Annotated in this window: 83 protein-coding genes (1 of these 83 only partly in view); 28 read left to right on the forward strand and 55 right to left on the reverse strand. The window is 70.5% G+C overall.

The annotated features are described in order from the left end of the window. Window positions 1–580: 580 nt before the first annotated feature. The 5 genes from Pla133_RS10535 to Pla133_RS10555 all read left to right on the forward strand — a co-directional run bounded on the left by Pla133_RS10535 (window position 581) and on the right by Pla133_RS10555 (window position 8,537). Window positions 581–2,629, forward strand: a complete 2,049-nt coding sequence (locus tag Pla133_RS10535) for a TonB-dependent receptor plug domain-containing protein (protein ID WP_145064933.1) — start codon at window positions 581–583, stop codon at window positions 2,627–2,629. A gap of 113 nt (window positions 2,630–2,742) precedes the next feature. After that, the gene (locus tag Pla133_RS10540) at window positions 2,743–6,873 is read left to right on the forward strand and encodes a cobaltochelatase subunit CobN (protein WP_419192344.1); all 4,131 of its coding nucleotides are present in this window, start codon (window positions 2,743–2,745) and stop codon (window positions 6,871–6,873) included. Window positions 6,874–6,889: 16 nt separating this feature from the next. Next, a complete protein-coding gene (locus tag Pla133_RS26165; RefSeq protein ID WP_419192345.1) occupies window positions 6,890–7,468 on the forward strand; it encodes a MotA/TolQ/ExbB proton channel family protein in 579 nt (192 codons plus the stop codon). Continuing rightward, window positions 7,465–7,821 (forward strand): DUF2149 domain-containing protein, encoded by a 357-nt coding sequence (locus Pla133_RS10550; protein WP_145064939.1) that lies wholly within the window; start codon window positions 7,465–7,467, stop codon window positions 7,819–7,821. Before Pla133_RS26165 ends, Pla133_RS10550 begins: the two co-directional genes overlap by 4 nt. Next, on the forward strand, window positions 7,821–8,537 hold the full coding sequence (locus Pla133_RS10555) for an energy transducer TonB (RefSeq protein ID WP_145064941.1): 717 nt from the start codon (window positions 7,821–7,823) through the stop codon (window positions 8,535–8,537). The genes Pla133_RS10550 and Pla133_RS10555 overlap by 1 nt, the downstream gene beginning before the upstream one ends. Before the next feature lie 175 nt (window positions 8,538–8,712). On the opposite strand, the gene Pla133_RS10560 is transcribed toward Pla133_RS10555, so the two are convergent. The 3 genes from Pla133_RS10560 to Pla133_RS10570 all read right to left on the reverse strand — a co-directional run bounded on the left by Pla133_RS10560 (window position 8,713) and on the right by Pla133_RS10570 (window position 10,989). After that, the gene (locus Pla133_RS10560; protein WP_419192346.1) at window positions 8,713–9,537 is read right to left on the reverse strand and encodes a carbonic anhydrase family protein; all 825 of its coding nucleotides are present in this window, start codon (window positions 9,535–9,537) and stop codon (window positions 8,713–8,715) included. A gap of 184 nt (window positions 9,538–9,721) precedes the next feature. After that, window positions 9,722–10,261 (reverse strand): GNAT family N-acetyltransferase, encoded by a 540-nt coding sequence (locus Pla133_RS10565; protein WP_145064943.1) that lies wholly within the window; start codon window positions 10,259–10,261, stop codon window positions 9,722–9,724. Then, window positions 10,258–10,989, reverse strand: coding sequence for a nitroreductase family protein (locus Pla133_RS10570; protein ID WP_145064945.1), 732 nt, complete (start codon window positions 10,987–10,989; stop codon window positions 10,258–10,260). The genes Pla133_RS10565 and Pla133_RS10570 overlap by 4 nt, the downstream gene beginning before the upstream one ends. A gap of 239 nt (window positions 10,990–11,228) precedes the next feature. On the opposite strand from Pla133_RS10570, the gene Pla133_RS10575 reads away from it, so the two are divergent. Beyond that, entirely contained in the window at window positions 11,229–13,031 is a 1,803-nt protein-coding gene (locus Pla133_RS10575) for a carboxypeptidase-like regulatory domain-containing protein (RefSeq protein ID WP_145064947.1), read from the forward strand. A gap of 36 nt (window positions 13,032–13,067) precedes the next feature. Here the strand turns inward: Pla133_RS10575 and Pla133_RS10580 are convergent, their stop codons facing one another. Further along, window positions 13,068–13,853, reverse strand: a complete 786-nt coding sequence (locus tag Pla133_RS10580) for an MBL fold metallo-hydrolase (RefSeq protein ID WP_145064949.1) — start codon at window positions 13,851–13,853, stop codon at window positions 13,068–13,070. Further along, window positions 13,825–16,236, reverse strand: coding sequence for a hypothetical protein (locus Pla133_RS10585; RefSeq protein WP_145064951.1), 2,412 nt, complete (start codon window positions 16,234–16,236; stop codon window positions 13,825–13,827). Before Pla133_RS10585 ends, Pla133_RS10580 begins: the two co-directional genes overlap by 29 nt. 92 nt (window positions 16,237–16,328) lie before the next feature. Between Pla133_RS10585 and Pla133_RS10590 the strand changes: the two genes are divergently transcribed. Continuing rightward, a complete protein-coding gene (locus Pla133_RS10590) occupies window positions 16,329–17,939 on the forward strand; it encodes an ArnT family glycosyltransferase (RefSeq protein ID WP_145064953.1) in 1,611 nt (536 codons plus the stop codon). 19 nt (window positions 17,940–17,958) lie between these two features. Here the strand turns inward: Pla133_RS10590 and Pla133_RS10595 are convergent, their stop codons facing one another. Genes Pla133_RS10595 through rnpA form a run of 7 tightly spaced genes read right to left on the reverse strand, consistent with a single transcriptional unit; the run spans window position 17,959 to window position 26,541 of the window. Then, a complete protein-coding gene (locus Pla133_RS10595; RefSeq protein WP_145064955.1) occupies window positions 17,959–20,655 on the reverse strand; it encodes a WD40/YVTN/BNR-like repeat-containing protein in 2,697 nt (898 codons plus the stop codon). 43 nt (window positions 20,656–20,698) lie between these two features. After that, entirely contained in the window at window positions 20,699–23,248 is a 2,550-nt protein-coding gene (gene lon, locus Pla133_RS10600; protein WP_419192347.1) for an endopeptidase La, read from the reverse strand. Window positions 23,249–23,253: 5 nt separating this feature from the next. Then, on the reverse strand, window positions 23,254–23,661 hold the full coding sequence (locus Pla133_RS10605) for an Hsp20/alpha crystallin family protein (protein ID WP_145064957.1): 408 nt from the start codon (window positions 23,659–23,661) through the stop codon (window positions 23,254–23,256). A gap of 47 nt (window positions 23,662–23,708) precedes the next feature. After that, window positions 23,709–24,533: an LOG family protein gene (locus tag Pla133_RS10610; RefSeq protein WP_145064959.1), complete on the reverse strand. Its 825-nt coding sequence runs from the start codon at window positions 24,531–24,533 to the stop codon at window positions 23,709–23,711. Between the two features lie 9 nt (window positions 24,534–24,542). Next, window positions 24,543–25,712 carry a TolB-like translocation protein gene (locus tag Pla133_RS10615; protein WP_145064961.1) on the reverse strand — a complete coding sequence of 390 codons (1,170 nt, stop codon included), beginning with the start codon at window positions 25,710–25,712 and terminating at the stop codon, window positions 24,543–24,545. Further along, window positions 25,709–26,095: a membrane protein insertion efficiency factor YidD gene (gene yidD / locus Pla133_RS10620; RefSeq protein WP_419192348.1), complete on the reverse strand. Its 387-nt coding sequence runs from the start codon at window positions 26,093–26,095 to the stop codon at window positions 25,709–25,711. Before yidD ends, Pla133_RS10615 begins: the two co-directional genes overlap by 4 nt. Beyond that, entirely contained in the window at window positions 26,092–26,541 is a 450-nt protein-coding gene (gene rnpA / locus Pla133_RS10625) for a ribonuclease P protein component (protein WP_419192349.1), read from the reverse strand. The genes yidD and rnpA overlap by 4 nt, the downstream gene beginning before the upstream one ends. 111 nt (window positions 26,542–26,652) lie before the next feature. On the opposite strand from rnpA, the gene Pla133_RS10630 reads away from it, so the two are divergent. Then, entirely contained in the window at window positions 26,653–27,618 is a 966-nt protein-coding gene (locus Pla133_RS10630; RefSeq protein ID WP_145064965.1) for a hypothetical protein, read from the forward strand. A 265-nt stretch (window positions 27,619–27,883) separates the two neighbouring features. Continuing rightward, window positions 27,884–29,212 (forward strand): L-lysine 6-transaminase, encoded by a 1,329-nt coding sequence (gene lat / locus Pla133_RS10635; protein WP_145070841.1) that lies wholly within the window; start codon window positions 27,884–27,886, stop codon window positions 29,210–29,212. A gap of 176 nt (window positions 29,213–29,388) precedes the next feature. Here lat and rlmN read toward each other — a convergent pair whose 3' ends face one another. The 8 genes from rlmN to Pla133_RS10675 all read right to left on the reverse strand — a co-directional run bounded on the left by rlmN (window position 29,389) and on the right by Pla133_RS10675 (window position 41,524). Further along, the gene (gene rlmN / locus Pla133_RS10640) at window positions 29,389–30,483 is read right to left on the reverse strand and encodes a 23S rRNA (adenine(2503)-C(2))-methyltransferase RlmN (RefSeq protein WP_145064967.1); all 1,095 of its coding nucleotides are present in this window, start codon (window positions 30,481–30,483) and stop codon (window positions 29,389–29,391) included. Between the two features lie 14 nt (window positions 30,484–30,497). Further along, complete coding sequence (locus Pla133_RS10645) at window positions 30,498–31,454, reverse strand: hypothetical protein (protein ID WP_145064980.1); 957 nt, start codon at window positions 31,452–31,454, stop codon at window positions 30,498–30,500. 185 nt (window positions 31,455–31,639) lie between these two features. After that, complete coding sequence (gene clpX, locus Pla133_RS10650; RefSeq protein ID WP_145064982.1) at window positions 31,640–33,166, reverse strand: ATP-dependent Clp protease ATP-binding subunit ClpX; 1,527 nt, start codon at window positions 33,164–33,166, stop codon at window positions 31,640–31,642. Window positions 33,167–33,184: 18 nt separating this feature from the next. Continuing rightward, window positions 33,185–33,796, reverse strand: a complete 612-nt coding sequence (locus Pla133_RS10655; protein WP_145070843.1) for an ATP-dependent Clp protease proteolytic subunit — start codon at window positions 33,794–33,796, stop codon at window positions 33,185–33,187. A 438-nt stretch (window positions 33,797–34,234) separates the two neighbouring features. Continuing rightward, window positions 34,235–35,518, reverse strand: coding sequence for a trigger factor (tig, locus tag Pla133_RS10660; RefSeq protein ID WP_419192350.1), 1,284 nt, complete (start codon window positions 35,516–35,518; stop codon window positions 34,235–34,237). A gap of 356 nt (window positions 35,519–35,874) precedes the next feature. Next, window positions 35,875–37,266, reverse strand: a complete 1,392-nt coding sequence (lpdA, locus tag Pla133_RS10665; protein ID WP_145064986.1) for a dihydrolipoyl dehydrogenase — start codon at window positions 37,264–37,266, stop codon at window positions 35,875–35,877. 40 nt (window positions 37,267–37,306) lie between these two features. Then, window positions 37,307–38,626 (reverse strand): 2-oxoglutarate dehydrogenase complex dihydrolipoyllysine-residue succinyltransferase, encoded by a 1,320-nt coding sequence (gene odhB, locus Pla133_RS10670; protein WP_145064988.1) that lies wholly within the window; start codon window positions 38,624–38,626, stop codon window positions 37,307–37,309. 33 nt (window positions 38,627–38,659) lie between these two features. Next, window positions 38,660–41,524, reverse strand: coding sequence for a 2-oxoglutarate dehydrogenase E1 component (locus Pla133_RS10675; protein WP_145064990.1), 2,865 nt, complete (start codon window positions 41,522–41,524; stop codon window positions 38,660–38,662). A 212-nt stretch (window positions 41,525–41,736) separates the two neighbouring features. On the opposite strand from Pla133_RS10675, the gene Pla133_RS10680 reads away from it, so the two are divergent. Then, the gene (locus tag Pla133_RS10680) at window positions 41,737–42,486 is read left to right on the forward strand and encodes an NAD-dependent deacylase (RefSeq protein WP_145064992.1); all 750 of its coding nucleotides are present in this window, start codon (window positions 41,737–41,739) and stop codon (window positions 42,484–42,486) included. Between the two features lie 183 nt (window positions 42,487–42,669). On the opposite strand, the gene Pla133_RS10685 is transcribed toward Pla133_RS10680, so the two are convergent. The 4 genes from Pla133_RS10685 to ettA all read right to left on the reverse strand — a co-directional run bounded on the left by Pla133_RS10685 (window position 42,670) and on the right by ettA (window position 46,869). Then, a complete protein-coding gene (locus tag Pla133_RS10685) occupies window positions 42,670–43,848 on the reverse strand; it encodes an SGNH/GDSL hydrolase family protein (RefSeq protein WP_145064994.1) in 1,179 nt (392 codons plus the stop codon). A gap of 261 nt (window positions 43,849–44,109) precedes the next feature. Beyond that, window positions 44,110–44,505 (reverse strand): PaaI family thioesterase, encoded by a 396-nt coding sequence (locus tag Pla133_RS10690; RefSeq protein WP_145064996.1) that lies wholly within the window; start codon window positions 44,503–44,505, stop codon window positions 44,110–44,112. 14 nt (window positions 44,506–44,519) lie between these two features. Next, a complete protein-coding gene (locus Pla133_RS10695; protein ID WP_145064998.1) occupies window positions 44,520–45,146 on the reverse strand; it encodes an NUDIX hydrolase in 627 nt (208 codons plus the stop codon). Between the two features lie 40 nt (window positions 45,147–45,186). After that, entirely contained in the window at window positions 45,187–46,869 is a 1,683-nt protein-coding gene (ettA, locus tag Pla133_RS10700; RefSeq protein ID WP_145065000.1) for an energy-dependent translational throttle protein EttA, read from the reverse strand. Window positions 46,870–47,224: 355 nt separating this feature from the next. On the opposite strand from ettA, the gene amaB reads away from it, so the two are divergent. Then, on the forward strand, window positions 47,225–48,775 hold the full coding sequence (gene amaB / locus Pla133_RS10705; protein WP_145065002.1) for an L-piperidine-6-carboxylate dehydrogenase: 1,551 nt from the start codon (window positions 47,225–47,227) through the stop codon (window positions 48,773–48,775). 172 nt (window positions 48,776–48,947) lie between these two features. On the opposite strand, the gene Pla133_RS10710 is transcribed toward amaB, so the two are convergent. The 6 genes from Pla133_RS10710 to boxC form a co-directional block, all read right to left on the reverse strand. Then, window positions 48,948–50,027 carry a sigma-70 family RNA polymerase sigma factor gene (locus tag Pla133_RS10710; protein WP_419192351.1) on the reverse strand — a complete coding sequence of 360 codons (1,080 nt, stop codon included), beginning with the start codon at window positions 50,025–50,027 and terminating at the stop codon, window positions 48,948–48,950. Between the two features lie 457 nt (window positions 50,028–50,484). After that, window positions 50,485–51,927 (reverse strand): M20/M25/M40 family metallo-hydrolase, encoded by a 1,443-nt coding sequence (locus Pla133_RS10715; protein WP_419192352.1) that lies wholly within the window; start codon window positions 51,925–51,927, stop codon window positions 50,485–50,487. Window positions 51,928–52,012: 85 nt separating this feature from the next. Further along, window positions 52,013–54,607: a hypothetical protein gene (locus Pla133_RS10720; protein ID WP_145065008.1), complete on the reverse strand. Its 2,595-nt coding sequence runs from the start codon at window positions 54,605–54,607 to the stop codon at window positions 52,013–52,015. 402 nt (window positions 54,608–55,009) lie between these two features. Then, window positions 55,010–55,675: an ankyrin repeat domain-containing protein gene (locus tag Pla133_RS10725; protein WP_419192353.1), complete on the reverse strand. Its 666-nt coding sequence runs from the start codon at window positions 55,673–55,675 to the stop codon at window positions 55,010–55,012. A 104-nt stretch (window positions 55,676–55,779) separates the two neighbouring features. After that, window positions 55,780–57,186 (reverse strand): benzoyl-CoA 2,3-epoxidase subunit BoxB, encoded by a 1,407-nt coding sequence (gene boxB, locus Pla133_RS10730; RefSeq protein ID WP_145065013.1) that lies wholly within the window; start codon window positions 57,184–57,186, stop codon window positions 55,780–55,782. 97 nt (window positions 57,187–57,283) lie between these two features. Further along, entirely contained in the window at window positions 57,284–58,915 is a 1,632-nt protein-coding gene (gene boxC / locus Pla133_RS10735) for a 2,3-epoxybenzoyl-CoA dihydrolase (RefSeq protein WP_145070845.1), read from the reverse strand. Window positions 58,916–59,193: 278 nt separating this feature from the next. Between boxC and Pla133_RS10740 the strand changes: the two genes are divergently transcribed. Continuing rightward, window positions 59,194–59,937, forward strand: coding sequence for a shikimate kinase (locus Pla133_RS10740; protein WP_419192354.1), 744 nt, complete (start codon window positions 59,194–59,196; stop codon window positions 59,935–59,937). Between the two features lie 176 nt (window positions 59,938–60,113). Here the strand turns inward: Pla133_RS10740 and Pla133_RS10745 are convergent, their stop codons facing one another. Then, window positions 60,114–60,641, reverse strand: a complete 528-nt coding sequence (locus Pla133_RS10745; RefSeq protein ID WP_145065017.1) for a cytochrome b562 — start codon at window positions 60,639–60,641, stop codon at window positions 60,114–60,116. A 97-nt stretch (window positions 60,642–60,738) separates the two neighbouring features. Continuing rightward, on the reverse strand, window positions 60,739–61,713 hold the full coding sequence (locus tag Pla133_RS10750) for a histone deacetylase family protein (protein ID WP_145065019.1): 975 nt from the start codon (window positions 61,711–61,713) through the stop codon (window positions 60,739–60,741). A 379-nt stretch (window positions 61,714–62,092) separates the two neighbouring features. Between Pla133_RS10750 and Pla133_RS10755 the strand changes: the two genes are divergently transcribed. After that, a complete protein-coding gene (locus Pla133_RS10755) occupies window positions 62,093–63,106 on the forward strand; it encodes a DUF6268 family outer membrane beta-barrel protein (RefSeq protein ID WP_145065021.1) in 1,014 nt (337 codons plus the stop codon). 83 nt (window positions 63,107–63,189) lie between these two features. Here Pla133_RS10755 and Pla133_RS10760 read toward each other — a convergent pair whose 3' ends face one another. Next, on the reverse strand, window positions 63,190–64,050 hold the full coding sequence (locus tag Pla133_RS10760) for a sugar transferase (RefSeq protein ID WP_145065023.1): 861 nt from the start codon (window positions 64,048–64,050) through the stop codon (window positions 63,190–63,192). 277 nt (window positions 64,051–64,327) lie between these two features. Between Pla133_RS10760 and Pla133_RS10765 the strand changes: the two genes are divergently transcribed. After that, window positions 64,328–66,169 carry a carbamoyltransferase family protein gene (locus Pla133_RS10765; protein WP_145065025.1) on the forward strand — a complete coding sequence of 614 codons (1,842 nt, stop codon included), beginning with the start codon at window positions 64,328–64,330 and terminating at the stop codon, window positions 66,167–66,169. Between the two features lie 27 nt (window positions 66,170–66,196). Here Pla133_RS10765 and Pla133_RS10770 read toward each other — a convergent pair whose 3' ends face one another. Further along, complete coding sequence (locus Pla133_RS10770) at window positions 66,197–68,707, reverse strand: P-loop NTPase fold protein (protein WP_419192355.1); 2,511 nt, start codon at window positions 68,705–68,707, stop codon at window positions 66,197–66,199. Between the two features lie 258 nt (window positions 68,708–68,965). Here Pla133_RS10770 and Pla133_RS26170 point away from each other — a divergent pair, with 258 nt between their 5' ends. Beyond that, a complete protein-coding gene (locus tag Pla133_RS26170) occupies window positions 68,966–69,178 on the forward strand; it encodes a hypothetical protein (RefSeq protein ID WP_419192356.1) in 213 nt (70 codons plus the stop codon). 200 nt (window positions 69,179–69,378) lie between these two features. Further along, a complete protein-coding gene (locus Pla133_RS10775; RefSeq protein ID WP_145065029.1) occupies window positions 69,379–72,414 on the forward strand; it encodes a hypothetical protein in 3,036 nt (1,011 codons plus the stop codon). On the opposite strand, the gene Pla133_RS10780 is transcribed toward Pla133_RS10775, so the two are convergent. The 4 genes from Pla133_RS10780 to Pla133_RS10795 all read right to left on the reverse strand — a co-directional run bounded on the left by Pla133_RS10780 (window position 72,399) and on the right by Pla133_RS10795 (window position 77,436). Continuing rightward, on the reverse strand, window positions 72,399–74,078 hold the full coding sequence (locus Pla133_RS10780; RefSeq protein WP_419192357.1) for a thiamine pyrophosphate-dependent enzyme: 1,680 nt from the start codon (window positions 74,076–74,078) through the stop codon (window positions 72,399–72,401). The two genes, Pla133_RS10775 and Pla133_RS10780, sit on opposite strands and share 16 nt — an antisense overlap. A gap of 128 nt (window positions 74,079–74,206) precedes the next feature. After that, window positions 74,207–74,824, reverse strand: coding sequence for a DUF502 domain-containing protein (locus Pla133_RS10785; protein WP_145065033.1), 618 nt, complete (start codon window positions 74,822–74,824; stop codon window positions 74,207–74,209). A gap of 227 nt (window positions 74,825–75,051) precedes the next feature. Next, on the reverse strand, window positions 75,052–76,017 hold the full coding sequence (locus tag Pla133_RS10790; protein ID WP_145065035.1) for a hypothetical protein: 966 nt from the start codon (window positions 76,015–76,017) through the stop codon (window positions 75,052–75,054). Window positions 76,018–76,446: 429 nt separating this feature from the next. Further along, window positions 76,447–77,436, reverse strand: a complete 990-nt coding sequence (locus tag Pla133_RS10795; RefSeq protein WP_145065037.1) for a class I SAM-dependent methyltransferase — start codon at window positions 77,434–77,436, stop codon at window positions 76,447–76,449. A 243-nt stretch (window positions 77,437–77,679) separates the two neighbouring features. Here Pla133_RS10795 and Pla133_RS10800 point away from each other — a divergent pair, with 243 nt between their 5' ends. From Pla133_RS10800 to Pla133_RS10835, 8 genes are all read left to right on the forward strand, one after another. Then, window positions 77,680–78,729, forward strand: a complete 1,050-nt coding sequence (locus Pla133_RS10800) for an NAD-dependent epimerase/dehydratase family protein (protein WP_145065039.1) — start codon at window positions 77,680–77,682, stop codon at window positions 78,727–78,729. Window positions 78,730–78,739: 10 nt separating this feature from the next. Further along, window positions 78,740–80,002 carry a glycosyltransferase family 4 protein gene (locus tag Pla133_RS10805; RefSeq protein WP_145065041.1) on the forward strand — a complete coding sequence of 421 codons (1,263 nt, stop codon included), beginning with the start codon at window positions 78,740–78,742 and terminating at the stop codon, window positions 80,000–80,002. 53 nt (window positions 80,003–80,055) lie between these two features. Then, window positions 80,056–81,444, forward strand: coding sequence for a nucleotide sugar dehydrogenase (locus Pla133_RS10810; RefSeq protein WP_419192358.1), 1,389 nt, complete (start codon window positions 80,056–80,058; stop codon window positions 81,442–81,444). A 50-nt stretch (window positions 81,445–81,494) separates the two neighbouring features. Beyond that, a complete protein-coding gene (gene asnB / locus Pla133_RS10815) occupies window positions 81,495–83,342 on the forward strand; it encodes an asparagine synthase (glutamine-hydrolyzing) (protein WP_145065043.1) in 1,848 nt (615 codons plus the stop codon). Next, window positions 83,339–84,844 (forward strand): hypothetical protein, encoded by a 1,506-nt coding sequence (locus Pla133_RS10820; protein ID WP_145065045.1) that lies wholly within the window; start codon window positions 83,339–83,341, stop codon window positions 84,842–84,844. The genes asnB and Pla133_RS10820 overlap by 4 nt, the downstream gene beginning before the upstream one ends. After that, window positions 84,841–86,013: a glycosyltransferase gene (locus tag Pla133_RS26175; protein ID WP_419192359.1), complete on the forward strand. Its 1,173-nt coding sequence runs from the start codon at window positions 84,841–84,843 to the stop codon at window positions 86,011–86,013. Before Pla133_RS10820 ends, Pla133_RS26175 begins: the two co-directional genes overlap by 4 nt. Window positions 86,014–86,142: 129 nt before the next feature. Continuing rightward, window positions 86,143–87,006, forward strand: a complete 864-nt coding sequence (locus Pla133_RS10830) for a phosphoenolpyruvate hydrolase family protein (RefSeq protein WP_145065047.1) — start codon at window positions 86,143–86,145, stop codon at window positions 87,004–87,006. 3 nt (window positions 87,007–87,009) lie between these two features. Beyond that, on the forward strand, window positions 87,010–88,233 hold the full coding sequence (locus tag Pla133_RS10835) for a Tm-1-like ATP-binding domain-containing protein (protein WP_145065049.1): 1,224 nt from the start codon (window positions 87,010–87,012) through the stop codon (window positions 88,231–88,233). 36 nt (window positions 88,234–88,269) lie between these two features. On the opposite strand, the gene Pla133_RS10840 is transcribed toward Pla133_RS10835, so the two are convergent. From Pla133_RS10840 to Pla133_RS26180, 12 genes are all read right to left on the reverse strand, one after another. Further along, the gene (locus tag Pla133_RS10840) at window positions 88,270–89,367 is read right to left on the reverse strand and encodes a YncE family protein (RefSeq protein ID WP_145065051.1); all 1,098 of its coding nucleotides are present in this window, start codon (window positions 89,365–89,367) and stop codon (window positions 88,270–88,272) included. 195 nt (window positions 89,368–89,562) lie between these two features. Then, window positions 89,563–91,374 (reverse strand): hypothetical protein, encoded by a 1,812-nt coding sequence (locus Pla133_RS10845; RefSeq protein WP_145065053.1) that lies wholly within the window; start codon window positions 91,372–91,374, stop codon window positions 89,563–89,565. Window positions 91,375–91,570: 196 nt separating this feature from the next. Next, window positions 91,571–92,854: a lipopolysaccharide biosynthesis protein gene (locus tag Pla133_RS10850; protein WP_145065055.1), complete on the reverse strand. Its 1,284-nt coding sequence runs from the start codon at window positions 92,852–92,854 to the stop codon at window positions 91,571–91,573. Between the two features lie 5 nt (window positions 92,855–92,859). Next, a complete protein-coding gene (locus tag Pla133_RS10855) occupies window positions 92,860–93,786 on the reverse strand; it encodes a sulfotransferase family protein (RefSeq protein WP_145065057.1) in 927 nt (308 codons plus the stop codon). A 5-nt stretch (window positions 93,787–93,791) separates the two neighbouring features. Continuing rightward, entirely contained in the window at window positions 93,792–94,985 is a 1,194-nt protein-coding gene (locus Pla133_RS10860) for a glycosyltransferase family 4 protein (protein ID WP_145065059.1), read from the reverse strand. After that, window positions 94,982–96,175, reverse strand: coding sequence for a CgeB family protein (locus Pla133_RS10865; protein WP_145065061.1), 1,194 nt, complete (start codon window positions 96,173–96,175; stop codon window positions 94,982–94,984). Before Pla133_RS10865 ends, Pla133_RS10860 begins: the two co-directional genes overlap by 4 nt. Then, window positions 96,172–97,512: a glycosyltransferase family 4 protein gene (locus Pla133_RS10870; RefSeq protein ID WP_145065063.1), complete on the reverse strand. Its 1,341-nt coding sequence runs from the start codon at window positions 97,510–97,512 to the stop codon at window positions 96,172–96,174. The genes Pla133_RS10865 and Pla133_RS10870 overlap by 4 nt, the downstream gene beginning before the upstream one ends. Further along, window positions 97,484–100,408: a polysaccharide biosynthesis tyrosine autokinase gene (locus Pla133_RS10875; protein WP_145065065.1), complete on the reverse strand. Its 2,925-nt coding sequence runs from the start codon at window positions 100,406–100,408 to the stop codon at window positions 97,484–97,486. Before Pla133_RS10875 ends, Pla133_RS10870 begins: the two co-directional genes overlap by 29 nt. Continuing rightward, the gene (locus Pla133_RS10880) at window positions 100,408–101,142 is read right to left on the reverse strand and encodes a polysaccharide biosynthesis/export family protein (RefSeq protein WP_419192360.1); all 735 of its coding nucleotides are present in this window, start codon (window positions 101,140–101,142) and stop codon (window positions 100,408–100,410) included. The genes Pla133_RS10875 and Pla133_RS10880 overlap by 1 nt, the downstream gene beginning before the upstream one ends. A gap of 55 nt (window positions 101,143–101,197) precedes the next feature. Next, window positions 101,198–102,571 (reverse strand): glycosyltransferase family 9 protein, encoded by a 1,374-nt coding sequence (locus tag Pla133_RS10885; protein ID WP_419192361.1) that lies wholly within the window; start codon window positions 102,569–102,571, stop codon window positions 101,198–101,200. Window positions 102,572–102,684: 113 nt separating this feature from the next. Beyond that, window positions 102,685–103,980 carry a HEAT repeat domain-containing protein gene (locus Pla133_RS10890; RefSeq protein WP_145065071.1) on the reverse strand — a complete coding sequence of 432 codons (1,296 nt, stop codon included), beginning with the start codon at window positions 103,978–103,980 and terminating at the stop codon, window positions 102,685–102,687. 33 nt (window positions 103,981–104,013) lie between these two features. Continuing rightward, complete coding sequence (locus Pla133_RS26180; RefSeq protein ID WP_419192362.1) at window positions 104,014–104,187, reverse strand: hypothetical protein; 174 nt, start codon at window positions 104,185–104,187, stop codon at window positions 104,014–104,016. A gap of 167 nt (window positions 104,188–104,354) precedes the next feature. Between Pla133_RS26180 and mnmG the strand changes: the two genes are divergently transcribed. Beyond that, window positions 104,355–106,271, forward strand: coding sequence for a tRNA uridine-5-carboxymethylaminomethyl(34) synthesis enzyme MnmG (mnmG, locus tag Pla133_RS10895; RefSeq protein WP_145065073.1), 1,917 nt, complete (start codon window positions 104,355–104,357; stop codon window positions 106,269–106,271). Between the two features lie 224 nt (window positions 106,272–106,495). Next, window positions 106,496–107,203 (forward strand): hypothetical protein, encoded by a 708-nt coding sequence (locus Pla133_RS10900; protein ID WP_145065075.1) that lies wholly within the window; start codon window positions 106,496–106,498, stop codon window positions 107,201–107,203. A gap of 67 nt (window positions 107,204–107,270) precedes the next feature. On the opposite strand, the gene Pla133_RS10905 is transcribed toward Pla133_RS10900, so the two are convergent. The 5 genes from Pla133_RS10905 to yajC form a co-directional block, all read right to left on the reverse strand. Continuing rightward, on the reverse strand, window positions 107,271–107,786 hold the full coding sequence (locus Pla133_RS10905; protein ID WP_145065078.1) for a DMT family transporter: 516 nt from the start codon (window positions 107,784–107,786) through the stop codon (window positions 107,271–107,273). Window positions 107,787–108,077: 291 nt separating this feature from the next. Beyond that, window positions 108,078–109,598 (reverse strand): SDR family oxidoreductase, encoded by a 1,521-nt coding sequence (locus Pla133_RS10910; protein ID WP_145065080.1) that lies wholly within the window; start codon window positions 109,596–109,598, stop codon window positions 108,078–108,080. Between the two features lie 148 nt (window positions 109,599–109,746). Further along, window positions 109,747–111,414 carry a TIGR03013 family XrtA/PEP-CTERM system glycosyltransferase gene (locus Pla133_RS26185; RefSeq protein ID WP_419192363.1) on the reverse strand — a complete coding sequence of 556 codons (1,668 nt, stop codon included), beginning with the start codon at window positions 111,412–111,414 and terminating at the stop codon, window positions 109,747–109,749. 81 nt (window positions 111,415–111,495) lie between these two features. After that, entirely contained in the window at window positions 111,496–112,050 is a 555-nt protein-coding gene (locus Pla133_RS10920; RefSeq protein ID WP_145065082.1) for a YraN family protein, read from the reverse strand. Between the two features lie 110 nt (window positions 112,051–112,160). Further along, a complete protein-coding gene (yajC, locus tag Pla133_RS10925) occupies window positions 112,161–112,583 on the reverse strand; it encodes a preprotein translocase subunit YajC (RefSeq protein WP_145065084.1) in 423 nt (140 codons plus the stop codon). 458 nt (window positions 112,584–113,041) lie between these two features. Here yajC and mnmA point away from each other — a divergent pair, with 458 nt between their 5' ends. Together mnmA and Pla133_RS10940 are read left to right on the forward strand one after the other, a co-directional pair. Next, a complete protein-coding gene (gene mnmA, locus Pla133_RS10935; protein WP_419192364.1) occupies window positions 113,042–114,280 on the forward strand; it encodes a tRNA 2-thiouridine(34) synthase MnmA in 1,239 nt (412 codons plus the stop codon). Further along, window positions 114,277–115,343: the 5' portion of a vWA domain-containing protein gene (locus Pla133_RS10940; protein ID WP_145065091.1), read on the forward strand. The gene runs 1,471 nt beyond the window's last position; the window shows 1,067 of its 2,538 coding nt (coding positions 1–1,067); the start codon lies at window positions 114,277–114,279; the stop codon falls past the right edge of the window. The genes mnmA and Pla133_RS10940 overlap by 4 nt, the downstream gene beginning before the upstream one ends.

Here is a 115,343-nt window from a genome sequence, read left to right on the forward strand (position 1 = left end):
CGGTATCGGCCCGGTCACGGGAGTGGCGCTTCCGCGCAGGTGTCCTGGGCTCGCTCGGCGTTCCGATCGAGCGGTGCCGGCCGGCGCGTCGGATCCGCCGCCAGCCGACTGGAAAATCCTCTGACCAAGCGTGAACCGGCCGGGGTGAACTCCGTTCCCGGGCCCCACGCAGCGACTCCGTTGGGAACGACGGGACCGTGGCGGCTTCGGGCTGATCGGCTACCTCGACCGGACCATCGTTCGGGGTTGGTCGACCTCGGCACCTCCCCCCGTACCGGCGCTCAAGCGCCCTCCCCAAGCGCCGGCGCGCGGGCCAGGCCCGCGTCGAGCCGTCCATCGAGGAACACCATTGCGCGGTCTGACTTCGCCCCTTCGTGTCTGCATCCTCACCGGCTCGCTCTTGGTTGGGTGCGAGGCCCTGGCCTTCGCGTCGCACCAAGTGTCCGGCTCGGCCGACCCCGGAGCCGACCCGGGAGTGGTCGCTCGCCCGGCCACCGATTCGGCCGAAGTAGCAGGCGCAGGGGTCGTTGGCCGCGATGGGCGGCAGGCAGCCACTCCCGGAACCGACGCCTCCGAAACCGTGGTCACCGCCACGCGGCACCCCGAGCGGCCGTTCGACATTCCGCTCGCGGTGACCGTCGTCCCGCGCGAGGAGTTGCGCGAGCAGAGCGCGCGCACCGCCGCCGAGGCCCTGCGGCGCAAGCCGGGGATCTGGGTCCAGAAGACCGGCCACCTGGGTGGCGCACCGATCCTGCGCGGATTCATGGGAAACCGTGTCACCTACCTCTTCGACGGCATCCGGCGCAACACGGCCGGGCTCTTCGCGGGTCCCAACTCGTACCTGCAGAACATCGACGCCCTCGATATCGATCGGATCGAGGTCGTGCGCGGCCCGGGTTCGGTGCTCTACGGCTCCGACGCCATCGGCGGGGTGATCAACGTGATCAGCAACGAGGTTCCCCGCTTCGCACCCGAGCCGAGCCTCGGCGGCAACCTCTACACCCGCTACGGGAGCGCCGACCAGGAGTGGTCGAGCCGGGTCGAGAGCTACTACTCGGACGGCGACGTCTTCGCGCACATCGGCGGCACCTCCCGCGAGATCGGTGACGTCGAGGGCGGACAGGGCGTCGGGGTCCAATCCCCGAGTGGCTGGCGCGAGCGCGACCTGGACGCACAACTCGACCTGCGTATCGACGCCAAGTCGTCGGTCGAGCTGTTCCTGCAGTCCTTCTCGCGGCCCAGGGGTTATCGCTATGACCGCCCGAACTGGGTCCAGTCGAACGACCGGGACCTGTACGGCGCGCGCTACCGGGCCGAGGATCTGGGCGGCTTCGTGAGCGAGCTGGAGGTGACCGGCTACTTCCACGACCAGGAGGACTTCATCGACGAGAAGTTCTTCGACTCCGACTCCGACGAGGAGACCCTCGGTTTCGAGGTTCAGGCCACGTCCTACGTCGGCAGCGACGTGCGCCTGATCTACGGGCTGCACGTCCATCGGGATCAGATCGAGAAGAGCAACCCCCAGGCGGGCACCGTCGATCCGGACGTCGAGTGGATCAACCCCGCCGCCTACGTCCTGTCCGAGTGGCAGGCGACCGAGCGCCTGCGCCTCGACCTGGGTCTGCGTTGGGACAGCTTCACCCTCGACTCCAGCGCGCCCCAGTTGGGGCAGCTCGATCCGGTGCTGCAGACCGCCATCGGCAACGGGGCCCTGTCCCTGAACGACCTGGAGCTGAACGAGAGCGACCAGGCCGTCACCGGCGGGTTTGGCGCCGTCTATGCGCTGACCGATCACACCAACCTGGTGGCCCACGTGGGGCGCGCTTTCCGCGCCCCCAACAAGAACGACCTGCTCAGCTTCGGGCAGTTCACCTTCGGCTTCAACGTGCCGGCCACGAACCTCGAGCCGGAGTCGAGCTGGACCTACGAGCTGGGCGTGCGTACCGAGGACGAGGATTACTCGGCGGCTGCGACGGGCTTCTACACGGAAGTCGACAACGCGATCGTGTCGGCCCCGGGCACCTTCGACGGCTCGACCTTCGTCGACGTGGACGGCAGCGGCTTCGAGGATCCCGGCGAGGCCGTCTACGTCAAGGGCAACTCCGACGGCACCGTGCGTGCGACTGGTGTTGAAGTCGAGGCCCGGCGCTGGTTGCCGCGGGACTGGAGTCGGGCGGTGGTCGACGAGGGCGAGTTCTCCTGCTATGGCAACTTCGCCTGGATCTACGGCGAGGACTCGGGCAGCGGCGAGCCCCTGGATCGGGCCTATCCGGCCAACGGACTGGTCGGCCTGCGCCTGGACGAGACGCGCGAGGCGAGCGAGAGCCGCTGGTGGCTGGAAGCGGAGCTCTGGCTGGTGCGGAAGTTCGACCGCATCCCCAGCAACCGCAAGACCAGCGATCCGGCCTTCTTCGTCGATCCCCAGGACCCCTCGTCGGGGCTGATCGGCGGCGACGGTTCCCTGCCCGGCTTCGGGGTGGTCAACCTGCGCGGCGGACGGCGACTCGGCAAGCACTCGACCCTTTACGTCGGCGTGGAGAACGTCGGCGACAAGGCCTATCGAGTGAAGGACTCGCGCATCGACGCCCCGGGCATCAACTTCGTCCTCGGCATCAGCGCGAGCTTCTGAGCGGTATGCAGACCGTCGGAGGGATGGACTCGGGCATGGGCGGAGATCCTAAGGTTCGGGGCGAGTGCAGTGAGGCGGTGCGGCGGCGTCCGCCGCGGTACGGGCGGAGCTTCGTGGGACTTCTGGTCGCACTACTCGTGCTCGCGGGGGCGCCGCTCACCACTCGAGCTCAACAGGAGGGCCCGTCATCCGCCGCGGCGCCCATCGGCGACCTGCCCCGGCTCGGCTTGCTCGGACTGCACGGCGGGGCGATCGAGCCGATCGTCGCCGGGGCGCGGGGTCTGGGAGCCGAGGCGGTGGGCCTCGACGAGGACTTCCACTCGAGCGAGGCGCCGGATTGGTCCGATCTGGACGCCGTTCTGATTCAGCATCTGCGCGCCGAGGACGCCGTGCAATGCGCAGGCGCCATCCGCCGCGCCCGCGCCGCGAACCCCGACCTGGTGGTTCTCGCCATCAGTGGCGGCCTCGACAACGTACTGCCGGAGCTGACCGCGGACGGAACCGTGGTCACCGATCCGCGGGTAACCGCCCTGTACCGCGCGTCCGGTCCGGAGAATCTGCGCCGACTGATCCTGTACGTCTTGGTGGCCCACCTCGGCCAGGCCGGGGAGGTCCTGCCGCCCAGGACCGAGAGCGGAGCGACTCTGTTCCACCCGGAGGTCGACGAGGGCTTCGCCGGCGTGGCCGCCTACCTCGACTGGGCCTCTGAGCGCACGCCCGGCGCCGCCGACGCCCCCCGCGCGGCGATCGCCGTGCACCACATCCACCGCCTGATCCAACAGCCGCGGGTGGTGGCCGCCCTGGTCGATGCACTCGAGACGCGCGGCATGACGGCCCTGGTGATCGAGGACGGTCAGCCGGCCTACCGGGAGCAGATGCTGGAGTTCGCCCCCGACGTGGTGCTCCACATCTGCCACAGCCTGGCGGAACCGAGCCTGCGCTCCGAGCTCGGTGTGCCGCACCTGCACTCGATCTTCTTCCGCCTGCAGTCGATCGAGGAATGGAAGTCCAGCGACGAGGGGCTCGACGCCAGCACGGTCGCCTTCCAGATGACCTCCCAGGAGGTCTTGGGCGCTATCGAGCCCCAGGTCGGGGCGGGCACCCTGCGCGGGCGCAACAGTCCGGAGGACCTGACGCCTATCCCCGATCGGATCGACCACCTGGCCGACAGGGCCGTCGCCTGGGCGCACCTCGGTCGCAGCCCCAACGCGGACAAGCACGTCGCGATCGTCTACTACAACCGCGAGCTGGGGAAGGCCGACCTGATGCGCGGCAGCGCGACGGGCATGTTCCTGAACGCGCCGCGCAGCTTGATGGCCGTTCTGCGACGCATGCAGGCGGAGGGCTACGCCACCGGACCGCTCCCGACCGACGAGGACGACCTGCTGGAGCGCATGGTCGACCACGGCCAGCAGATCGGCGCCTGGGCTCCGGACGAACTCGACCGCCTGGCGCGCAGCGGCCAGGCCGTGTTGATCCCGGCCGAGACCTATCGGGCCTGGTTCGAGGAGCGGGTGCCGCTGCACCGTCGCCGCGAGCTGATCGAGAAGTGGGGGGCGCCGCCGGGCCGCATCCAGGTCTGGAAGAACGACGAGGGCGCGGAGTTCATGGTCCTGCCGCGGGTCGAGCTGGGCCCGGGCGTGACCCTGCTGCCCCAGCCCCTGCGCGGCGAGGCCCACGATCCGTCCCTGGCCCACGATCGGCTGGTGCCGCCCTCGCACAACTACTTGGCGACCTACTTCTGGTTGCAGCAGGAGTACGGCGCCGACGCCCTGGTGCATTTCGGCACCCACGGCACGGAGTTCCTGCTCCCGGGCAAGTCGAACGGCCCCGCGGAGGACGACTGGACCGACCTGATCCTCGGCCGCGTGCCGAACATCAACCTGTGGGTGGTCAACAACCTGGGTGAGTCGACCCCGGCGCGCCGCCGCGCCTACGCGGTGCTGGTGGACCACATGGTGCCGCCCAGCGTGTCCGCGGGGATTGCGGACGAGCTGCTCTCCCTGCACGACGACATCGAGAAGTGGATGGCGCTCGAGCCGGGCGCGCTGCGCGAGGAGTTCCGCGCGACGATCACCGAACGCGCGCTGGCCGAACGCTTGGACCGCGACCTGGAGTTGGCGCAGGACGACGCGGGCCTTCTGACCGTGGATGCCATCGCCGCGGTCTCCGACTACCTGCACGAGGTGCAGAACGAGACCACGCCGATCAGCCTGCACACCCTGGGCGAGCCGCCCGCGCAGGAGGTGCTGGTGCCCTACCTGGTCACCTGCCTCGGCTCGCGCTTCCTCGACGACCTGGCACAGGCCATCGGCGTGCCGGCCCGCGGCGGCGCCACGGCGGGGGACTGGGACCAGCTCCAGCGCGGGCGCGCCGAGCGCCTGCTCGAGTTGCACCTGATGCGCGGCCTCGACGGCGAGTCCGCTCTGCACGCCATCGGAGGCGAGGCCGCCGCTGTCCGCTTGACCGAGGGCGTGCGCAAGGGCCTCGAGCTGGCGGTGCGCCTGGCCGCGGGCCTGGCAGGAGCCGGCTCGGAGATCGACGGTCTGATGACCGCCCTGTCCGGCGGCTTCGTCGAGCCCGGGCCCGGCAACAGCCCCGACCGCAACCCGGGCGTGCTTCCGACCGGGCGCAACATGTACCTGCTCAACCCCGAGGAGATCCCCAGCCGTCCCTCGTGGGAGTTGGCTTGCGCGCTGATCGACCAATTCCTTGTGGCGCAGCTCGAGGACCAGGGCCACTACCCCGCCAAGGTCGGCTTCACCCTGAACTCCTTCGCGAGCTTCCAGGACTACGGGGTGATGGAGGCGCAGATCCTGTACCTGCTCGGGGTGCGGCCGGTGTGGGACTCCCGCAACCTGGTCAACAGCCTGGAGCTGATCCCGAGCGAGGAGCTGGGCCGCCCGCGCATCGACGTGTTCATCTCTGCGCTCAGCTACTACCGCGACTTCCTGCCCAGTCGCATGCACCTGCTGGACGAGGCGGTGCGCCTCGTCGCGGCCCTCGACGAACCGCAGAACCGCGTCTTCGAGAACACCGCGCGCACACGCGACGAGCTGCGCGGCCTCGGGATGGCTCCTGAGCGTGCGGACGTACTCTCCCGCGCGCGCCTGTTCGGCTACCCGCCGGGCCAGATGGGCAGCGCCGGCTACTACTACCTGGTCGAGCGCTCGGGTGAGTGGGACTCGGAGCAGGAGCTGATGGAGACCTACCTCTCCCACGTGCGCCACGTCTACACCGAGGGCGCCTGGGGCGAGCACGCGCCCGAGGCCTTCGAGCGCCAGATCCAGGGCACCGAAGCGATCCTGCGCAGTTGGTCGGACCGCACCCGCAGCCCCCTGTCGAACAAGTACGACTGGTACCAGGGCGGCAGCCTCTCGCGGGCGGTGAAGTACCTGACCGGGCGCGAGCCGCTGTTCCTTCTGACGGACGTCCGCGATCCCGACCGCGCGCAGATCGTCGATGCGCAAGAGGCCCTGCGGCGCGACTACCGCGTGCGGCTGTTCAACCGCAAGTGGATCGAGGGGATGATGGCCGAGGGCCACGCCGGTGGCGACCAGATCGCCGTGCACGTGTCGAACACCCTGGGCTGGGCGATCATGCGCGAGTCGGCGGTGGACGCCGCGACTTGGGAGCAGATCGTGGAGACCTATGTCGACGATCGCCTGGACCTGGGCCTTGGCGAGTGGTTCGAAGAGGAGAGTCCCTACGCCTACCAGGAGCTGCTCGAGGTCACTCTCGAGGCGATCCGCAAGGGCTACTGGGACGCGAGTCCGGCGTTGCGCGCGAAGTTGGCTGGCGAGTACGTGGACTCCTTGGCGCGACACGGCGAGGGCGGCGGCTTGCGCGGCGGAGGCAACGTGGCCTTGGCCGAGTTCCGGGCTTCGGTTCTCGGGCAGGTGCCAGGCGCAGTCGATGCGGGTGTGCTGGTGCAGATCGCAGGCACGGCCGATGCCGTCGCGAATGCAGCGCAGGCGCTCCAGGCCGCGTCGGCGCAGCTGGTGCCGGCGCGGGTGGCGGCCTCATCCGAAACCCGACCGAGCGAGGGCGCGAGCGCGCCCCCCGATGACTCTCCGCGAAGCCCGTCCGCTTCCGGCTCGACCGAGGTCCGCGGTCGGGTGCTGGAGCCGATTGCGTCCGGCGAAGCCCCGCCCGCCGATCGCACGGTCTGGATCCTCGCCGGCGCCGTGGCCCTGCTCCTTTGCGGCGGCTGGGTCGCGGGTCGAGGGGCGGCGCGCGTCTGATCGCACCCGAATCGCCATGGAGCAGCTCACCGAGATCCTGTTCGTCGTGTCCACGGGCCTCTTGGTGCCCGTGGTCGTCGTCTTGCTGTTGCTGGCCGCGTCGTCGGTCTTCGCCCTGGGCGGCTTTGGTCGCGAGGCCTTCGAACGCCGGCACGTCGCGAGCCCGGGCGAGTTGTCGGAGGCGATCGCCAGTGGCCGACCCCTGGCCGGAGAGGCCCGGGAGCCGGTGGCGCTGTTCGTGCGCCGGGCGCGCCAGCTCGGCGTGGCTCCGCCTTCGCTCGAGCCGCTGCTCGACGAGATGGAGATCGACCTGGCAGCACGCCTCTCGAGCCTGTCCCTGCGCGCGCGGCTGGGTCCGATGCTGGGCCTGATGGGAACCCTGATCCCCCTCGGGCCGGCCCTGCTGGGACTCGGCGACGGCCGCGTGGAGGAACTGGCCGCCGGCCTCGTGGTCGCCTTCAGCACCACGGTCGTCGGGCTGCTGGTGGGGGTGCTGTGCGCCTGCATGCTGCACGCGCGCCGGCACTGGTACGCGCGCGACCTCCACTCGATCGAGCAGGTCTGCCTGGCTCTCGACGCCCGAGGCCAAGCGTGAGGGAACCTACGAATCGCCGTCGCCGCCGCCGCGGTCACCGCCGGCTGCTCGACCTACCCGACGAGGATCCCCTGGCGGGCATGGCCAACCTCTTCGACGCGGGGCTCGTGTTCGCGGTGGGGATCCTGGTGGCGTTCGCCCTGCGCCTGGTCCAGGGCGAGTTGGCGGACGCCAAGGACCGGACCCAGGCCGAGCAGAGCGCGGCCCTGGAGCAACTCCTGCGCGAGGGGCTCGAGCTCGACCGCTTCCGCGAGGGCGACCGCACCGTCGGCGGCGAGGGGCAGCGTATGGGCACCGCCTACCGTCTCTCCAGCGGAGAAGTGGTCTACGTGCCCGATGGGGAACAGCCCTGATGTCCGATCGGCGAGCGCTGCTGCAGTCCCATCCCCTGGCAACCTCCGCAGTGGTGCACCTTGGGGTTCTGGCGGCTCTGGCCTGGGCCACGGCCAGGTCTGAAATTCGCTCGGTCCCACTTGAAGTCGGCTTCGAGCCGGCGCCGTGGTTCGTGGAGCCCGAGTCGAGCTTTCCAGACCCGGAGCCTGCTCCGGTCGTGCGGGACGAACCCGTGACCCGGACGCCGCGACTGCTCGAGGACGAGACGATCACCATCGAGCCCCTGCCGCCGCCGCCCCGCGCGCGGTCGATCCTCCCCGGCGGTCTGCCCGACGTGCGCGTGATGAACCGTGACTACACGAGGGAGCTGGCCCAGACGTCGCCCGAGGAACCGGCGCCCGACCCTTGGGCCGATCCGCCCCTCGAGCCCGCGCTGCCGGTCCCGCCGGTGGCGGTCGAGAGTGATCGTGGACCGGAACTGCTCGAGGGTGCACCTCCGGCCTACCCTCGCTCCGCCGTCCGTCGTGGCCAGGAGGGCACCGTCGTGTGCCTGTTCACCGTGGACTGCAAGGGCCGAGTGCAAGCGGTGACCGTGCGCGAGTCGAGCGGCCATCGACTGCTCGACGAGGCCGCTTGCGAGGCCATTTTGACCTGGCGCTTCAGCCCCGCGATCGTGGACGGCGTCGCGGCCTCCGACCAGGTCCTGCACCGCATCACCTTCGAGCTGGATGGCTGAACGCGCGCGCCCGCGCCCGACGCCAGTCGTCGATGTTCGTTGCGCTGCAAGGCACAGGCGCGATGTCTCGACGAACGCGTGGACCTGACGCAAGCAAGATTGGGCGCGGAACGGAACCCGTCCCGCGCCCGAGCTGGATCTGATGGGCCCGAGGGCAACCTCGTGCCCGGCGGCTCTACTGCTCGAGCCAGTCGACCCGGCCGGAGCCGAGGTCGTAGACGCCGCCCACGATGGCCACGTCGCCGCTGGCGACCAACCCGGCGATCACGTCGCTGCGCTCCAGGATGTCGGCCATGGTCTGCGCCACGTTGGCCTCGACCGCCGCCGCGATCAGGGCCGGGTTCTTGGAGGATTGGTCACCCGAGGTACGTCCGCGGGCAGCGGCCAAGGCCGGATCGAGGTTGTCGAGCATCGCGGTCAGGTTGCCGAGCTCGACTCCATCGGCGGCGCCCTTGATCGCGCCGCAGGAGCTGTGGCCCAAAATTACGATCAGAGGCGTCCCGGCTGCTGCCGTGGCGAACTCGAGGCTGCCGAGCATGTCGACGTTCTCGAAGTTACCGGCGATGCGGCCGACGAAGATGTCGCCGATGCCCTGGTCGAAAATGACCTCCGGGGGCACGCGGGAGTCGAGGCAGCTCAGCACCACCGCTTTGGGGTACTGACCTTCGGCCGTGGTGTCGGCCTGGGAGAGGTAGTCGCGGGGGGTGAGGTGGCCGGCCATGAAGCGCGCGTTGCCGGCTTTCAGGTCGGCGAGGGCGTCCATCGGCGCCATGCGGGCTTGCACTTCCGAGGTCATCACCGCGGACGACAGTTCGCCCTCGTGGTGGTGCGGAGCAGTGCAGGCAACCAGGGGGGCGAGGGAAACGGACACGACGGCGGCGAGTCGCCAGTTCATCATCTCAGAGAGGGCAGGGCCTGCCGCGCTGGTTCGCACCAGCGTGCGGCTCGGACCGGTCTGGGGTTGGAGGGGTCGCCAGCCCGTGCTGGCGTGGTGATTCATGGGATCGAGATCCTGGCGATTCCAGACGAATCCGGCGGATCGGTGGTGCGAAGCCCGGCTCCTGTTTCGGCCCTCCGGCCGGGTTGCCTCGGCAACAGCGAAGGGCTCCTCGAGCGCCAAGAGCGAGCAGGTTGCCGCACGCATCGGACCGGGCGCGGTCGGTGCAAGTGGCTCCTGCGCGGGACTATTCGCGGCGGCGATCGCGCCAGTCTTCCACGGTCAGCGCATGGCGCACATGGTCGCGCCAACGCCCGCCAATCTTGAGGTAGCGCGGGGAGTAGCCCTCGCGGCGGAACCCGGCTCGCTCGACCAGGGCCAGTGAACGCGCGTTCTCCGGTTGGACGTTGGCCTCGACCCGGTGTAGACGCAACTCACCGAACACCTCGCGCAGCATCAACTCCAGGCCCTCGCCCATCAAGCCGCGCCCCTGGTGCGGCTCGAACGCGTAGCAACCCATGTAGGCGCTCTTGAAGTTGCCCTGGAAGACCTGGCTGAGGTTGTAGACGCCGACGGGCGCGTGGGTCTCGCGGTCGACCACCAGGCGCCCTTCGAAGTCGTCGTCGCCGCAGCGCCGCAGCCAGCCGCGGAAGCCCTCGTTGTCGGCGGGCGGGTGGGTCCACGGTCGGTGGAGCTTGCGACTGCGCTTCACCGCGGCGAGGAAGTCAGCCTCGTCTGCTCCAAGGGGCTGGCGCAGGAAGACGCGCGGAGCGGGCTTGGGGCTCATTCCAGGTTCGCTCCCTGACCCGTGTAGGTTGCGTTCAAGTGCTCGCGGATGCGTTTGCTGAAGCGCCGCCAGATCGCGCCCGACCAGTTGTGCCCGGGCTTGCCGCGCTCGGTGTAGTAGGCGGCCATGCGCTCGTCGTACTCGTCGGTGGCGGCGAGCACCTGGTCGTCTGTCGGGTAGCGATCCTCGTGCATGACTGCGTCCACCGACAGGCGCGGCTTGAGAGTGGGATCCTGGGCCGGCACGCCCACGCACAGACCGTAGAGGGGGTAGACGCCCTCTGGGACCTCGAGCAGATCCACAACCTCGGGCAGTCGATTGCGCAGCCCTCCGATGTAGCAGATGCCGTAGCCCTGGGATTCGAAGGCCAGCACCAGGTTCTGGGCGAAGAGGCTCGCGTCGATGGTGGTGAGCAGGAAGGTCTCGAGGTTGGCCGCGTGGTCGACGCCTTCGCGACGCGCCAACAGTCGGTGGCGCCGATCGTCGCCGCAGACCACGAAGAAGGCCCCGCAGTCGCGCACGTAGGCCTGGCCGCCGGTCAGCTCCACCAGCCGCTCGCGGTTCCCCTGCGCCCGGATCCGCAGCAGCGAGTAGCCCTGTATGTTGCTCGAGGACGCCGCCATCTGCGCCGCCGCCACCGCGGCCCGCACGTCACCGTCCGGCAACTCGCCCGGCTCGAAGGCGCGGATCGAGCGGTGACCGCCCATCAACTCGAGGGTGGGGTTCATGGTCGGGATGATAGGGGCTCGTGGAGCCCGAAGTGAACTCGCAGCGGCGGTGGAGGACAGAGGGGAGGTTCACTGGACCGGCCGCTGGCAGCCCCGGTCGCCGCGCGCCGCAATCGCGAGCCCGGCCGAGCGGTCTCGTCGAGTCGTGACGACCGCGTCGTCGCCCCCCGGACACCCCGTCGTCCGGTCGAACGAGGCATCGACACCGGGCGCGCCTGCCCGTACACCTCGCTACAGCCATGGACAGCCAAGACCAACCGGCCTCGCCCCCGCGTGTGCGTCGTCGGGCGTGGGGGACGGCGCTCGCAGCGGTGCTCGCAGCGGCCCTCGCGATCCTCGCCTGGTGCGTGGCGACGAGGAATGCGGGCTCCCTGGGCGGAGGCGACCTGTCGGTCATCGATCGGCACAGCCTCGAGCAACACAACCGTGCGGACCCGGCCCTCGTCATGCCCGCCTCGACCGAGCTGCCCCGGCGCGCGCTCGGCGGCTCGGACCCTCTCGCATCCGGCCGGACCGATGACAGCAACCCCGTGGTGATCGAGATCCACGCCCTCTCCGGGGCGGGCGTCCGGGTCAATGCCGAGGTCGAGGTCATCGATTCGAGCGGGCGCGCGCTGGTCGGGCAGACCCTCGTCGACCGCGCGCTGCGAGTGTCGCTCGATTCGTTGACGCTTCCCGCCGCCATCCGCGCCAAGGGCGAGGGGCAGCCTGTGACTCTGGGGCAGTTCGACCTCACTGTCGAATCGTTGTTCGCGGTGGTCGAGGTCGTGCTCTCCGAATCCGGCAGGATCGAGGGCGTGTTGGTGGATGAATCGGGCCTTCCCGTCACCGGTGGAGGAACGGTCGTCGCCGTGGCGGCCGGGCAGCTTGCGGCGCAGGTGTGCGATGCCATCCTCACGGGGACACCCGCGGGTCCCGGTGAATGGGCGGCGGCGACCGTCGATCCGGACGGCACGTTCGCCGTCGATGGACTCTGGTCCGGAACGGACTACCGCCTCCACGCGGCTGGCCCGGGGCGGGCATCGTCAGCGTTGGGGGGGGGGCAACGGGTGGCAGCGGGAACGACCGGTGTGCGCGTGGCCTGCTTGCCCGTCTACGGTTGCCTGCTGCGGCTGGTGGGCGATGGAGCCGCAGAGACTCTCGAGGAGCTGCGCCAACGGGGTCGGAGTGGGCTGGACCTGCACGGCCTGCCGGCGCTTAGCAGTTCCTTGCCGATTCGGGCCCATCCGGCCGTGGCGGCGACGATCCTCGGGCGGCAGATCCATGCCCTCGAGCCGGGCCCGGAGATCGCCCTGCTTCGGACGATGCCCGCGGAGGCCGAAGGCCTGGACGGCACGCTCTCGTTGGAGTTCCCGTGGATGTCCGGCTCGGGCCCGGCTCCAATCCGCATCCCGCGGCTGAGGGGTGAAGGCTTGCCACTCGTCGAGGTCGAAGCGCAGGTCGTGGGCGCGGACCACCGCGGCTCGATTCGGTTCGAGGCGATGCTTGGCCCGGGCTTGAAGCGGCTGGACGAATCGACCGTGGTTGCGTGGTTGATCCTGGCGCGTCCAGGCGTGACGTCGAGCTTCGAGCTGACGATCGGGGATCTGCTCGGTGGCGGCCGCATCGACCTGCTCGCCAGCGGCGTCTTCGAGTGGCGGCTCGAGGCCGCGGGTGGGGGGCGGCTGCTCCCGGACGACGGGCGAGCCTTCGGCTTGGTGGACGTCGAGGGCGATTCGGCGACGTTATTGTTCGACCTGCGCGGGTTCGGCAGCGCCGTGCTCACGGTGTTCGACGAGGAGGGCCGGCTGTTCGTGGGTGGTCTGACGGCGCGGCTGCGCGAGCTGACGTGGAGGGCACCGTTTCCCGGAGGAACGCAGCTGCGCTCCTTCACGGACGTCGCCGACCAGTCTTGGTCGCATCCCCCCTTCGTCGTGCCGTTCGTGAGCCCCGGTGAGAGGTTCGTCGCGGTGGACGCCGACATGGCCGGCCTGCGGTTGGGGCAGACGAGCCGGGCGGCTGAATTCCGCGCAGGTGAGCTGACCCGAGTCACGATTCGCTGAGCGCACCGGGCCCTCGGCCCTCGACGAACCGCTGCCTCAGACCTCGAGCTCGGGTCCGACCTCGTGTTGTGGCGCGACGAGCACCTCGACGTCGGCGCGACCGATGCGGGCCAGGCAAGCGTGTGCCGCGGCCAAGGCGAGTTCCGGCGTGTTGTTGGTCTCGGAGAGGTGCGCGAGTACGAGGGTGTGCAGCTCCGGCCCAGCCATCCATTCGAGCATCTGGGCACCCTGGGCGTTGGAGAGGTGTCCGTGGTCGCCGGCCACGCGCCGCTTGAGGGGCGGGGGGTAGGGACCTTGGGCCAACATCTCGTCGTCGTGGTTGAACTCGAGCACCAGCACGTGGGAGCCCAGCAGGGTCTCCGCCACGCGCTTCTCCGGTCGCCCCATGTCGGTCAGGATCACCGCCTGACGCCCATCGGCGCGGATCCGCATGGCGAAGGTCGGGTGGGCGTCGTGGGGCAGGATCTGGGCCGTGAGCTCCATACGCCCGCGGCCGTCGTCCTCGCCGAGTTTCACGGGCACGCCGCCGCCGAGGGTGCGGACGAGCTTGGCGCGGCGGATCGACGAGTTGTGCTGGATCGCCTCGGAGCAGTGCAGGAAGGCGTGGTAGCGCTTGGAGAGCAGGCCCGCCGAGCGCGCGTGGTCCAGGTGCCCGTGGGTGACCGCGATGTGGTCGAGGCCGCGCGCCGGAACGCCCGCCGTGGCGAGGCGCCGCTCCATCTCGGTTCCCGTCAAGCCGGCGTCCACGAGCATGCGGAGTTCGTCAGCCCGGATCAGGGTCGAGTTGCCCTTGCTACCGCTGGAGAGGACGCGAAGTCGCATGGTTCAGGGCCAATACTCGCTCGACGGTGGACCAGGCCACCAGCAGCAAGAACGCGAGCGCCGCCGCGGCCAGGGCTCGGCGCCAGTAGGGAGGGGTGTAGGTGAAGCCGAGGGGACCCGGGTCGCTCCACTCGTGCAGTTTCACGAGCCCGCTGGGATCGGCGCCCGGACCGCCGATAGTTCGTGGCCAACCGTCGGACCAGCGGGAGGAGCGGCGCGTGCCGTTGGTGTGGACGATGGATGCGATCGCGAAGTACGCGACCTTGGCGACCCTCCAGGTCCCGTCGCGACGCTCGACCTCGATCGCCTGATAGGGCGCCGCGAGCTCGTCACCGCCGTCAACCGCCCAAGCGTCCGGCGCAGCGCCCAGGCGGCGATGGACCGCAAAGCCCTCGAGCCAGTAGCTCAGCTCGAGCCGTGGGTGTTCGATCGGCTCACGGGCGAGGATGCAGGTGATCCGCGCGGCGTCGAGGCGCTCGTGGTCGACAAGGTCCAGGCTCGGCAAGCGGCCGACGCCCGAGCGCACACGGGTCGCCGGATCCACCCCCGCGAAGAAGTCCACCGCGCCCTTGGGCGTGAAGGCCACGTAGGCCGAGGCGTCGCGGCCGCCGTAGAGCGCCACCATGTTGGGGCGCGCCAGGTCGACCACGTCCTCGAGCCCGGATGGCGAGGGGTCGTAGCGCAGCACGCGCCCGTCCCCGGCGGCGTCGAGCACGGCGCCCATGGCCTCGCTCTCGGGCACCAGTGGAACCCCGCCCAGGTCGCGGCGTTGCACGTGGGGCGACGACACCGTCACCGCTTCGAACAGCAGCACCAGGCCCGCGGCGGCGAGGAGCGGGCCGTGGCTCCGCCGCCGTCCGGCGATCACCGACGAACCCGCGAGCAGCAGGGCCGCCAGGCCCGTGACAACGAAGCCGGTCGACAGGCGCTCAGCCGTCGCCGCGGACTCGAGCGGCGGCAGGACCTGGCGCACCTCTTCGAGGGGCGTTCCGTGGGCCGCGGACCAGCGTTGCTCTTGGGCCTGGATCAGGGCGTCGCCGTTCATGAAGGCCGCGCCGAGGGCCAGGGCTCCGACGCCCACGAGGCCGAGGGCGCTCGACGCGCGCCGACCCGCGGAGCTACGCAGGCCGTCCACTCCGACAGCCGCGAGCCAGGCCCAGCCGATCCAGGCCACCGCCATGGCCCGCGTGGGCGCGCCGCCGCCGAGGCCGGGGATCCGGTACAGCAGCTCGAAGCCCGGCCAAGCCTGGGCCCAGCCAAAAGCGAGCAGGACCAGCGCCGCCGGAGCGATGGCGCGACGACCGCCGCAGACCACACCGGCGAGGGCTAGCAGCACCGTGACCACACCGGCGAAGGGGTCCCACTCGAGTGGCACCGAGGTCTGGGCCCGCTCCCATTCGTCGTTGTCGCTGAGCCACCAGGCGGCGACCGGACCGAAGGGCGGCGCCAGCTCGGTCGGCTTGCCGAACAGCTGCGGAACGACGAGGCCGAGGCTCGTGGCCGGTGGGGCGGCCTCGGCCGCGATCGCCTCGGCGTCCTTGACCGTGCGGTAGCTGTCCGCACTCGCGGCCGCGCTAGGCACGAGTTGAGGCAGGGCCAGGGCCAGGCCAAGGGCACAGGCTCCGGCGAACCCGGCCCAGGCGCGGGCTGAACGCAGCCGCACGATGGCAGCCAAGCCCGTGGCCGCGAGCACGAAGGCCGCGATCGGCGGGAAGCCGGCCAGGAAGGAGCAGGCGATGAACCCGGCCAGCAGCGGCCCGCTGGGGGCTCTGCGCGCGCGCAGGCCCTCGACGGCCCACAGACACCAGGGCAGCCACAAGGCCGCGTCGACCTTCATCCCATAGTGCAGGTTGGCGACGCCCCAGCCCGTCGTCTGCAATGCGATGGCTCCCACCGCGCAGGCCGCCTCGCTGGTGCCGAGCCGGGCGAGCAGGGCCCACAGCCCCGCACCGGCCAAGAGCAGCGAGAGGATCGCGAGCGGACCCGCCGCGCGGTCCGGGGGGGCGATCAGCGCCAGGAGGTTGGGCGGATAGAAGGGCCCGTGGATCGCGTTGCCGAGAAGGGGCAGGCCCAGGGACTGGTCGTCGTCCCACAAGAGGCTGCGCCCGGCGAACACCCGCTCGCGGAACTCGAGTTGGTCGTAGAGCACCGGGAAGATCCGGTCGCCAGTCCAGTAGTTCAGGCCCACCCGAGCGCGCGCGGCGGCCTCGGGATACTCCAGCGAGAGGGGCGGGTAGACCACCGGCGCCTGGGGCAGGAAACGGTAGCCCGGCAGGAGCGAGGGCCCGATCAGGAGCAGCGGTGCGACCAGGAGCAGGGCCAGCCGCAGACCTGTGGGCAGCCGTCGCTGCTCGGGGTCGGGGGCCGCAGCGTGGTCGCTCATGGACGGGCATCCTAGTGCACCGCGGGGTAGGCGGACGTCAGGTGCCAGGCACAAAACCGCCGCCTACCCCGCGGGCACGCTACCCTTCCCCCGTGAGTGCCTTGTCACCCGACGGCGGGTCCCTCCCCGCGCCCCGTGCCAAACGGGCCCTGCTGCTGATCCTGCTGCTCGGTCTGGCAATCCGTCTGGTCGGCTTCACCGATCCATGGAGCGGGCGCGCCGACGACTTCCACAGCCACTTCGGCGCCTTCGCCACCGGCGGGCCGGCCACCAACTTCGCCGAACACGGCTTGGCCGAGTCGCTCGGCATGCCCTACGACTGGCGCCTGGCCCTCGAGGACGGGACCTACATCCACGGCTGGTACTCGCACCACCCGGCCCTCTACATGTGGCTGTCGGGAGCCTCGGTCGCGGTCTTCGGCCTCGAGCCCTGGGCCCTGCGACTACCCGCCCTGCTGTTGAGCCTGTTCTCGATCCTCGCCGTCGAGCGCCTGGCGAGCTTCGTGTGGGGGCGGCGGATCGGAGTGCTCGCCGCCCTGTTCATGGCCGTGCTGCCGTACTCGGTGCGCCACGGGATGCAGGTCTGGACCGAGCCGGCCATCGCGGGCACGACCTGCCTGCTGGTGCGGGACTACCTGGCCTGGCTGCGCGACGGGCGCTTGCGTCACCTGGTCACGGGTGCGGGCTGGCTCGCGGCCGGCGGCCTGCTCGACTGGCCGGCGCACTTCATCCTGCCCGCCATCGGCTTGCACGCGCTCGTGGTCTGCGTACGCGACGGCGGCTGGCCGCGCCTGCGCCAGACGCTGATCCTGCCGGTGGCCTCCCTGGCCACGATCGGCCTGCACGCGGCGCACATGCACTTCGCCGTGGGCGCCGAGGGCAGCGCGGCCGACCGCGGCCACACCCTGTCCGGCGTGATGGGGCTGCCCGAGGGCATGGAGCTCTCGGTCTTCGTCATGCGTCAGCTCGGCAACGTGCTGCGCTACTGCGGCGGGCCCGCGACGGCGCTCCTGGCGGCGGCCGCCCTGTGGCAGTCGGTGCTCGCCCTGCGCGGGCGTTTCGACCGCGAGGACTGGATGCTGCCGGCACTGGCCCTGCCGGGCGTGATGTACGTGGCCTTGTTCCCCGGCCGCAGCCACAACCATGACTTCTTCCTGGTCGTGTCCCTGGGCTACATCGCGATCTCGCTCGCCCTGGCCTGGACCGGCGTCGAGCGCCTCGCGGCGCGCGCCCTGGGACGCTCGGCCCAGACGGTGACGTCGATCCTGCTGGTCATGCTCGGCAGTTGGTGCCTGTGGCTCGACACGGTGGAATGGTTCCGACACCGCTCGCCGCAGATGGCGGAGCTGGTCGAAGAACCGTGGCTCGCCGAATGGATCGACGACCCGGACGCCGTGATCCTGACCCACATGGGCCGCGGCATGGCCCTGCCCTTCTACAGCCGCGCCCAGGTGGTCCACAGCGTCGACCGCGCGGCGCGCCTGCGCTACCTGTGCGACACGGTGCTGCCGGAGCTGAAGACGGGCACGCGGGTGGCGATGTTGGTGGACCTGACCTGGGCCCCGGCCTTGGCGGATTGGCCGCAGATCGAGCAGGAGCTGCGCGGGCGCGGCGAGTTGCGCCTGTTCGAGACCGAGTACGGGCCCTTCGCCCTGGTGGATCTGTCAGCCGCAGTCCCCGACTCGTCGCCGACCGATCACTAGCCCATGCGCCGCGCGCGGCTCAGAAGCACAGGGTCCCGCTCAAGCCGTTGCTGAGGTGCACCTCGCCCGGCTGGGGTCCGATGACCACGGCCTGTAGGAAGAACGTCGCTCCAACCAGGCCCGTGTCGTTCGGCACCTGCACGCTGACGGCGCCGGTTCCGGCCAGGGTGTTGAAGTAGAGCGGCGTCACGCCGCCCGGATCGATCAACACCGTGCCACCGAACAGGGGCACGGCCGCCGACGCCGTTGCCAGGCCGAGGATGCCCAGGGTGAAGGGCGGCGCGCCGGCGACGGAGAAGACGTGGGTCTGGCCGATGGCCGTCGTGCTGGCGGAGTCGAGGACGAGGTCGTTCACCCCGCCCAGGCCGACGCCGAAGGCCACGTAGTTGCACGGCGGTTCGATCTCGTAATCCCAGATCCCGCGCCCGTAGGTGCCAAAGCGCATGGTCTGACCGTCGGGCAGGGCTTCGACACTCCAGTAGGGCACGGCCGGCGCGGTGCCGCCCGAGATGTCGTACCAAGCTCCGCCCGGGTCGCGCCGGAAGACCTCCATCTCGGTGCCGGCGAAGACCGTTCCCGACCCGTCGGGGGCTTCGCCGAGGCAGTAGACCAGCGTGCTCGGCAGGCCCGTGGACCAGGCCTGCCACGACAGGCCGCCGTCGGTGGTGCGCCACACGCCAGGGCCCGAGTAGCCGCTGCCGCCGACCCAGGCCGTGTCCACGTCGGTCGACGAGGCCAGGATCGCGGTGCCGTAGAAGTACTGGGGTCCTGGCCCGCTCCCGCTGCCCTGGGCCCAGGTGACACCGCGGTCGTTCGAGGCCCAGAAGCGCCCCTTGTTGGTCACCGCGAAGGCGCGGTCGCCGTCCACGGGCGAGAAGGCCAGGCCCGTCAGGTACTCGCCCGAGGAGAGGGCGAAGTTCTGGTTCGAGTACTGGCTCGCTGTCCAGTCGTTGGTTCCGGGGACGCGCGTGTAGTGCCACAGGTGCGTCGCGCAGAGGAAGAAGTAGTCCTTGCGCAGGGGATCGGCCGTCAAGGACGGCATCCACGAGTAGGCCTCACCCGCGGGGAAGTCCTCGGTGTACAGGCTCGGGTTGTCCTCGCCGCGGCTGATCAACACGAAGCCGGGATAGACCGTGAACACGAAGTCGTGGGTGCCGTCGCCGGACACCGCGTGTCCGTAGTCACCGCTGATCGACTGGTCGAAGGCGAGCAGCTCGGTCCCCGCCGCCGGGGGTGCGTCGGCGCGCTGCCAGCCCTGGTCCTGGCTCCCGGCGACCACGTGGTCCGGGTTGGCCGCGCTGGTGAGCGTCGTGTAGTACTGGCTGATCCCGAGGCCGTCGAGGGACAGGTTGGCCACCGTCGACAGGCCGTCGGTGGAGCGGAACAGGCCACCGTCGGTGCACACGTACCAGACCTCGCCGCCCGCGCCGTCGGGCCACACGTCCATGCCCGGCAGGTCCGCGTGCAGCTTGCCGGCGGGGTTGCCGTAGTACTCGCCCCAGCCGTTCACGACCTTGAACGACGCGCCGCCGTTGGTCGTGCGGTGGCACTCCACACCGCCCCAGGCGAAGAGGTCGGCGTCCACGATCGAGGCGTTCAGCGTGCCCCAGTAGTCCGACAGGGTCTGGATCGCGGTCCAGCTCTGGCCGGCGTCGTCGGAGCGCCGCAGCAGCTCGCCCGACCCGGTGTGTTGCACCGCCCACAGGCGCGGCGCGCCGGCCTCGGATCCGACCAGCTCGGCCTGGCCGCTGCCGACGCTGGGTAGGGTCCCGCGCAGGCTCCAGCTGTCGCCCTGGTCGGCGCTGACGAAGCACTGGTTGCCGTCCACCAGGTACAGGAGGTCCGCGGGCACCTGTCGCGAGGTCCACAGGTCTCCGGCGTAGCTGCCGAGGTCGCGGACCTTGGTGAAGCTCTGCCCGCTGTCGGTGGAGCGGTAGACCGCCCAGCCTACGCCGCCGGAGCCGGACTTGCGCCCGACCACGAAGACCGCGGGAGCCGGCCCCGCGCCGCGGATCACGCGCCGGATCCCGGAGCTCTGGGGAATGCCGGTGGGTTCGAACCAGGTCGCGCCGTCGTCGAGGGACAGGTGGATCGAACCGCCGTCCGTGGCGCGCAGCACCGCCGGCGCTGCGCCGCCCGCCGGGTGGGGCAGCACCGCCAGCCAGTGGGCGCCTCCGTAGAGGTCGTCGCCGATCGGCTCCCAGCCGGTGCCGTCCAGGGTGCCGTGCCAGAGCCCACCCTTGGCCGAGCCGACGTAGAGGGCCTGGCCGTCGGGGGAGTGGGCCGCCACGTGGACCCGGCCGGCCTGGTTGCGGCTGCCGCGCTCGGTCCAGGGCGGCGCGGCGGCGGCCATGGTCACCAGCTGGTTGCCGCGTTGGCGCAGCCGGTCGCCGTTGCGTCGCTCGAGCTCGTTCCAGTCGACGCCCGGTCCGGCCCAGTGGCGCTCTCGGATCCAGGCCTTGCGGAGCGAGCTCTGACGACCCTCGGCCCGATCGTCGAGCCAGTTCTCCGTCGGCATCGGCAGTGGCGGCGCAATCGAGGAGCTGGGCTCGGCGTCGGCCCGCTGCTCGCTGGTGACGGCCCCCGAGGCGTCGACGCCCGCCGCCGGGGCGCTCGGCGCAGGTGCCGCCGCGGGGGACGCGGCGCAGGCCAGGACCAGAAGCGGACAGAGGATCGACGCCGCCGCGACGGCGAACGAGCGGGGAGAACGCTGCATCGACCGAGGATAGAGCCTGGACTCGCGCAGCGGTGTGATCCGCTCAGCAGGTCGGCTCGAAACCGGGCACGGGGCGGCGGTGCAGCGCGTGCTCCAGCGCTTCCTCGATGGTCGTCAGCGGCACGATCTCGATCGCGTCGAGCACCCGGTCGCCGACCTCCTCCAGGTCCGACACGTTGCGCGCGGGCAAGAGGACCTTCTTGATCCCGGCGCGGTAGGCCGCCAGCACCTTCTCCTTGACCCCGCCCACGGGCAGCACCATCCCGCGCAAGGAGATCTCCCCGGTCATCGCCACGGTGGGGTGGATCTTGCGCCCGGTGAAGACCGAGACCAGGGCGGTGACCACGGTCACGCCCGCCGAGGGGCCGTCCTTGGGGATCGCGCCGGCGGGGAAGTGGATGTGGAGGTCGCAGGTGTCGAAGGCCTCGCGTTGGATGCCGAGTTGGTCGGCGCGGGCCTTCACCAGGCTCAGGGCGGCGCGCACGCTCTCCTTCATCACGTCGCCGAGCTGACCGGTGATGATCAGGTTGCCCTTGCCGGGCATGCGCGTGGCCTCGATGAACAGGATGTCGCCGCCGGCGGGCGTCCAGGCGAGTCCGGTGGCGACGCCGGGCACGGAGGTGCGCAGCTTCAGCTCGCTCTCGAACTTGCGCGGACCCAGGATGCCGTGCAGGTCGCTCTTCTTGACCGTGACCTTCTTGCGCTCACCCGACGCGATCGCCGTGGCGGCCCAGCGCGCCACCGAGCCGATCTGGCGCTCCAGCCCGCGGCAACCGGCCTCGCGCGTGTAGTGGCGCACGAGCTCCTTGAGCGCGTCGTCACCGAGGGCGAAGTTCTTCGCGCTGAGCCCGTTGTCCTCGGTCTGGCGACCGAGCAGATAGCGCTTCGCGATCTGGAGCTTCTCCTCCTCGGTGTAGCCCGACAGCTCGATCACCTCGCAGCGATCGCGCAGGGGACCGGGGATCGTGTCGAGCCGGTTGGCAGTGGCCAGGAACATGACCCGCGACAGGTCGAAGGGCACGGCCAGGTAGTGGTCTCGGAACGAGCTGTTCTGTGCCGGATCGAGCACCTCGAGCAACGCCGCCGACGGGTCGCCGTGGAAGCTCTGACCGAGCTTGTCCATCTCGTCGAGCATGAACACCGGGTTGTTCGAGCCGGCGCGCTTGATCGACTGGATGATGTTGCCCGGCATGGCGCCCACGTAGGTGCGCCGATGCCCGCGGATCTCCGACTCGTCGTGCACGCCACCCAGGCTCAGGCGCACGAACTCGCGTCCCATGGCCCGCGCCACGGACTTGCCCAGGGAGGTCTTGCCGACGCCGGGGGGCCCGACCAGGCACAGGATCGGGCTGGTGCCGTCGGGCTTGAGCTTGCGAACGGCGAGGAACTCGAGGATGCGCTTCTTGACCTGCTCCAGGCCGAAGTGGTCTTCGTCGAGGATCTTCCGAGCACGGGTCAGGTTGATCGAGTCCGCCGTGGACTTGCCCCAGGGCAGCTCGGACAGGGTCTCGAGGTAGTTGCGAATCAGGCCGTACTCGGCCGCGGCCTCCGGCATGCGGCGCAGGCGTTGCAGTTCCTTCTTGGCCTCCTTGCTGGCCTCTTCGGGGAGCTTGGCCTCGTCCAGCTTGCGTTCGAGGTCAGTCAGCTCGGGGCTGGCGTCCTCGCCCAGCTCCTCTTGGATCTGCTTGAGCTGCTCGCGCAAGAAGTACTCGCGCTGGGCCTTCTCCATCGAGCCCCGCGTGCGCTGACGCAGCTCGTTGGTGAGCGACAGGACCTGCACCAGGTGGGCCAGCTTCGAGGATACCGCGTCCATCCGCGCCCGCAGGTCGACCGTCTCGAGCAGCTCCTGCTTCTCGTGCGGCGGCAGCTCCATGAAGGTCGCCACCATGTCGGTCAAGGAAGCCGGATCGGTGGCGTTCTGGATGGCGGTGTCGAGCTCCTCGGGATGCTCCGGCAAGAGGCGCACCGCTTCGATGGCCTGGTGCTTGAGGTGCATCATGCGCGCGGCGATGTGCTCGTCGTCGTCGGGCACCTCGGTGCGTTCGATGACTTCGACGCGCGCGATCAGGTAGGGCTCGGTGCTCACGTACTCGAGTACGCGGAAGCGGTTCTTGCCCTGGACGATCACGTGGTGGGTGCCGTCGGGCGCGGTCACGTAGCGCAGGATCTCGGCCGAGGTTCCGAACTGGAACAGGTCGTCGGTCTCCGGCGCCTCGTCGTCTGGATCGCGCTGCAGCAGCAGTCCGATGTTGCGCTCGCCCTGGATCGCCGCCTGGATCGCCTTGATCGAGCGCTCGCGCCCGACCACCACCGGCAGCACCACGCCCGGAAAGAGCACCATGCCGCGCACCGCGACGACGATCATCTGGTCCGCGGGCCAGTCGTCTCGCTCGCGCGCCGACTTCGAGCCGGCGCGGGACTTCGTCTTGCCCTTGGCCTTCGAGGCCGTCTTGGTCGCGCGCTTGCGCCGGCGCGGCGGACTCGCCGGCGCCGCTGATTTCGCCTGTGCTTCCGCAGTCTCGACGACCTCGGTGCTCTCCGCGGCCTCGTCGCCCTCGGCGGCGGGGTGGATCTCGTCTTCGGGGAGCTTCATCGGAGTCAGCCGACCTTCTTGAACTGCAACACGACACAACCGTCCACCATCCGCGGCTCACCCGGCTCGAAGCGGCCTTGGGGGAGTTGGATCAGGCGTTCGAACAGGCCGTAGGGAATCTCGAGCCGGTGTACCGAAGCGCGGCGGAAGGCCTTGGGCAGGGCGCGTTGGCCGGAGACCTGCACCACGCCGTCGGTGACGCTGATCTGAACCGTCTCGAGGGGTACGCCGGGCAGGGCCACCAGGATCCACAACTCGGTCGCCGTCTCGAAGATGTCGACCGGCGGCTCCCAACTGGCGCGTTTGCCGCCGGGGGGGGCGATGTGGAAGAAGTTCCGCTGAAGGCGATCGGCGCGGTCGACCATCGACCGTGCGCGCTCCCACATCCAGCTCTCGGGGTCCTTGGGTGCCATGGAATTGCGGCGGGCGGGCACGAGCCTGGGACGTGAGTGGCGTCGGATCAAGTCCTGCCGTCCGTCGGTGTCGAGGCCAGGTCCTCGTCGGGCCGAGCCTCCGACTCGTCTGTGTGGGGGTAGGGGCGCGTCTCGCCCAGCACGCGAGCCGGACGGGGGCGGGGCGCCCGCTCGGCCGGTGCGATGCCCCGGATGTGGTCCAGGGCCTGGCCGACGTCGTCGGTGAACAGGAACAGGTTCGGATCCGAGGGCGAGATCGTGCCCTCCTCGACCATCCGCCCGCGCACGAACGCGACCGCCTCGGCCCAGTAGTCGGTGCCCATCAGCACGATCGGGAAGTTCGGAACCTTGCCGGTCTGCACCAGGGTCGCGGTCTCGAACAGCTCGTCGAGGGTGCCGAACCCACCGGGCAGGATCGCGAAGGCCAGGGAGTACTTGACCAACATCACCTTGCGCACGAAGAAGTGGTCGAACTCGACCATGCGGTCCAGGTAGGGATTCGCCGTCTGCTCGTGGGGCAGGGTGATGTTGCAGCCCAGGCTCAGACCGCCGCGCTCGTGGGCGCCGCGATTGGCGGCCTCCATGATCCCTGGACCACCCCCGGTCATGGTTCCGTAGCCGGCGTCGGCGAGGGCCCCGCCAAGCTCCCGCGCCAGGGCGTACCAGCGATGGTCCGGTCCGAAGCGTGCCGAGCCGAAGACCGTGACGCAGGGGCCGGCGAAGGCCAGGGCGCGGAAGCCTCGGATGAACTCGCCGAAGATGCCCGCGGCCCAGCGCAGGTCCTCGAGTCGCCGCTGGGGGCCGGCGAGGAAGCGGCGCGTGTCACGGTGTCGCTTCGACGAACCGCGACCGGCTTGGCTCGGCTTGGTCAAACGCCGACCTCAGTCCTTCCACTGGGCGATGAAGACGTTGGTCTCGCCCGGTAGGGTTCCGCCGCGGTTGGAGGAGAAGGCCAGCCAGCGACCGTCGGGACTGAAGATCGGGAAGGAATCGAACCCGTCGTAGGTCGTCACCCGACGCGCCTCGCCGCCGCTGGCGGGGATCGAGAACAGGTCGAAGTTGCGCGAGCGCCCTTCCACGTGGTGGTTGCTGGAGAAGATCACCCGCGAGTCGTCGGGATAGTAGAAGGGCGCCCAGTTGGCGCGGCCCAGGTCGGTCAACTGGCGCCGGTTCGAGCCGTCGGCGTCGCAGACCATGAGCTCCATGTCGCTGGGGCGGACCAGATCCATCTCCATCAGCTGCGCGAACTCGGCCTGCTCCGCCTCGCGGTTCTCGGCCGAGAACTTGGTGCTGCGGAAGATCAGCTTGGTGCCGTCGTGGCTGAAGAAGGCTCCGCCGTCGTAGCCGGGCGAATCGGTGATCTGGACCACGTCCGTGCCATCGAGGGCGCAGGTGTAGAGCTCCGGGTCACCGGTCCGCGTGGAGGTGAACACGATGCGGTCGCCCAGGGGGGACACCGTCGCCTCGGCGTCGTAGCCGGGGCCGCCGATCAAGAGGCTCGTGACCCCCGTCTCGAGGTTCGTGGTGTAGATGTCGTGCTCGGGGTAGACCTGCCAGACGTACCCGAGGCTGCGGTCCGGCGGGGGCGGGCAGGTCTCGTGGGCGGCGCCGGTGGAGGCGTAGATCACCTCGCGGCCCGAGGGCATGAAGTAGGCGCAGGTGGTCACGCCGCGTCCGTCGGAGACCTGCCGCAGGGCGCCGGTGCCGGGGTCGGTGGCGTAGATGCGGTCGCACTCGATGCCGGCGACCAGGTTGCGTCGCTGCAGGGAGAGGCGGCTGCCGTCGAAGCTCCAGTAGGCCTCGGCGTTCTCACCGCTGGCGGTCAGCATCCAGAGGTGGGCGAAGTTGCCCTCGTCGCCTTCGATCAAGTGATCGGAGAGCACCGCCCCGGGGATCGGCGGGGAGAGGACCGGGATCGACTGCGTCTCGTCCACAGCCGACACGTTCGTCGAAGTAGCAGCCTCCTCTTGGCCAAGGGAGTTCGTGAGGGCGAACAGGGGCGCGACGGCGGCGAGGGCGAAGCTGCCCTTGATGATGGGAGTGGAGATCACGGGATCGAGCTGTCGTGGGTAGGGGCGGATTCGCGGCTCTCTTCGGCCATGGACGCGCGGGGTTCCATGCGCGCGGTGAACCAGGAGGTCACAAGGCGCGCTGTCGCAGGGGTCCTGCGGTCGAAGGGGCTGTTCGGGACGGGGTCGAGGCCGGGGTCGCTGAAAGGATGGCAGCGCAGCACTCGGCGGATTCCGAGCCAAGTCCCGCGCAGGACCCCGTGCAGCTCGATCGCCTCGCGGGCGTAGCCGCTGCAGGTGGGGCGGAAGCGACAGGTGGCCGGGGTGTACGGCGACACGAGGCGCGCGTAGGCGCGGATCGGCAGGACCGCCAGCCAGCGGGCTGCGCGGGCGAGGGCGGGGGGACGCAGGGCCTGCGTGGTCACGACGAGCGGCCTCCGCGCCGGCGGCGGCGCTTGGCCAGGGCCTCGTGGCTGAGCTGCACGAGCTCGGCGCGCAGGTCGTCCAGGCCGGGACGAATCGCTGGATGGGATCCGATCACGATCACGTCGACGCCGGCGGGCAGGTCACGGTAGCTCAGGCGGAAGGCCTCACGGACCAGGCGCCGCACCCGGTTGCGCGGCACGGCCCGGCGGAACACGCGCTTGCCGATCGAGAGGCCCAGGCGGGTGCAGCCCAGGTCGTTGGGAGCCACGGCCAGGGTCACCCACTGCCCGCGCGCGCGGCCGCCGCGACGGTAGACGCGCTCGAACTCCCGCTGGAGCCGCAGTCGCATCCAGCCCTCGAAGCGCTCGCCGCGCTGCTGGGGCGTCGGAGCGGGGGCCTCGGCGTCGCCGGCGGGGGCTTCGGGGTCGTCGGATGACACGAGCACGGCGACTAGCATGCCCCCTGGCCACCCCGCGGCCAACCGGCGCCAGGTTCGAGTTGAGGCCGGCGCGCTCGGTCCTGGGCCGGGGCGGCGCCGGTCGCCATGATGTGCGCCGTGCGAGGACATCTGATCGGGGGCGAAGAGCGGCCGGGGGCCGGCAGCGGTGCAGTCGAGGCCGGCGGCTCGTCCTGGTCGCGGGCCAACTCGATCGACCTCGAGCGGGCCCTGGGCGAGCTGTCCCCCGTCGAGCCCGACTCGGCTCTGCGCAGCTTGGCGTTGGCCGGGGATTGTCTGGCGGAGTCGGCGGGCGAGTGGCTGGGCCTGCGCCTGGGCTTGAGCGCCGGCGAGGGGGTGGTGCTGGCCGCGGAGGCGGCGGCCCAACGCTCGCCTGTCCCGCTGTCTGACGGGGAGGCCGGTCGAGGGCCCCGAGTGTTGCGCGCGGGCTGGCGCGGCCTCCTGGGCGACCTGGCGGCCGCCCTGGGCGAGGCCTTCGCCGCCGGACGCCCGGCCTTGATCCTGGCCGATCCCCTGCTGCCCGAGTTGGCGCACAGCTTCGGCGAAGTGCTCCTGGAATGCGGGCTACCGGCGCACGCCGTGGCCGTGCTGCACGCTTGCGGGGACGACCTCGACGCGCCCTTGGAGGCAGTCGGACTTGAACCGCGTCCGATCGTCGCCCTGCGCGGGGGCGTGTTGCGGGTGGGGCCCGAGGACGATCCCGAGGCAGCCGCCAGCCACGCGATCCAGGCCGCCTTCAGCCGTGTACCCAGCCTCGTGGGACAGCGCGGCTTCGGGCCGCGTCTGGTGAGCTGCGAACCGCGACTGCTCTCGGTCTTCACCGAGAGCCTGCTCCTGGAACTCGAGGAACTAGGTCGCGCCACACGCTTGGCCGCCATCGAGCCGCGGAGCAAGCGCGCCCTGGAGCGCGCGGTCGAGCGCGCCCTCGACATCGGGGCGACGCCGATCTGGGGCTGCGAAGGCACCTTCGGACCCTGCGTGATGACCAACCTGGAGCCCGGTACCCTGCCGCCAGCCCCGGGACTGCCCCTGTTGCTGCTCTCGCGCTCGTGTCCCGACGAGTGAAGGCCGCGTGACGGCGGGGGCGGGACGGGGGGAGCGGGGTCGGAACGGCGCGGCCCAGGGGCTAGTATCTGGTCTCCGAGCCTGCCCCAGTGCCCCGGGGCCGGCTCCAGGGGCTCCAGGCCCCACCCGGGGACCCTGCTGGCGCGTCGCGCGACGGCGGTCTCCTCGATGGGTTCGCAGGCGGGCGGAATCCACGGGCGCTCGACGCCTCGACCAGCCCGCGCGCACCCGTCCGAGGGCGCATTTCTCCCAGGAGACCACGATGATCCGACCGACCGACGTCCACGAGCACCTCGCTCGCCACCAGTTGGCCGACGGCTTCCCCATGGTCCTCGACCTCGAGAAGTCCCACGGCGTTTGGCTGCGAGACTCCGTGTCCGGGAACGAGTACCTCGACTGCTTCACCAGCTTCGCCTCGTGGCCCTTGGGCTACCGGCACCCCGGTCTCGACGACCGGGCCTTCCGCGACGAGCTGCTCGAAGCGGCGCTCAACAAGCCGGCCAACTCCGACCTCTACACGACGTCGATGGCCGAATTCGTCGACGCCTTCGCCTCGCGCGTGACGCCCGCTTCGCACCCGCATCACTTCTGGATCTCCGGTGGAGGTCTGGCGGTCGAGAACGCGATGAAGACGGCCTTCGACTGGAAGGCGCGCAAGCTCGGCCGAACCAAGATGACCGACTCGGTTCAGGACCTGGTCATCCTGCACTTCCGCCAGGCCTTCCACGGGCGCACCGGCTACACCATGAGCGTCACCAACACGCTGCCGGACAAGGTGGGGTTGTTCCCGAAGTTCGACTGGCCGCGGGTCCATAACCCCGCGATGGTGGTCGACAACCAAGGCAAGATCGTCAACGACATCGAGGCCGAGGAGGCGCGGGCCTGCGCCGAGATCGAGGCGGCGTTCGCCCAGTCGGGCCAACACGTCGCGGCGATCCTGATCGAGCCGATCCAGGGCGAGGGCGGCGACAACTACTTCCGACCCGAGTTCCTGCGCAAGCTGCGGGCCTACGCCGACGAGCGCGAGGCCCTGTTGATCTTCGACGAGGTCCAGACGGGCTTCTTCGGTACCGGTAGCCCCTGGTGCTGGCAGATCTACGGCGTCGAGCCCGACGTCGTGGCCTTCGGCAAGAAGACCCAGGTCTGCGGGATCTACGCCAACCGACGCGTCGACGAAGTCGAGGACAACGTCTTCCACCGCTCCAGCCGCATCAACTCGACCTGGGGCGGCAACCTGGTCGACATGGTGCGCTGCCGGCGCTTCATCGAGATCATCGAAGCCGACGGTCTGGGTGAGAACACCGCCGCGCGGGGCTGCCAGGTGGTGGGTGGGCTGCGCGCGGTGGCAGCCGAGACCGGTGCGTTCAGCAACGTGCGCGGGATGGGCTCGTGGGTGGCCTTCACATTCGAGGACGGACCGACGCGGAGTCAGTTCCTGGCGCGCCTGCGCGACGAGGTCAAGATGTTGGCCCTGCCGTCGGGCACGAGCTCGGTGCGTCTGCGGATGCCGTTGATCCTCAGCGAGAGCGAAGGTGACGAGGTCATCGGGCGGATCCGCGCGACGGCGGAGAAGGGCGCGAAGGCGCCGGCCTAGTCACCCCCCCCCGTAGGCGCTCGTGCGGGACGTACGGTGCCGTGGACGTACGGTGCCGGGATCATTTGTCCCAACGGCCGCCGTCCGCGCTGCGATTCGCAGCGCGGACGGCGGCCGTTGGGACAAATGATCCCGGCACCGTACGTCCACGGCACCGTACGTCCCGCACGACCTGCTCAGCCGGGCAGGTGCTCCTGGCGCAGTTGGCCGCAGGCCGCGTCGGCCTCGAGCCCGCGCGACCAGCGCACCGTCGCCACCAGGCCGCGCTCTTCGAGGTCGGCCCGGAAGGCGTCAACCGTGGCGCCTGACGGCCGGCGCCAGCGGTCACCGGGCACCGGGTTGTACGGAATCAGGTTCACGGTCGCGCGGCGACCGGAGAGGCGCTCGGCCAGGTGTGCGGCGTGGTCCGGGGTGTCGGTCTCTTCGCCCAGCAGAACGTACTCGTAGGTCACCTCGCGCCCCGTGGCCCGGAACCACTCGTCACCCGCCTCGAGGACCTCCTCGATCGGCACGCCCGCCATCAGCGGGACCAGCTCGTCCCGTTGGTCGTCGTAGGGCGTGTGCAGCGAGATGGCCAGTTGGAAGCGGGGACGCTCCTGGGCCAGGCTGCGGACGCGGTCGGGGAAGCCGACCGTCGAGACGGTCAACTTGCGTGCGCCGATGCCCATCTCGTCGTGGACCACGCCGAGGGCGAAGCGCACGGCGGACAGGTTGAGCAGCGGCTCGCCGATCCCCATCACCACCGAGCGGGACAGGGGGCCGGTCTGGGCGCCGCGCACGTACTGCTCGAGGATCTCGTGCCCCTCGAGGTTGCGCTCCAGGCCCCACTTGCCGGAGGCGCAGAAGGGACAGCGGACCGGGCAACCCACCTGGGTCGACACGCACAGGGTCGCACCGCGCCCCGAGCGGAGCGACGGGATGTAGACCGTCTCGACGCTGCCGCTGATCCCGCGGCGCGGGGTCAACCTCGTCAGGAGCTTGATCGCGCCGTCGCGGGCGGTGTGTCGGTCGGCCTCGGTCCCGGTGAGGATCGGCAGGTCAGCGGCCAGGGACTCGCGCAGGCGGGCCGAGAGGTCGGTCATCGCGCCGTAGTCCACGAGGCCGCGTTCGAAGACGTGCTTGCGGATCGAGCGCGCGTGGAACGCTCGACCGCCGCGGGCGACCACTTCGGCCTCGGTCTGTTGCGGCGTCAGGGCCAGCAGGCTCGTCGGAGCCTGGTCCCGTTCCTCGCCCTGGGGCGGGTCCACTGAATCGAGCTCGGTGTCGTCCACGTCGGCCTCGCGGCTCAGGCCTGGGCCAGGCGCTCTCGCAGGGCCTTGGCGATCTCGTGGGACGCGTTGATCGCCGCTTCCAGGCTGGGCGGGTTGGCTCCGCCTACCGCCTTGTGACCACCGCCGCCAAAGGCCTCCATCAGCTCGCCCACGTGCAGCGGGTGCTCGGGCTTGTTCCAGGGATTCTCTCCGGCGGAGACGTGGAACCCGGCGCGGGTGGGGATGACCCCCACGCAGTAGTGCACTTCCGGGTAGTGGTAGAAGGGAGCGAAGCGCTCGCGGCGGATCTTGTTGCTGGAGGCGTCGTACAAGAGCACGTCGTTCTCCACCGAGTGCACGGTGGGGACGAACTGGCGCAGGGCCTTGTCGCGATTGCGCGCTGCGCGCTCGTAGGCCCGCTCGACGTCGGGCCGCGCCGCGATCTCCGCCAGGCTCTGCGTTCGCATCGCCTGGGCCAGGGTGTCGGTCCAGTTGGGCTCCGGCGGGACCGAGAGCGAACGCATGATCCGCAGGGCCGGATCCTCGCCGAACAGGGCCTGGTCGACGCTCTCGAAAAGTGCGGCGTCGATGATGTCCGACCAGCGCGCCATCTCCTGGAAGCGCGCGTTGGCGACGTAGCCCCAGTGCTCGGCCGCGTGTCGCAGGATCAGGGGCGGGCAGGAGGGCGAACTCTCGTCCCAGGCCCAGCGGTCGCTGGGCTCGTAGGCCGCGCGCAGCTCGGGGGTCAGGAACGTGGTCGGGTGGTGGTCGAACCAGTATTCCGCCCGCGGGTGGAAGTGGAAATCGACCACGGCGAAGCGCAGTCCCTCGGCGAAGGAACTCCAGTTGGTGCGCTGGTCGTAGTTGACGCTGCTGAGCCGGATGTCCTGCTCGCCGCGCACTTTCTCGAGAACCCGGGCCAGGACGGCCCCGGAGACCATGCCGTCGAAGTCTCGGTGGTACCGGATCCAGAGGGGTTGCTGCTCAGTCATAGTCGCCGCCCTCCCGGACGGGCCGAGACCATAGCACCTTGGCGATGGGGGAGCACCGCCCGCTTCGAGCGCCGGCCGTGGAACGTGCGCCACCGCGGAGTGGGTCGCGCGCCTCTTGCGCGAGTGGGCGCGCCCGCCTTGCTGACGACGGGCGCTCGACCCGCCCTCTCTGCCGGCTGGTCCCGTCAGGCGCTCTCGCGCTCGACGTCGCCGTCCTGGTCTTCGCCCTCGGAGTCTTCGTCATCGCCGTCGGCGTCCCGAATCACGACCCCGTCCTCGTCCAAGCCCTCGGCGACCAGCCCGCGGGCCAGTTGCTTGCGGCCGCGGACCACGTCCTCGTCGACGGTGAAGAGGTGGGTGTCGGTGCGGTTGGGGAGCTCGTAGAGCAGGTCCAGGAGGATCTCCTCCAGGATCGAGCGCAGGGCTCGAACCCCGGTCTCGCGCTCCAGCGCCACGTCGGCGATCGCCGCGAGGCCCGCCTGGTCGAAGGCCAGTTCGGCCCCCTCCATCGCGAACAGGCTCTGGAACTGACGAATCAGAGCATTGCGCGGCTCGGTCAGGATACGGACCAGGTCGTCGCGCTTGTGGCGGTCGAGGCTGACGGTCACGGGCAGGCGCCCGACGAACTCGGGGATCAGCCCGAACTCCACCAGGTCACGCGGCGACACGAAGCGCAGCAGCTCCTCGCGGGTGAGGTCGCTGGTCAGGCGCGGCTTGGTCTGGTTCAGGGAGCCGAGCAGGGGGACATCCGCTTCCCCGTTGTCGATGTAGCGCGAGAAGCCCACCGGATCCTGGCCGATGCGTCGCCCGATCACGTCCTCGATGCCGCTGAACGTCCCGCCACAGACGAACAGGATGTTGGACGTGTCGACCTGAATGTAGGCCTGTTCGGGGTGCTTGCGGCCGCCCTGGGGCGGCACGTTCGCGACGGTGCCCTCGAGGATCTTGAGCAGCGCCTGCTGCACGCCCTCGCCGGAGACGTCGCGGGTGATCGAGACGTTGGACGTCGTGCGACCGATCTTGTCGATCTCGTCGATGTAGACGATGCCCTGCTGGGCGCGGTCCTTGTCGAAGTCGGCCGCCTGGAGCAGCTTCAGCAGGATGTTCTCGACGTCCTCGCCGACGTAGCCGGCCTCGGTCAGCGTCGTGGCGTCCGCCATGGCGAACGGTACGTCGAGCATCCGCGCCAGGGTCCGTGCCAGCAGGGTCTTGCCCGAGCCGGTGGGGCCCACCAGCAGCACGTTCGACTTCTCGATCTCGACCTCGCCCATGCTGGCCGGGTCGAGGCTTTGGCTGCGCAGACGCTTGTAGTGGTTGTAAACGGCGACGGCGAGGACCTTCTTGGCCCGCTGTTGACCAATCACGTACTCGTCGAGCCGGCGCGCGATCTCGATCGGGGTGGGCAGGCGCCGCGCCTCGAGGGGCTCGGCCTTGGAGCCTTGCCCGACACCCTCGGCGCGTTTGGCCGCCTCGCCCGGGCGCTGCTCCCCGGCGCGCTGGCCGGTCCCGCGCCGCTCCTCCGCCGTCCGACCGCGGGCCGCGTCAGGCGAACGCCGCTGCTCCTCCTGCAGGATCGAGTTGCAAATATCGATGCACTCGTTGCAGATGTAGATCCCCGGAGGACCCGCGATCAGGGACTGGACCTGATGGCGGGTCTTCTCGCAGAAGGTGCAGCGTTCGACGTGGCGGCCGCGGCCGGAGGTGCGGGTCATGAGGCGATCGTAACCCGATCAGGCGGTGGGCGCAGCGTCGGGGCGGCTGACGACGTGGTCGATCAGGCCGAAGGCCTTGGCTTCGTCGGGGCTCATGAAGTTGTCCCGATCGCAGGCCGCGGCCAACTCCTCGGGGCTCCGGCCGCTGTGCTGGGCCAGGATCGCCTCGAGGTTCTTCTTCATCTTGAGGATCTCGGCGACCTGGATCTCCATGTCCCGAGCGGTGCCCTGGGTGCCGCCCCACGGCTGGTGGATCATGACCCGGGAGTTGGGCAGGGCGTAGCGCTTGCCGGCGGCACCCCCGGCCAGGAGCACGGCGCCCATCGAGGCGGCCTGCCCCAGGCAGTAGGTGCAGACGGCCGGCTGGATGAACTGCATCGTGTCGTAGATCGCGAGCCCCGCGGTGACCGAGCCACCAGGGCTGTTGATGTACAGGTGCACGTCCTGCGCCTTGTTCATCTTGTCGAGGAACAGGAGCTGCGCCATCACGATGTTCGCGATGTTGTCGTCGATCCCGGTCCCGATGAAGATGATCCGCTCCTCCATCAGGCGGGAGTAGATGTCGTAGGCGCGTTCGCCGCGACCGGTCTTCTCGACGACGTAGGGGATGGTGAAGCTCTGGGCGTCCATTCTTGCTTTCTGCACTCGAGGGCAGATGTGCGTTGGGCTGAGGGTGTGTGAGTTCGAGGGGGCTCGTCCGTCGACGAGTCCAGGCACGCAAGAGCGTTCCGTCCTCCAGTCGGTGATAGCCCTAATGTCGACCGGGTACCAGGGGATTCTGAGGGGGCTAGCGGGGAAGATCTTTCCTTACCCGGGTCGGAACACCAGATCTTGGAATCACGGCTGGTCCGCGCGGCTCGATCCGACGGTTGTCCTGCAATCGCGGGCGAGCCCGTCAGGCGAGGTCGACTCCCGCGCGGGCGGCAGCTGCGCGCGGCGGCAGCGATCCCGCGCGCCTGCAACTGGCGGGGCGGAGGGCCGTGACTTGCGGCGCACGCCGCTGCGTCGGGGCCCTCTGCCTCGAAGCTCCGGCGACTGGCCGGATGCTCGAGGCCGAGGGCCCGGCGCTCAGGCCGGCGTCGCGATCTCGGCCGACTCGCGGATGTGCTTGCGAACCTTGCGCTCCAGCAGCTCGACGGCGAGTTGCTGCATGAGCTGGTTCTCCTGGTAGTACTTCAGGACCTCGTCGAACTGGGCGCGGTTGCGGCCGGCAATCTGGCGCAGCTCGGCGATCATGTCGTCGCGGCTGACCTCGATCGACTCCGTCTCGCCGATGGCCTCGACCAGGAACAGGGCGCGCAGGGACTTCTCCGCGGCGACCCGGGTGGCCTCGGCATCCCGCTCGACCGCGGTCTGGGCGTCCTCTTCCGAGTTGCCCTGGCCGACGAGCTGTTGGACCGCGCTCGAGATGCGGGCCTGGATCTGCGCTTCGAGCATCTGCGACGGCAGGTCCATGGGGTGGTTCTCGATCACGCGATCGAAGAGCTCGGATTCGAGGCGCTGCTCTTCCTGGCGCTGCTTGAACGCAGTCACCTGCTCGCGGACCTTGACCCGCAGGTCGGCGGCGTCGTCGGCTCCGAATTGCTTGAGGAGATCCTCCTCGGGGGGCAGCTCGAGCTTGAAGACCTGGCTCAACTCCACGCGGCAGGTGCCCTTCTCGCCGCGCAGCTCCGCCCGCTCGAACTCGTCGGGGAAGACCATCTCGAAGTCGTGGGTCGAACCCTCGGCCGCACCGGTCAGGGCAGCTTCGAAGGCTTCGGCCTCGACACCCATGGGCGGGGTGGTCGGGGAGAGGCGCAGACCCTCGCGGGCGGCGACCTCTTCCTCGCCGTTCAGGAAGGTGATCTTGGCCAGGGCCATGCCGTCCTTGGGCAGGCCGTCTTCGCCGGCGGCCTCGGGGCGCGCCTGCTGGCGACGCACGTCCTCGATGGTGCCCTCGACCTCCTCGTCGGTGACCTCGATCGCCTGGCCTTCAATCGCCAGGCCCTGGTAGCCGGCCAGCTCGAACTCGGGGCGCAGCTCGATGGTGAAGGCGTAGGAGAGCTCGGAGCCCTTCTCGAACTTCGGCTCCTCCTTGATCCGCGGTGCGGCGGCGGGACGCAGGGACTCCTGCTCGACCGCTTGGCGCAGGGCCGAGTCGAGGAAGTGGCGCACGGTGTCCTGCGCCACGGCCTCGCCCGAGAACTTCTCGATCACGTGGGCCGGGACCTTGCCGGGTCGAAAGCCCTTCATGCGGACTTGCTTGCCGGCCTTGGCCAACCGCGACTTGTACTGGGTCGCGACCTCGTCGGAGGGGGCGGTGAACTGGATCCGGGCCTCGCAGGGACCGGTCTTCTCGACTTGGACGTCCACGGTGGGAGTGGGCTGGTTCGGGGCAGCGCGGCGTGCGCGGAGGGGTTGACAGGGCTCGACCGGGAGGCGCGGGGAGGGTCCGAGGGATCCTCGGCGACCGCGGACGAGCCCGAGAGAATAGCGCCGGTCGCCGTCGCCCGTCCACCGCGGGGGGGTGGCGTGGCCGAGAGTCGGAGGCCGCCCGGCTCGATCCGACCCGCGCCTGGCAGGATCGAGGGGGGGGGGCCGGTTCGCGATGGCCGGCCGGCAGCGCGGCCGGGGCCACCGGGCGTCGAACCGCACGGCGCAGCGCCGCGCTTGCCACCTGGGCGTCGGAGCGCGCCCAGGGGTGGGGCCGCGGCCGGCCCGGGTTGGGGTCAGCTATGGATGGCCCGTCCGTCCACGTCCATGGCGGCCTCCTTGAGGACCTCCGCCAGGGTCGGGTGGGCGTGGCAGGAGCGGGCGATGTCCTCGGCGCTGGCGCCGAACTCCATGGCCACCGCGGCCTCGGCGATCAGGTCCCCGGCGCGGGCCCCGATGATGTGGACCCCCAGGACCCGGTCGGTCTCGGCGTGGGCCAGGACCTTGACCTTCCCACTGGTCTGGCCGAGGGCCTTGGCGCGGCCGTTGGCGATGAACGGGAAGCTGCCCGAGCGGTAGGGCACGTCGTCGCGCTTCAGCTCCTCCTCGGTGCGTCCGACCGAAGCGACCTCGGGATGGGTGTAGACCACGTTGGGGATCGCGCCGTAGTTCACGTGGCCACCGCCGTTCGCGATCCGCTCGGCCACGGCCACGCCCTCGTCCTCGGCCTTGTGGGCCAGCATCGGTCCCGCGATCACGTCGCCGATGGCGTAGATGTGTGGGACGGCGGTGCACCGGTGGTCGTCCACGGCGATCCGACCGCGCTCGTCGGTCGACAGGCCGGCGGCTTCGAGGCCCAGGCCCTCGGTGTTCGGGATGCGTCCCACGGCCAGCAGCACGCGGTCGCAGCGGATGGGGTCGCGCCCCTCGACCTCGACCACGGCGCCATCGCCGTCGGCCCGTGCACCCGTGACGCGCGCGCCGAGCTCCAACTTCAGGCCCTGCTTCTTGAAGAGCTTCCCGGCCTCCTTGGAGATCTCGGCGTCCATCCCCGGCAGGACCCGGTCGGCGTACTCGAGCACGGTCACTTCGGCGCCCAGGCGGTGCCAGACCGACCCCAACTCCAGGCCGATGGCGCCGGCTCCGATCACCACCAGGTGATTCGGAACGGCGTCGAAGGACAGGGCTTCGGTGCTCGTCACGACCCGCTCGCCGTCGACCTCGACGCCGCGCAGGGGCGCGACCTTGGAGCCGGTCGCGATAACGATGTCGGTCGCCGTGAGCTCGGTCCGGCCATCGGCGCCCTCGACCAGCACCTTGCCTGCGCCGAGCAGCTGACCGCTGCCCTTGAAGTGGGTCACCCCGTTCTTCTTGAACAGGAAGGCCACGCCGCCGGTGAGCCCCTCGACCGTCTTGTCCTTGCGGGCCAACATCGTCGCCAGGTCGAGGGTCGGCGCGGGCACGCCGATCCCGTGAGCCGCGAAGTCGTGCCCGGCCTGGTGGAACAGCTCGGAGGACTCGAGCAAGGCCTTGCTGGGGATGCAGCCGATCCGCAGGCAGGTTCCGCCGAGGGCGTCCGCCTTCTCGACGCAGGCCGTCTTGAGCCCGAGCTGCGCCGCGCGGATCGCAGCCACGTAGCCGCCGGGGCCAGCGCCGATGATGACGACGTCGAAAGTGGTCTCGCTCATGGGGTGGGTCGGGTGTGGGTGTGTCGGCCGAGGGGACCGCTCACACCTCCATCAGCATGCGGCTGGGATCCTCGAGGCACTCCTTGACGCGCACGAGGAAGGTGACGGCTTCGCGACCATCCACCAGGCGGTGGTCGTAGGTCAGGGCCACGTACATCATCGGTCGGACGACCACCTGACCGTCCACGGCCACCGGCCGCTGCTCGATCTTATGCAGTCCGAGGATGCCGCTTTGGGGCGGGTTGACGATCGGGGTCGACAAGAGCGAGCCGTAGACCCCGCCGTTGCTGATCGTGAAGGTGCCGCCTTGCAGCTCCTTGAGCGCGATCTTGTTGGCCTTGGCGCGAGCGCCGAAGTCGGCGATGGTGGTCTCGATCTCGGCGAAGCTCATGGCCTCCGCGTTGCGCAGGATCGGAACCACCAGGCCCTTGCCGCCGCCGACGGCGATGCCGATGTCCTGGTAGTGCCGGTAGGCGATGTCCGTACCACGCACTTCCGCGTTGATCGCCGGCACCTGCTTGAGGGCGTCGACGCAGGCCTTCACGAAGAAGGACAGGAACCCGAGGCGGGCGCCGTGGCGCTCCTCGAAGGCATCCTTGTGCTGCTTGCGAAGGGCCATCACGGCCGTCATGTCGATCTCGTTGAACGTGGTCAGAAGGGCAGCGGTCTGCTGGGCCTCGACCAGGTTCTGGGCGATGCGGCGGCGCAGCATCGACATGGGCACCACCTCCTCGTCACGCGAGCCGGCCGGCGGCGCGGCGGAGTCGGAGGCGGGCTTCGAGTTGCTCGCCGCAGTCTTGGAAGCAGTCTTGGAAGCGGTCTTGTCGGCGGGCTGGGCCAGCGCACGCTGGACGTCTTCCTTCAGCACCCGACCACCCGGACCGGTGCCCGAGACCGAACCCTCGGCCAGACCGGCTTCGTCCATCAACCTGCGGGCAGCGGGCATCACGTGCCCCGTACCGCCCGCGGCGGCAGCGCTCGACGTGGCTGCGGCCAACTCGGCCGTCCTGTTCGACGCGGCGCCCGCCTTGGACGGCATCGCCGCCGGAGGATCGGCCTGGGCCCCGGACTGCTCGGACGACTTCCCGCCTTCGGGTGACTTCCCGTCAGCGGTGGGAGCCGCGGACTCGTCGACGTAGCCGATCAACTCGCCCACGGCAGCCATCTCACCCTGCTGCTTCAGGATCTGGGTGACCACCCCGGCCACCGGCGAAGGCAGCTCGACGGTGGCCTTGTCGGACTCGATCTCGACCAGGGCCTCGTCCATGGCGACGCCCTGACCTTCGGACTTGAGCCAGGTGCCGATCTGGACCTCGGTGACGGACTCCCCGACCTCGGGGACTCGGAGTTCAGTGGCCATCGAATCGATTGCTTGGTGGGGGTGGAGGACCGCTCAGGCGGTTCCGAAGGCGCGGTCGACCAGCGCCGCCTGCTCGAGCTTGTGAGCGGCGGGCGAGCCCGTGGCGGGGACGGCGGAGGCGGGGCGGTAGACGCCCATGAAAGGATGCTTGCGCAGCACGTTCTGGTTGAACTGCGCCTGGGTCTGCAGGTACGGCCAGGCGCCCATGTTCTCCGGCTCTTCCTGGACCCAGTGGATCGGGAGGCCTTCGGCGTAGGGATCCAGGGCGTGGCGCAGGTCATCCTCGGTCAGAGGATAGAGCTGTTCCAGGCGCAGGAGGGCCACGTCGGTGCGCTCGTCCTGCTCGCGGCGCTCGATCAGGTCGTAGTAGACCTTGCCGGAGCAGAGCAGGATGCGCTCGACCTTGGCCGGATCGATCCGCTTGCCGTTCACTTCGCCCGCATCGGGCAGGACCCGATGGAAGTGCCCCGCGGCGCACTCCTCGAGAGTCGAGGTGGCGCTCGGCGAGCGCAAAAGGCTCTTGGGCGTCATCACGATCAACGGCTTGCGCCAGGGGCGCAGGACCTGGCGACGCAGCACGTTGAGGTACTGGGCCGGGGTGGTCGGGTTGACGATCTGGATGTTGTCCTCGGCCGCCAGGGCCAGGAACCGCTCCAGCCGCGCGCTGGAGTGCTCGGGACCCTGACCCTCGAAGCCATGGGGCAACAGCAGCACCAGACCCGACAGGCGTCGCCACTTGGTCTCGGCGCTGACCAGGAACTGGTCGATGATCACCTGCGCGCCGTTGACGAAGTCGCCGAACTGCGCCTCCCACATCACCAGCACGTCCGGCCGATCCAGGCTGTAGCCGTACTCGAAGCCCATCACGCCGACCTCCGAGAGGGACGAGTTGTGGATCTCGATCGAGCCCTGCTTCTCGGTCAGGTGGGCCAGGGGCATGTACGTCTCCCCCGTCTCGTAGTCGTGCAGCACGGCGTGGCGCTGGCTGAAGGTGCCGCGCTGGGAGTCCTGGCCGGTCAGGCGGATCGCGTTGCCCTCGGTCAAGAGCGAGGCCAGCGCGACGGCCTCGGCCGCGGCCCAGTCCAAGGGCCGCTCGCCGTGGGCCATCTCCAGGCGCTGGGCCAAGAGCCGCTTGATCTTCGCGTGGGGGGTGAAACCCTCCGGAACCTCGCACAGCCGCTCCAGCAGCGCCCCGAAGCGACCGGCGTCGCAATCGGTCACGATGCGCGGAACTTCGTGGTCCAGCCCGCCGCGGTAGTTGGTCCAGAAGCCGCCGAGGCTGCTGGTGTTCTTCTTGAAGTCGTCCTTGCGCGCCTCCGAGAGCTGCTGTTCGAGCACCTCACGGCGCTTGGCCTCCAGCTCGTCCGCGTCGGACTGGCTGATACCACCCAGGCTCGTGAGGCGCTCGAGGTAGCCCTCGCGCACCGACTTGCGCTGCTTGATCGCCTTGTACATCAGCGGCTGGGTGAACTCGGGCTCGTCGCCCTCGTTGTGCCCGTAGCGCCGGTAGCAGTACATGTCGATGACCACGTCCCGCTTGAAGGTGCGGCGGAACTCCAGGCCCAGCTTGACGACCTGGGCCACCGCCTCGGGGTCCTCGCCGTTGACGTGGAAGATCGGCACCTGCAGGAACTTGGCGATGTCGGTCGCGTAGGTGCAGGAGCGCGAGTCCGCGGGCGAGGTCGTGAAGCCGACCTGGTTGTTGACGACCACGTGCACCGTGCCGCCGGTGGCGTAACCCTCGAGCTGCGAGAGGTTCAGACTCTCCTGCACGACGCCCTGGCCGATGAAGGCCGCGTCGCCGTGGATCAGCACGCACATGCCCTCGCGCCGCTCGGTGTCGCCATGGCGATCCTGCTTGGCGCGCATCCGACCCAGGGCCACGGGGTTCACGAACTCCAGGTGGCTGGGGTTGAAGCACAGGGTCAGATGCACGTCGTGGCCGGCCTGGGTGGCGCGGTCGGACGAGTAGCCCAGGTGGTACTTCACGTCCCCGCGGCCCATCTGGTCCTCGGGGTTCTTGTCGGAGAACTCCGCGAAGATGTCGGCCGTGGGCTTGCCCATGATGTTCGCGAGCACGTTGATACGCCCGCGGTGGGCCATGCCGAAGACCACCTCCTGGACCCCGTGCCGCGCCGCCTCCTCGATCGCCATGTCGAGCAGCGGGATCAGGCTCTCGCCGCCCTCGAGGCTGAAGCGCTTGGCCCCCAGGAACTTCTTCTGGAGGAACTCCTCGAAGATCACCGAGTCGGTCAGGCAGGTCAGGATCCGCAGCTGCTCGTCGCGGGTGAGCGTGACCCGGTTGGTCGTGCTCTCCATGCGCTCGGTCAGCCAGTTCTTCACGTTCAGGTCGTCGATATGCATGAACTGCACGCCGATCGACCGGCAATAGGTGTCGTGCAGGCGCTCGATCGCCTGGCGCAGGGTGCCGGACTCGAGGCCGTAGATGGTCGCCGTCGAGAAGCGCCGATCGAGGTCCGCGTCGCTCAGGCCGTAGAAGCTCGTCTCGAGCTCGCGTTGGGGCGCGCGCGGCAGCCCGAGGGGGTCCAGTTGGGCGATCAGGTGCCCACGCACGCGGTAGGCGCGGATCAGTTGGTCGACGCGGTCCTGTTTGACCAGGCCCTCGTCGGTGACCGACCCATCGAGGGCGTGGGTGCCGAGCGCGCGACCGTTGCCGGAGGGGGCACCGGCCGCGGGCAGGGCCGCCCGAAACAGCCCGCTCTGGTGCCGGGCCGGCCCGAGCTGGGGGGTCGCCGCGAAGGCGTCGTCGCGCCGTAGGCGCTCGAAGTAGCTGCGCCAGTCGGGATCGACGGAGACGGGGTCGGCCAGGAACTGCGCGTACAGGTCCTCGGCGAATCCGAGGCTGGCGGCGTTCGGCAGGGGCGCTTCTTCGGACATGGGCGGGGGTGGGCCGTGCGCGGGCTTCGGGGGCGTTCGCCGGGGGGCGGCAGCGGTGGGGGGCGGCGCGCCCGGGAGCGGGCGCGAGAGGGCCTCGGCGATCGGACCTCGGGTGGTCGTCGACCGCGTCGTCGGCTCCACCGATGGGGAGAATACGAAAGGCCCACTTGCTAGTCCCGAGCACGGGGCGAATCCTCGCCCTGGGACCGACCATGAGCCATCGAACGCGAGACGACCTCCGAGTGGGCGGGGTGGTGGTGCTCACCGGAGCGGGCATCTCGGCCGAAGCTGGGCTGCCGACCTTCCGCGACGCCGGTGGCCTCTGGGAGGGGCACCGTCCCGAGGAGGTCGCTACCCCAAAGGCCTGGGCGGCGGATCCGGAGCTGGTCTGGCGCTTCTATCAGGCCAGGCGGGCCCGGCTCGGTGCAGTGCAGCCGGGACCCGCGCACCACTCGCTGGTCCAACTCGAGACCCGCTGCCAGCGAGCCGGTCTGGCCTTCACGCTCGTCACCCAGAACGTGGATGACTTGCACCAGCGGGCGGGATCGACGGTCCTGGCCATGCACGGACAACTGCGGCGTCTGCGCTGCGAGTCCTGTGGCAACGCCGTCCAGGACGCGGACTCGTTGGAGCCGAATCGATTCGTGCCCTGCGCCGCCTGCGGTTGGCACGCCCTGCGACCGGACGTGGTCTGGTTCGGCGAGGTGCCCCATGGCCTCGATCGGATCGAGCAGGCGCTGCTCGAGTGCGGCGTGTTCCTGAGCATCGGTACCTCCGGCGCCGTCTACCCGGCTGCTGGGCTGCTCTCGGTCGCCCGAGCCGCGGGGGCGCGGACGATCGTCAACTCCCTGGAGAGTCCCGAGAACCTGCATCCGGCGGATGACTTCAGACCCGGCCTGGCCAGCGAGGTGGTGCCGGCGCTCGTCGACGAGCTGACCGCGGACCTGCGACTGCCGCGCTAGTGTCCTGGATCAGAAATTCGGCGTTACTTCCCGGGTTCCGATCGCCGCTGGCGTCGTTGCGCCTCCTCCGAGTATCGCAGCGGATACGCGTCGTCGGCGCGCCTAGCCAGCATCGATCGGACCTCCGGGCAGTGACGCCGAATTTCTGATCCAGGACACTAGCGCGATCGGCGACGATGGGCGTCAGCGCCCCGGACGCTGCTCTTCCCAGCGGACCATCAGCGGCTTCAGCGCGCCTTCGAGGCACTCGGCCCAGCGCGCGTGGCCCAGGTCGTTGGGCAGCAAGCCGTCGCTGGAGCCCTCGCCGTCGGCGCCCGTGGGATCGGGGTTCTCGAGCAGGAAGATGTCCGTGACACCCTGGGCCTGCATGCGTTCGTAGCTCTTCACGAGCGCGGTACGGCGAGCTTCCCACTCTGCATCGAGCGCGGGCAGGACCGCCGCCGCAGCGGGGCGCGTACCCTTCACCAGCAGGATCTGCATCCGTGGCCGGGCTGCGCGCAGGCTCTGCACGAAGGTGCCCAGGTACTCGTCGATCGTGCCCACGTCACACTGGCCGACGATGTCGATCACGATCGCGGCCGCGTTGACCTCGGACAGCATCGCTCCGGCGGCCATGTCGACGCCGCCGGCGCCGAACAGGCCGATGTTCACCACGTCCCTGGCCATGCGACGCCGCAGGCGCGGGCCCAGGGCCGAGCCGGGGCGCGAGGCGCCGGCACCTTGGAAGGCGGCACCGCCGTAGAGCAGGATCGGGTACTCGCGCCCGCCCGTGAGGGCCGGGGCCGGCGTGACCTCGGCGTTCCCGGGGATCCCGAGCTCGAGCTTGCGCAGGCCGCGCAGGGCGGGGAGGCACAGCATGTACTCGGACTTGCCTTCGGGTAGCCCGACGACGAGCGCCGCGAGCTGGTCCTCGGCGGCTGCACTGGGCGTCGCGCCGGACAGCCAACGCCAGCCGAGCTGACCGTCGCGCACGTAGAGGTCCAGGCCACCAGCCAGACGCGCAGTCGATTCGGGGATCCCGGCCGCCGCAGGGGTCAGGGACCAGCGCACGAGGATCTCGTTGGCGTCGGTCTCGAAGCGGGCGGTGATCCCGGCCGGGGCGTTGCCGGCGCTCCAGGCGCTGGCGGACAGCCGGTCCCGCGCATTCGCTGGCAGGCGACCGAACGGCGTCGAGCGCTCCGGCCAGCCGATGCCCTCGATGGTCAGCTCGGCGACGTCGATCCAGTCCCAGGCGTCCGAGTTCGCCGGAGCGTCGGCCGTCGACTTCGGGGGCGCGACCACGGGGGCGACCTCGTCACCCCACGCAGCGGTCCCCAGGAGGACGACACCGACCAACCCCAGCCAACCCGCGAGCCGTTCCATCGACAGGCTCTTCGGCCACGGGAGGGAGCAGGTATGTAAGGAACGTGGAAATCGGAGCGCTTCGCCGCACAGTTCGGTCCGGGTCGGGAAAGTCTGCCGAGCTGCCGGCCCCGGCACGATTCGATGGGGCGCGAGCACGCGCCTCGCGAAGCGGCGCTCGCGCGCTCTTGGTCGAGATCGAGAACGCGGTCGCGGTCGCGGTCGCGGTCGACGCGGGTCGCGGGCGGAAGAATCTTCCCGCCACGGGCCGCGCGTTCGGGCTCAGGCGGATTCGGGCCGGCGAACGGCCCAGGTCCCGTGGGCCCGTGCCACCACGACGCCGTCATCTCGGATGCACTCGCCCTCCATGAAGGCGATGCTGCGCCCGGCGCGCGCGACGCGAGCGCTGGCGGTCAGCCGACCCTCGGCGGGGGCCAGGAACTGCACCGAGAACTGGACCGTCGCCGCCCGGGCGCCGGGCTCGAGCGAGCGCACCGCGGTGCGTCCCATGGCGCTGTCAAGCAGGGCCATGGCCACGCCACCGTGAACGACTCCCAACTCGTTGCGGAGGTTGTGCCCCTCCGGGAGCCGGACCAGGGAGGTGCCGTCCTCACGATCCTCGACTTCGAAGCCCAGGTGCTGGTTGAAGGACGAGAGCGGGGCCGGGTCCGGGGACATGGGAGCGGGCTCGCTCAACGGTTGGGACCGAAGGCCAGGTCGAATAGGCGCCGAACCGATTGATCCACCTCGATCTCGTCCAACTCGTGTGGCGCGACCCAGCGCAGCTCGATCGACTCGCTGCTCGCATCGATGCGAGCGCCCTCGGGAGCGCGCAACAGGAAGCGCACGTCGAGATGCAGGTGTTCGGGCTCGTCCCCGTGGGCCGGGATCGAGTGGACGTCCACGTCGACCACCCGCGGATCCACCTCGAGACTGTCGATGCCCGATTCCTCGATGGCCTCGCGCAGGGCGGCGGTGGCGAGGTCTCCGTCGCCGTCCACGTGCCCACCGAGCTGCAGCCATCGCTCGAGCTTGCGGTGCAGGGTCAGAAGGCCGCGCTCGCCGGCGCGGTCGATCACCAGCCCCGAGGCGGTCAGGTGCCCGTCGCGACAGGTGCGATAGAGGGCATCGGGGTTCGAGTCGATGAAGTTCAGGATCCGCTCGCGCCCGGCGATCTGAACCAGATCGTCGGTGGAGTAGGAGGCGACGGTGTCGCGCGAGCGAGCGAGCTCACAACGCTCGCGTTCGGACTGCCCGCGGGCTGCCTCCTCGGGATCGTGCGAGGAGCCCTCGGACGAGCTTGCGGATTGGTCGTTCATCGCTCGACGGAAAGACGCGAAGGGAGATGAGGTGCGCACTTCAGCTGCGGAGGAGTTTGCGGTAACGCCCGGCGCGGGACTCGGGGCCGAAGCCCATGCGCTCGCGCCATTCCTTGCGCCACTCGGTGTAGTCCTCGTAGGTCCCGTGGTGGAAGTTGACGTAGCCGTCGCCCTCGAAGGCCAGGATGTGGGTCACGATCCGGTTGAGGAAGTAGCGGTCGTGGCTGACGACGATGGCCGAGCCGGGGAAGTGCTCGATGGCCTCCTCGAGCACCCGCAGGGTGTCCAGGTCGAGGTCGTTGGTGGGCTCGTCGAGCAGGATCACGTTGGCCCCGTTCTTGAGCATCCGCGCCAGGAGGACGCGGTTGCGCATCCCGCCGGAGCACTCACCCAGCAGCTTCTGCTGGTCCTCGCCCTTGAAGTTGAAGCGCGCCACATAGGCGCGACCGTCGATCGACGAGTTGCCGAAGGGGATGCGTTCGTTGCCCTCGGTGATGTTGTCGAAGACCGTCTTCTCGTCGTCGAGGATCATGCGCGACTGGTCGAGGTAGGTCAGCTGCACCGTCGAGCCCATGGTGACCTTGCCCTCGTCCGGCTCTTCCTTGCCGAGCATGATCTTGAGCAAGGTCGATTTGCCCATGCCGTTGGCGCCCACGACCCCGAGGATCGCGCCGCCGGGCATCGAGAAGGTCAGGTCCTTGATCAGGGTGCGACCGCCGAAGCCCTTGGTCAGGTGCTCGACCTCGATCACCTTGTCGCCCAGGCGCGGCCCGGGCGGGATACGCAAGTCGACGGCCTCGACCTGGTCCTCGACGCGCTGCCCCTCGAGATCCTTCAGTCGCTGCAGACGCGACTTGCTTTGGGTCGTGCGGGCCTTGGGGGTCTTGGCCTTCCACTCGCGCTCGGCCTTGATCAGCTTGAGCAGCTTCGAGTCGCCTTGGCGCTTCTCGCTGAGCCGCTTGGCCTTGGCGTCGAGGTAGTCGGAGTAGTTGCCCTTGTAGGGGGTTCCGTGTCCGCGCTCGACCTCGAGCATCCAGCCCACGACGTTGTCGAGGAAGTAACGGTCGTGCGTGATCAACATCACGCAGCCCGGGTAGGTCTTCAGGTGCTCCTCGAGCCACTCGATGGTCTCGGCGTCGAGGTGGTTGGTGGGCTCGTCGAGGAGCAGGATGTCGGGCTGCTCGAGCAGCAGCATGCACAGGGCCACGCGACGCCGCTCGCCGCCCGAGAGCTTCGAGACGTCGGCGTCCATGGGCGGCAGGCACAGGGCCGTCGCGGCCTGCTCGAGGCGGCTGTCCAAGTTCCAGGCATCGCGGTGCAGGATCTGCTCGTCGAGCTTGACCATCTCGTCCGAGAGGGCCATCAGCTCGTCGTCGTCGGTGACCGTGCCCATTTTTTCGGCGACCTCGTTGTAGCGGTCGGTCAGGACGCGCACGTGGGCCACCGCTTCCTCGAGGTTGCCCGCCACGTCCTTGGACTCGTCCAGGGGCGGCTCCTGGGAGAGGTAGCCGATGGTCGCGCCCGCGGCGGGCTTGGCGACGCCTTCGAACTCCTTGTCCTCGCCCGCGATGATCCGCAGCAGCGTCGACTTGCCGGCGCCGTTGGGACCGATCACGCCGATCTTCGCGTCGTCGAAGAAGGACAGGCTGATCCCCTTGAGGACCTCCTTCTGCCCGTAGAACTTCTTGAGTTCTTGGATGTTGTAGATGATTCGCTCGGACATCGATCGGGCTTGCGGTGCGGCGGGCTTGGGCGGTGCGGGTGGGGCGGCTGCTCGATGGACGAACAACTCTCGAGTGGCACGGGCGGGTCGGAGCGGCGGCGATTCCGGGGCGCCCCGTGGGTCGGCCGCTACGAATTTCGAGCCGAACAGGCTAACGGGGCCGGGCGTCCGTGACCACGCAGGTCCCCGGAGGATGGCGCCCGGGCGAGACTCGACCGGCATCCCGCGGGCCGAGCGCGGCGCCTGGGCCCCTGGCCGCGCTGGCGGCGATCAGGCATCCTGTTCGGCCCGATACCGTGCCGCGGGCCTCGATCGTCCGCGCGGTTCACCCCGGAACCAGCCCCGAACGACTGCCATGACCGCTGCCACCGCCGCCCGCGACGTCCAATCCATCCTCCGCGAGCTCGGCCTCGACGGCCAACTCTCCGGCGCCTACGCCGGGGAGTGGATCCCGACCTCGGGGCCCGAGCTGGAGGTCCGCTCCCCGGGCACCGGCGAGGTTCTGGCGCGCATCCCCCAGGCCGGCGCCGCCGAGTACGAGCGCTGCGTCGAAGCCGCCCAGGCGGCCTTCCTGAAGTGGCGCGAGAAGCCGGCGCCCCTGCGCGGCGAGATCGTGCGCCGCATGGGCGAGCGCCTGCGCGCCAAGAAGGACGCCCTCGGCGCCCTGGTGACCCTGGAGATGGGCAAGATCCTCCAGGAGGGCCTGGGCGAGGTGCAGGAGGCGATCGACATCGCCGACTTCGCGGTGGGGCAGTCGCGCATGCTCTACGGCCTGTCGATGCACTCCGAGCGCCCCGGACACGCCATGCGCGAGCAGTGGCACCCGCTGGGGATCTGCGGGGTGATCTCGGCCTTCAACTTCCCGGTCGCCGTGTGGGCCTGGAACTCGATGATCGCCCTGATCTGCGGCGACGCCTGCATCTGGAAGCCGAGCCCCAAGGCGCCCTTGTGCGCCATCGCCACGACCAAGATCCTGGCGCCGGTGCTCGAGGAGGAGGGCCTGGGTGCGCTCCTGGGCCTGGTGATCGGGACCAACGAAGAAGTCGGCGAGCGCTTGGTGGCCGACCGTCGCGTGCCCCTGATCAGCTTTACGGGCTCGACCCGCGTCGGTCGCGAGGTCGCGGCGAAGGTCGCCGGGCGCCTGGGCAAGTCGATCCTGGAGCTGGGCGGCAACAACGCGATGGTCGTGACGGAGAACGCCGACCTGGACCTGGCCATCCCCGCGATCGTCTTCGGCTCGGTGGGGACCTGCGGCCAGCGCTGCACGACCACCCGCCGGGTTCTGGTCGCCGACGCCATCGCCGACGAGGTCGAGCGGCGCCTGGTCGCCGCCTACGACCAGGTGCGGATCGGCAACCCCCTGGCCGACGGCACCCTGTGCGGGCCGCTGATCGACAGCCACGCCGTCGAGGGCATGCAGCGCACCCTCGAGGAGGCCAAGCAGGAGGGCGCCGAGCTGGTCTACGGCGGAGAGGTCCTGAGCCTGGACGGCGACGAGTCCGGCGGCCACTACGTCAAGCCGTGCATCATGCGCGCCAGCAACTCCATGTCGGTGGTCCAGCACGAGACCTTCGCGCCGATCCTCTACCTGATCCGCGTCGCCGACCTGGACGAGGCCATCGCCCAGCACAACGACGTGCCCCAGGGCCTGTCCTCGGCGATCTTCAGTTCGGACGTGCGCGAGGCCGAGCGCTTCCTGTCGGCGGTGGGGTCGGACTGCGGTATTGCGAACGTCAACATCGGCACTTCGGGCGCCGAGATCGGCGGCGCCTTCGGCGGCGAGAAGGACACCGGCGGCGGCCGCGAATCGGGCTCGGACGCCTGGAAGGCCTACATGCGCCGCCAGACCAACACGGTGAACTGGTCCCGGGAACTGCCCCTGGCCCAGGGCATCAGCTTCGGCTGACGTCCTCTGGGTAGGCGTTCGTACGGTGCCAGGCACAAGACCGCCGCCCAACGGGAGAGGGCCACAGCCGCCGCAGGCGGCTGTGGCCCTCTCCCGTTAGGCGGCGGTCTTGTGCCTGGCACCGTACGAATGTGGCACCGTACGAACGCCTACCCAGTGGGGCGCGTGCGAATCAACTCCCCGCCGAGGTCTCGTGGTCGGGCTCGCGCAGCTGCTCCTGCTGGTAGCGCCGCAACTCACGGATCTTGCAGGCCAACTTCGGGAGCGCGCGGTTGTAGCGCATGCGCGCCGCGTCCGGGCTCGCCAGGCCGAGCGACTCCGAGATCTCCTCGAACGGCTCCTTGTGGTAGTCCCGGCGCAGGATGATCGCGCGGTCCACGGGATCCAGGAACTGCAGCGCGAGCTTGACCCACTCCCGCTGCTCCTGCTTGTCCGCCAGCTCGTCGGGTCGGTCCTCGCTCGACGGACCGACCGGACGATCACCGCTGGCGAGGGGCGAGATGATGCTCTCCTCGCGGTCGATGTTGCGGCGGTTGGCCGTCAGGTGATCGATCTTGTCGCGCAGGGCGTCGAGCAGGGCCTTCTTGAACAGGGCGCGCATCTGCGCCTTGTTGGCCGGGGGGTGACGCGGGTTGTAGCGCAGGATCCGCATCGCGCCCTCCTGCACCACGTCCATCGAGTCGAAGCGCCGCCGCAGTCGGGCGTTCAGGTGCTTGCGCACATAGGTCTGCATCCACGCGAGGTTGTCGCTGAGCAGCTGCTCCAGCGCGTCGTCGTCCCCGTCGAACCAGCGGTGCAGGCGCAGCACGGTGGACTGGTCGGTGCCGTGGTCGGCGCAGACCACCGCGCACACGGCTCGCGTCTGCTCGTCCGGCAGGGAGCCGTCGTCGCGGACTTCGATGCGAATGCCCGGGCGCTCGCTGAAGGCCACCGGCACGTCTTCGACCGGCAGACCGTCGATCAGGAGCGGGATCAGGCGCATGCCGCGCTCTGCTTGCCCGAGCAGCAGGGCATCGCCACCGGTGCTCCACCAGCTCTGGCGCCAGGCCTGGGTCAGGAAGCCGAGCACCCGCCGGCTCCCGGCCAGCTCCGCCGACAACTTCTCGATCGCCTCCGGCGTCGGCGCGTCGTCGGCCGCGAAGCGCAGGATCTGCCGGCCCTCGTCCGAGAGGATCGCGCACAGCCGCTCGACGGCTGCCTCGTCTTCGCGGGCGAAGCAGACAAAGGCGTCGTACTCAAAGGCATCGCTCATGGCGGCGCCGTTTCCGGGCTCCATGGTCCTGGCTCCTTCTCTCGAATGGGGGCGGCCGTCGGCTCCGTCGGCGGGGTCGCCGGGCGAGGGCGGAGCCGATCGGAGTCTAGCCCGGTTCGGTCACCAGAATTCGTGTCCAGTGCGTCCAACTCGGTCGCTGGCGGTGCCTTGCGGACCGAGCCCCCGCGGCTGAGGCTTCACGCCCCGCTGAGGACGGGTCGGTTCGCAAGGTGCCGTCAGCGGGCGAGAGGCGGCCGTAGGCCGCCGTTTGGGCGTGCTGGGCGCGGATCCTGGTGACCGAACCGGGCTAGCAGGCTCACCGCCCGGTCTGGATGGCCCCAATCGCTCCACGGGTCCGGAAGCCGGCCTCGCCCGACGCTCGTGGCCCGGCTGTCCGATCGGCGCGGGCCAGGTGGCGGGGATGCAGACCGCCGCCGGACCCAACGGCCGATCGGGCTCAGCGATTGCGCGGCAGGGGTTGCTCGCGGTCGGCTACCGCGTGGACCAGGACCGCGATGGCCGCCGCCCCGAGGCGCAGCTCGCGCTCGCTGACCTTGTCGAGGGTGTCGTTCTCGGTGTGGTGGTAGGCGAAGTAGCGGGCTCCATCGGGCAGGAACCCCGCGAGGGGCACGCCGCTCGCCGCCATCTGGGAGATGTCGGCCCCCGTGCCCCCGGGGTCGACGCTGCCCGCGTCGATCTCGTCCAGAGGCGCGGCCAGCTCTCGCAACACCGCCAGGGCCTCGTCGCCCGCGTTGGTGCTGAAGCCGCGCGGCGTGAAGCCGCCGCGGTCCGACTCGATCGCGAAGACGTGCCGATCCAGCTCATCGGCATGGTCCCGCGCATAGGCCCGCGCCCCGGCCAGACCGTTCTCTTCGTTCATGAAGAGCACCACGCGCACCGTCCGGCGCGGCCGCAGGTCGAGGTCCAGGAGCAGTCGCACCACCTCGAGGGCGTGGGCGCAGCCGCTCCCGTCGTCGTGGGCGCCGTGGCCCACGTCCCAACCGTCCAGGTGGGCGCCGACCACGACGATCTCCTCGGGCGACTCGGTACCCAGGAGGTCACCGACGACGTTGAAGGACGGCGCGTCCCCGTGCCAGCGGCAGTCGAGCTCCAGGTTGAGGCGCACGGGGCCACGGGCCACCAGAGCGTCCAAGCGCTCGGCTGCGAGGGTGCTGATGGCCGCGGCGGGAATCCTGGTGACCCCGTCCTGGTAGTTCGTGCCGCCGGTGTGGGGGAAGTCGTCGATGGCGCTCGCCACCGAGCGGATCACCACGCCCACCGCCCCGGCCTTGGCGGCCTCGACGGCGCCGCGGCTGCGCTGGTCCACGGCGCCCCCGTAGCCCTCGAAGGTCGAGCGCAGGGCCAGGTCGAAGGGCCGGTTGAAGTACACGATCTTGCCGGCGACGTCGGCGCTGCGCTGGGCCAGCTCGTCCCAGCTCGAGATGGCGATCACCTCAGCCTCGATTCCACCTTCGGGCGACGGGACGCTGCCACCGAGCGCCAGGCAGCGCAGCTCCACACCGGTCACGCTGGCCGGGGCCGTCAGCCGCACGCTCTGCACCTCGCCCCGCTCCCAGTGGGGCACCGTGCAGGGCTCGAGCCTGACCTCGTCGAAGCCGATCTTGGTCATGCGCTTGCGCGCCCACTCCACCGCCGCCGCCGCGCCGGGCGAACCGGACAAGCGGTGGGGGGCGGCCGCGACCAGGCTCGCCAGGTGGTCGTAGGCCTGACCGTCGAGCAAGGACGCCGTGACGATGCGCGCGGCGACCTCGCTGGCGTCCCGGTTGGCCGGCTCGGGGGGCTGCGCCCCGCGATCGGGCACGAGCCCGGTCGCCACGGGGATCAGAGCGAGGATGGGAACGAGCACAGCGGCTCGACGGGTGCGGGTTGAATGAAGCATGGGCGGCGATCCTCCTGGATCGCCGCCCATGCTAACCGGCCGCGCGCCTCGACTTCAGTGCCTGTGTCGACCGGGCTCGCCCGGTCTAGAGCACCGAGTTCAGGACCTGGACCACCGCCAGCAGGGCAGCCCTGTTCTCGACGTTCTCGTCCCCATCCGCCATGGCCTCCGCGAAGGTGTCGCCATTGAAGATATCCCCGGCCTTGGTGATGAAGGTCGGATCCCCGGTCAGCATGTAGCCGTACCCCAAACTCGAGATCGTCTGGTAGGTGTTGGTCTCGAACAGCATCCCGTCGGACGGGATCGACGCCGGGTTGCAGTAGGCCGGCAGGCTCTCGTTCAGGGGGCCGGTGGCGTACATGCGCGCGGGTCCGTCGAGCACCGGGTGCCAGGCGAAGTCCGAGATGAAGGCGTCGTAGAAGTCGCGCAGCACGTCCTCGGTCAGCGCCAGATAGCCGTTGTTCTCACCGCGGAAGACCGTCTCCTTGATGCCCCACATGGCGTTGTCGCAGATCGAGGTCTCGAAGGCCTGGGCCCCGCGGTAGTTGCCGTCGAGGATCTTGAAGTTGATGTCGGCGTAGATCAGGCCGCTGCAGGCCACCTGGCCGGCCGAGACCATGTCCATGTAGTCGGTGAACCAGCTGAAGTAGTAGTCGCGCCAGGACTCCTCGGCCAGCGCGTAGCAGGCAGCCATGGTGTCGGCGGCCCAACCCTCCTGGCGTCCGTAGGGGAAGCCGTTGCCCGGGTGGCTGTTGACGTACTCGATGTCGTACCGCATGCCGGTCTCGACGTAGTTGCCCCACTGGCTGTTGTAGTGGGGCGAGTACGACATGGCGCACAGTTCGGCCTGCATCTGCAGGTCGTCCTTGGCCATCGGGTCGTTCATGGTCCAGGCCAGCGTCTTCAAGAGGCGCGTGATGCGGATCAGATGGGCCAGGTCGTAGGAGTCGTAGGACAGCAGCTCGGCCTCGTAGTCCGGTTGACGACCGGCGGTGGCCACCGCGTTCACCTGGAACGGATCCGCCGTGGCATACCCGAAGGGATCGTTGCTGCCGGGCAGCAGGATCATGAACAGGTTCATCGGGATGTAGGAGATCGAACCGTTCACCGCCAACCAGTCGGCCAGGGTCGTCGGCCGGCCGTCGATGTGATAGAGGGCGTTGTGCTGCCGATCGATCGCCATGCGGTGGTTCGCCTGGACCTTGCGGATGCCGTCGACCGAGGCCGACTCCACCGTGCGGATGCCGTCGAACAGGAAGATCTCGTTGCCGCCAGTCATGCCCCCGTAGGAGGCTCCGAAGGGATGGGCCCAACCGAGTTGCCCGGCGATGAACGGATAGAGACCCGTGGTCGTTCCGTTCTCGAGGTGACCGATGAGCTCGTTGGCCTCGTTGGTCAGGGCCGTGCGCAGGTTGGCGTGCCCGACGTGCTCCAGGGAGGGCAGCAGGAAGTTCTGCGGGAAGTAGCGCGCGGTACCCGGGTTCCACCAAGAGTAGTAGTCGTCGCCGCTACCCGAGTCGACGCCCCGGCGGGCGAAGGCCAGACCCTCGAGGTCCAGCAACTCGCGGGCACGGTCGACCTTGGAGTTGGGCGCGATGGCCAGGCGCCGGTGCGTCTGGGCCTGGTTGCCCATCACGTGCAGCTTGTTGCCCGCGAGGGGCTTGACCAGCGGGAAGTAGCGCTTGGAGCCGATCGTGTACGGCGTCCCCATGCCCGGGTCTTCGAAGGTCTGCACCACGCTGTAGCCGACCGGGACCGAGATCTCGAGCGCTTCGAAGTAGAGCTTGCCCTGGGGGTCGTCGTTGACGGAACCGGTGGCGCCGTCCAGACCGTTGTGGATGCGTAGATCGAGCAGCAGCACGTCCTCCTCGGCCAGGGTGGTCGAGTAGCCGTGGACTCCGAACATGTGCTCGAGCGTGCCGCTCGAGCCACTCACGGGCGTGAACGGCTGCATCACGTTGTGGGTCCGCACCGTTGTCTCGAGCGGGCCAAAGCGCAACACCTTGGGGTTGTGGGCCTCCTTCAGGGGGGTGAAGGTGTAGACGTGCCCGAAGGCGTCCCAGGTACGCAGCTTGACGGAGCTCTGATCGGCGAGCAACGCGGCAACGCCGGTACCGATGGCTTGGGTGCCTTCGAGGTGTGCGGCGACAGCCTGGGCTGTCGGCGTTGGCACGGCGAGGCCGCTCGCGACCGCGGCGACCTCGAACTCCATTCGATCCCCCGTGACGGCTCCGGTCGGGCGCGGAACCCGCGCGATCACCTCGACCACATCGGCCCCGTCCTCTTCACGCGGGTAGCGGCTGACGATCTCCAGTTGCGTCGGAACCGAGTTGCCCTCGGCGTCCTTGACGGTCAACGGGTAGGTCGTGCTGCTGTCGGTGAACAGCCCCTTCGGGATCGGCAGGGTGCCCCGCAGGGTGAACTCGCTCGCGTCGGGGATGACGACCTCCATCACCGCCACGGTCTGGCCCGCGGCGGGCGGCTCGAGGTTGATCTCGGGACTTGGCCCGGACGGTCCAGGATCGTCGAGGTTGTCGGTGAAGAAGCCGTCGGTGACACCACCGCCGCAGCCTGCCACGAGGAACAGTCCTGCGACCGCCGCGGCCAAGCCGAGCGGGGAGCTGCCGATAGGTTGCCGCCGCACCACCCCCGTGGTGCAGACCGGCGGATAAGCCGACATCCGTTGAGACCCCTTGAGTCGGGAGGCAAGTCCGGTGCAGCCTTCCCAAGCCGCGTTCTACCGGTCGCCTCGTGCAGCCAGGGATCGGCCCGCGCGCCGCGCGCTCTGGAGCCGCCGGCGCGAAAAGCCACGGATTGCCGTTCGGTTGCGCGAGCTGCCGCCAACAGGGCGGCCTCGGCGGCCTCAGTGACGCTCGGAAGGACTTTCCATTTGGAGCTCGAGTCCTCCGCGGACGGGCGCCCCCCCCGGTCGGTCGAGTCGTCGGACCAGGCCCCTGGGCCTCGCTGTCAACCGGTGTGGACTCAGCTGCCCAGGGTGGTCACGCGGCCCGCGGCCGAAGGCACCGGCAAGGGCCGCCCGGCTGTCGGCGGCATGGATGGGCCTGCCGCCCGTCGATCGAGTTCAACGGGCGAGGAGCTCGGCGCAGGCGCCCAGCGCCCGCGCCAGGTCATCATCCCCCGCTGCCTCGGCTGCCTCGCGGCGCGCGTGGCAGTGCTCGACCGCGGTCCGGCCGCTGGCGTCGGTTTGGGCCGCATCGGCGCCTGCTGCGAGCAGGGCCTCGACCTTGGCGCTCGAGCCCAGGGCCGCCGCCAGGGGGGTCAAGCCCGCGAAGCCGGCGGGGTCGAAATCGGCCGGCAGGCAGCGGTCGACGCGCGCTCCGAGTCGCGCCAGGGCTGCCACCTCGTCGGGCGTGCCGTGGACCACCGCGAACTGCAGGGGGGTGAGCCCCTCGGCCTGTCGGGCCTCCAGTTCGGCGCCTGCGTCGACCAGGGGCCGCGCGAGCTGCACCGGCTCGTCCCCGAAGCCGCCGTCTCCTTCGACGTCGACGATCAGGTGCAGGGCGGTCTCGCCGTCCTCGGTGGTGGCGTTGGGGTCGGCGCCGGCGGCCAGCAGTGCTTCGATCATGCGGGGGTCGCGATCGATCCCCATCAGGACCCGCATCAGGGGCGTCAGCCCGCCCTCGTCGCGTCGGTTGGCCAGGGCGCGGTCGGCGGCCAAGAGCCGTCCCAGGGCAGCCACGTCTCCGTCGTCGATCGCGTCCTGCAGGGCCTGACTGGCGTCGTCCATCGGCGGCAGCATAGCGACCGCCGGGGCTCTGAGCGCCCCCGAACGCGCGCACGCCCGCCGGTTCGGACCGGCGGGCGTGCGTGACAGTGTCGGAGGAGTCCGGACTAGAGCTTCACGTACTCGAAGTCGACTTCCTGACCGTTGACACCCTTGGCCGGCGGGGCGATCCAGCCTGCGTACTTGCCGCGCTCGAAGCAGGGCACCATCAGCGACTTGACGTAGGCCTTGTCTTCGGCGGTGGGCAGCCACTCGCCGACCTTCTGGTTCCAGGTCTGCTCGTCGATCAGGTTGCCCTCGAGATCGAAGCGACGGCCCGCGTACAGACCCACCGAGCGATTGAAGCGGCGGTGGGGCAGGAAGAAGCGGAAGTCGACGCCGGCCTTCTCACAGATCCGGTTCCAGTAGGCGATGCCCTTCTCGTTGTCCTTGACGTACTCGTCGCGCAGGACCTCGTTCATGGCGTTGCGCAGCGGGATCTCGTCGTTGGTGACGCGATCGCCGTCGATCACGGGCAGGTCGTAGTGACCCTCGAGGGCGCGGTGGTCCTCCAGCTTGGACTCGTTGGCGCGGCCCTTGAGGCCGGCCCGGAAGAAGTTGGAGGCGTTGCTCGAGACCTCGGAGCCGAACAGGTCGGTGCTCGAGGAACTCCAGAAGCTGATGTACTTCTGGATGATCTCGAAGGGGATCGCACCGACTTCCACGGGGTCCTTGCCCTCGTTGACCACCTCGCAGGTGCGCTGGATCACCCGCCCCACGCCGGTCTGACCCACGAACATGTGGTGGGCCTCCTCGGTCAGCATGAAGCGGCAGGTGCGCGCCAGGGGATCGAAGCCAGACTCGGCCAGGCTCAGGAGTTGGAACTTGCCGTCGCGGTCCGTGAACATCGTGAAGCACAGGAAGGACAGCCAGTCCTCACAGGGCTCGTTGAAGGTCTGCAGGATGCGCGGGTGGTCCGGGTTGCCCGAGCGCCGCTCGAGCAGCTCGTCGGCCTCCTCGCGGCCGTCCTTGCCGAAGAAACCGTGCAGCAGGTAGACCATCGCCCACAGGTGACGGCCTTCTTCGACGTTGACCTGGAACAGGTTCCGCAGGTCGTACAGGGACGGCGCGGTGTGGCCCAGGAGGCGCTGCTGCTCGACCGAAGCGGGCTCGGTGTCCGCCTGGGTCACGATCAGGCGCCGCAACCAGTTGCGGTACTCGCCGGGGACCTGGTCCCACACGGGCTCGCCGAAGTGGTCGCCGAAGCCGATGGTCGCCTCGCCCTGGCGCGGCTCGAGGAAGATGCCCCAGCGGTAGTCGGGCATGGCCACGTAGTCGTAGTGGGCCCAACCCTTGGCGTCGACGCCCACCGCGGTGCGCAGGTAGATGTCCTTCTCGTTGAAGTCCGTGGGCCCCATGTTGGCCCACCAGTCCAGGTAGTTGGGCTGCCAGGACTCGAGCGCCCGTTGCAGACGCTTGTCGGACTTGAGGTCGACGTTGTTCGGGATCTTCTGGCTGTAGTCGATGCCGGGCATGGTTGCGTGTGAGTTCGGTGGAAGGGCCAGGAGAAGAGGGTGAAGTCGTGTTCGGTGGGGCGGCCGCGGACCGACGCCGAGTCGGTGCGGCGTCGGGTCAGGTGCGCTTGTAGTCGAACTCGGGGGCCTGGGGCGTCCCGTAGCACTTCAGCGCGCCGCGCTCGCCCACCGCGTTGGGGCGTTGGAAGATCCAGTTCTGCCAGGCGGTCAGTCGCCCGAAGATCTTGGTCTCCATGGTCTCGGGTCCGGCGAAGCGCAGGTTCGCCTCCATGCCGGTCAGGGCGTCGGGCGAGTAGGCCGTGCGCTCTTCGATCGCGAGGCGGATCTCGTCGTCCCAGTCGATCTCGTCCGGGGCGCTGGTGGCCAGGCCGAGCTCGTCCGCGGTCTCCGCGTCGATCGCCCCCTGGTGCTCGAGGATGCGGGCCGGGGCCGTCTCGTCACCGAGGAAGCGGGTCTCGAGGCGCGAAATGCCGTTGGACATGGGGAACAGCCCGCCGTTGGCCGTGCCGGAGATACCCATCTGCACCGGGAGCTCCGGATCGTTGAGCAGGTAGATGCGGTCCGCCGCCAGGGCCATCTCGAGGAACAGACCTGCGAAGGCCGTGCCCTGGTCGGCGATGGCGTAGAAGCTCTTGGCGGTGTTGTCCTGGCGCTTGAGCACGCGCTTGACGAAGTTCCGCACCTCGACGGTGAACCAGTGGCTATCGGCGAGCAGGGCGTCGGCGCCCAGGGCCACGTCGATCGAGCCGACGACCCGCAGCAGCACCACGGCGACTTCAGGCAGGTTCATCCGCAGGTGGCAGAGGGCGTCGTCGACCTCGCGGAAGGCCTGGAAGACCCACCACGACGCGCCGGCCGCGTGGGCCTCGGCGGCCGTCTTCGGGCCGACCTCGGCGGGCAGGTTGACGGTCAGGTGCGCGGTGCGACCGTCGTCGGCGATGGTCAGCTCCACGTACTCGTAGCTGCGACCCTGGCCGGCTTCGGTGTACTCCAGCCGCGTCAGGTCGATGCCCTGGTTGCCCGAGGCGTCGGGCAGCTCGTCGGCCAGCTCGCGCGCCATGGCGGACACGGACTCGCTCCACTTGGACAGGGGCGCGATGCGATCGACCAGGTCCCACTCGACCGCGCGCTTGCCCTTGATGCCCTCGGCCAGGGTTGAGAACACGTCGGTGCGGTCGCGGCGGATCTTGCGCTTGTCGGCGATGCGCGTGAGGCCGCCGGTGCCGGGCAGCACGCCCAGGAGCGGCAGCTCGGGGAAGGACACCGCGCTGTTGCGGTCGTCCACCAGCAGGATCTTGTCGCAGGCCAGGGCCAGCTCGTAGCCGCCACCCGAGGCGGTGCCGTTGAGCGCGGCCAGGAAGCGCACGTTCGAGTTGGCGCTGGCGTCCTCGATGCCGCAGCGCGTCTCGTTGGTGTACTTGCAGAAGTTGACTTTGAACCCGTGCGGGCTCGTCGACAGCATGTTGATGTTCGCGCCGGCGCAGAACACGCGGTCGAGCCCGCCGGTGACGACGCAGGTGCGCACCTGGGGCTGCTCGAAGCGCAGGCGCTGGATCGCGTCCGCCAGCTCGATGTCCACGCCCAGGTCGTAGGAGTTGAGCTTCAACTCGTAGTCGCTGCGCTGACCCCCCTCGGGATCCACGGCCATGGTCAAGGTGGCGATGTCGCCGTCGACCTCCAGGCGCCAGTGCTTGTACTGCGCCGGTGCGGTGCGGAAGTCCTGCACCATGGTGCTCGCGGGCGTGCTGGTCGTCGCCCCGGGGGCGGCCTCCGTCGTCGCGCTGGTCGTCGTCACGGGTCGTGGTTGGGTCGGGGGTTCGGGACGGTGCCGCTGCGTCCGGGCCCGGGCGGGCGGCGTGTGGGTTGAGCTGAGCAGTCTCCGCCGCCCCGAGCGATCCTGGTCGTTCGGCGTCGATCGATCGGTAGGTATCGATCGACGTCGCAGGGGATTGAATGGGAAATATAGTTCCCGTTGCGTCAGCAGGTGGGCATGATACCGCCCAACTCGTGAAGCATCACCCCTTTCTTCGAGAGCTCGGTCGACGGCTGCGCGCCGCCCGTCAAGCCGAGGGCTACTCGGTCGCGGAGCTGGCCGACCGCGCCGACCTCTCGCGGCGCTACCTGACCGATGCCGAGGCCGGGCGCGCCAATCCCTCGGTCCTGGTGCTCCTGCGCCTGGCCAAGGCCTTGGGTACTTCCCTGGCCGGACTGGTGGACATCCCCTTGCGCGAGCGCTTGGCGGAGCGGGTCGCCCTGGTGGGGTTGCGCGGCGCCGGCAAGACCACCGTGGGGCGGCAGTTGGCCCTGGCGCTCGAGGTGCCCTTCGTCGAACTCGACGAGAGCGTCGAACGCTCCGCGGGACTGCCCCTGGGGCAACTCTTCGACCTGCACGGGGCCGAGAGCTTCCAGCGCTACCTGCGGGACGCCCTGGAGGCGGTCCTGGCCCAAGGCGAGCGTCTGGTCCTCGCCGCCGGAGGCTCGATCGCCGACGACGAGCAGGTCTTCTCGCGCCTGCTCGAGACCAGCCGAACCGTCTGGCTGGCCGCCGACCCCCGCGAGCACTACGACCGCGTCGCCGCCCAGGGCGACCTGCGGCCCATGGCCGGTCGGCCGCGCGCCTTCGACGAGCTGGAGCAGCTGCTCGAGCGCCGTCGCCCCGCCTACGAGCGCTGCGAGCTCAAGGTCGACACCAGCGGCCAGACCCCGGAAGAGGTGACCGAGCAGATCCTGGCATTCTTGAGCGCGAGCTGAGTAGAGCGGGCCCGACTGCCATCGGAGCGCTGAACATGGAGCGGGCGCCGCCCGGCGATCGATCGCCGGGCGGCGCCCACTTCAGTTCGGCTCGAGCGCGAATCGAGTGGCTGGGTCCATATGGACTCGCAGCGGCGAGGTTCGCCGCCTCGACCGCGGACTCGGCCCCGCGGCTGCTACCGTCCGCCTTCGCCTCGTTCACCGCGCGGGCTGCGCTCACCGCGCTCGCCACCACCGCCCTTGAACTTGTCGTGGCCCTCGCGCTCCATGGGCCGCACTCGCTCGTCGTAGATGGCCTGGGCCGCTTCGAAGTCGCCGTCCAGGAAGGAACGCTCGAGGTCGATCAGGTTCGTGAGCAGCGTCAGCATCGTGCGCCGGTAGTCGGTGACGAATGCCGGACGCTCTTCCTCGGACTTGGCTTCGGCGGTCTCCGGGATCTCGCCCTTGGCCTGGATCACGGCCGCTTGCATGTCGCTGACGATCGAGAGGCAGCCGGCGGCGTCCTGGCGGGCCATCATCGCGCGCAGCGCGCGGGTACCACCCTTGAGGCGCGACATGGCCTGTTCAAGGGGCCCCTCTTCCTCGTGCTCCTCGCTGTGCTCTTGCGTACCCCGCTCCTGCTGGAGGGTGCCGGAGTTCTGGACGATGGGCAGGAGCAGCGGGGCGGCGATGGCCGCGAGCATCAGGACGGGTCGGCGGAGCATGATCGTTGGTCGTAGTCGGGTGCGGGGTCGGCGTGCCACCTACGGAGCGGCACGGTGTGCGTGGGCTTGGGCTCGGATAGGGTCGTTTCAGTCGCGATCAAGACCGCTCGGATCGATCGCCGGAGGCGGACGCGCAGCCTAGCAGCTCGGCCACATGGGCCGTGGCGCTGGCCGCCAGGGCGGTGAGGTCGTAGCCGCCTTCGAGCACCGACACGACGCGCCCGCCGCAGGCGCCGTTGGCGAGCTCGACCAGCCCGGCGGTGAGCGCGGCGAAGTCGTCGTCGACCAGAGCCGTCTGCGCCAGGGGATCGTCGCGGTGGGCGTCGAAGCCGGCCGAGATCAACAGGAGCTGCGGCCGGAACCGATCCAGGGCAGGCAGGACGTGGTCCTCGAGCGCGGCCAGCCAAGCGGTGCCGTCGCTGCCGGCGGGCAGGGGGCAGTTGAGCGTCGCGCCCTCGCCCTCGGCCACACCCCGCTCCTGCGCCCGACCGGTCCCCGGATAGAGCGGGAACTGGTGCAGGCTGGCGTAGAAGACCGACGGGTCGCGCTCGAACAGGTGCTGGGTGCCGTTGCCGTGGTGGACGTCGAAGTCGACGATCGCGACGCGCTCCACTCCGGCGTGCTGCTGGGCCCAACGGGCGGCGACGGCGACGTGGTCGAACAGGCAGAAGCCCATGGCCCGGTCGTGCTCCGCATGGTGCCCCGGCGGGCGGGACGCCACGAAGGCCGCCTTCGCCTCGCCCGACATCACCGCGCGCGTGCCCTCGACAGCGGCGCCGCTGGTGGCCAGGGCGGCGCGGAAGGATGCGGAGGTGGTGAAGGTGTCGGGATCGAGCATGCGCCCGCCGGCCCGCGAGGCCGCCTCGACCTGGGCCACGTAGTCCACCGCGTGCACCGCCTCGATCCAGGGTCGCTCGGCGGGGGCCGGGGTGCGCTCCACCAGGCGCGCGGCAAGGCTGCTGGCGCGCAGGGCATCGACGACCGCCGCCGCGCGCTCCGGCCGCTCGGGGTGCTCGGTGGTGGCGCGGTGCTGCGCCTGGGCGTCGCTGTGGAAGAGGAGCAGGTCGGTCACGTGGGTGCCCAGTCTGACAGGGCGCGGGGCACGGGTCGATCCGGTGGCGCGACCTGGGAGCGGTGTGAATGAACTTTCACGCCGCGCGCCGCTGGGGGAAGGACCTTCCTGCCGCCCAGGGAAGGATCTGCCCGGTACGGAAGGTTCTTCCGCCCCGCGACACGCCGAGTCGCGAGCCGAGGAATCCACTGGCCCGCGGCGCTCGCCAGACGGGGGTAGTTTTGAGTGCACGGCCAAGTGGGGTCTCCGTGGGGGGGATCGGCGCGGCGGTGTGGGGGTCAGCACGACATCAGGGGGGCGGCGCATTCCGATCGCGCCGCCTGTCGAGCGGGCACCGTGACTCGAACCAAAGGGCGGGACCCAGGTCTCGCGACTTCCGATGTTCCGACGCACCGCCGCCGCGGGCGCGTTCCTGGTCCTCGCGGCCGGGAGTGCCTCCGCTCAGTCGATCGTGCGACCCGTTCCGCGGGTCGCCACTCACGAGTTGGCCAGCCTCTCGATCACGCCCGACCTGGGTCAGGGCCCGGGTTCGACCTGGGAGATGATCGGGCCGCAGCCCGACTCCGCGTCGGCCTCCGACGGGGTCACCGCGGCCTTGCAGGGGCGCCTGTGGCTGCAGCCCGACGCCGACTTCTCCGACACGGCCGGCACCGTCGCGACCCAGCGCGCCGGTTGGGACGTGGTCGTCGGTCGCCGCACCGAGTCCGGCCTGCTCCTTGCCGTGGGCCTCGAGAGCGAGGCCTCCTTCTACGACTTCGGCGGGACCCTGGGCCTGGTGCCCGGTGCGCCGGACCCCTTCAACGACCTCTACTCCACGCGCCTGGGCACGACGCTCTACTCGCCGCTCAGCAAGCGCTTGGACCTGTTCAACGGGGTCGAGTTGACCTTGGCGGGCGAGGACAACGTCGATCCCTTCGACGGGTTGACCGTGGGTGGCTCGACCGGCCTGGCCTATCGCGCCGACGACGACTTCGAGCTCTCCTTCGGCCTCGCGGCGGCCTCGCGCCTCGAGGACGACGCCTACCTGCTGCCCTTCATCGGCATCGACTGGCGCGTCGCCGAGGGGACCCGGCTGGTGGCGGAGGGGCCCGAGGTGCGCCTGGAGCAACGCCTCACCGACACGGCGACCCTGACGCTCAGCGCGGAGTACGAGATCCGCCAGTTCCGGCTGAACTCCGGTGGCGTGCTCGACGACGGCGCCTTCCGCGACGAGCAGATCGACCTGGGCGCGAGCCTCGCCTGGCAACCGACCGCGCGCACCCGTGTGGAGTTCGGCGCGGGCTACACGGTCTGGCGCGAGCTGACCTTCCTCGGGAACGACGGCTCGAGTCTGGGGCAGAGCGAGACCGAGCCCGCGCCCTACGGCGCTCTGACGATCTCGCTGACGTTCTGAGCGGCGTCGGTCCCTTGCGGCGCTCGGATCGACGGCGCCGGGACCATCGGACCGCACCTGGCTGGCGCCGAAACCGGCGCCGGTCAGTTCCAGACCGAGTTCGGCGTGGGCCGACGGGCGGCCTCGCGCTCGGCCGCCGTGCCGGTCATCTTCTCGTGCCAACGCCAGCCGTCGAGCTTGAGCATCGTCACGGCGGTGCGCCAGACGATCCACAGGTCGAGGCCCAGGCTCAGCCGCCGCACGTACTCGGCCGAAAGCTCGAGCTTCTCGCAGTAGGCCTCGACGCAACGCCCGGTGTAGCCCTGTTGGACCTGGGCGTAGCCGGTGATGCCGGGCTTGGCGACCAAGCGCTGGGCGAAGCCCGGAACGGCCTCCTCGGCCCAGGTCTCGATCTCGACCATCTCCGGCCGCGGACCGATCAGGCTCATGTCGCCGAGCAGCACGTTGATGAGCTGGGGCAGCTCGTCCAGGTGCGAGTTCCGCAGCAGCTTGCCGAAGCGCGTCACGCGCAGCCGGTCATCGCCGGAGTGCCACGAGTGGTAGCTCCCCGAGCGGCTCTCGCGCATCGTGCGGAACTTGTAGATGCGGAACTCACAGCCCCGGTGACCCACCCGCGTCTGGGCGAACAGGATCTCGCTCGGCCGGCGGAAGAGGCAGAGGTTGACCAGCGCGATCGGAACGGCGAGCGCCAACGCCAAGGGCGCGGTCAAGACCAGGACGGCGAGGTCGAACAGGCGCTTGCCGCGACGGGCGTAGAAGTTGCCGGGCAGTTCCCAGCTCGGAGCGTCGGGCGCGGTCGCATTGGCCATCAGGGCCGCCACGGAGGTCCCCGGCAGGGACTCCTGGGGCAGGGCCGGCCGCGGCTCGATCGACGGGCGCTCGACGCGCTTGGTCTGTCGCTCGCCGCTGGGGCGCAGGGGGGGATAGGTGACTCGTTCGATCATCGCGCTGACCTTGGACGGTGCCACGAGGGGGCAGCCGCTCCGAGGGCATCGGCTCACCCGACGACCGGCCTTAGCGCCCAGCGGCCGGTTTCTCGCGACTGGCAGCGCTCGCAGCCCGCCCGCGGCCAGCGGTGAGGCCGGCGAGCCTTCCCCTGCATGGGATCCGCGCCCGCGGCGTCCGTCCGGCGCTCATCCGTTCCGGGACCTGGCGCCGATGAGCGCCCGGGCCCGACCCCCTTTCCCCTCCGCACGAGCTGACCGACCCCCGTTCGAATCCATGCACGGACGCACAGTGATCCTGGGCCTCAACGCCTGGCACGGCGACTCCGCCGCCGCACTCATCGTCGATGGACAACTCGTGGCCGCGGCCGAGGAGGAGCGCTTCCGGCGCGTGAAGCACTGGGCCGGCTTCCCGTCCCAGGCGGTGCGCTACTGCCTCGAGTCGGCGGGCCTGACCCTGGCCGACGTGGATCACGTGGCCATCAACCGCGACCCCCGCGCGAACCTGCTCTACAAGCTCGGCTACGCCCTGCGTCGTCGGCCGAGCTTCCGCCTGCTGCGCTCGCGCCTGGCCAACGCCAGCCGGGTGCGCGACCTGCGCGCGGAGCTGATCCGCGGCCTGGGCGCCTGCGGCGACGACTTCCGCGCCCGTGTCCACCACGTCGAACACCACCGCGCGCACCTGGCCAGCGCCTACCTGGTCTCGCCCTTCCAGAGCGCCGCGGTCGTCTCGGTCGACGGCTTTGGCGACTTCTCGAGCGCCATGTGGGCCCACGGCCACGGCACCGACATGGTCGAGCTCGGCCGCGTGCGCTTCCCGCACAGCCTGGGCCTGTACTACCTGGCCCTGACCCAGCACCTGGGCTTCCCCAACTACGGCGACGAGTACAAGGTCATGGGCATGGCCGCCTACGGCGAGCCCGTGTACCTCGACGCCCTGCGCAGGGTCGTGAAGCTGCGCCACGACGGCGGCTTCGAGCTGAACCTCGACTACTTCGTGCACCACAAGGGCGGCGTGCCGATGACCTGGGACGGCGGCGAGCCGCGCCTGGGCCGCGCCTTCTCGCCCAAGCTCGAGGAGCTCCTCGGTCCGGCGCGCTTCGTCGACGAAGCACTCGAGCAGCGCCACTACGACCTGGCCGCCTCGATCCAGGCCATGTACGAGGAGGCGTTCTTCCACATGCTGTGCGCCCTCCATGCCCAGACCGGCGAGACGTCCCTGTGCGTGGCCGGCGGCTGCGGCATGAACAGCCTGGCCAATGGCCGCATCACGACCCAGACGCCCTTCGAGGAGGTCTACGTCCAGGCCGCCGCCGGCGACGCCGGGGGCTCGATCGGCGCCGCCGCCGAGGTCTGGTGCGGCGTGCTCGGCCGCCGGCGTCTGTTCACCATGGACCACGCCTACTTCGGGCCGCAGTTCGACGCCGAGGAGATCGGCGCAGTCGTCGCCGCCGCCGAGGGCCGCATCGACTCCGAGGGCTGCGAAGCCGTGGTCGAGTCCGACGAGGGCGCCCTGTGCGAGCGCGTCGCCGAGGCGATCGCCGAAGGCAAGGTCGTGGGCTGGTTCCAGGGCCGCATGGAGTGGGGCCCGCGGGCCCTCGGCAACCGCTCGATCCTGGGCGACCCGCGCCGCAGCGACCTCAAGGACATCCTCAACCTCAAGATCAAGCGCCGCGAGTCCTTCCGGCCCTTCGCGCCGTCCGTCCTGCGCGAGCACATGTCCGCCTGGTTCGACCAGACCGGCGACGTGCCCTTCATGGGTCAGGTCTTCCCGATCCGCGAGGAGAAGCGCGACAAGGTCCCCGCCGTCACCCACGCCGACGGCACCGGCCGCCTGCAGACCGTCGAGCGCGCCACCAACCCCCGCTACTGGCGCCTGATCCGCGCCTTCGAAGAGCGCACCGGCGTGCCCATGCTGGTCAACACCTCGTTCAACGAGAACGAGCCCGTGGTCTGCCACCCGCGCGAGGCCCTCGATTGCTTCCTGCGGACGAAGATGGACCTGCTCGTGCTCGGCGACCACCTGATCGAACGCGTCTCCGTGGCCCAGGCCGCGAAGAGCGTTGCGGCGGCGCTGCCGGCATCGGGCGGCGTACCGGCCGAGCCGAAGCGCGGTTGAGGCGCGGGCCTGACCGCGGCCGGGACCCTACTTGGCGACCGACGAAACGGGTCGTTCGTAGACCGCGCCGACTTGCTCCGCGATGGCAATCAGGATCGAGTCGTCGACGCCCTCCAGGGCCCGCCGACCGAGCACTGCCTTGGCCAGGAGATCGGGCGATCGGTCTTTCCCTAGTGAACGCAGGATCTCCCTCGCGAGCTGATAGCGGGCCACGAAGCACCGCACCGACCGTGGACCGGAGCGACTCGGACCCTCCTCGTGTCCGAGTCCGCGCGCCGCGGAGCGAATGGCCCGGCGTTCCTCAGCGGTGAAGACTGCACTCGGCTCGAGAGGCGCGGCCGGTTCCGGTGGCTCAACGACGTGCTCCTGGAGCGGCGGGTAACCGGAGCCGTCGGACCCGCGGAGCTCTAGCATCGCGGGAGGCGTCGCCCGAGACTCTTCGTCCACGTTGCCGGTAGCGGCCTCGAAGTCGTCGACGTCATCTGCATCTTGGTCGGACCCGCCCTCGGACGGGGTCGACTCCGCAGATTCGGTTGGCCTCGCCACGGGCTCCTCCACCTCCTCTGGGCCGAGAATGCCGGCGGCGACCTCGTCCAGCTCGTCGGGCGAGATGGGGCCCAAGCGCAGGTAAGCCACGAAGATCTTCTCGAGGTTCTCTTGCAGCACGTCCAGGTCGTCGAGACCCTCGAATGCGGTGCTCTTCGCCTGCTCGTTCGACGCACGCAGGGTCTCGTACTTGGCGAGGATCGCGCGACCGAACGCGACCTCGTCCACGAGCATCACGACGAAGAGGCGCCCCTTTAGCCTCGGTTGCTCGAGGAACAACTTAAGGGACTCTGCAATCTCGAGCATCGCCTTGGGTTCGCAGCGGTCGAGGTCGTCGACGACGAGGATGACGCGGTCAGGATGAGGACCGCCGTGGGCGGCGGCGATCCAGAACCAATAGGCGATGAGCCAAGCGACGCACGCTCCAGTGCCGAGCGCCAAGACCGCGATACGCCCGGTCCAAGGGTCCGCTCCAAGGACTCTTGTGGTCACGGCGCAGGTGACGACTGCGCCGACCACAGTCGCCACTGAGACGAGAAGCGCGCCGCGCCAGGCAGCGAAGGCCGCTGTGGTCTCGTTCTGATCGTCCGGGCCATCGCGGGCGGTCGGTGTCCAGGCGCGGATGAGTGCTTCCAAGTCGTTCCCGAGTACCGCCTGAAGGCCGAGATGCGCTTCGTGTCGGGCCACCGCTAGAAACCGCTTGCGAAGGAGGCCCGCCCGGCTGGTCATGGCGGCCAGCAGGTTGAGACCAGCAAGCAAGCCCCCAGCGCCCGCCAGCACGTCGAGGGCTGCTGACCCTCCGTCCTGGAGCGGCACCAGAACCAGCAGCACGAGTAGGAGAGACCATACGAGCGGCGCAGTGCCGTTCTTGATCAGGGCTGTTCGAAGAGCCAAGCCCAAGCTGCGCGCCGTCGAACCGTCGACCGCCCGTCCGCGAACGGTCTCATACAGATTCACCCAAAGTCCTGGCGTCGAGGGGTACTTCCAGGCGCTGAACTGAACCGTGGCCCAGTTCTCTCGCTCCAAGCGCTTGCAAACCAAGTCCATCAGGAAGGTCTTGCCACGTCCCCAGTGACCCAGCAGTCCGAAGCACAGCTCATCCTGCGCCCCGGCGAAGAACCGCGCCAAGGCCTGTGCGTACTCCCTTGCGTGCAGACATGCCTCTTCGGGCGTCGCGTTGGCCCGGAACCAAGCTGGTAGGCGCGATGCCAAGACCTGGACGAGTTCCGGTGCCCTCTCGTCTGCGGCGCTGGGCGTGATCGCGCCTGAGTCCGAGACTTCCGCGCCCAGGTCCACAGCCCGTCGCTCAGCCAGATTGAGGACCTCATTCAGCCCTTCGATGCCAAGTCCAGGCGGCAAAGTGCGCAGGGCGCGTGCGAAGGTCGCCGGCATCCAGTCGGCGGTGGAGAGGGTGAGCCCCTTCCTGGCCATCTGGAGCGCTTCGTCGGGGCGACCGCGGTAGAGTGCGATCTCGGCGAGGTCGAAGAAACACCAGGGGGTGTCTTCGGGGGGGTCTGCGAAGGCTTGCTCCGAACGGTGTTCCTCCGCCTCGTCCAGCAGGTCTGAAAGAACCTCGAGCTCGAGCTTGCCGCTCGCTCGTGCCTGGAGCTTCACCGCCATCAACACGGGGTACGGGTCTCCCTTGGAACCGATCGCCGCAGTGAGATAGCAGTCGAAGGCCTGCTCCTCCTCACCGGCCCTGTACAGGAGTCCCCCCAGGCTCGCGAGCGCATCGAAGTCCTGCGCGTCGATCTTGATCGCCCGGCGCAGCTCCCGCTCGCCCGCGCGGGGGTCCTTGCGGCCGTCGAGCTTGTTGAGCGCGATGCCCAGCTCTCGCCAGGCAGGAGCCGAGGATTCGTCGATCTCGACCGCCTGGCGGAGCGAGGTGACGGCGTCGATCCAGCGACCGTTGGCCTTGGCCTGGCGAGCGATCTCGAGGAGCTCGGCCGCCTCCTTGGGCGACGGCGACTCGGAGCGAGGCGACTCAGTCATCGTCGGCGTCGGAGTCTCGGATCGATGCGGTTCGGCATCTCCGTTCCGACGCGCCTTGGCCAGAACGTCGCGCATGGTGCGGGCCAGAGCGTCGGACGACCTCTCCATGGAGTCGGTACTTCCCAGGTCGTACGCGACATTTCGAGTCATCGGGCGGCGCGCAGGGACTTCTACCGAGTGGGGACGCAGGACGACCGTCGACAGCCCTCGCGCCTGACGGTCCTCGATGGCCTTGTCCAGCAACAGCCGAGGTGTCCAGTGGAGATCCACGACGGCGATTGGAGCCTCGAGCACGGCCGGCCAGAAGTCGATCATCTCGATCTTCTGGTCGCGGGACCGAAGCGAGACGTGGGCCGGGCGGTAGATATCCAATCCCGCGGAGTCCCGACGCGTGGCACGCTCGACGGCGGGCTTGACGACGACCTCGACCAACTCGTCGAGATCGATGACGGCGTCGTTCTGGATGAATGAGTGCTTGCCGGACGGAATCAGCACCAAACAAGTGCGGTCCAGATTCTCCGGAGGGGGCAGGTTCGCTTCAGGCAAGGCTCGCGTCTCCTCTCTCGTGGCTGGACGATACCAGCCGAGCGAGCAACCATCGTCGATGTACTCCTGGCCTGGCATCGCCCTAGAATCTCGCCCGCCCCTCGCATCCGCTGGCTGCCCTCCCCTTGACCTTCGACTGGCTCGACGTCGCCGCCGCCGGTGGCACGGACTTCACGCCCACGGCGACCGCCGACTGGCGGCGTGCGGTGGAGTGTTTGCCGGTGCCGCTGTGCGGCGATCCGCGGCTGGACGAGCTGCACGCGGTGGTGGATCGGTGGGGAGAGCGGCGCGGGGCTCTGCGCTGCGATCCGCTGCTCGAGGACGCGGCGCGCGCGCGCATGTTGAGGAGCGTGGATGCGGAGGCGGCGCGGGAGGTCGAGCCGTTCCTGCCGCTCCTGCGCGAGTCGCCGATCCTCTTGCAGCACGTCTACGTGCTCGCCAAGCAGACCCAGGAGGAGGCGCGGCTGCACTTCCTACCGCGGGCCCTGGTGCGTTTCGGGGAGCGACTCGCCGACGTGCCGATGGGCAGTGACGCGGAGCTCAGCCTGCGGCGAGCCCTGCGCGCGACCCTGGACGATCTGCTCGCGCGCTACGAGGGCCTGGCCCTGGTGGCGGGGGAGCTGATCCACGAGGGGGTCCAAACGCGCCGCGGCGAACGGGCGCGGGCCGGGCTCGAGGACTGTGAGTACGCGGCCCTCGTCGAGCTGGGCCGCCAGCGGGGGCTGTGTGACCTCGACCCCGAGGGCGAGGATCGGGGCCACCGACTCGACGCGCAGCTCGACTCGCAGCTGCGGCGACATCCGATCAACACGCCAGCCCTGCGCGCGGTGGCCCGGCGGGCTTTCGAGGAGGGTCGCAACGATGGTCACGAGCTGGCCCTGGATGCCTACGGGCGTTCTCTCGAGCTGCTCGAGGCCCTCTCGCGGCGGGTGGACCTGCGGCGCATGGCGCGCCTGCGCGAGGGGCTCGAGGGCACGGACGAGCGGCTGCGGCAGTTGACCCTGGCGGAGCTCGCGCGGCACCTCCACACCGACCATCGGGGTCAGGCGACGCCCGAGCAGCTCGCGCGCCAGGCCCTGGCCGCGGTGCTGCCCAAGCGCGGTCCGCGTCGGCGCTTTGCCGAGTGCCTGCTCGACGGGGACCGGGACGGGGCTCGCGCGACCCTCTTGTTGCTCGAGTTGAAGGGACTGCCCTTCGACCGCGGTCGCAAGGTCGAGGCCCTCTATCGCGAGGCCGGCTGCGAGGGCATCGCGCGGCTCGAGCAACGCTTTGCGGCCGAGTACGCCGACACGGCCCGCGACGCGACCTGGCTGCGTCTGGTCAAGGGCGCCTCGCGCTGGATGGCCCTGGCCCTGGGCGACGCGGGCCGCGCCGAGCGCCTGCGGCCGGTGGGCCCCGGACTGCCCCTGGCGACGCTGTTGGATCTCAAGCTGCGTCCGGCCGACCGTGCGGCGGTGGAGCGACTGCGGCGGGGCGACCGGGCCGGTGCGGAGCTCGGTCTCCTGGAGCGCGCGGTCGAGCAACGCAGCGCCGAGGGCGTGGTCGCCTGCCTCGAGGGCGTCGACCCCGAGGATCTGGAAGAGGTCTGCGCTCGCTTCCTGAGCGACAGCGGTCGTCCCCTGGATCGGGTGCTGCACGAGGTGCTGGCTCCCACGCCCCTGCGCGACCTCGCGCTGCACACCGTGCGGGGCGAGGCGCGCCTGGCCAGGGCGGCGCGCCTGCGCGCCGCCCTGGCCGAAATCGGCGGCGTGACCCTCGAGGATGCCTTCGCCGGACTCAGCTCCGACGAGCGCCACCTGTTGGTGGGCGACTACGACCTGGTCTACGCCGGCGCGGCCCAGGGCACCCATCGCACGCGTCTGCGAGGCATCTTCGAGCAGGACCTGCGCCGCTTGGTGGGTCGCGACGTGGCCGAGTTGGTCTCGGTCCTCGTGCGCCACGGTGGCCTGCCGCCCGAGGACCTCGCGCGCTACTACATGCTGGGCCTGGGCACGAACGTGGCGGGGCTCGTGGACCTCCTGCGGCGCTTCGACCGCGAGGGCATCGCCGACCTGGAGCGGCGCTACGACCGCAAGTACCGCCTCTACGGGGCGCGCGCCCTGGCCCGGCGTGAGACGGGCTCGCGCCTCGCGCGGGCCATTGCCGCGGAGCGGGCGCGCTTCGGACCCGCGGCGAGGCTGGTGGACGTGCCGCTCGTGGGCAGCCTCCTGCGGCGGGTCAGCCTGATCGACGGCCTGGTCGGCGACCTGCGCGGCGAGCTCTCCGGCGACGGCTGGTTCGACGTGCGCGACGCCCTGCGCGGCAAGCCCGAGGTGGATCGTCCGGGCGAGCTGGCCTCGCGCCTCGAGGAGCGGCGGGCCCACGAGTTCAGCGGCCGCCTGATGCGCTCGGCGCGCTTCTTCAAGCAACTGCGCCGCGCCGTGGACACGAGCCTGGCCAGCGCGCGGTCGGTGTTCCCGGTGGGCGTCGTCGACGGCGAGCCGATCGTCGCCCAGCTCGGTCAACGCCTGCGCTACCACCTCTACGCGCGGCGGGTCCTCTTGGCCTTCGACCGCTTCCGCGCCGCGAAGAACCGCGCCGGCGCCGCACTCGGTGATCGACTCGGAGGCGTGGGGGCGACCCTCGGCGCCCTGCTCGGCGCCTTCGTCGAGCGGTCGCTCTCGGGCCAGGTCTCCCTGTTGACCCTGGCCCTGGCCGGCACCGTCGGCGCCTTCATCGGCAAGACCCTGCCCAAGAAGTTGATCGCCGGCGACGCCCTCGGGACGGAGGAGATCGGCCTCGATCTCGTCCACGCCCTGATCGAGGGCGCGGGTCGTATGTTCAGCCGCCTGCGCCGCTTCGGCCGCTTCGCCGTGGACGGGATCCAGCGCGGCTTGGGTCGCACGGTGTTCAAGGTCGGCGCCAAGCGCACCATCGACCAGGTCACGCGCGGCCTGGCCTCGCGTCTGGGCGCGCGTCAGGACCGCCTGCCGCAACTGCGCGTGACGAGCTTCCGCCTGCGCGACGACCTGTCGCCGATCACCAGTGGCGCGGCGCGGGCGCGCTCGAACGTGATCGGCGCCGCACTCGATCACGAGCACGACGCCGGTCTGGAGCGGGTCTTCGACGGGCTGGTGGGACAGTGCCTGTGGCCGCTCGGGGACCGTCAGCTCCCGAACTGAGCGAAGAACTCCTTCAGCTTCGCCAGGCCGAACCCGAACGCCTGGGACGCCTGGATGCGCGGGGGCAGGGTGATCTCGTCGGGGTTGACGCGCACGTCGAGCAGGAACGGTCCGTCCTGGACCAGCGCCTCGCGCAGGGCCTCGTCGAGCCACTCGTGGTCGTCCACGCGGCGACCTCTCGCGCCGCAGGAGAGGGCGAAGTTCACGAAGTCGAAGGCCTGCAGCGCGGTCTCGTTCTCCGGGAAGCCCTCGACCTCCTGCTCCATCTGGATCAGGCCCAGCTTGCCGTTGTTGAAGACGATCAGGGTGATCGGCAGCTCGTGGCGCACGGCCGTCAACAGGTCACTGGGCAGCATCGAGAGGCCGCCGTCGCCGACCAGGGCCACGACCGGACGCCCCGGATGGGACAGGGCCGCGCCGATCGCGCCCGGCAGGCCGAAGCCCATGCTGGCCAGGTTGCCGGAGAGGGTGAAGCGCTGGGGCGGCGTGACCGGCATGTGGCGCGCGACCCACGCGGTGACTGCGCCGGTGTCGCAGACGAAGATCGACTGGGGATCGGCCAGCTCGCCCACCCGGCGCGCCAGGTGCTGGGGGTGGATGGGGGAGTGGTCGGCGTGCTCGAGCATGCCGCGCAGCTTCTCCCAGTGGGCCTTGGACTTCTGACAGCCCTCGAGGAAGGTGCGCTCGCCGCGCTCGGGAACGCGCTCGAGCAGCCCGCGCACCGCGGGCCCCACGTGCCCGAGCAGTCCGACGTCGATCGGAAAGCGCCGGCCCAGGCGTTCGGGGTCGTGGTCGATCTGGATCGCGGCCGGCCCGCCGTCGGGATAGAACTCGCGGTAGGGGAAGTCGGTGCCCGCGAGCAGCAGCAGGTCGCAGTGCTCCATGGCGTGCACGGAGGCGGTGGTGCCCAGCAGGCCGTGGCCGCCCATGGAGAGCTCGTGACTGTCGGGCAGGACGTCCTCGGCCTGCAGGGAGCGCACGATCGGAGTGCCGATGCGTTGGGCCAGGGCGACCACGTCGTCGACGCAAGCGCGCGCCCCGCGTTCGACCATGATCGTCGGCCGCTGCGAGTCGGCGATGCACTTGGCCGCGCGCGCGAGCTGCTCGGCCGCGGCCGTCTGTTCGCCGACCTCGATGGCCGACGAGCTGCGCTGCTCGCCGCCGGGGACGGACTCGCTGACGATGTCCTCGGGGATCGTGATCCGAGCCACCCCGCGCCGCGCCTGGGCCGCGCGACAGGCGCGGATCGCCACGTCGGGCATCTGCTCAGGGTGCACCACCGTCTGGCCGTAGACCTCGACCCCCTGGAAGAGCGCGTCCAGGTCGATCTCCTGGTGGGCATCGGTGCCGAGGTTCGCGCGACTGACCTGGCCCGTGATCGCGATCACCGGCGCGTGGTCGGCGCGGGCGTCGTAGAGCCCGTTCAAGAGGTGGATCGCGCCCGGCCCGGCGGTGCCGATGCAGGCCGCGGGGAGACCGGTGAGCTTGGCCTCGGCGCTGGCGGCGAAGGCGCCGGCTTCTTCATGGCGCACCTGCACGAACTCCAGGCGGTCCTGACGCCGGATGGCGTCGAGCACGCCGTTGACCGCGTCACCGGGGACTCCGTAGATGCGTTGCACGCCCGCATCGGCCAGAACCTCGACCAGAACTTCAGCGACGTTCACACCCGACCCCCTTCGCGGTGGGCAGGGGAGTGGGGGAGGTCGATTGGCAGTTGGTCGAGGCTCGGCATGGTCGAACCTGCGGCAGCCCGGCGGGCGGCTCAAGGGTCAAACTGGCCCGAACCTGGACGTCAGGGCTTCGAAGGGACCGAGTCGCCGCGATCCGTGCGCGCCCGCTTCTTGACCCCGGCCGTCAGCGCGATCCGCAGCCCGTCCTCGACCGACATGTCCAAAGCGATCACTTGCGAGCGCGGCACGACGACCATGAAGCCACCGATTTGGTAGCCCATTGGCAGGTAGACGGCGATCGTGTCGGCGCCACCGTCGTCGCCCAGGAGGTCCGAGGCGGGATCGCGAGTGACCAGCCCGATCAGCTTCGCCCCGTCGAACTCCACCGCGACCACAGCCTGCATCTCGTCCCCCTCCGCCCGGGAGAACATCGAGAGCACGTCCCGAATCGCCCCATAAACCGACTTGACGATCGGGGTGCGCTCGACGAGGCCCTCCAGAGCCTGCCCGATGACCCGCATCAACCAGGCGTGGGTCAGGGCACCGATCAGGACGATCAGGGCCGCGCCGGCCACGAGGCCCATGCCGGGTCGATACCAGTCCTCCGGCAGGACCAGCAGCAGGAGGGCCTTGGTCAGCCGCTCGACCGTCGAGCCCAACCACCAGACCAGATAGAGGGTCAGCCCGGCTGGTAGGACGGTGGAGAGGCCGCGCGCGAAGTAGCTCGCCAGTTGCTTCATGGTGCCGCGGCTCCGGACGAGCACGCCGCCGCAGCTTAGCGAAGATCAGCCGCCGTCTTCGGCCGCTAGTGGGGGCGACGGACTTCGGTCCTGGGTCCTACGAGGCTCCCTAGTGGCGGGCGTCGACGCCTCTCGTTGTGATGCATCCTTAGAGGCAGCCGCAGATCCAGGGGGCTTGTAGCCCGGATGTCGCGGCTGCCTCGGATTCATCTCAAGCACGATCGCTCTCAGGGAAGAACACAGCCAAGAGCGTACGAGGTGTCGCTATCAGGCAACCCAATCCATTCGCTCGCGTCGTCCGGCATACCCAAGCTCATCCATGCCGAAGGCAAATTTCCGGACTGCTTATCGTCGACTCGGCCGCGCTTCGGCACCTCACCATCGCTCACATGACTGGCCGAAGCGATCGAGGCGTCGTCGATAGACAAGAATCGAAGGTGGCTGCGATCGAGGTCGATTCTCTCTCCTCCTTCGAGCACGATCGTTGCGCGCAGGCTCCGGTATACCCACGGCGACGAGAGCTGGAATGTCAGCAGATCGCCCGGGAAGAACCGCAGAGAGTCGGATCGCCACGCGAAGACTCCCTCCTCGGCCATAGATTGCAGGATCTCTTCACCATTCAGGAAGATGCTCGGCCTGTATCCATTGAACACCAGAACAAGCTGGCCTTCCAAACCTTCCAGTTGGCGATTCTTGAAATCAATCTGGTCCTTGAATACGGACGCTTCCTGGCCCGTTGCCAGGTATAGCTGGGTGTCACCAGCTTCTCGCGCCACTTCCTGAGCCTGCAGCACGAGCTTGAGTTGCTCGCTGAGTTGCAGGATCTGCCCCTTGATGTACTTGACGCGGGCCTTCTCTACCTTGGACTTGTGGTCGTGGAGAATCTCTGAGAGCCGGGCGGTTGTCACGCTGACGCCGACTGGGTGCCACGGGGTCAATGGGGGGCTTGTTTGATTCGCCGTTGCCCAGTCGTCGAGGTGATCTGCGACTGCAGAGAGCTGCGCCAGATCGTCAGCTCGACGCTGCCGCAGTGCCTTCGCCTCCTCGTCGGCCACCTTCTTGGCGAGCCGGCCGTCGAGCTTGGAGAGGGCCGCCTTGTACTCCGCCAGCAGCTGTACTTCGTTCTCGCCGGCAATCTCGGTCTGAACGCCTTTGGTCTGAATGTCGGCGTTGGGTTGCTGTTGAAGCGCCATTCCGCACTTCGTGCCAGCCAAGACTGATAGAGACGAGGCCAAGAAGACGGTTGTAAGACGTGCGACCATCGGGTTGTCCTTCTGTTGCCGGTCGAAAGTGTAAGGAGCTTCCAACTTGGAGCGCTCGCGCCAGGGGTGAGTGTATGTCTTTCCCGAGATGTGGCGCTGTCTGAATCCTGCTCTAGATCGACACTTCGGCGGTTCGCTCCTCGGTCCGCCTGCGCGTATGCCTTCTCATGACTCCTGGCCAGTTGGACGCGTTGATCAAGAGCTACATGTCTCCGTTGGCGCAGAAGATGGCGGGCCTGGTCGACGGGAAAACTCGACGAGCTTGTGTCAAGAATGGGAGTGGGCTCGGAAGAGCCGCTTCCGGAAGGCCCATTAGTCCCTGGGGTCGGCCCTGACTTGGGCTTCGTCCAGTCCTCGGCCCTAGGAGGCGATTGGGGACCGAGGCACTTCTGAAGGCTGCTGCGCCGCGAACAGCAGCGTGTCGCCGGCCAGCGCAGGCAGGTGCCCGGCCAGGCGCTCGGCGCACAACGCCGGCAGGGCCAGTCCCGCGGCCAGGGCTGTCCGCAGGGGGCGGGAGTCGCTCCCGAACCACCTTCGCGCCAGGCCCGTGGCCAGGTTCTTCACCAGGAAGTCTCCCGCGGGCTCAGTGGCGCTGAGCGTGAGGGGCTCGGCCAGTCCTGCATCCTCGGCCGCGGTCGCGAACGACTCCGGGCCCAGGTAGACCCGGTGGAACTGCGGGATGTCGAAGCCGTGCCACGTTCGCCCGAGCAGTCGCAGCCAGGAGCTGTCGCCGTTGGGGGTCGAGCCAGTGACCCAGCCCCCCGGGCGCAGGTGCTTGGCGGCGGTGGCCAGGAACGACGCGGGTCGGTCCATGTGTTCGAGTAGCTCCCAGGCGACGACCAGGTCGAATTCCGAGCCGCAGCCCGCGGGCAACTCGCCGCGGGCGTCCGCCGTGAACAGGTGGCCCTCAAGTCCTCGCCTCCGGCCCTCGGCCACCGCCCCCTCGGCCAGGTCCACGCCTCTCGCGTCGTACCCCGCAGCCAGGGCGGCCTCGACGAAGAAGCCCTTGGCGCAGCCCAGCTCTAGGACTCGCAATGGGCCCCCGTCCGGCGCGGCCGAGCCCATCGCTCGCCGCAGTCGGCGCAGGTGGCGCACCTGGACCGCGGCCCGCGCGCGGCAGCGCCGGTCGAACTCCGGCCCGTGGTAGTAGTAGTCCGCGTCGTAGCTGCCCTCGGGCACCAGGCTGACGCGGGCGCCGCAGGCTCCGCACGCGGCGTAGGCCGGGCTCTCCGAGGCTCCCGTGGCCGCGTCGCAGACGGGGCAGGGGCGCGGCGCGGGGGCCTGGGCGCTGGGGCCGGTCACGCGCCGCGGGGCGGCAGTCTCGGGAGCGTCGGTGGGGGTTGCGTGCATGGATCCGCAGGGCCGATCGGACGCCCGCGCCCATCGCTGAAGCTCCGCGCGTGCGCCGCGCATGTTGCTTCCCTACCCGCGGAATGGCCTCCAAGGGCCTTCGGCCCGAATCCGGGTCGGGCCGGTGCCAGCTGCGAGAACCGGCGCCCGGCCGCTAAGGCCGCGGGGCCCTGTGCCCGATGGACCGTCCGGCGGGGGAGCCCAGTCCCCGACCGAGACCCTCCATCCATGGGAATGAACAAGATGAAAGCCGCATCCAAGCGCACTGCCCTCGTCGCCGGGGGCGGCGGATTCATTGGTGGACACCTGGCCAAGACGCTGCTCGAGCGCGGCTTCTCCAAGGTGCGCTGCGTCGACGTCAAGCCCTTCGACCAGTGGTACCAGTTCCACGACGGCGCTGAGAACCGGGTCCTCGACCTGCGCGACATCGACGCTTGCCGCCAGGCGGTGGACGGCGTGGACGAGGTCTTCAACCTGGCCGCCGACATGGGCGGCATGGGCTTCATCGAGAACAACAAGGCGCTCTGCATGATCAGCGTGCTGATCAACACGCACCTGCTGATGGCCGCCGAGGAGAGCGGCTGCGAGCGGTACTTCTACGCCTCCTCCGCCTGCGTCTACAACGGCGACAAGCAGCAGGAGGCGGACGTGACCGCCCTCAAGGAAGCGGACGCCTACCCGGCCCTGGCCGAGGATGGCTACGGTTGGGAGAAGCTCTTCTCCGAGCGCATGTGCCGCCACTTCCGCGAGGACTACGGGATCGAGACCCGCGTGGCGCGCTTCCACAACGTCTACGGCCCCAACGGAACCTTCGACGGCGGGCGCGAGAAGGCCCCGGCGGCCATGTGCCGCAAGGTCATCGAGGCCCAGCTCGCCGGGACCGGTGAGATGGATATCTGGGGCGACGGCGAGCAGACCCGCTCGTTCATGTATATCGACGACTGCGTCGAGGGCATCCTCAAGATCCACGAGGGCAAGTTCACCGACCCGATCAACCTGGGCTCCTCCGAGCTGGTCTCGATCAACCAACTGGTCGACATCGTCGAGGACATCGCCGGCATCCAGCTCGACCGCAAGTACGACCTGTCCGCGCCCAAGGGCGTGCGCGGTCGCAACAGTGACAACTCGCTGATCCTGCGCGAGTTCGGCTGGGAGCCGAACACCAGCCTGCGCGAGGGCATGGCCAAGACCTACGCCTGGATCTACGACGAGATCGTCTCGCGCTACGGCGCAGCCCTCCCCAAGGCCCGAGCCGCGACCGCCGCGGCCCAGGTCGAAGGCAGCGCGGCCTGAGGCTTCTCCCGTGGCTCGCATCCTCTTCGTCAACCAGTACTACTGGCCGGATGTCGCGAGCACGGGTCAGCACCTGACGGACCTGGCCGAGCACCTCGCCGCCCACGGGCACGAGGTGCGCGTGGTCTGCTCACGGGGCAAGTACGACCGCGGCCAGGCCCAGGCGCCGGCCCGCGAGGTGCGCGCGGGCGTCGAGATCCGGCGCCTGCGCGCGACCAGCTTCGGCAAGCGCCGCACCCTGGTGCACCGCGCCCTCGACTACGTCTCGTTCCACGCCCTGGCGGCCTTCGAGGTCGCGCGCAGCCGCTGGGCCGACGTGGTCGTGACCCTGACCACCCCGCCGCTGCTCGGTCTCTGCGGCCGCCTGGCGCAGATCACCTCCGGAGCCAAGCACGTCCACTTCGTGATGGACCTGCACCCGGACGCGGAGTTCGAGCTGGGCATGGTCTCGCCCCGCTCAGCCCTGGGCCGCCTGCTCGATTGGGGTTGCGGCCATCCCATGCGCCGCGCCGAGGCCAACGTCGTCTTGGGCCCCTACCAGGGCGCGCGCGTGGCCGCCAAGGGCGTCGATGCGGACCGCATCCACGAGATCCCCGTGTGGAGCCGCGCGGACGAGGTCACACCGATCGACCACGCCGACAACCCGCTGCGCGAGGCCCAGGGCTGGAGCGAGCGCTTCGTCGTCATGTACTCGGGCAACGCCGGGCTGGTGCACCAGTTCGAGGAGCTGCTCGATGCCGCGCAGCGCCTGGACCGCGAGGCCCCCGAGGTGCTGTTCGCCTTCGTCGGCGGCGGACCGCGCCGGCCGGAGATCGAAGCCCAGGCCCGCGCCCTAGGCCTGTCCAACGTGAGCTTCGCGGACTACGTGCCGCGCGAGCAGCTCAGCCACTCCCTGTGCGCGGCCGACGTGCACTTCATGTCCCTGCGCCCGGAGCAGACCGGCGTGGCGGTGCCCGGCAAGCTGCAGGGCATCCTGGCCTCGGCCCGGCCGGTGCTGTTCGTCGGCGCCGAGCGCTGCGAGTCGGCCGACACCATCCGCGACGCCCGGGCGGGGCTGACCTTCACCCCCGGCGACGGCCAGGCCCTGGCCGATGCGATCCTGGCCCTGCGCGCCGAGCCCGATCGTCGGCGCATGATGGGAGAGCGCGGCCGCGCGGCGTTCCTGGAGACCTTCGAGCAGGGCCGCTGCTGCGAGGCCTGGCGTCTTCTGCTGGAGGAAATCTGCGGCTCGAGCGTCGAAGTCGAGCCGCTGCCCCTGGCGCGCGCCGCCTGATCCGGTCACGTGCGCCGGCCGGGGCGGCCCCGCCGCTATCCTCCAGGCCGCCCGTGACCGACGACGACCTCACCGCCACCACCCTCGGGGACCCCGCCGCAGTCCCCCTCGTGCCCGCAGCGACCCCGACGGTCGCGACGGGTGCACGGCGCTTTCGCACCGTCGGCGTGGTCGGGCTCGGCTACGTGGGCCTGCCCCTGGCCGGCGCCTTCCTCGAGGCCGAGCGGCGTGTGTTGGGCTTCGACGTGGACGCCGAGCGGGTCGCGATGCTGGCGGCCGGCGGCTCCTACCTCGAGCACCTCAACCCGCGCACCTGGCGCGGCGGCGAGCCCGGTGGCCTCGAGGCCACCTGCGACCTGTCGCGCGTGGCCGAGTGCGATGCGGTGTGCCTGTGCTTGCCGACGCCGCTCGACGCCGAGGGTCGCCCGGACCTGGGTCCGCTCGAGCGCGCGGCCCGCGCCCTTGCGCCGCACCTGCGCGCGGGACAGCTCGTGGTGCTGCACTCGACCACCTGGCCGGGGACGACCCGCGAGGTCCTGGCGCCGCTGTTGGCCGGCGATCGCCTCCAACTCGGATCGCAGCTCCTGGTGGCCTACAGCCCCGAGCGCGAGGACCCTGGCCGCGACGTGCGCACGCGGCGCATCCCGCGTCTGGTGGGCGGCCTGTGCGAGGCCTCCGGCGACGCGGCCGAGGACCTGTTGAGCCTGGCCGTCGAGCGCGTGCACCGCGTGGCCCGGGCCGAGATCGCCGAGGCCGCCAAGCTGCACGAGAACGTCTACCGCGCCGTGAACATCGCCCTCGTCGACGAGTTGGCCGAGCTCTACCGCGCCCTGGGCCTCGACCCCCGCGCGGTGATCGACGCGGCCGCCACCAAGCCCTTCGGGTTCGAGGCCTTCCGCCCGGGCCCCGGCCCCGGCGGCCATTGCATCCCGGTCGATCCGCGCTACCTGACCTGGGCTGCGGCGCGGGTGGGGGCGCGCTCGGAGCTGCTCGACCGCTCCATCGCCCGCAATGCCTCGACGCCCCTGCGCGTGGCCGCGCGCGTCGGTGAAGCCCTCGAAGCGCGCGGCCGCTCCCTGGTCGGCGCGCGGGTGCTTCTGCTCGGCGTCGCCTACAAGGCGGACGTGGGGGACGCGCGCTGCTCGCCGGCCCTGCCCCTGGCCGGCGCCTTGCACGCGGCGGGGGCCCAGGTGGTCTGGTGCGATCCCCACGTGCAGCGCCTGCCCGCCGGCGAGCACCACGGCCTGCCGCAGACCCTGGTCGACAGCCGCCCCGTGCCCCTGGACCGGGCCGAGGTCGAGAGCGCCGACGCGATCGTGATCGTGACCGACCACCGGGCCCTGGATCTGGACCTGATCGCGGGACACGCCCGTCTCGTGATCGACACCCGCGGCGCCCTGCGCGGATACGCCCTGCCGCCCGAGCGTTACGTCCCGGCCTGATCCGGTCGATCCATGGAAGTCGACCCTCCCTCGGGGGAGGGGACGCTTCCATGTGTGGCATCGCAGCCTTCTTCGCCTGGTCCCAGGCGGCCGACTCCATCGACCCCGGTGAGGTCGAGCGCGTCACCGACGCCATGGCCGTCCGTGGGCCGGACGGTCGCGGAGTCTGGATCGGCCGCGATCGGCGCGTGGCTCTGGGTCACCGGCGCCTGGCGATCCAGGACCTCGACCCGCGCGCCGGCCAACCCATGGCCTCGGGCGACGGGCGCCTGCGCCTGGCCTACAACGGCGAGCTCTACGGCTTCCACGAAGACCGCGCCGCGTTGGAGGTGGAGGGTCACCACTTCGACACCACCTCGGACACCGAGGTGCTGCTGGCCCTGCTGGCGCGCGACGGGGAAGCGGCCCTGCCGCGGCTGCGCGGCATGTACGCCTTCGCCCTGTGGGACGAGCGCCGCGGCGCGCTGCTGCTCGCGCGCGACCCCTACGGGATCAAGCCCCTCTACTTCGCCGAGAAGAACGGCGTGCTGCGCGCCGCGTCCCAGGTCAAGGCCCTGCGCGCGGGCGGCGCGATCGACGGAGCCGTCGACGACGCCGGCCTGGCGGGCTTCTACCTGACCGGGAGCGTGCCCGAGCCCTTCACGCTGTTCCGCGAGATCCACGCCCTGCCCGCGGGGCAGGCCCTGTGGGTCGACGAGCGCGGCGTGCGCGGGCCGCGGGTCTTCTACAGCGTGGCCAGCACCCTGGCCCAGGCCGTCGCCGCCGATCCCGCGCCGAGGGCCGAAGTCGCCGAGCGCGAGGTGGTCGACGCCCTGCGCGACAGCGTGCGCCGCCACCTGATCGCCGACGTGCCGGTGGGGCTGTTCCTGTCGGCGGGGATCGATTCCGGTGCCCTGCTCGGTCTCGCCAGCGAGGTCACCGGCGAGCCCCTGCGGACGGTGACCCTGGCCTTCGACGAGTACCGCGGCACGACCGACGACGAGTCGCCCCTGGCCGAGCGGGTCGCCGCCCACTACGGCGCGCGGCATTCGACCCAGGTGCTGACCCGCGCGGACTTCCGGGCGGCTCTGCCCGAGCTGGTGGGCGCCATGGACCAGCCGTCCATCGACGGCGTGAACACCTGGTGCGTGTCGCGCGCGGCCTCCCAGGCCGGGCTGACCGTGGCCCTCTCCGGGCTCGGCGGCGACGAGCTCTTCGGCGGCTATCCGGCCTTCCGCCAGGTGCCGCGCTCGGTGGCGAGCCTGGGCCTGCCCAGCCGCATCCCCGGCCTCGGTCGCCTCTCGCGCGCGGTGCTCGCGGCGCTGTTGCCCTCGGGCCTGTCGCCCAAGTTGGCGGGGCTGCTCGAGTACGGCGGCGAATGGGCCGGCGCGTACCTGTTGCGTCGCGGCCTCTTCCTGCCCTGGGAGCTGCCGGCGCTGATGGGGACCGAACGCGCGCGCGCGGGCCTCGAGCGCCTGGCGCCCCTCGAGAACATCGGTGCGGCCCTGGATCCCGATCCCGGCGGCGCCTTCGCCCGCGTGGTGTCGCTGGAGTCGAGCCTCTACATGCGGAACCAGTTGCTGCGAGACACCGATTGGGCGTCGATGGCGCACAGCCTGGAGGTGCGCGTACCTCTGGTCGACACCGAGCTGCTCGAGCGCGTGGCGCCCCTGATCGCGGCGCGGGCCATTCGGCCGGGCAAGGCCTTCCTCGGGCGCAGCCCGCGGCGCGCCCTGCCGAAGGAGATCACCGATCGACCCAAGAGCGGTTTCACCGTCCCGATCGCGCGCTGGCTCGAGGACGAGCCCGAGCTCGACGTCTGGCGGCGCCTGCCGCAGCTCGCTCGCCCGGGCTGTCCCTGGGCGCGACGCTGGGCCTACACCGTGGCCAGCATGGAGGTCGAGCCGTGGGCGGCGTGAGTCTCACCGTTGGCGCCGATCGGGCCAGCGACCCGTCGCGCCGCCGCGGTGGCGTGCCCCTGTGGTTCGTCGCGGCAGTCGCGGGTTGCATCTGGGCCATCGCCCGGCGCGACTTCGGGGCCGAGGGCTACTTCGTTCCGTGGCTCGGCTCGGCCGTGGTGCTGCTCGGTCTCTCACCCGCCCTGGTCCGCGACCTGCGTCGTCGGCACGGCCAGGCGGTGCGACCGATCCCCTTCGTGCCGCTGATCGGCGTGATCTTCGCCGTCTACTACGGGCTGCCGGTGCTGATCTCCGACCGCGTCACCGGCCTGCAGTTGGAGGCCGAGGTCTGGTCGATCCACAAGGCCCTGAGCCTGGCGCTGATCGGGTGGGCCGCGGTGCTCGCCGGTTATCTGGTCAGCGCCCTGTCGGTGCGCCGCGTCCGGCCCCTCAACGTCGACTGGGACCCGGCGCGCGCGCGCCGGTTGGCGCTGCTCCTGATCCCGATCGGGCTGGTCGCCGCCGGCGCCCACCGACTGGTCGACCTGCCGCCGAGCATCGCCCAACCGATGCGCCTGGCCTCCTCGCTGCTCCCGGTCGGAATCGGCATCGCGATCCTCCAGGGCCGGCGCGGGCAGATCTCGCGCGGGATCTACCTGTTCGCCTGGCTGGTGCTGGTGCCGACCTGGCTCGCGATGGAGCTCTCGGGCGGACTGCTGGGCGCCGTGGTCGTCGGCGGCCTTCTGGTCTGCATGTTGATCTGGGGCACGGGCGGTCGCATCCCGCTGTGGCTCTTCGTGGTGGGGGCGATCACGATCATCTCCCTGCGGGCCGGCGCGCGCGACTACCGCCGAATGATGAACAACGACGAGCACCTGCTCGCGTCGAACCCGATCGAGCGCGCGGGCCAGTTGGTGGCCCTGTCCTTCTCGGCCATGCCGAACCAGGGTATGGGGGAGCGCTTCGAGAAGATCGCCGACCGCTTCAGCCAGTTGGTGCCCTTCGCCTACGTGATCGAGCGCACGCCGGCCGCGATTCCGCACTGGGGCGGGGAGACCTACGCATCCCTGCCGAGCACGTTCATCCCCCGCTTCCTGTGGCCCGACAAGCCGGTGAAGGACGTGGGCCAGCGCTTCGGTCACCGCTACGGGATCATCGACGCCAGCGACCACTCGACGTCGATCAACCTGCCGCAGCTCGTCGAGTGCTACGCCAACTTCGGGGCCATCGGCGTTCTACTGGGGATGTTCACCCTGGGCGCCGGCTATCGGTTCCTGGACCAGCTCCTGAACGGTGTGGCTGCCTCCGACGCCAGCGTGCTCGTGGCCGCGGTCGTGTTCAGCTCGATGGCGAACATCGAGACCGACCTGTCCATGGTCTTCGGACTGGTGCTCCAGACCCTGGTCGTGGTCTTCATCGTGCTGCGCTTGGCCCAGCGCGATCCCGAGGGCTCGCGGTTGCCAAACCAATCGTTGCAGCCGCAGTCTGGATCCGCGGTCGTCGGCGCCGGGGGCGGCGCGTGAAGATCCTCCAGGTCGTCCCCAGCTACCTGCCCGGGGTGCGCTACGGCGGACCGATCCGTTCTGTCCATGGACTATCGCGCGCGCTGGTGGAGCGGGGTCACGAGGTCAGTGTCTTCACCACTGACCGCGACGAGGGTGAGCGTTTGGACGTGCCCCTCGGGCGGCCGGTGGAGATCGACGGGGTCCGTGTGCGCTACTTCGAGGTGCGCGGACCGACGCGCCTGCGCTGGTCGCCGCCCATGGGGCGCGCGCTGCGGCAGGAGATCGAGTCCTTCGACCTGGTCCACACCCACGGGTTGTTCCACTGGCCCGGGACGGCGGCCGCGCGCGTCGCGCGCCAGAGTGGGACGCCCTACGTGATCGCGCCCCGCGGCATGTTGATCCGCGACATGCTCCTGCGCCGTGGCAAGCACCGCAAGCGCGCCTGGCTGGGCCTGATCGAGCGGGAGAACCTGGAAGGCGCCGCGGCCCTGCACCTGACGGCTGAACTGGAGCGCGAGCAGCTCCCGGATCTCGGTTACCCCCTTCCGGCGAGCTTCGTGCTGGAGAACGGCGTGGAACCCCTCACGGCTCCCGACCGCGGCGCCGTGCGCGAGGACGTGGCGAGTCTGATCGACTCGCCGCGGCGGCTGGTGCTGTTCCTCGGCCGTCTGAACTGGAAGAAGGGGCTCGATCGTTTGGTCGCCTCCGTCCCCGCCTGGCCCGACGACGTGCACCTGGTCATCGCCGGCCCCGACGACGGCGCCGAGGCCGGACTGCGGCGCCTGTTGGCCCGACTCGGTCTGGCGGGCCGCGTGACCCTGACCGGCGCCGTCAGCGGCGACACCCGCGCGGCGCTCCTGACCAGCGCCGAGCTCTTGGTGCTGCCCTCCTACAGCGAGAACTTCGGCAACGTCGTGCTCGAGGCCTGGTCCGCGGGCACGGCCACTGCGGTGACCCCGGAGGTCGGCGCCGCCGCCCTCGTGGCCGAAGTGGGGGCCGGTGCGGTCGTGGACGGCGGCCAACTCGCCCGCGACCTGACCGACCTCCTGGGTCGTCCCGGCCTGCTCGAATCGATGGGCCTGGCCGGCAAGCGAGCCGCGAGCGAGCGCTACTCCTGGCGAGCGATCGCGGAGCGCGCCGAGGGCGAGTTCAAGTCGCTCGCCGGCCGCCTGCGCGCGGCGGTCTGACAGTCGGGGCCGGGCGAGATCGTGTGAAAGGGCCGACGCGGCTCCCGGCACCGAGTGCGATCGGGACTCGATCCTCGCTAGGATCGGCAGCCCCGCGACCGCCCCCCGACCCGACTCTTCCCTACGAACGTGATCGTCCCCCGCACCTCCCGCGCCGAGATCCTCGCCAAGCTCCGGGCCAAGATCGACGCCCGCATCCCCGTCCTGATCTCCAGCGCCGGCAGCGGCCTGGTGGCCAAGCTCCTGGAGGAGGCCGGGGTCGACTGCATCAACACCTTCTCGGGCGCACGCCTGCGCGCCAACGGCATGGGCACCATGTCGATGATGTGGCCGATCCTGGACTCCAACGAGCAGGTCCTGCGCTACACCCGCGAGGACATCATGCCGGCCATCCGCGGGGACGCGTTCATCTGCGCCTGTCTGAACGCCAACGACCCCCTGCGCGACATGCGCACGGTGCTCGAGGACTGCCGTCGCATGGGCGTCGAGTCCGTCTCGAACATCAGCCCCTCGATCTCCTACGTGGACAAGGGCTCGGAGATCCGCCGGGTATTGGAGAGCGCCGGGGTCACCCTTCAGAACGAGATCGACATGCTGGCCCTGGCCCAGGAGCTGGAGATGGTCTCGATCGGCCTGGCCTTCGACATCGAGGACAGCCTGAAGATCGTCGAACAGGCGCGGCCGGACGTCTTCTGCTTCCACGCCGGCACGACCAAGGGCGGACGCACCGGCTACGACTCGGGCGAGACCATCGAGCAAACCGCCGCGCGCACCGAGGAGGCCTACCGCGCGATCCGCGCGGTGCACCCCGAGGTGATCCTGATCGCCCACGGGGCGGCGTTCGAGACGCCGGCGGACGGGCAGTTCATCCTTGACCACACCAGCGGCCACGGGATCTGGACGGGTTCGTCCACCGAGCGCCTGCCGATCGAGCGCGCCGTCTCCGCCGCCGCCGCCGAGTTCCGCGCCCTGCGCTTCACCGAGAAGGCCTGAGCCATGAGCACCAAGACCATCGCGATCCTGGCTACCCTCGACACCAAGGCCGAGGAGGCCGCTTGGGTCAAGGATCGCATCGAGGCCCTGGGCGGCAAGGCGCTGCTGATCGACTTGGGAGTCGTGGGGCAACCGGGCATCGCTCCCGACGTGAGCCGGGAAGAGGTGGCGGAGGCGGGTGGCAAGCCCCTGGCCCAGCTGCTCGCGAGTCCCACGCGCCAGGAGGCCTCGCCGGTGATGATCGCCGGCGCCACCAAGCTGCTCCTGGCCAAGGTCGAGGCCGGCGACGTCCACGGCGTGCTCGGCATGGGCGGCACCCAGGGCACCTCCAACGGCTGCGCGATCCTCCAGGCCCTGCCCTACGGCTTGCCGAAGGTGATGGTCTCGACGGTCGCGTCGGGGGACACGTCGTCCTTCGTCGGCATCAAGGACATCGCCATGTTCCCCGCGGTGGGGGACCTGCTCGGGCTCAACCCCTTCACGCGCCGCATCCTCGCCAACGCCGCCGGCGCCGTGTGGGGCATGGCCCAGGTCGAGTCGGTGCCGGTCGCGCCGAAGGGCGACAAGCCCCTGATCGGCATGACCAATCTCGGCGTGTTGACGGAGGGCGCCATGCACGCCGTCGAGCGTTTCCGCGAACGCGGCTACGAGGTGATCGTCTTCCACGCCGTCGGCGCCGGCGGCCTTGCCATGGAGCAGATGATGAAAGAAGGCATCATCGGCGCGGTGTTCGACTACGCCCTGGGCGAGATCTCCGACGAGCTGTTCCACGGCCTGCGCGCCGCGAACTCCGAGCGCCTCACCGTTGCCGCGTCCCTGGGCCTGCCCCAGGTCCTGTGCCCCGGCGGCGCCGAACACATCGGCCTCCTGGTCGAGCCCAACCAAGTCCCCGAGGCCTGGAAGGACCACCAGGTCGTCTTCCACAACCCGATCATCCTCGCGCCCAGGCTCAGCACCGAGCAGTGGTGCCAGGTCGCCCGCGAGATCGGCAAGCGCCTCCAAGGGGTGACCGGCAAGACCGTGATGATGCTGCCCCACAAGGGCACCAGCCGCTACGGCATCGACGGTGGGCCCCTGTGCGACCACGCGAGCGACGAGGTCTTCTTCGCCGCTCTGCGGGAAGCCCTGCCCGGGTCGGTCGAAGTCATCGACCGCAACCTGGCTGCCGAGGATCCCGATTTCGTGGACGAGGCAGTGGACCGCCTGATCGGCCTGGTCGAGGGCTGAACGACTCGGCCGCAGACGCTTCCAGAGTGGGAGCTGTCAGCGCGTCTCGATCGGCGAAGTGCTCGGCCGGATGACAGCGAAGGCGATCCCGTCCGGCGCTGCGCCCACCGGAAGGCGGTGTGCGACGACTCCGCGCTCCAGGTCGACCACGGCCACCTCGCCGGCGCCGATCAGGGAGACGTAGGCCCAGGTGCCGTCGGGAGAGAGGACGAAGCCGGTGGGGCCGCCGGGCACCGCGATGCGCTCCGTGATCTCGCGCGTGGTGGCGTCGCAGATCGTCAGCCGATCCTGTTCGGGCTCGGTCCAGTAGGCGGTCGCGCCGTCGGGTGCGAAGGCGATTCGAAAGGGAAAGCTCCCGGCGTCGATGGTCGCGGTGACCTCGCGTTTGGTGGTGTCGACGATCGACAGGACGCCGCCCTTGCGGTGTCCGAGCCAGACCTCGCCGCCGTCGGGAGACAGGGCGATGGCTTCGGGTTCCGGAGCGGTGGCGACCGTGGTCAAGCCGCCGGGTCCGCTCGAGCCGGGCGCGGTGGAGAGGATCGAGAGGTCGTGGCTGGCGATGTTGGCCACGTAGATCAACTCGCGCTCGGCGTCGCGAGCGAGCATGTGGCCGATCGAGCCCCCGTGCCCGAGGATGCGGTCCACCGCTCCGGTGTCGAGGTCCAGGTGGGCAACGGCGCGATTGGCTTCGACCGTGATCCATAGGCCGTCCCCCTCCCGCGCGATCCCGTGAGGTCGCGAGAGGGGAGTCAGGTCCATGACATGGGTCAGCTCGCCGGCCTCGAGGTCGACCACCGCAACCCGAGTTCCCGGCAGCGGTCCTCCGTAGAGGGTGACCCACGCGGTGCGACCGTCTTGCGACACCGCAACTTCGTGAGGCGTCTGCTCAACTTTGAACTGAGCCCTTCGTTCGAGCGTCTGCCCGTCGATCACGGTCACCGAACTGTCGCCTTGGCCCAGCACGATCAGGCTCGATCCAGCCGGCGCGACGTTGGGGCGCGACTCGGCCGGCGACACAGCCGGCGACACAGCCGGCGACACGGCCGGCGAGACAACCGGGGCAGGCGTGGGCTGCTGGGCGGAGCCGGTGCCCAGGAGCAGCAGCGCGGAGGTCAGTGGGGCGAGACAGCACATGGGGATCCCTGGGAGTGAGCAGGTGGAACGGCGCCTGCTGCGCTGGGAAGGGCTCGCCATTTCTCGCGCGTCGCACGCAGAGCAACCCGGCACACACCGGACCGAGCGCTTCAGCGCAGATCCCGGACACCGGCCCGACCCGCTCGACCGAAGCTGTGACAGGAGTCGGCCGGGACGGCCGAGCCCACGCTCCCGTCAGAGGGTGCCGATGACGATGTCCAGGGCATTCGTCAGGGAGAGCGCGAAGGCGGCTGCGGAGAGGGCCTGTGCCGCGAGGGCCGTGCCGAGCAGCTCGCAGTCGTCCGGGATCGGCACCGCGAAGGGCTGGCCTGGCGCGGTCGAGACCAATACCGGCGGTGGCGCGAGACTGCAGAGCAAGGTGCCGATCGCGGTCGGCACGTTGACCGCGCCGGGGGACGTCGTGCTGATCGCGAGGACGTCCATGATGGAGTCGGGGACGAAGCTGGAGTGGTCCACGACAGGGTCCCAGGTCCCGCCGATGACGGGCCCGCTGGTCGATCCGGGGAGCAGGGCGCTCGGGTTCGGCGGACTGCCTAGCCGGACGAGTTCGGACGCCGTGCTCGCAGGTGGTCCGGCGAGCAGCACCGCTGTTCGGTACTCGTGCAGTGCTGTGAGCAGCCGGCAACGCTGGCCGGGGGTCAGCACCGCCGTGCTTGGGAAGATCCCACCGCTGCCGTGGTAGGACATCACGTTGGCCAGGATGTCGGCCTGTTGGGCGGGCGAGTAGCCCTGTTGCAGCGCGAAGGCGAGGAAGTTCTGGTCGTGCTGGGCCGCGGTGGTCGTCGGTTGCGGATCGGTGTCATCGACGGTGTCGTCGACGCAGTCGCCGTCGGTCGCGCCTCCACAGCCGCACTCGGGCGCCTCGTGGTTTGCGTGGGTGTGCCGCAGGTCGAAGTAGTGCCCGAGCTCGTGCGCGAATCCGACACTTCCGTGCAGCGGGCCCGGGCCCAGGATGACGATGTCGTTTTGGTCCGTGGGGCAGGGCGGGGACGAGCAGATGGCGCCTGCGTCGCCACCGGTTGCATCCTTCAGAGAGTTGACGAGGTACACGTTGACGGCGTCGGTGCGCCACTTGAAGGCGGCCGGGTCCGCTTCGGCGGCATGCTCCATCGCGGCCTTCGACGCGACCAGCGGGTCGAACCAGGAACCGGGGACGCCCGGATCTTGGAGGTCGACGATCTCGTCCAGAACGAAGTTCAAGTTCGACGAGAGGTAGATCTCGTTCAGGTCGTCGAGCCAAGCGCAGATCGTCTGGTGGTTCCATTTGGCGTTCGGCGCCTGGGCGGGACCGAGGACGCGCTTGACCGAGACCCGCGCGAAGAGCGGCAGACCCAGGGGGTCCGAAGGTGGGCCGGTGCTGGGGCAGAACGCGAAGTCGTCGGTGGACGCCAGCCAGGGTGTGCTGGAGTAGGCGGAACCGTCGCCTGCCGGGGTGAAGGACCACAGCCACGGGACCGATCCCGGGGTGGAGCCGGCGATCGAGACCCAGTACGGCGTGCCGCCGGCCAGGCTCAATGGGGTGGGCAGCAGCAGCTCGTACCGGGTCTCGGGGAAGGCCTTGGCGGGCCATGGTCCGGGGGCGAAGGGCACGGCCGAACCGGTCGGCGTGCGCAGGATGCAGGCATTCGTCGGGACTGTGTAGATCAACGATCCCGGGACGCCGGCCGAGTCGGTCCAGAACTGGATCTCGAAGTCGGTGGAAGCGAGCCCGGCGGCCCAGACCCAATTGGTGCCGTCGTACGTCAGCTGTTCGTCGGGCGCCGTGCCCCACCAGGTCAAGCGGGTCAGCGCGCCGCTGCTGGGCAGGGAGAAGCTCTCCGCAAAGTGCTCGTCGGCTCCCAGATCACTGGCGAAACCACCCGACCCGGCGTTGGGGTTGCAGCCTCCGGCTCCCTGTGCAGCGAGCGGAGCCGCCATGGGCATGCACACGACCAGGGCGAGCGCGATGCTGAACGAGCGAAACAGGTCGAGAAAGGTCGCGATCATTGTCGGCGTGGGTGCAGGAGCCGTGGGCGAGCTTCGCGCTCGAGTTCACCGCTGAGGGCGGCTAGCGCGGTCCTCGAGTGAGCCTAGCAGCCTCGATCGCCCGCACGGGGCGGCCGAGGCGGGCAGCACGCGCGGCCGAGCCAACGGTCCGCCGCGACCCTCCCCGGGCCCGATCGGGGTCGGTCACCGCCCGCGCTCAATCGCGCTCGGCTGCCCGCAGCCCGGCCAGGGCCGTGACCAGGCCGAAGGCGAAGGCCAGGGAGAGCCCGATCCCGACTGCACGCACGCCTAGGCCCGGCGCGAGCAGAACCAGTCCGAGCCCCAGGCCCAGGCCTAGGAACTGCGCCACGCGGGCGATCACGAGGATCCGCGCCCGTCGGGTGGCGAGGACGTACATCTTCGCGGTGGCGAAGAGGCTCGTGCCGACGATGCAGCCGACCATCGTGGCGAGCAGCGGCGCGGCATCGGCCCAGCGCTCACCCAGGAGCCACGGCACGAGTGAATCCGCCAAGAACCAGGTGGCGACGCCCGCGGCGAGCAAGGGCCCCGCCAGGGTCAGCATCAAACGCCTGCGTCCCGTGCGGCGCGCGGCCTCGGTCTCCGCGCGGCTGAACCAGTTGTAGGCGAGACGCCCGGCCAGGGGCGCCAGCAGTTGGTGCGGGACGGTCGCGAGGCGGTGAGCCTGGAAGAAGAGTCCCGCGCCGGCGGGGCCGCCGATGGCTCCCGCGGCGAGCACGAGCACCCGTGCGAAGCCCCCCTCGAGGGCGCCGTCGAGCCACACGTCCTTGGCCTCGTGTGCCAGGCCGGCCCAGTCGCGCGGCCGCAACCAACGCCAACGCACGGTGGGCAGGGCGCGCAGGCTGGCGAGGCCGATCAGGCCCACCAGAGCCAGGGCCAACTCGCGGGCGTAGAGCGCGGCCGCTCCCGCCCCCAAGAGTGCCAGCGCGACGGCCACGCCATGTCCGGCGAGCTGGGATCCGCTCTCGAGCACGCTCAAGCTGCGGTAGGCCATCTGCCGCTCGTGGAAGGCCTTGAGGTTCGACAGCAGGTGGGCGAGCAGGAGCGCTGCGAGCAGGACCCCCGCGGCCAGGTCCAGTTGACCGGCGACCAGGGTCCAACCCAAGGCCAGTAGCCCGCAGAAGATCGTCTCCTGGTAGAGGGCGTTCACGAACAGGTCGCGACGCTCGGGTGCGATGGCGCCGGCGCCGCGGGCGCCCTCGCGGATCACCAAGAGGCCCGTCCGCAGTGACAGCACGGCCAGCACCAGGCTCACGCTGGCCATCAGGAGCGCGAAGCGCCCGAAGCCCTCGGGGCTGATGTGCCGCACGAGGATCAGGTTCGCCCCGAAGGCGACCCCGCTCTGCACCACGCCGCCCGACAGCATCCAGCCGGCCTGCCGCACCGCGTCCCTACGGGTCGGGAGGCCGGTGGTCTCCACCTGGCCTTCGCGCACGGGGGCCTTGGCGACCAGGGTGCCCATGGGGCCTAGACGTAGCCGAAGGACCGACGCAGGGGCGCGGTCGCAGTCCACACGAAGCTGCGCGCGGCCGCGGGCAGGCGTTCGCGCCAGGATTCATCCAGGCGCACGTTGGCGGTGCCCCAGCGCATCTGGTTGCCGGACACGGCGTGGTTCTCGGTCCGGCGGAAGTCCTCAAGGGATTCCTCCAGGCCCTCGAGCCCGAGCCACTCGCCGAGACCGGCCAGGGTCGCCCGGGGATCGCCGGCCAGGTCCTCGTAGCGCAGTCGCCGCACGGCCCCCGCGGGCAGGGCGCGCTCGCAGACCGCGCGCATCAACGCGTTCTCGATCAGCCAGCGCGCCGTGAAGCGCGCCACGCGCTGGGGCGAGAGCCCGCCCGCGTCGCGGGTCATCGAGTGGACGAAGGCCCGCGGATCCTTGGTCAGGTGCACGACGCGCAGGTCGAAGCGGTCGCTGGCCGCGAGCCACAGCAGACGGTACGGGTCCTTGGAGGCGTCGATCAGCCAGCGCACCTGTCCGCCGCGCCGCGCTTCGGCTTGGGGTAGGACGCGTTCGAGTAGTTCCGCAGTGCGTGCGGCGTACTCGGTTGCGAGCCCCCTGTGCTCACCCAGCGGCCGGCCCGCGAGCAGGTCGCGTACGTGGTCGGTGCGAATCACCCGGCCGAAGCCGTGGGCGTCACGGAAGTGGTGCAGCGGCGCGGGGCCCCGCTCGAAGGCGCGGCCCTCGGTCAGCGGCGCCCAGAAGTCGCACTCGTCCAGGAACCGGCCGCAGCCGCAAGGATCGCGGTGTTCCTCGAGCTCCCAGGGCAGCACTTGCAGCTCGCCCACGCTCCAGGCCTCGGCGTGGCTGCCCAGGAGCAGATCCAGCAGGGTCGATCCACTGCGTCCATTCGACAGCACGTAGACCAGGGGGATGCGTCGTCCGTCGTTCGACATCGCGCTCACGAGGCCAGGGCCGTGTGGATCTCGAGCGGGCTGTCCGGAGCGCAGCGCCCATCCAGCAGCGCCCGGTAGGCCGCTGCCGCGCGCAGCCCGTAGTCCGACCAGGAGAAGCCGTCGCGCACTCGCAGGGCCGCGGCCGCACCCATCTGGGCGGCGCGCGCCTCGTCGGCGGCGAGGCGCTCGATGCCGTCGCGCAGGGACTCGGCGTCGCCCGCGGGCACCATGAAGCCCTCGACCCCGTCGCGCACCAGGCCAGCGGCGCCGGTGTTGGGGGTCACCAGGCACGGCAGACCGCTGGCCATGGCCTGGATCGTGACCATGGCCATGCCCTCTTGGATCGACGGCAGGCAGAAGGCGCTGGCCAGGCGGTAGGCCTGGGGCAGCTCGGACTGGGGCACCGCGCCGTGGAAGTGCACGCGATCGTCGGCGAGGCGCTCGCGGAAGGGCTCGATCTCCGGCTCGATCGGACCCACGAAGTGCAGCTCGGCGTCCTTGCGCTCGAACTTCGCGAAGGCCTCGAGCAGCAGGTGACTGCCCTTCTGGATCGAAACCCGGCCCACGGCCAACAACCGAAGGCGGCCGGGGCCCACCGCGGCCGGGGTGAAGCTGTCGATCGAGACGCCGTAGGGGTTGACGATCAGCTTCGAAGCGGGGATGCCGCGCTCGACGAAGCTGTCGCGGGCGAAGCCCGAGGGCACGGCAATGGCGTCCGCCGCCTCGTACTCGGCCAGCTCCTTGTCGATCACCGCCGGGTGGGCGGTGCGCGGCTCGATCCCGAAGCGGCCGTACTCGGCGCGCAGCAGGCGCGTTTGCTCTTCGATGTGGGCGCTGCCGCGCTCGAGCACGGTCAGTGCCCCGCGCCGCTTGGCGGCTCGGATGCCGGCCAGCGAGACCCCGGACCAACCGACGAACACGTCCATCTCGCGGGGCAGGTGCCGGGGCACGGCGCGCTCGTAGAGGGCGTGGATGGTGGGCTCGAGGGCGTCGCGGCGCGCGACGGGCAGGCGCTGCCACAGGCGATGCACCGCCTCGATCGCGGGGAGGCCCTTGATCCGCCAGGGATCCACGCCGAAGCGCGGGCCGAGCTGGCGCGGGTAGGAGGTGATCAGCCGCTCGAGCACTCCCTGGGCGTCGAGTTCGCGGGCCAGGTCGAAGGCGTGGAAGCGGCCCAGCACGCTGATTGCGACCTTCATTGCACCAGCCTCCGGACGAAGTCGCCGGGGTGGGGTTGGTCGTCGCCGCTGACCGCCGGCAGCGGGGCGGCGGGGCGCTCGAGCTCGGCGGCGAGGCGCGCCGCCCGTTCCAGACCTTCCGGGGACAGGGGGCTGGGATGGGGCGTCGGGACGCCGACCGAGCTCAGGACTCGGATCAGGCAACCATGGTGGCTGTAGTCGCTCGACAGGCAGCGCTCGCGGGCGGCGCGGGCGATCTGCTCGCGCTCCTCGTCCGCTGCCAGGTAGTGCTGCACCTTCGCGACGAGTTCGTCCGTGCCGTCGAAGTAGGCCGCCTCGCGACCCTCGGCGAACAGCTCCAGGTGCTCCTGGGTGCGCTCGGCCAACATGAAGCGCCCACAGGCGGGCACCTCGACGCTGCGGTCGGTGTGCTCGTCGCGGTTGGCGACGCGCAAGAAGCCGAGCTGGATCTTGGAGGCACAGATGGCGCGCACGTAGTCCTGGCCGGCCACGGCGTAGCCCTCGATCCTCAGGTTCTCGTGCCCTCCGCGCGCCGTGTCCCAGCCGTTGCCGAAGACTGTGACTTGGAACCCCGCGCGGGCCAAGGCCAGGCAGCTCGCGGCGCGCTGGGCCTCGTAGGTCCCGATGAAGCCCACATCGCAGCCGAACTCCTCGCGCACCGCCGGCGTGACCTCGACCGGTCGATGGAACTGCGGGTCGAAGGTCTTGGGCTCGTAGCGCACGCGCTGGGCGCCCAGACGGGGCAGCTCCTGCGGATCGGCGTTGCGCCGCTTGGTGGTCACCACCAGGTCGTAGAGCGGCAGGCAACGTCGGATCCACTCCGACTGGTTGTGCCGCATGGCCATGTCGTCCTCGCTGAAGAAGACGAGCGCGCAGTCGGGCTGCAACTCCCTGAAGGTCTCGAGCGTGCGGGGCCGGATGTTGCTGCCCATCTCGATCCACAGCACGTCGTAGTCCTGGGCCTGGGCGCGGCGCAGGAGCCGCTCGTTGACGCCCACACGGTCGAGAGGGCGTCCGAGCCGGCGCGCGATGCGCTCGCGCAGGAGCGGCCGCTCGGGGGCTTGGCTGCTGCGCCGGGGACGGACGAAGGAGACCGCGGTGACCCTGTGGCCGAGCTCTTCGAGCGCCCGACGACGTTGGTCGCCGCGCGTGTTCGGGGTCAGGTCGCAGACGTAGAGGATCGAGCTCAAGCGGCCACCTCGGTGGACTCGCAGAGCACCACCTGTTGCAGCGCGGCCTCGAGGCCAGCGGCGTCGGCGGCGAAGTCCCAGGTGCCCACACGCTCGGCGGCGGCGCGGCCCAGGGCACGGCCGCGGTCGGGCAGTGCCAAGAGGCGCGCGATGCGGTCGGCCAGGGCCACGGCGTCCCCGACCGGGAAGCGGAAGCCCGTCTGCCCCTCGACGATCAGGTCGACGCCTGAACCGACCGCCTCCGAGGCGATCACCGGTCGTTCGGCGCACATGGCCTCGTTGACGACCAGTCCCCAAGGCTCGTACTGGCTGGGCAGCACCAGCGCGTCGCACAGGTCGTAGTAGCGGGGCAGCTCAGTCTGATTGATGAAGCCCGTGAAGTGCACGGTCCCGGCGGGGAGCGCGGCCGCGCGCTGCTCGAGCTCGTCGCGTTGTTCGCCGTCGCCGACCATGACCAGGTGGGGCAGGGGCTGCTCGCCCGCACGGTGCAGGTGTGCGAGTGCGTCGAGCACGTCGAGTGGACGCTTGCGGGCGCTGAACTTCGAGGCGTAGAGCAGCACCGCTCGGCCCTGCTCGAGGCCCAACTTCGAGCGCAGTCCCTCGCGCCCGGCCGTGGCCTCGCGCGCCTGGGCCGCGAAGCGTCGGTTGTCGACCGCGTAGGGCACCCTGTGGATGCGCTCGGGCAGGATGCCGTAGTGCTCGTAGAAGTCGCGGTTGGCGCTGCCGATGGCGAGGAAGGCGTCGACGCGTCGCAACAGGCGCGGCAGGGCCCAATCGCGCAGCCTGGACTTCAGGCCGGCGGGGTCCTTGCCCAGCAGCAGCGACTCGCCGCGCAGGAGCACCGGCAGGTCCAGTCGCCTGGCCGCGGCCAATGCGCGCAGGTTGGTGGGGTGGACGTAGCCGTGCAGCCAGACGGCGTCGTAGTTGCCGCGGCGCAGGGCCGACTCGATGCCGCGGTTGACGGGCCGCAGGCTGGTGAGCTGGTCGCTGCGGCCGAGGGTCGGGAGGAACTCGTGGGCGTAGCCGCCGAGCAGGTCGACGTCCCACTCGACCTCGCGCCCGAAGCCCTCGTCGCGGTAGCTGCGACAGGAGACGTCGGAGAGGAACAGGGCCGTTACGTCCACAGCGCTGTGGGAGGTCAAGTACCGCAGCAGCGGCGCCTGGTACTGGATCGGGTGCGAGACCACGTAGGCCACGCGCCAGCGCTTGCGCGGCGCCGCGATGGGCTGCGGACCCGCGCCAGCGGCCGACATCAAGGTCGCCAACCCACCCGGGGGCAGGGGCGGCGCCAGGGGCGCACCCGGACCGTCAGAAGCGCTCGTCGCGTGCGCTCGCACTGGCCACCTCCCGTTCCAGTTCGCTCGGCAAGGCGGCCTCGACACCCTCCAGTGCCGGGGGGCCGCCGTCTCCGCCCGCGTCGGTGTAGCCGTATCCGTAGTCGCCCTGGTAGCGGTCGGATGCGCTGCTGCGGTCGGCCCTGTGGGCGTTCATCACGCAGCCGACCAACTTGGCGCCGGCCTGTCGCAGGCGCGTGGTGGCGAGGGAGACGGCCTCCCGCGGCAGACCGTCGCTGCGGTAGAGCAGCAGCACGGCGTCGAGGCGGTGGGCGAAGGTCTCCACGTCCGCGACGGCCAAGGCCGGGGGCAGGTCGAAGACGACCAGGTCGTAGGACTTGGTGAACTCGTCGATCAGCTCCTGGGCCTTGGTCGTACCCAGGGCGTCACCGGCGGAGGCGCGTAGCACCCCGGCGGGGATCACGGACAGCAGCGGGTTGTCCGTGGAACGCGCCACGTCGCGCCACTCCGACGTGCCCGCGAGCACCTCGGCCAGGCCCGGACCGCGGTCCAGCTTGAGGTAGCGGTGCACCGAGGGCCGGCGCATGTCGGCGTCGACCAGCAGCACCCGACGACCGCCGCTGGCGAAGGCCCAGGCGATGTCGATGTTGGTGGTCGACTTGCCCTCGCCCGGCGCGCAGGAGGTGGCCGCCATCGTGCGCAGGGCGTTCACGTCGCCGACCGCGAAGCGCAGGTTGGCCCGCAGGGAACGGTAGGCCTCGGCGACCACGCCGTGCGGATCGTCGCGCAGGGCGATGAAGTCCGTGGTGGCCTTGGCCACGCGGTGCTTGCCGTGCTTGAAGTCGGGCACGGTGGTCAGCACCGGCAGGCCGGTGACGGCTTCGAGCTCGCTGGGGCCCTGGAGGCTGCGGCGCAGGCTCTCGCGCAGCCATGCGAGTCCGAGACCCAGACCCAGACCGAGCACGGAGCTCAACATCAGCGTGAAGCCGATGCGCGGCGAGTAGCGCAGGTCCGGCGCCGCGGCCGCGTCGATGAAGTCGGCGGCGGCGACGGTGGAAGCACGGGTGATCTCCGCCTCTTGCAGACTGGTAAGCAGGAAGGCCGCGATCTGTTTGTGGGTCTCGAGCCGGCGCATGGGGGAGGCCAGGCGGCGCTGCTGCTCGGGCAGGTTGCCCAGGCGTTCCTCTAGGACCGCCACGTAGCGGCCGAGCTCGTCGTTCTCGAGCGCCACCGCGTCGAGGCGGCTGGCCAGCTGGCGCTCGACCCGCTCGCGCAAGTCCTCGAGGGCGGCGCGGTCCACCCGCGCGTTGGCGTCGGGCAGATCGGTCGCTGCCAGGGCGGCGGTCTTCGCCAGCTCGGAACGGTCCTCGAACAGCCGCTGGAGACCGGTCAGCCGGCCACGCAGGCTGTCGCGCACCTTGGCGCGCAGCTCGTCGAGGGCCGCGATGGCCTGGGCCAGGGGCGGGTAACCGGGCAAGAACTCGTGCTGGAGCGAGGCGATCTCGCCCTCGAGCCGCGCGATCTCGGACAGGTAGCCGGTGGTCAGGGGATCGACGGTGATGCCGGGCGCGTTCGAGTTGGCGGAGAGGAAGCCGTAGGCGCCCGGGACGCCGTCGTCGATGGCCTGGATCGTCTCGCGCACCGCCACGATCTGCATCGCCAGTTCCCCGGCGCGCTCCTCGAGCAACTCGGAGCGCTGGGCCAGGAGCAGGGCGTAGGGGTCACCGTCGGAGCGCCCCTTGAGCAAGAGGCGCATGTGGAGCACCGAGAGCTGCTCGAGCAGGCTCTTGGCCAGGGGGTCGTCAAGCTCCTGGGCGATGCGGCCCAGGGCGTCGAAGTCGCCGCCGCGCAACAGCGCCAGGGACTCGGACAGGGACGAGGCCTGCAGATCCAGACGCATGCGCTGGACCTCGAGGTCGGACAGGTTGCGGATCAAGGACTCCGCCGTCGCCACGCTGTCGATCGCGTCGAGGTTCTCGGCCTGCAGGTCCACCACCTCGTGCTCGGCGGTCTCGAGGGCCGCGAGCTGCTCGTCGAGCTGGGACTGGATGAAGCCGACCGTCTGCGAGGCGCGCTTGCGACCGCGCTCCACGTTGAGGTCGAAGTAGTTGTGGCACAGGGCGTTGGCCACTGCCGCGGCGCGCTCGGGATCGGAGTCGTCGACGGTCAGGGCGATCACGCCCGAGTTGCGCTGGCTCTCGACCACGCGGGTGTCGGACAACAGGCGCTTGACGGCCGAGGCTTCGCTCACGCGCCGCACGACGAACTCGCGTCGGCTCACGTCGCCGCGCACGGCCAGGTTCAGCTCGACGCCGCCGACCCGGTAGCGCCCGTCGGGCCGCTGGGGGCGGGCTTCGCGGGCGTCGTCGTCCGGGCTGGCGGCCACGTCGACGGGCGTCAGCCGGATCTGACCCTCCCCGTCGAAACTCACGCGGATCGCCTCCGCGGCGCCGTCGGCCAGCGCGCGCGCGCGTGCGTGCAGGGCGCCCTTGCCGCGACGAATCCCGACCATGCGGTCGAAGATGCGCCGCACCGGCTGCTGGTCGGGACTCTCGACCACGGTGGTCAGACCCTGGTTGCGTTGGGCGTGGGGATTCTCCGGCGTCGGAATGCTGCCGTCGGGCGGCGATTGGATGGTCTTCTCGGCCAGGGACCGCGAGCGCAGGAGCGCGATCTCGGAGGCCGCGGCCGGCGCCGAACTGAGCGCGGCCAACTCGCCGAGCACGCCACCCGTGGGCTGCGACTGGTCGAGCAGGATCGTGGCCGTCGCGCGGTACACGGGCGGTTGCAGGCTGAGCCAACCGATCCCCGCGGCCACGGTCGCAGCGGCGCAGGCCCCGATCGCGAGCCAGCGCTTGCGGATCAGGTCGAGGATGGCGCGTAGCTCGGGGACGGCGTCCCGGACGCCGCCCGCGGTGTTCTGGTCGTGCCTGAACATCAGTTCTTGAGGGCGTCGGAGACGACGATCAGGTTGGTGATCGCGCCGAAGATCGGCGTGGAGGCTTGCAGCACGGGGATGATCTGCTCGCGGAAGGCGCCGGACTTGGAGATGCGGACGAAGATCAGGTCGTCGGGCTCGACCACCACGAGCCCGTCGAGGCCCGGCGTGTCGGCATTGAAGATGTGGACCTGCAGCTCGTTGTCGCGCACGCGCAGCAGGGCCACCTGGTCGCGGTCGCCGCCGTCGCCGACGCCACCGGCCAGGGACAGGGCCTGGAGCGCGGTGATCGGTCGATCGAGCACGTAGGCGCCGGGCTTGCGAACTTCGCCCAGGACGAATGCGCGCCGCGCGGCGTACTCCTCGACCGAGAGCCCGACGGCCGGATCGATGAGGTAGGTGCCGAGGGCCTGCTCGATCTGTTCGCGGGCTTCGACCACCGACTTGCCGGCGATCTCGATCGGACCCGTCAGGGGCAGACTCAAGTTGCCCTGGGGGTCGATCCGCAGGGGGAACTCCGGCGGCGCGAGTTCCGCGTGGCCGAAGACCGTCACGCGCAGGAGGTCGCCCGGGCCCAGTGTGTAGGGCGCCAGGCTGGCGCTGTCCGTGAACGACTCCGGCGGCGCCGTGCTGCTCGCCAGGGGCGGCACACTCGCGCATCCGGCGATCCAGAGGAGGCCGGCGACCAGGGCCGCGGTGGCGGATCCCCGCCTCGAGCTGCTTTCAATGTCCATCGCTGATTGAGGCGAGGACGGTGGCGCCTTGGGCCCCTTCCCCTGCCTGGGTGGCCTATCGGTCGCTGGTAGCGGGCCGCTTGGGTGCCGGCAGGACGGGACCTGCATTCCGTTCCCGATCCTGGAATGACTCGGCCGGCCGCGTCTCGCTCGCGGTACGCAAGGTCCCCTCAAGGGAGGGAGAACCGACCAGGGCCTGCAGTGCGTCGACGGCGCGGGAGGACTCGATGCGATCGAGACAGATGCCGCCCCGGTCGCAGCTCTGCGCGAAGCACGGGGAGCATTCGACCGTCTCGCGCAGGGCGACGAAGCGCTCGCCGAAGGGGTGCCAGGAGCCCTCGCGGTCCCAGCCGGAGAAGACAGCCACGGTGGGGCAGCCGACCGCCGCGGCCAGGTGCATGGTCCCGGTGTCGTTGGAGACCAGGGCTCGGCAGCGGCGCAGGAGCTCCGCGGACGTCGACAGACCCGCGCGGCCGCAGAGGTTCACGACGCCCGGCCCCGCGGCGGCGGCGACGGCGTCCCCCAGCTCGGCCTCATCCGGTCCCCCGAGCACGCAGGCGCGGCCGCCTGCGTCGACCCAGGCGCGCGCCACGACCGCGAAGCGCTCGGCGGGCCAGCGCTTGTGGAGGCGGTTCTGGCCCGGCCCGAGGGCGAGCAGGGGCGCGCGGTCGAGCCCCTGTTCACAAAGCAGCGCCGCGGCTTCCTCGCGGGCCCGCGGGTCCGAGCCCAGGTCGCTGACCGGCCGATCGATCACGGCTCCCGAGCGGGCCACCAGGTCCACCAGGCGGCGCCATTCGGGATCGAAGCGCGCCCCCAGGTGGTGCGCGCGCGCCAGGGGCCCCGGCAGCCAGCCCCCGTGGGAAAGGGCCGTGCCGCGCACCCAGCCTGCGCCCGAAAGGCGCAGGAAGAGCAGGTTGCGGAGCTCGATAGCGGGGCTCGTGAGCTCCTGGGGCAGCAGGTAGATGCGGTCGAAGCGCTCGGCGCGCAGGCGTCGCAAGAGTCCCCACTGACCGGCCAGGCCCCGAATCTCCTCGGCGTGCCAGACCAGGCAACGGTCGACCGCCGGCGCGTTGGCGAACAGTTCGCGCGCGCCCGCTCGACCCCGGGGACCGGGGGAGCTGAGCACCACGAGCTCCGCCTCCGGGTGGCGCTGGCGAACCGCGTCGATGGCGGGCAAGGCAGCCAGGGAATCGCCGATGAGCCCGACGCGAAGGACGGCGATGCGCTCGGGGCGGCCAGGACGCCGGCGCGGGGCAAGGGGCCACAGGGCGCGCTCCACGAGCCGCAGGGAAGTCTCGGCCAGGGACATCAGGCCGCTGGCGAGGCGCGTCGCGCCGCTTGCGCCCGCTCGCGCCCGCGCATGGGGCGGGTCGACGGGGGGGCACAGTGCGGGGCCGCGATGGGCCGTGCTGGATTCGGCGGGCGGCATCCCCCGGGGCATCGACCGCCCGGGCGCCCTCGCTCGACCGACGGGCGTTTGGACCGTCCCAGGCGGGGCACGCGGCGCACGGCCTCGGTCGCGAGGCCCCCGGGCGCGGCGCCTCAGCCTTCGGTCAGAACCGTCCCGTAGCGCGAGTCGACCAACTCGGCGAAGTCTCCATCGCCGGCCAACTGCTCGCGCTCCTTCTGGTTCAGCTTGGCCGCTTCCAGGGCCTTCGCGGCCGGGGACAGCTTGCCCTGCTGGGCGCGCGCCCGGGCCAGGCCGATGTAGTAGTCGCGATCCACGAAGCCGCCCCAACCGCCGTCCAGGACGATGGCGCGGTCGAAGTCGCGCTCGGCCTTCTTGGGCCGACCGACCCGTAGGTACATCTGCGCCCGCGCGCCGTAGGGCTTGGGATCTTCCTTGTCGCGCGAGTTGTCGATGCGGTCGGTGTAGTAGTCCTCGAGACTGCGCAGCGCCTTGGCGTCTCCGAGGCGAGCGCGACAGACGGAGGCGGCCTCCGCGACCGAACGCCGCTGGATGCCCTGCAAGACTTCGAGCCGCTCGTCCAGCTCGTCGCGCAGGTCCAGGTCGAAGGTGCCCAGGCGCTCGAGCAGCTCGACCGATTGTTCGTCCGAGAGCTTGCGAGCGGCCACCAAGACGAGCAGCGAGGCTGCGCGCTCGACCGTGAGCTCGCTCGGTTGACCCGCGAAGAAATCGAGCAGGGGGGCCAGGAACTCCGCGCAGCGCTCGAGATCCTCGATCAGGGGGCCGACCAGGACCGCCAGCTCGGGGTCGGGGAATCGTCCGAGCTCGATCAGGGCTTGTTCGACGCGATCGCGGTCGGTCGAGGACAGGGCCGAGGCGAAGACGCGCTCGGCCGACTCGCCACCGAGCTGGGCCAGGGCACTCAGCGCGGCCTCGCGGTCACGCTGGCGCCCACTCTCGTAGATGCGCTCGAGCCGCGGCCCCACGATCGCCGGGTCCGGCCAGTGACCGAGCACCGCGATGGCCCGCGGCCGCCCCTCCAGGGAACCCTCCTCGGCGATCGCGAGCAAGGGCGGAAGCAGGGCCATGCCGTGCATCGACCCGAGCACCTGCGCGGCCTCGCGCGCCCGGCGCTCGATGCCGAGGGGGGCGTTCAGCCCCGGGTCGAGCATGTCGATCAGCACCAGCCCGGCGCCGGTCCCCAGGTCGACGATCTTCTTGCGCAGGCGGTCGACCTCGCGCTGGTTGTGCTCGGCGGATGCTTCCAGAACCCCGGCGAGAATCGACTCGACCTCCGGCCGGAGGCTCGCGCGCTCGGCCTCGCGCGCGGCGCGGGCGGCCTCGAGGACCTCTTCGATCGACTGCCGGTCAGCTCGCAGCGGTGCTGCGACGCCGGCCAGGACCAGAGCGGTGAGCAGGGCGCGGTGCATGCCCGGCATGGTAACCGTCCCGGCGCGGTCTCTTCAGTCCCGCGGATCCGGGGGGCGCAGCTCGACCACCGGCAGGCGCCCCGGAGCACCCGGGCGCGAGACCCGGGGCTGCGGATCGTCCCGGCGCGCCGGACGCGGGGCGGCCGGCTCGTCCAGGTCGAGATCCTCGTCCGCGTAGGCCTCCACGGCTGCCATCAGGGCGGCCATGGCAGGTTCCGGGGGCAGCCCGTAGAGCGACCTCAGGCTGTGACGATGACGGAAGACCCAAGACAGCACGGGCGGTCCATCGACCCTCCGTGCGCCCGGATTTGAGGCTCGCGCCCCTTTTGTCGCCCGCCGCCGGCGGCTTGAATGTGGGGCTGGCCAAGGCGCCCATGATTCTCGACGAACCCGACAGGTTGCATCCCCACCCCGCGCCGACGCCCGATCCCGAGCGCCGCTTCGACGTGCTCGTGGTGGGCGGGGGTCACGCCGGGGTCGAGGCGGGTCTAGCCGCGGCGCGGCTCGGCGCGCGCACGGCGCTGTTGACCTTCCGCGCCGACAGGGTCGGCGAGATGAGCTGCAACCCCGCCATCGGCGGCCTGGGCAAGGGGCAGCTCGCGCGCGAGATCGACGCCCTCGGCGGGGCCATGGGGCTCGCCACCGACCGCACCGGAATCCAGTTCCGGATGCTGAACACGGCCAAGGGCTACGCGGTCCAGGCACCGCGGGCCCAGTCCGATCGCCACCGCTACCGCGAGGACGTCACGGCCCAGGTCCTGGCGGCCGACGGGCTCGAGCTGATCGAGTCGGGGGTCGAGGACCTCCTGATCGAAGGTCCGGCGCACGCGCCGCGCGTGGTGGGGGTGCGAACCACGGCCGGCGTCGAGCTGCGCGCCGCCGCCACGGTCCTGACCACGGGCACGTTCCTCTCGGCGGTGATGCATACCGGCGCCGAGCAGACCGACGGCGGTCGCGTGGGCGAGGCTGCAGCCAAGGGCATCTCGAAGGACCTGCGCGCCCTGGGTCTGGCGCTCGGTCGGCTGAAGACCGGAACGCCACCGCGCCTGGCCCGCGAGGGCATCGCCTGGGAGCGGCTCGACGAGCAGTGGGGCGACCCACAGCCCCAGCCCTTCTCCTTCCGCACGGACGCGGCAGGTTTCCCGGCCCTGCCCCAGATCGCTTGCCACGTCACCTGGACCAACGAGCGCACCCACGCCACGATCCGCGACAACGTGCACCTGGCGCCCATGTACGCCGGCCGCATCGCTGGCGTCGGCCCGCGCTACTGCCCGTCGGTGGAGGACAAGGTGATGCGTTTCCCCGACCGGGATCGACACCAGATCTTCCTCGAGCCCGAGGGCCTGGACACGGACGTGGTGTACGTGAACGGCGTGTCGACCTCCCTGCCGGGGCCGATCCAGGAGCAGTTCCTGCGAACCATCGACGGCCTGGAGGGTGCGCGCTTCCTGCGCCACGGCTATGCGGTCGAGTACGACTTCGTTCAGCCCAGTCAGCTCGATCCGACCCTGCACTGCCGCGACGTGCCCGGGCTCTTCCTGGCGGGGCAGATCAACGGCACCAGCGGCTACGAGGAGGCCGGTGCCCAGGGTCTGCTCGCCGGAGCCAATGCCGCCCTGTGGGGCGCCGATCGCGCGGCCTTCGTCCTGGGGCGCCACGAGGCCTACTGCGGCGTGCTCGTCGACGATCTGACGGTCACCAACCCGACCGAGCCCTACCGCATGTTCTCCAGCCGCGCCGAGTACCGGCTGATGCTGCGCCAGGACAACGCCGATCGGCGGTTGGTACCGCGCGCGGCGGCGATCGGTCTGGTCGACAGCGAGGCCCGCGCGCGGGTGGCGCGGCGCGAGGCGCGCATCGCCGAGGCGGTGACCCTGCTCGGGCGGTTGCGCGAGCCCGATGGCAAGCGCAAGTCCCTGGCGGAGGTGCTGCTGCGGCCCGGTCGGACCCTCGACGACCTGGCTGCCGGCGCGCCGGAGTTGGCCGCGTTGGAGCTGACCCGCGACCTGACGATCGCGGTCGAGGCCGACGTCAAATACGCCGGCTACGTGGACCGCGCGGTGGCGGACGTCGAGCGCGCGCGACGCCAGGAGTCGACGGAGATCCCGGGCGAGCTGGACCTCGGGGCACTCGTCGGTCTGCGCAATGAGGCGCGGGAGAAGCTGCAACAGATGCGGCCCCGGACCCTGGGCGCGGCGGGTCGGATCGCGGGCATCAATCCCCCCGACGTGGCCCTGCTCGCGATCCACGTGGAGCGCTACAGGCGGGCTCGCGCCGAGTCGGCGGGCTGAAGTCGAAGGGGGCGCGGTTGGGGCGCGGCGCCGAGCAGGCCGCAAGGGCAGACGACCGAGCGTGGGGTTGTCGAGCGCAACCATCGGTCCTGTGCCGACTCGAACCGTGTGCGACGAAATCGCGAACACCTTGCGAAGTTCGTGCTCGGTCGAACTTGCATTTGACGTTCCTGGGGATGAGGGCCCAGTGGAGGGCTCCCCAGATTCGCTGGACGAGACCACCCATGCAGAGCCCCGAGACCTCCAGGAGGGCCGTGAGCGCCGCCCTCGAGGCGCTGGCCGCCGATTCAGCCAAGCTCCGTCGTGACGTGGGCGATCCCTCGACCGCGATCCGGCTGGCCCTGGGGCATCTCGCCGGGGCCCTCGGGGAGTCGTCGACCGGCGTTCTGCGGGACCTCTGTGGTCGGCTCGACCGGGTGGCCCTGCGCTTGGAGGAGTTGGCCGTCCTGGCGTCGGTCGGTGCGGGGACGCTCACCGTGGTCGACCTGTGCCCGACCCTACACGGGGTGGCAGCCGACGCCCGCGCCGCCCACGGTGAACGCGTCGCCATCTGCTCGGACCTTCCGATTCGCTGTGTCGCCCGGGTGGACCTGGACTTGCTCCGACGGTTTCTGTCGGTCTCGATCGAGTCGCGAATCGCCCAGGGCTACACGAATGTGCACCTGCGCGCGGTGCCGGGCTTCGAGGGACTGTGTCGCATCGAGTTGCGCTGCGGCCCTTCCGGGGCACGCGGTGCCGACCGGGGGCGCTGCGCCGCCCTCGAGCGGGCGGGCGAGTTGATCGCTCGGCAATTGGGCACGACCTACAGGGCGCGGCTCGTCCCCGTGCTCGGCACCCTCGATGTGATCGAGTTGCCCGAGGGGTCCACCCGCTGCATCGAAGGCGCTGGGGTCATGGACCAGCCCTTGGAACGCGCGAGCGAGTCCGCCTGACGCGATCGCCGTCGCGGCTCGGCATACGACTCAGCGCAGGCTGCCCTTGCGTTTGCAGCCCCGTCGGCTAATCGGTCTGCTGGCCTGAGCCGGGTTCGATCGGAGTCGTGCGCCCGCCCTTGCTCGAGTCGGGCCGGGCCACGAGCATCAGCCCGCCGATCAGCAGGCAGACTCCGAGCAGTCGACCGAGGTTTGCCGGGGAGCGCGGGAAACCGAGCCAGCCGAAGTGATCGAGCACCAGGGATGCGGCCATCTGACCGGTGAAGATCAGCGCCACGAAGTAGGTCGCGCCGATGCGCGGAGCGACGATCATTGCGGTCGTCACGAACATCGCACCCACCGCGCCGCCGCCCAAATAGAGCCAGAGGGGCGCCCCATGGAGCTGGCTCGGCCGCGGAAGGCCGTGACCCGATACGAGCGCGATCAGGCACAGCAGCGAGCAGCCCACGCCGAACGAAATCACCCCGGCGCGCAAGGGCGTGCCCAGGCGCGCGGCGAGTTGCCCGTTGATGCCCGGTTGAAGGGCCACGAATGCGCCCGCGAGGAGGGCAGCCAGGACCGAGATCACGGTGACGAGTTTCATGCCCGCGCAGGTTTGCAGAGCGGAGGCCGCGGGCCAAAGCCAAACGATGGGTATCTCGACCTCGTCGGCACGATCTGAAGTGCGCGAAGTCCGGATGCCCCAGGCCTGGTCGAGTCCGCGGCCAGGAGCGATCGCGGCGAGCGATGCCGCAACTCGGAAGCCGACGCGTGCCTCCAGGGTCGACCCTCGCGCAGGATCCGAACGCTCGTCGATTTGCCCGACCGGTCGTGCGAGGAGCGAGCACCCCGACCAGGGGTCTCGTCCGGCATCGACGTCGGCGATTGGGCTTCCTCAGGCCCGCGCGCTGTGTCGAGTGCCGGGACCGGGGGCGGGTGACGGGCCCTTGCGACTGCTCGAATCTTGCTCGGCTGCGTCGCGAATGTTCCGCAGCATGCCCTCGAACACGAAGCCGTGCAGCGGGACCACGGAGTACCAGTAGGCCAAGCCGACCAGGCCGCGCGGGCGAAAGCGGGCGGTCTGTCGCAGGGTGCAACCACCGCTCGGGCTCTCGTCGATATCGAAGGTCAAGCTTGCCGCGCCGGGCAGCTTCATTTCCGCGGTCAATTCCAGCCGTCGGTCGGGCTCGATGGCCGTCACCCGCCAGAAGTCGAGTGCGTCCCCGTAGCCGACGTGGGTCGGGTTGCGTCGCCCGCGCCGCAGGCCTGGGCCACCGACGAGTTTGTCCATCCAGCCGCGCAGCCTCCAGAGCCAATCCCCGGCGTACCAACCGTGACCACCGCCCACCCGACAGATGGCGCGGAACACCGCCGCCGGCGGGGCGTCGACTTCGATCGAGCGGGGGTCGACCATCACGCGCCCCCCGGCCCAGTCGGGATCGCCCGGAATCACGCCGGCGTCGCTCCAACTCGATTGCACGTCCGCCGCCGCCTGCTTGCCGAGCGCGGCGACGATCGCCTGCTCGACGCTGAGCAGGCGCTGGGGCATCAAGCGGTGGGCTTCGTCGTCGCGGCAGACCACGCGGTTTCGGAGTCCCTCGGTCAGGGGGCGCGCGAGGCGGCGATCGACGGGAGTCACCACATGCAGCCACAGGGAGCTGAGCCTGGGCGTCAGCAGGGGAATCGGGATCAAGCGCCGGGGCGGCAAGCCGCGCACCCGCGCCATGGTCTGGATCAGGTCGGCGTAGCTGACGATCTCGGGGCCGCCGATGTCGAAGGTGCGATCCACGGTCCGCGGCTCGTCCAGGCAGGTCACCAGGTAGTGCAGCACGTTGCGCACGGCGATCGGCTGGCTCTCGGTCCGCACCCAGCGGGGCGTGAGCATCACCGGCAGGCGCTCGACGAGGTAGCGCAGGATCTCGAACGACGCGGAGGCCGAACCGATGATCATGGCCGCGCGAAAGGCCGTCACCGGGACGGAGCCGGCGTGCAAGAGCCGTTCGACCTCGCGCCGCGAGCGCAGGTGGGCGGAGAGGTCGTCGCCGACCTCGCCCAGCCCGCCCAGGTACACGATGCGCTCGATTCGGGCTCGCTCGGCGGCGACCGCAAAGGTGCGGGCCAGCCGGCAGTCGGCCTCGGCGTACTCGGCGCCGGCGACGACCATCGAGTGGATCAGGTAGTAGGCCGCGCCGCAGCCCTCGAGGGCCCGCGCCAGGGCTTCTTCGTCGGAGGCATCGACCTCGACCAGCTCGACCTGCGGGTGGTCGGACCAGGGGCGATTCTCCAGCTTGCGGCGGTTGCGTCCGAGGGCGCGAACGCGGAATCCGGCAGCCAACAAGAGGGGCACCAACCTGCCGCCGATGTAGCCGGTCCCGCCTGTCACCGCCACCGGTCCCCGCTCTTGGGTGTCGCTCACCCGGTCCCATAGCACAGCCGGGGTCGGTCCACAGGGTCTGAACCGCAGGTCCGATCCCGGCGCTGCCGGATTCAGTGGAGTCATCTCTGCAGCCAGCCCGAAAACGCGACGGCCGGGCCGACCGCCGCGCCCGCGGACCACGGCTCGCTCAAGTGCCCTTGCGCAGCAGCACCGTGCGGATGGTCTGCACGCAGATCGAGATGTCGAACGGGATCGAGTGGTACTTGATGTAGAAGAGGTCGTACTGCAGCTTCTGCAGGGCGTCCTCGACCGTGTTCCCGTAGGGGTACTTGATCTGCGCCCAACCGGTCAGCCCCGGCTTCACGATGTGGCGCTGGTGGTAGTACGGAATCTGCTGGCTGAGCTCGGCGATGAAGTGCGGGCGCTCGGGGCGCGGTCCGACCATCGACATGGAGCCGCCGAGGACGTTGAAGAGCTGCGGCAGCTCGTCCAGGCGGGTCTTGCGAATGAAACGGCCCACGCGCGTGATGCGCGGATCGTTCTCCTGGGCCCAGACCGGTCCGGTGGCCTTTTCGGCGTCGGTCCGCATGGAGCGGAACTTGTTGACCACGATCGGCTGGCCGAAGCGACCCGAGCGCTCCTGGCGGAAGAAGGCCGGACCGGGCGAGTCCAGCTTGACCAGGACGGCGGTGATCGCCATCAGCGGCCAGGTCAAGAGGATCCCGAACAGGGCGCAGGCGATGTCGAAGGTGCGCTTGGCGATCTCGCTGAACGGGTGCTGGACGAAGCCGCGGTTGAAGATCAGGTACGAGGGCCGCATGGCCTCGACCGCGATCTTGCCGGTCACGCGTTCGTAGATCGCCTCGCCCTCCTCGACGACCAGGCCGGCCAGTCGGCAGCGCAGGAGCTCCTCGGTCGGCATGGTGCCGCGCCGGTCCTCGAGCGAGACCACGATGTCGTCGGCGTTCAGGCGCTGGGCGAGCTGCAGCAGACTCTCCCCGGGCAGGGTCCCCACCAGGGGCAGCTCGGAGTCGTCGAGCTGGGGCTTGGTCACGGGCCGCATGGGCAGCGGGCGGGCCGAGCGTTCCTGCCCGATCTCGGTCTGTGCCTTGGCCATCACCTGGACGTTGGAGCGGGAGCGCCGTTCGACCAGCGGCGTGACCTCGGCCGGCTGGCGGCCCGCCGGTCCACCGTGGTCGCCGAAGCGCATGGCTCCTCCCAGGTGGTCCGTGTCGCGTCGCTCCGACGGCGCGGGGTCCGGCAGCACGCCGACCACGCGGTAGCTGTCGCGGCTGGTGAGTTCCTCGACCAGGGTGCGCGCCACGCGACCGCTGCCCAGGACCAGCACCCGCTCCTCGAAACCCCAGATCGTGATCAGGCGGTGGAACAGGGCCCGCCAGAGGTAGAGCACGAAGAACCCGACCGAGAGGCTGAAGACCAGTACCTGGACGGTCTGGGACAGGGTCAACCCGGGGAAGTCGAGGACCGAGTCGAGGCGCCAGAAATTGCACAAGAGGACCAGGCTGACCACAGCCAAGAGGGCCAGGCCGGCCGATCCCACGAACCCCGCGAAGCGCTCGACCCTGCCGGCCGAGCGCCGGAACTCGTAGAGCTCGTTGAACGCCAGGGCGCCCTGGCCGATCAGGGCCGCCTGGAAGGCGCCGAAGAGGCAGCGCAGCACCGCGTCCGCGTGGGAGTAGCGGTCGATGGCCACCCGGCGCAGCATCTCCTGATCGGGGTCGAAGAGCAGGTGGGCCGTCATCCCGAGCGCCACCACGAGGGTCAGGAAGACCGTCTCGCTGGTGATCAGCAGCGCCTTCCGCAGGGGGAGGTAGTGCCTGAGGATGTTCAGCATCGGGGGGACGACACGCCGGGGCTGGCCTTCGGTGGGGCGGGACCGCGCCATCGCGCCGCCCGCGGTGTTCGGGGTCCGATCCTAACGGTTCGACCGATCGAGGTCCGGAGATGAAACCCGCCTGGGTGACGGATAGAGCAGTGCGTCGGGGCCCGTGGCGGGCTCTGCGGCGCTCGCGCGCGGGCCACGGGCCAGGTCGGTCAAGCGGATGGTGACCCGTCGCCGCGGTCCGGCGACCAGTACCTCCGCGGCGGTGAGCCGCCAGGGGCAGCGCCCCGCAGCCAACGAGATGGAGCGGGCGGCCCGCTCCAGCGACGCGCGTTGGCGTGGACCGATCGACTCCCGCGGACGGTAGGGGAGGTGCTCGAGGGGCACGTCGCGGTCGAAGCGGCGGGTCTTGACTTCCACCAGCCGCAGCTCCGAGCCCCGGCGAGCGAGCAGATCGACTTCGGCGAACTCGGTTCGGAGCCTGCGGCCGACCACGCTCCAGCCGGCCCGAGTGAGTGTCCGCTCGGCCAGGGCCTCGCCCAGACGGCCGAGGTCGTGGGGCGCTGGCTCGACCAATCCCAGGGCCAAGCGAGGCGCGAGAACGGCCAATCCGCGCACGAGCAGGGCCAACGGACCCGGGGCCACCATGGGGCGAGGCCTCGGTCGGTGCGGGCCGGTGCCGCCCGTCGCAGCACCGCGCGGCTCGAGACCACTCGGCGCCGGACCCCGCGGCCCGGCGCCCTGCGCGGCCCGCCCGCTCAGCGACGGGGTTCGGTGACCTCGCCCGCCGCCTGATCCTCGTTCTCGACCACCTGCTGGACCGCCCAGCGGGCCGCCTTGACCCGCACGCCGTCCGCCAGTTGCAGCGTCACCACGTGTTCGTGGATCTGGGCCACGCTCGCGAACATTCCTGAGGTGGTCAGCACGCGATCGCCCTTCTTGAGCTGCGCCAGCATCGCCGTGCGCTGCTTCTGACGCTTGCGCTCGGGGCCCAGCAGGAGGAACCAGAAGATCATCCCGATGGCCAGGAAGGGCAGGAAACCCATCAGGCCGCCGCCGGGGGTCGGAGTCGCCGCGCCAGTCCCCTCGGCCGCGCCCTCCCCGACGCCGCCGACTCCCTCCTGGAAGAGGGGCGCGATCAGGATGGCGAGCTGGGTCTGGGCCTGGATCAGGAGCGTCATCGGTCGGGTCGAATGGGGGTTCGTCGGGCCGGGTCGAGCCGCGCACCTTACCAACGGCCTCCCCGCGGGCGTAGCCCTCGCGAGGGACCAGCTGCTCACCGCCCATGGGCCAATCGCCGGTCTCGCCAGCGGGGGAGCAGCGCCCTGCCCTGGCCCCCTCCGCGGCGCTGTGCTCTGCTGTCGGGTCGAATTCCGACCGACCAGCGCCCAAGATCGGTTCCTCCGCGTTTCCTCGATCCATGTCCGGTTCCTCCGATCCCGCCGCTGACCCGGCACGTCCGGCTGCGACGCACCCAGCCGCGGCTTCGACCCTGCCGAGTGGGCCCGTGACTGGGTCCATGAAGGGGCCCGCCGCCAGCCCTGTCGCCGGCCCTGTCGCCGGCACTGTCGCCGGCCCTGCTACCGGCCCTGCTACCGGCCCTGCTACCGGCCCTGTTACCGGCCCTGTCGCCGCTCCCGTGGTCTACGACGCGCGGGTCTACGACCCGGCCGAGCGGCTCGTGGTCGCCATGAGCGGCGGCGTCGACTCCTCGGTTGTGGCTTGGATGCTGCGCGAGGCGGGGCACGAGTTGGTCGGATTGTTCATGCGTAACGGCGTGAAGGTCCCCGAGGGCGAGGCGTCCAAGAAGTCCTGCTGCTCCGCATCGGACGCGCGGGATGCGCGCATGGTTGCAGGTGGACTCGGGATTCCTTTCCAAGCGGTGGATCTGAAGCGCGACTTTGCGGAGATCATCGACTACTTCGTCCAGAGCTACCGACGCGGTCGCACGCCGAACCCCTGCGCCGTGTGCAATCGCGACCTGAAGTTCGATCGGCTACTCGAGCTCGCCGACGAGCTCGGCGCGGCGGGCGTGGCAACAGGACACTACGCGCGATTGGCCATCGTGGACGGGCGCGTGCACCTGCGTCGGGGCGTGGACCGCAAGAAGGACCAGAGCTACCAGCTCTTCGCCGTTTCCGAAGCGCACCTGGCGCGCACACGCTTGCCGCTGGGGGACCTCGAGAAGCCGGCTGTGCGCGACCTGGCCGCGCGAGCCGGCCTGCGCACCGCCGCCAAGCGCGACAGCCAGGAGATCTGCTTCGTGCCCTCCAACGACTACCGCAAGCTCCTGGCCGAGAAGGGCGTCGAGCTCACGCCGGGAGTCATCGTCGACACCGCTGGTCGCGTGCTGCGCGAGCACGACGGGATCGAGAACTTCACCATCGGCCAACGCCGCGGCCACGGGGTCGGCGGTTCGGTCGAGGCCCTGTACGTGGTCGAACTGATCGCGGCCACGGGTACCGTCGTGTTGGGCGGGGCCGAGGAGTGCCGCTCGACCCAGATGGTGGTCGAGGACGTCAACCTGATCGGCATCGATCGACCCGCCGACGGCGTGCTGCACGCCGACGTGCAGATCCGCTACCACCACGGCGGCACCCCGGCGCGGATCGAGTTCGAAGCGGACCGGGCCGTGGTGACCTTTGACGATCCACCCATGGCCGTCACCCCCGGCCAGGGCGCGGCCTTCTATCTGGGCGATCGCCTGGTGGGCGGCGGCTGGATCGAGAGCGCGACCCGTTGGGAGGGCAGCCAGGTCGGCGAAGTGGCCGCGGCCGACGCCGCACGCACCGGCCCGTCGGCCGCATCCCAGACGGCCGCATCCCAGACGGCCGCATCCCAGACGGCCGCATCTCAGACGGCGGAGCGCGCCCGTTGACCCAGGGCCGCGGCCCGGTGCCGTTGCTCTGGCTGGCCGCAGTCGTCGCGGCGGCGACGGCGGCCCTGGCCTGGCCCACTTGGCGCGTCGAGGGCGAAAGCCTCGCGAACCAGCGGGTGGTGTTGGTCGACATCTCCGATAGCGTGGTGCGACCGCGGCCGTCGTGGCTGCCCTGGATCCGCGAGGAGCTTGCGCGCCAGGCTGAGGCGGCCAGGAGCGCCCAGCAACTGCTGACTCTGGTGGCCTACGCCGACGGGGCCCAGGTGCTCGAGCAATCCCGGACCCCGGCCCAGTTCCTCGCGGACCTGCGCGGCGAGAGCGGCGCGCCCCTCGACCCCCGGGCGGTCGGCCTTCGTCGCGATGCCACCGACCTGGCCGCCGGACTGCAGGCCGCCCTGCTCAGCTTCGAACCCTACGTGCCCGTCGACAGCAGCTTCGTCGTGATCGGCGACGGCGATCGCGGGCGCGCGGGCGCCCAGGCGCTCCTGACCCGCATCGCGGCCGGCGCGGGGAACGGCTTCGAGCGCGTCGACGTGCCCGCCGCCGAGCGGGTCGACGTGGCCCTGTGGAAGCTGCGACTGCCCGTGGACCCGAGCGTGGGCCAACCCCTGGCGGCCTCGCTCGAGATCGAGCTGCGACCGCCGCCGACTTCGCCCACAGCGCTGGTGTTGGACTTCGAGATCGACGACGCCGAAGGCAACCGCACCGCGCGGGCCGAGGTCGACGCGCCGCCCATCGCGGGGCCCTTTCGCGTGACGGTGGACCTGGGTCCGGCCCGCGCCGGCCACACCGAGGTCCTCGCCAGCGCGGCCCTGGCCGGCGAGGCGGCCCCCGATCCCCTGCCGCCCAACGACTCGGCGCGGGCGGCGGTGCGCGCCGACGGTCTGCGGGTGCTGGGCCTGGTGTCGAGCGCGGATCGCAGGGCCCAGGCCCTCGACTTCTTCCGTCGCGGCGGGGGACCACCGGGTGTGCAGGTGATCGAGGTGGAAGCGGCGGACCTGGTGCGTGCCTTACCCCTCTTGGATGCGGTCTGCACCTTCGACCTGCCCCTGGCCGACCTGCC

Origin of the sequence: Engelhardtia mirabilis (assembly GCF_007748095.1) — a bacterium.
GTDB lineage: Bacteria > Planctomycetota > UBA1135 > UBA1135.

Bases quoted from the DNA above. Each gene is read 5' to 3' on its own strand.
- Pla133_RS10785 (WP_145065033.1), bottom strand. From the start codon at position 74,824: ATGAAGCAACTGGCGAGCTACTTCGCGCGCGGCCTCTCCACCGTCCTA.
- Pla133_RS10840 (WP_145065051.1), bottom strand. From the start codon at position 89,367: ATGTGCTGTCTCGCCCCACTGACCTCCGCGCTGCTGCTCCTGGGCACC.
- Pla133_RS10685 (WP_145064994.1), bottom strand. From the start codon at position 43,848: ATGGAACGGCTCGCGGGTTGGCTGGGGTTGGTCGGTGTCGTCCTCCTG.
- Pla133_RS10765 (WP_145065025.1), top strand. From the start codon at position 64,328: ATGCACGGACGCACAGTGATCCTGGGCCTCAACGCCTGGCACGGCGAC.
- Pla133_RS10755 (WP_145065021.1), top strand. From the start codon at position 62,093: ATGTTCCGACGCACCGCCGCCGCGGGCGCGTTCCTGGTCCTCGCGGCC.
- Pla133_RS26185 (WP_419192363.1), bottom strand. From the start codon at position 111,414: ATGCTGAACATCCTCAGGCACTACCTCCCCCTGCGGAAGGCGCTGCTG.
- Pla133_RS10645 (WP_145064980.1), bottom strand. From the start codon at position 31,454: ATGACTGAGCAGCAACCCCTCTGGATCCGGTACCACCGAGACTTCGAC.
- Pla133_RS10795 (WP_145065037.1), bottom strand. From the start codon at position 77,436: ATGCACGCAACCCCCACCGACGCTCCCGAGACTGCCGCCCCGCGGCGC.
- Pla133_RS10850 (WP_145065055.1), bottom strand. From the start codon at position 92,854: ATGGGCACCCTGGTCGCCAAGGCCCCCGTGCGCGAAGGCCAGGTGGAG.
- Pla133_RS10855 (WP_145065057.1), bottom strand. From the start codon at position 93,786: ATGTCGAACGACGGACGACGCATCCCCCTGGTCTACGTGCTGTCGAAT.
- Pla133_RS10890 (WP_145065071.1), bottom strand. From the start codon at position 103,980: ATGCACCGCGCCCTGCTCACCGCTCTGGTCCTGGCCGGCGTCGCAGCA.
- Pla133_RS10845 (WP_145065053.1), bottom strand. From the start codon at position 91,374: ATGATCGCGACCTTTCTCGACCTGTTTCGCTCGTTCAGCATCGCGCTC.
- Pla133_RS26165 (WP_419192345.1), top strand. From the start codon at position 6,890: ATGGAGCAGCTCACCGAGATCCTGTTCGTCGTGTCCACGGGCCTCTTG.
- Pla133_RS10860 (WP_145065059.1), bottom strand. From the start codon at position 94,985: ATGAAGGTCGCAATCAGCGTGCTGGGCCGCTTCCACGCCTTCGACCTG.
- Pla133_RS10770 (WP_419192355.1), bottom strand. From the start codon at position 68,707: ATGACTGAGTCGCCTCGCTCCGAGTCGCCGTCGCCCAAGGAGGCGGCC.
- Pla133_RS10760 (WP_145065023.1), bottom strand. From the start codon at position 64,050: ATGATCGAACGAGTCACCTATCCCCCCCTGCGCCCCAGCGGCGAGCGA.
- Pla133_RS10555 (WP_145064941.1), top strand. From the start codon at position 7,821: ATGTCCGATCGGCGAGCGCTGCTGCAGTCCCATCCCCTGGCAACCTCC.
- Pla133_RS10835 (WP_145065049.1), top strand. From the start codon at position 87,010: ATGAGCACCAAGACCATCGCGATCCTGGCTACCCTCGACACCAAGGCC.
- Pla133_RS10745 (WP_145065017.1), bottom strand. From the start codon at position 60,641: ATGCTCCGCCGACCCGTCCTGATGCTCGCGGCCATCGCCGCCCCGCTG.
- Pla133_RS10675 (WP_145064990.1), bottom strand. From the start codon at position 41,524: ATGTCCGAAGAAGCGCCCCTGCCGAACGCCGCCAGCCTCGGATTCGCC.
- yajC (WP_145065084.1), bottom strand. From the start codon at position 112,583: ATGACGCTCCTGATCCAGGCCCAGACCCAGCTCGCCATCCTGATCGCG.
- Pla133_RS10800 (WP_145065039.1), top strand. From the start codon at position 77,680: ATGAAAGCCGCATCCAAGCGCACTGCCCTCGTCGCCGGGGGCGGCGGA.
- Pla133_RS10715 (WP_419192352.1), bottom strand. From the start codon at position 51,927: ATGCTTCATTCAACCCGCACCCGTCGAGCCGCTGTGCTCGTTCCCATC.
- Pla133_RS10580 (WP_145064949.1), bottom strand. From the start codon at position 13,853: ATGCGACTTCGCGTCCTCTCCAGCGGTAGCAAGGGCAACTCGACCCTG.
- Pla133_RS10595 (WP_145064955.1), bottom strand. From the start codon at position 20,655: ATGCAGCGTTCTCCCCGCTCGTTCGCCGTCGCGGCGGCGTCGATCCTC.
- Pla133_RS10605 (WP_145064957.1), bottom strand. From the start codon at position 23,661: ATGGCACCCAAGGACCCCGAGAGCTGGATGTGGGAGCGCGCACGGTCG.
- Pla133_RS10690 (WP_145064996.1), bottom strand. From the start codon at position 44,505: ATGTCCCCGGACCCGGCCCCGCTCTCGTCCTTCAACCAGCACCTGGGC.
- Pla133_RS10570 (WP_145064945.1), bottom strand. From the start codon at position 10,989: ATGAACCCCACCCTCGAGTTGATGGGCGGTCACCGCTCGATCCGCGCC.
- ettA (WP_145065000.1), bottom strand. From the start codon at position 46,869: ATGTCCGAGCGAATCATCTACAACATCCAAGAACTCAAGAAGTTCTAC.
- Pla133_RS10885 (WP_419192361.1), bottom strand. From the start codon at position 102,571: ATGCCGCCCGCCGAATCCAGCACGGCCCATCGCGGCCCCGCACTGTGC.
- Pla133_RS10725 (WP_419192353.1), bottom strand. From the start codon at position 55,675: ATGGACGACGCCAGTCAGGCCCTGCAGGACGCGATCGACGACGGAGAC.
- Pla133_RS26180 (WP_419192362.1), bottom strand. From the start codon at position 104,187: ATGGCCGCCCTGATGGCAGCCGTGGAGGCCTACGCGGACGAGGATCTC.
- Pla133_RS10565 (WP_145064943.1), bottom strand. From the start codon at position 10,261: ATGAGCCCCAAGCCCGCTCCGCGCGTCTTCCTGCGCCAGCCCCTTGGA.
- Pla133_RS10875 (WP_145065065.1), bottom strand. From the start codon at position 100,408: ATGTTCAGGCACGACCAGAACACCGCGGGCGGCGTCCGGGACGCCGTC.
- Pla133_RS10920 (WP_145065082.1), bottom strand. From the start codon at position 112,050: ATGGTGGCCCCGGGTCCGTTGGCCCTGCTCGTGCGCGGATTGGCCGTT.
- Pla133_RS10695 (WP_145064998.1), bottom strand. From the start codon at position 45,146: ATGAACGACCAATCCGCAAGCTCGTCCGAGGGCTCCTCGCACGATCCC.
- Pla133_RS10560 (WP_419192346.1), bottom strand. From the start codon at position 9,537: ATGAATCACCACGCCAGCACGGGCTGGCGACCCCTCCAACCCCAGACC.
- Pla133_RS10790 (WP_145065035.1), bottom strand. From the start codon at position 76,017: ATGGCGCTTCAACAGCAACCCAACGCCGACATTCAGACCAAAGGCGTT.
- Pla133_RS10880 (WP_419192360.1), bottom strand. From the start codon at position 101,142: ATGGACATTGAAAGCAGCTCGAGGCGGGGATCCGCCACCGCGGCCCTG.
- Pla133_RS10575 (WP_145064947.1), top strand. From the start codon at position 11,229: ATGGACAGCCAAGACCAACCGGCCTCGCCCCCGCGTGTGCGTCGTCGG.
- amaB (WP_145065002.1), top strand. From the start codon at position 47,225: ATGACCGCTGCCACCGCCGCCCGCGACGTCCAATCCATCCTCCGCGAG.
- Pla133_RS10720 (WP_145065008.1), bottom strand. From the start codon at position 54,607: ATGTCGGCTTATCCGCCGGTCTGCACCACGGGGGTGGTGCGGCGGCAA.
- lon (WP_419192347.1), bottom strand. From the start codon at position 23,248: ATGAAGCTCCCCGAAGACGAGATCCACCCCGCCGCCGAGGGCGACGAG.
- asnB (WP_145065043.1), top strand. From the start codon at position 81,495: ATGTGTGGCATCGCAGCCTTCTTCGCCTGGTCCCAGGCGGCCGACTCC.
- Pla133_RS10710 (WP_419192351.1), bottom strand. From the start codon at position 50,027: ATGAGCGATGCCTTTGAGTACGACGCCTTTGTCTGCTTCGCCCGCGAA.
- odhB (WP_145064988.1), bottom strand. From the start codon at position 38,626: ATGGCCACTGAACTCCGAGTCCCCGAGGTCGGGGAGTCCGTCACCGAG.
- Pla133_RS10900 (WP_145065075.1), top strand. From the start codon at position 106,496: ATGCAGAGCCCCGAGACCTCCAGGAGGGCCGTGAGCGCCGCCCTCGAG.
- Pla133_RS10680 (WP_145064992.1), top strand. From the start codon at position 41,737: ATGAGCCATCGAACGCGAGACGACCTCCGAGTGGGCGGGGTGGTGGTG.
- boxC (WP_145070845.1), bottom strand. From the start codon at position 58,915: ATGGTGCAGGACTTCCGCACCGCACCGGCGCAGTACAAGCACTGGCGC.
- Pla133_RS10655 (WP_145070843.1), bottom strand. From the start codon at position 33,796: ATGGACGCCCAGAGCTTCACCATCCCCTACGTCGTCGAGAAGACCGGT.
- boxB (WP_145065013.1), bottom strand. From the start codon at position 57,186: ATGCCCGGCATCGACTACAGCCAGAAGATCCCGAACAACGTCGACCTC.
- mnmG (WP_145065073.1), top strand. From the start codon at position 104,355: ATGATTCTCGACGAACCCGACAGGTTGCATCCCCACCCCGCGCCGACG.
- clpX (WP_145064982.1), bottom strand. From the start codon at position 33,166: ATGACCCGCACCTCCGGCCGCGGCCGCCACGTCGAACGCTGCACCTTC.
- lpdA (WP_145064986.1), bottom strand. From the start codon at position 37,266: ATGAGCGAGACCACTTTCGACGTCGTCATCATCGGCGCTGGCCCCGGC.
- Pla133_RS10585 (WP_145064951.1), bottom strand. From the start codon at position 16,236: ATGAGCGACCACGCTGCGGCCCCCGACCCCGAGCAGCGACGGCTGCCC.
- Pla133_RS10905 (WP_145065078.1), bottom strand. From the start codon at position 107,786: ATGAAACTCGTCACCGTGATCTCGGTCCTGGCTGCCCTCCTCGCGGGC.